This window comes from Leucobacter sp. cx-42, assembly GCF_014529985.1.
GTDB lineage: Bacteria > Actinomycetota > Actinomycetes > Actinomycetales > Microbacteriaceae > Leucobacter.
This window is the reverse complement of record NZ_JACVMU010000006.1, coordinates 168,471-283,813: the sequence shown is the minus strand read 5'-3', so window position 1 is coordinate 283,813 and position 115,343 is coordinate 168,471. Positions and strand designations below refer to the sequence as shown.

Here is a 115,343-nt window from a genome sequence, read left to right as displayed (position 1 = left end):
ATTATGCAATGGGCGGATTCCCGCTACCTTTCACTCGGTATTGGCCTCGTGGTGCTGGCAACGGTTGTCGTGCTTGCATCCGGTGGACTCGGTCAGCTTGGCAGTCGCGGCGGCGTCATTGGCGCCGGTGTTGTGAGTGGCGTGCTGCTGAGCTCGACCGGCATGAACGGCCCGCCCCTCGTGCTCGCGTTTCAGTCGATGAAGATGTCGCCGCAGAACTTCAGAGCATCACTGCAGGTGACGTTCTCGCTGGCAGACTTCTTCGTGTTGATCGGGTTCTTGATCGTCGGAACACTGACCGCGCCGTTGGCGTTGCAAACCCTTGCTGCTACGCCGGCTATGGCGCTCGGTTGGTGGCTTGGCGATCGCACGTTCGCACGGTTGAAGCCTGGGACGTTCCGTGTCGTGGTGCTCGTCATGCTTGGTGTCTCGGGGTGCACTGCTGTAATGCAGGCTGTGGACGGCCTCATCGGCTAGCGTCCCTCGACCCCGCCAACCCCTCGAAAACAGGCGTTCCTGTCGAAACAGACACTTTCAACGCGTAGAAACGCCCTATCTCAGCAGAAACACCTCGTTTCGCTGGGTAGGGCCGATGTGAAAGAGGCGGGCCGGATCGCGGCTGCCGACTATGCCCGGGGGAGCGTGACGACCGCGGTCGTCCCTGACACCCCGTCTGACTCGAGGGTGATGGTGCCGCCCAACCGGGTGAGGAGATCGCGCACAATTGGTAGCCCGAGACCGGTGCCTGGCACGTGTCCAAGTTCAGCGCGGTGCACCCGGTAAAACTTCTCGAACACGCGCTCGAGATCGCGCTCCGAGAGACCAGGCCCCTGGTCAATGACGCGAAGGACGACCGACGAGGGGAGCACGGACGCGGTGATGTCGATCCGCGCTCCCTTCGTCGAGAACTTGATGGCGTTGGTCAGCAAATTATTGATGATGCGCTGGAGCCAGAGCTCGTCGGCAATGACGACGGTGTCGTCGGGCACCTCTGCGGTGAACGTCAGCTCTTTCGCCCGCAGGTGCGGTTCAAGGTCACGATGCGCATCTCGAACGATGTCGGAGACTGAGCACTTGCCGACGCACGGATCAGCGTTGACGCTCATACGGGAGAGGGTAAGGATGTCGTCGACAAGGTCTGCGAGGCGCTTGGCATTGCGGGAAATGACCTCGACGATCTCACGCTCTTCGTCGTCCTCGATGATTTCTTCGAGCTCTTCTGAATAACTGAGAATGCTCGTGACGGGCGTGCGCAGCTCGTGGCTGACGGACGATACGAAGTCATCCTTCTGCTCGCTCAGTGCGCGCATCTCGATGTTCAGTTCGCGCTCTTGCTCGAGCGCGCTGTTGAGCGCCCGACGCTTTTCTTCTTCGAGGGTGATGTCGCTCGCCTGGATGAGGACGGTGGAACGGTCGCTGCCGACCGGAGCGACTCGGATGTCGAGCTCGCGGCCGCCCCAGCTGCGCGTACCGTGCCAACGCTCACACGATGACATGTCGACGCCTGGCAACGCTTCGAGTGCGTCAGCTACCGAGAACGTGCCGTCGGCGTGCTTCTTCCCGCGCCATCCAGGCATGAGCTGTGTTGCGGCAGGGTTCGCTTCGATAAGGGAATAGTGGCCGGGGGATTCGCGCTCGAGCACGATGAAACCGCTGGTCGAGCTCGCGAGCGACTTATGCAGTAGCGCCTGACGCAGCTGCAGGCGCTTCAGGAGCGCGGTGCGCTGATCTTGAAGTACTGCGAGCAGCAGGAGTGGGATGCCAATCGAGAGCGTAAAGATTTGGTTCAGCCACGAGAACATCATGGTCTCGCCAGCCGAAGCAATCGCGAAGGGGCCAAAACCATTCACACCGAGCACGACAACGAGCGTGCTCGTCGCCGCGATCTCGATGAGTGCGAGGCCCGCACCAAATCTGAAGGCCGCCCACGCGAGTGCAGGGAATGGGAGGAAGGAAACCGGAATCGCCTGGCCCGGACCAAACGCCGCGTAGATCGTCGCGAGCAACAGGACGACCTGACCGATGAACTCAATCGGGCGATGGAAGCGGATCGAATCCAATGGAATCACACCGAATCCAGCGATCAGCAGCGTTGCGCTCGCATGGGAGGCCGCAACCGACGACCCAACCACCCAGTAGTCGCCACCGTGCAACCCAACGGCGAGACCAGCGAGGATACCCGCGAAGATGCCACCCGCCACGATGGCAATAACAAAGCGCAGCAGATCAATCGCCCGGAACGGAAGCGCGACCTTGCCAGGCTTGCCGCGCACAATGCGGGTGATGATCCATACTTCGCCCGCGTTGGCGATGCCGTAGATCACTGCGATCCACCACGCGGTGCCCGTCACATTGTTTGCAATGGCGGTGAGCAGGCCCACCAGGAGGAGCACAACATCGAGACGACGACGCGTGCTGAGCGCCGCAAGCGTGGCAACGCCGACTGCCGGCCACCATGGCGCAGTCGAAGCGCCGGGGAACCGCAAGTAGACCATGAGCAGGCTCAGCCCAAACATGAGGCCGAGTAAGACGGCGATCCAGCTGGTCCTGACACCGCGCTCGGCATCTCGCAACAGCGTTGTCAAGCTGTCTCTACGCACGGCTACTCCTCGATAGATTTTCTGTGAGAAGCTTATCCGTATCTTGGGTTGGAGCAGGGGGAATTATGCGCATCGTGGTAGTCGAAGACGAGGTCGATCTCAACAGATTGTTGGTTCGTCGGCTCACACGATTGGGACATGAGGTACTTGGAGCCGCAGATGGCCTCGAAGGCCTCGATTTGATCCGCACCAGCACGCCAGACGTCGCCATCGTTGACTGGATGATGCCCCGGATGAGTGGCCTCGAAATGATCCAGCGCCTGCGCGAGCTCGACCCGAACACCACGACCCGCTTCCTCATGCTCACTGCGCGCTCGCAGGGCAGCGATAAGGAACGCGCGCTCGCCGCAGGTGCCGACGATTACCTCGTGAAGCCGTTCGCCGCCGCCGACCTGGTGTCGAAGGTCGCTGGGCTTGAAGCCGCTGTTGCTGAGGCGCGCGCCGCTGGCCAGAGCCGCGTTGGTAAGCACGCCGATGGTTGAGTTCGTCGATGAGGTCGGGGCGGCTGTTCAGTGGTTCTACTGGTCGCTGCTGGCGGCCGTTCTGATCTTGCTCGTCGTCCTGAGTATCTGGACACACGCATCTGCCCGCGCTCGCAAGGAGCGCAAAGAGCGTGTCCTTGACGCGCTCATTGACGGCTCAGAGGGAGTCGGACCAACGCTCGACCGCGGCAAGGCCACTTGGGAAGAGACTGCTGACGTCGCAATTGGCTTGCTCACGAATCTGACCGTGGCGGATCGACGAGTCCTGTCGATCTGGCTCGAAACCTCGCTGCTGCTCGGCATGGCGATCAAATGGACCACCTCACCGAAACCAGCGATGCGCTTGCGCGGTGCAACGTTGCTCGTGCTTACGGAGCGTCCACGGGCGCTGTCTGTGCTGGTGTCGCAGTTGGAGGATCCGCACCCCCGCGTTCGATCTGGTGCCGCGCGTTTGCTCGGATACTTCGGAAACGAAGACAACGTGGCAGACGTGTTCCGCGCGATTGAGGCAGAGCTGTTGCCGCCGAGCGTTGGCGCGATGGCAGTGTTGCGCATTCTGCCGCAGGATTCAACTTTGCTCGAAGAGAAGATGGTCTCGGAAAGCCCCGCCGTGCGTCGCGTCGCTGCGATGGTGCTCGAGCACACCGGCTCGCAGGAACCGGCGACAGCGGCGTACGCAGGCTTCACCGACTATGACGATGAAGACGACACGGATACTGACACTGAAGGGGCACGCGCATGAACGGCCTGGAACTCTTCCTGCTGGTCACCCTGTTGGTGCTGAGCCTGTACTACGTCGTCTATCACGTCGGTACGCTCGCGCTGATCGGCGTCGCGGCCCGTCGCATCTCACGGGAGGCTCGATGGCCAGCCATGTTCTCTGGCATCGAGGTATTTTCGAACCCCATGACGCCGACCGTGACTGTCGTCGTGCCCGCGCACAACGAGGAAGCCGGTATCGTGCCGGCCGTCGAATCGCTGCGCAACCTGCGATATCCCGCCCTCGACATCATCGTGGTCGATGACGGTTCCAAAGACCGCACGGTTGAGGTGCTGCGAGAGGCGTTTGCGCTTGAACCCGCACCCTTCTCTGCCGTCGACGAACGTGTGCCACAAGAGGGCGAGACGCTCGCTGAGTACCGATCCACTGACGGCACCCGCCTACATGTCATCTCGAAGGTGAGTAAGGGCCGCCGTGCCGATGCCGTCAACGCGGGGCTGCGCGCCGCACAGGGTGAGCTCGTCTGCATGATCGACGCCGACTCAATGCTCGCACCCGATGCGCTGCTGCGACTTGCGCTGCCGTTTATCGATGATCCGCGCGTGGTGGCTGCGGGCGGCACGATTCTGCCTGCGAACGGCATGACGTTCCAGGGTGGCAATCCGGTTGGCTACGCACTGCCGAAGAAGTGGATCGAACGATTCCAGGTTGTTGAGTACCTGCGCGCGTTCTTGCTCGGCCGGTCCGGTTGGTCTGGCCGCAACGGCCTCACGATCATCTCCGGTGCCTTCGGCCTGTACCGGCGCGAGGCAATCTTTGCCGTTGGCGGCCTCACCGCTGAGTCCCTCGCAGAAGACGCGGATCTGCTCCTTTCGGTGCACATGGACGCGGTCGAAGCGAAGCGGCCGTACAGCGTGGTGTTTGATGCCCGTGCAGTGTGCTGGACCGAAGTGCCGAGCCGCATGGATCAGCTCAAGAGCCAGCGCATTCGCTGGGCACAGGGACTCGACGAGATCCTCGTGAAGTTCCGCGGGCTGCTGTTCAATCGTCGGTACGGGGTGCTCGGCAACCTGGCGCTACCGTGGCTGTTCCTGTACGAGTACCTTGCGCCGCTTGTCGCTGCGATTGGCGTGATTCTGACCGTTGTTTTGCTGACGCTTGGCGGCGTCGGTGGGAGTTTCATGAGTAACTTGCTCGGCGTCATGCTGCTGTTCGTCTGTGGCATCGGCCTGTCTGCGCTCGTCGGCATCGCTGCGCTCGTCGTGGACATGCTGTGGTTTAAGAATTACTCGGCCAATAAGCAGTTCTGGCTACTCCTAGCAACCACCCTGCTCGAGCCTGTCTTCTACCGTCCGTTCACCTTCGTGTGGCAGCTCAAGGGTATTTTGCGCGGCCGCCTCGGCAAGGCAAGCGAGTGGGGCGTCATGGAGCGCACCGGGCACGCGTCTGCTGCTGCGAAGTAGCGCTCACCCCGCGAGAAGTACCCGTGCACGCGAAAGCGCCCCCTTCAAGAAGTTGAAGGGGGCGCTTTCGGCAGAAGCCCGGGTGTTCGACGGGCGTACTCGCCACGATGTCAAGGACGAGTGTTCCTGCCTGCCGAACATCCCGGTGGTTTCACCGGATAGGGCCGGTGAAGGTGGGCGGGTTCTGCGATCCCGCCCGGTCTGGTTGCTTCGAGCTGGTCGGCTTGCTCGAAGCGTTCACGCTACTCGAGCAGCGTGAAGCCGGTCTCGTTGTGCGTGCGGCCGAGGGCCGCGAGCATGATCTGCAGGAAGCCCATCGACTCGAGCTCACGCGAACGCGTGAGCGGGCCAGCATCAACTGCGCGCATGCCGGAGGCACGAATGAAGTCGGCAACGGCGATCTTCGCCTCTGCATAATCACCTGCGTAGAGCACGGTCGTAGTCGTGGTGCCGTTCGTGCCTGCGGTGAGGGTGTCGCCGAGATTCACGTTGAACGCCTTGACGACAGCAGCCGAGGCAGGCACCAACGTTGCGAGTTCGAGTGCGGTTGAAGACCCCACGGGGACTTTGAGCTCATCGTAGGTGGTGAAGTCAATCGCGTTCGCGATGTCGACGATGACCTTCCCTGCGAGCCGGGGCCCGTAGAGCTCGACCACGCTGGGGTATGCAACGAACGGCAGGGCGAAGATCACGATGTCACCCGTGATGTCGTCGCCGAGCGCTCCGTAGCTCACCTCGGGGCGGTCGCCAGACGAGCTGCGGGTGCTGCGGCGAAGGATCTGGGTCGGGTATCCGGCGCGGTAGGCCACTTCAGCGAGCGCGGCACTCATCTTGCCGCTGCCAATAATCGTGATGGAAGTCATGCGTTCCCGTTCCTCTCGAAGCGCGCGAGCGCCTGCTCTGCCACTTTCTTGGCGTCGTAATCGAAGACCGCGCTGCGGCGGAAGTCGCGGCCGACACGGATGTCTGCGTCGCGCTTGGCGAGATCCGCGAATTCGTGCTGGGCGTCGAACATCCAGCCCGAGCGACGCGATCCGTGCTGCAGGATCGCGGTGCGCTGCATACGCACCGCGGTGTAGCGGCGGAACGCCTCAGGGATCTCAGCGACGGAGTTCGCAGCCTTCAGGAAGGTCGCGAGCGCCATGCTGTCCTCGATGGCCTGGTTCACACCCTGCCCCTGGTGCGGGAGCATCGTGTGCGCGGCATCGCCGAGCAGCGCGACCGGCCCGTGCGACCAGTTGGTGAGGGGTTCGTGATCGAAGAGACCCCACCAGAAGGTCTTCTCGATTGAGCTGATGAACCGGTGCAACTTGGGATCCCAATTGTCGCCAGCAAACTCGGCCGCGAGCTCGCTCACCTCTGCCGGGCCAGACCATGGCCCGTTCAGCGGGCGATCACTCGGTACACCCGCAACAAAGTTGTACAGCGTGCGGTTCTTCAGTGGGTAACACATGAAGTGGCGCGAGTTGCCCATCCAGACCTGGCTGATTGCGGGCCAGTCTGCGGGGAGCTTCGTCGCGTCGACGACACCGCGGTACACGATGTACTCCGAGTAGACCGGCTCAGGAAACTGGCCGACCGTCTTGCGCGCGACCGAGTGGATGCCGTCAGCACCCACGACCGCGTCGAAGTCCTCAACGGCACCGTTCTCAAATGAGAGGCGCACACCGGCATCCAAGATCTCGATATCACTCAGGCGGTGGCCGAGGCGGATCACCTTCGGATCCACCTCAGCCGCCAACACCTTGATGAGGTCCGGGCGATACATTCCAATGTTTCGGTACTGCTTGCCCGAGTCCTCCCACGCGGCATCGGTCACGAGCTCGCCCATCGAGTTGAGGTAGACACCGTGCCCGTCAGGGACCGCGCCCGCGTCACGCACCTTTTCCAGGAACCCAAGCTCGTCCAGCACGCGCTGAGCGTTCGGCGCGACGGTGACGCCTGCGCCAACCTCGCCGAGCTTACTGGCTTGCTCGAAGATGGTGACTTGGACGCCTGCGATCCGCGTCAGTGCAATTGCGGCTGTGAGGCCGCCCATTCCACCGCCAATGATCGCGATTCTGGTTGTTGGGCTCAGCATTGTTTCTCCTTGACTGAGATGAAGTGGGTGCGGATCGCCTAGGCGTCTACAGAGACAGGTACGACCGGGGTCGGCTTCGTGAACATGGTCGCGCCGGTCGCCTGCTCTTCCTCGTGTGCTGGGCCGAGCGGAATGCCGCTGCGATCGCGGAGGGCGAGGGCAGCGAGTCCGCCGACGATCGAGGCGACGAGCAGGTAGGTCGAGACCGCGAGCGTGGATCCGGTTGCTTCGAGGAGCATCTGGGCAATCATCGGAGCGAATGCGCCACCAATGATCGCGCCGAGGGCGTAGGTGATCGAGACGCCAGAGAAGCGAACCGATGCGGGGAAGATCTCGGAGTACCATGCCGCGAGCGGGCCGTAGGTGAAGCCGAGCGCAAGCGAGATGAGCACGAGCGCGAGGTACAGACCTGCGAGGCCCCACTGGTTCACGAACCAGAATGCCGGGAAGACGATGAGCGCCTGCATAGTGAAGCCGAGGAGGAACGTGTTTCGACGACCAATCTTGTCAGCGAAAATGCCTGAGACCAGCGTCGAGAAGAACCAGACCGTCGCACCGGTCGAAGCCGCGACGAGCACCGAGGTGGTGTCGAGGCCCTGGGTGTTGATCGCGTAGCTGTTCATGAAGCCACCGGTCGTCATGTAGCCGAGCGCGCCGTTGCCCGCGAAGACGAGCGCGGCGAGGAGGACGAGGTACCAGTGCTTCTTGAAAACCTGCACGATGGGGATGCCCTTGGTGCGGCCCTTTGCCGCGATCTCCTTGAAGACCGGGCTCTCATCAACCGCACGGCGGATCAGGATACCCACGATGATGAGCAGGAAGCTCACGAGGAACGGCACGCGCCAGCCCCACTCGAGGTATGCCTCACCCGGCGAGATGACGCCGGTCATGAGCGCGGTCATGCCTGAAGCGAGGAGCATGCCGAGGGGCACTCCGAGCTGCGGCCAGGAACCCGCGCGACCGCGGTGAGTTGCCGGTGCGTGCTCGACCGCCATGAGGGCTGCGCCGCCCCACTCGCCGCCGGCAGAGAGACCCTGCAGAATACGCAGGAAGAGGAGGAGGATCGGTGCAGCAATGCCGATCGACGCGTAGGTCGGAAGCAGACCGATGAGCGTGGTCGCTGCGCCCATGAGGATAAGCGTGATCACGAGCACCGCACGGCGGCCGATGATGTCGCCGAAGTGGCCAGCGAGGAACGCGCCGAGCGGGCGGAAGAGGAACGAGATACCCACGGTCGCGAACGACAGCATGAGGCCAATCTCCTGGCCAGCGGGCTGGAAGAAGAGCTGCGCGAACACCAGGCCGGCGCTCGTCGCATAGATGAAGAAGTCGTACCACTCGATCGTGGTGCCAATGATGGTCGCGAAGGCGACCCTGCGCATCGAGGTGGTTCTCGCTGCGGATGCTGTTGCGGACATGGTGTTTCCCTAACGTCGTTGTTAGCCGCTCGAAGTGAGCGATTTGGATGTGGGTCGCGCGCATCTTGGTACAGACAGTGGCGCCCCGGGGTCTTCCCTAATATGGCGGTAATTCCTCTGCGTGTAAATCGCACTATTGTGGGGAATAAGTTCGGTTTCACTGAAGAAGCTGCGAGGAGGCAGAGATACCCGTGGTTGACGTGACGATGCGACAGCTTGAGCTGTTCTCAGCGCTGCCAAATTTTGACACGCTCAGTGCAGCTGCCGCGCACCTGCACATCTCGGAATCGGCGCTGTCACAGGCCATAACCGGGCTTGAACGAGTCGTAGGCGAGCCACTCTGCGTACGTCGAAAAGCGCGCGGGCTTACGCTCACGCCAACCGGAGCGGAGTTTGCGCGCCAGGCACGCCAGATTATCTCGGCGACCGAAGAACTCGTGCTCGGCGTTGGCGAAGACCACGGGCTCCGCGGCCCGGTGAAGCTCGGCTGCTATTCCACCTTCGCGGCGTATGTTGTGCCTGCGATTCTGGATGGCTTTCCGCGCGAGCACCCCGGTGTCGATGTCTCCATCATGATCGGCACGAACGAAGAACTGCTCGCCGCGTTGCAGGGTGGCCGGCTCGACGTCGCGCTCGTCTATGACGTATCGCTGCCAGCCGGCTGCCGCAAACGACGGATCTACGAGACCGAACTCGAAGTCCACCTCCACCCGGAACACCCGCTCGCAACCGTGCCCTCGCTCGACCTCGCAGATCTGGCGAGCGAGCCCTACATTCAGTTCGACGCGACCCCGGGCACCGCGAACGTCATGGACGCGTTTTCTGCACGCGGGCTTGCGCCAACGATCGAGGCGCGGATCAGCGACATCGGTCTCGTGCAGGCACTGGTTGGCCGCGGACTCGGGTACAGCCTGCTCATGTCACGGCCGAGTGCGGCGCGCACGAGTGTCGAGGGGCGGCCGTTGTTGATCCGTCCACTTGATCCGCCGGTCACCCAGTCACACGTCGTTGGCATTTGGCCAGAGGACATGGAGCTCACGCAGCGCGCGTCAGCGCTGCTCGACTTCGCTGAGGCAAGCTTCGGGGGACAAGCGCGGCCTAACCCCGCGATTTCTGTCAAAGGAATCGACAGCATTACCACTCCAGCAACCATCGGTACAACGTCACCGGCTCGAGCCTGACAACGGCCGAACCTGACGTCGCGCTCAGATTCGTCGGCGTAGAAGCCAGCCGGCTGGCGAACGCCGGGAAAACTCTTGCAATTCTGACATGTCGTTTCGGCTCACGCGATCGTAGAAGACAGAGCCTTCTTTTCCGTAAAGTGGCTCGATAAGTGTGCATTCTCGGTTAAGCGCTGAAAGAATGCTTGCGGCCGGTCGAGATAGGGCGAGCTCTTCTCTAGTCATGCCAGACGCTCCGATCGCTGGAGGCTCGGATGGAAGTTGAAATTTGCCGGGGGCATCGCTTCCGTCACCGCATGCAGCGCCTTGGTAGCAACTTCGGAACGCACACCCAAGCCCTTGGCGACTGCCTCCTCCGGGGTGAGGAATGGCGATGCAGATAGTGACTCAACGGTGCGAGCCACGTCGTAACTAATTCGGAAGCGGCGTCTGGAGATTGAATCGACAAGATAGAGTTCTTCGCCTACGGCGAGTAGCACTGGTCGATCAGCATCATCTTCAAACGGAGCGAGCGATTTGTTGAATCGGAGTCCGAATCCGGAAACCCTAAAGCCTTTGGCGCGATCTGCCAGACTCAAACCTTGTAGTACCTGGATGACCCGACGGTATCGCGGAAGCCAGGGCCGCCTTCGGCGCGCATTGACCACGGAACTTACGAGTGACTGACCAGCCGAGTCGTCGACACTCCCGATGCCTTGGGCCCAATCTGTGTCGAGCCCCTCAACGCGCGACCCCGCGCGAGCTCCGGAACGTCCTCGGAAGATGAAATTACCGCGTACGGTGAATCTATTGCCTAGAGTACGTGGGGTCCAGCTCTCGCCGACGAGGGCCGCAGGATCCGCGAGGACGACAGAGGGTGTAGTTAGGCGATCAGCGAAGATACCGTCGTTATGCGCCAGGTCGGCATCTTCGAGAAAGACTTCATAGTCTTCTTCTCCAGAAGCGAAGACAAGTGTTGGCGCAGTAATCGGATGAAATGCCATGCCTGCGTATCCAACTTGGTCAATGAGAAAGCGTCCGTCGAGCTCTAGCTCCTCACCTTCGGTGCCAATCTCACCGTGCAGGCTCGCAATGACCGTTGCGCCCGAAAGATCTCCTCGGGGACCTACCGCGAGCGTGCTGTGTTCACTGTCCCACCAGGTTGATTCGGTGGCCCGCGCGGATGTGCCGAGCAAGAAATTTAAGAATGTCTGCTCGATCGACTTATCTGAGGTGGTACCAGTCTGAAGAGACAATGGTTCTCCCTTTGTATGCTTGTGTTTCGGTGTAGTGGGCAGCATGTCAAGCGTTTTGTTCCCAGCATCCTCGTGCTACGTGATCGCAACGATCATGCCGCCCAACGTGACCGCCAGACCGAAGCCCGCTATGAACTCGTTATTCGGTGCATCGATATCCTCTACCGTTTCAATGGTGAGATTGAGTTCTGCCATTTTCTTGCTCCTTCGAGTTCAGATCAGGTGAGAGCGATCGTGACGAGGCCTGCCCCAGCGCCGATAAGAGTCGCCCAGTCCATGAGCGTCAACGGTGCTTCTACCGGCTCGACCTCATGAATGGTCAAATCCAACTTGTTCATATTTATCTCCCTGATGTTCTGCAGTTTTCGATAGGCCATGGCTTTTGTCTTGGTCGGACTTTCATCGAGGTCTCTTAAGGCAGAGCAAAACCCGTATGAACGCGACAATCGCGAAGGCACCGTTTGCGATGGCCAGCCACAGCGTGGCCGGTGGGGTTGGCGAAATCACGACTTGCGTCACGAATGTCCCACACAAGTAGGAGGACACAGCCACCATCACTAGAAAGGAAAATGCTCCTGTGAAGCTCGTTTTCTCGGATTTTTTGTTCATGGTTCTCCTTTATTGATCGCGTTGTTTAGTGGGTCACCAGATTGCGCGCCGAGAGAAACCCACGTCTGCTGCGGATCAATTCCGTGTGCCTCGAATTTCTGGCTGAGATCCCGAATTTCAGGGTGCAGCCCGGCAGTGATGCCCTGAAGCAACCACATGGCTACGGGAAGGCTCCGACTCGTTCCGAAACTCACCGGTCCACCATCGATGCTCAAAGGTGGTTCCACGCCGAGGGCGACCCCTGGCGCAACCTCTAGACCGAAGAGCGATGTTCGCATCGTCTCTTGCCTGTCTTGTCTGATGGCCTCTACGATGGCTCGAACTGATCTGGGGTCCCGCGAAAGAAAGACAATGGCATCCGAGCGAGGGAGCGCCATCGGACTGGTGACGAACTTTGCTCGGAAAAGAATTCGCTTTCGAACGAGCGCTGACAATGCTGCGTGCCAACGCGCTGTGAGTTGTGCGACCCCTTCTGCGCTCAGGTATATACGAGTGGCTCCGACGATTGGGGACGGAGAAACAACATTGATTACGTGCGCGTAGCCAGGGGTGAGCCGAGGACGTAATTTCGGCACTTGGATGAGGACTCCGTCTTCGTGAACCTGCGTGTCTGCTGCGTGTGGAATTCGGACACGAACGCCATCTAGGATGACATTTCGTCTATTTGGCTCGGCCCAAGGTGCAAAATGGCTGGTCGAGCCTGTGATCCCGGACACGAGATCATTGAGTAACGCAGCGTCGGTATCGGGCCTGGGAGAAACGCTGGTTCTCCTTGCGTGTACTGTGTCCCGAACAAAGTTGCACAACGCGTCCTTAGACGGAACTTCCTCGTCCCATGTGAACAATCGCTCGAGCAACGTGAAGGAGTTGCTCTTCAAATCGAAGGAGAGGGTGTCTCTTAACGCGCTGGCAAGTTTAGGAACGAGTATTGTCATAGCCCCAATGACCCCATCTTCATAAATTCTGTTCCGGCTAGTTCGGGATGACGTAGCAGCTTCAGGCCTAGTCCGAGCACGGCTTTGGAATCGGCCGTGAGTCTTAACCGAGTCGCGCCTTCGGCCAACGCGCTCTCTGCGAGCCGCCACCCGGCGTATCGCACGCTTCGGGATACGAATCCGTTGTCCATCGGTGCTCGAATAGCGCAATAAGATGTCAAGCCTTGCGCCCAGATGGATTTTGCTGCGGCTACAGCTGAGTCTGCAGCATTGGTGAGCGTGATATTTCCTCGCGCCGTACGAACGTGATGGAGGTTGCGCCGCAATTCGGATTCCAACGTTTCACCGAAGAGGAACCCGATGTCTCTGGCTCCGTCTCCTGCACGGAATTCTTCCCAATCAACGATCGTTACCGTGCCAGTATCATCAACCAGGAGGTTACGCTGGCTGGCATCTCCGTGCACCAAAACAATGGGCGCTGGTGTGAGCACCTCGACGAGTGCTTCACGCAGGTCCTGACTCTGGATTAACCTCCACGTTTCAAGCTCACCCATGGAGAGCGATTGCCACTCCGACATCGCTAAACCTTCCCAAAGAGCTATCTGGGGCATCGCGTGAAGCGAATGGTCGAGAGTCGGGGTAACCGGCTGCGCATGTAGTTCCGCGAACGCAGCGCACGCCTCGGACAGCGAGCTCACTCGGGGCTGGCGGTGCACGTACTCGTGCGCCGTTGTCCTGGTTTCCTCATCGACCGCATACAAAAGTGGCGTACGAAAGTGGACACAGTTGTCGAACCGTCCGTCGTGTGCCTGCAGCACACGGCGAAAACGTCGCTCGGGGTCTGGCGAAAGTTCGCCCCACCTGCTGATCACGTAGCTGGCTCCGGAACTGAGAGTGACGTGTTCTACTCGGTTCCGCGAGCCCAGAACAACAGATTCCACCATTGCATCACTGCCCGAACGATATCCAAGAAGAGTGTCGAGGCATTCTGAACCGTATGAAGTCACTCGTCGCGCTCCGAATCCAATTGCATAAGCCCGACGGTGGCCTCCACCGTCTTCTTTGCAACTTTTCTTGTTTGCTCTTTGCTCGTGTGTAGCAAGCGTTGAGCAAGTGACGAAATAGTGATCGACATCCCTAGGAAAGCGTGTAGTCGCGACAAAAATACGGCTCTCTTTTCGATTTCGGTTGTCAATGTAGCGAAATGCGCGAAGGTGCGTGTTCGCGCCTCGCGGAAGGCAGCGTCGAATGCCGCGCCGCTGACGAGTCGCGCGGTTTCACCGCTAAGTGACGCTGCAGATTCCGGCCATCCGAGTGCTGTAATCACCAACACGTCACCGCCTTTCGCGGTAAATGCACCGAGCATGCCGGCGCTTACAGAAAAGCTTGCGTATGGGAACGACTCGCGAAGCAGTAGTAGGGAGAATTCGCCCAGCACAACTGCGGCCAGCCCAGCATCGAGGTCCTCATCAATCGTGGGGATTGGTAAGAACACGACGGTTGCGGGTCGTGGAACGCGTGATCTCTGCTCGCAGATATGGACGGCTCCGCCTTGAAAAGTCTTTGGGGGTAGAGATGCAAGCGGCCTCTGCGCAACGGGCAACGCCCCAAACGCATTCGCGAGCAACGACAGGTATTCCTCTGGCGCGGAGGGTCCGCATACTGCGACCACCATTTCCTCTGGGCGGATGTACCAAGCTTCGTGGTGCTCTCGTGCGTCGTCCGCGCTCATAGATTTGAAGGCTGCAGGTGTTCCGAGTCCGTCTCTCCCGTATGGAGAGTGCCCATACGGGACGAATGCGCCGTCCGGCCACGGAAACCCACCGAAGGGCTCTGCTCGACGGGCACGCACCTCCGCAATGATGCTGTCCACGTGCTGTCCAAACGTTTGGCCTCGGACGCTGAAGGCGTTCCATCGGTTCCGTTCGAAAACGAGGACCTGCTCAAAGGCGTCCGGTGGTGTGACCACCCAAAACGTCGTATGAGTTTCGAAGGTCTTGGCGTTCAGTCGGCCGCCTCGTCCGGAGACAAAGCGCCCGTAGGCGAATGGGGATTCCTTCTCGACTTCGAAGAGGAGATGCTCGACGAGATGGCTAAGTCCGGGAAGAGTCTCGGGATCGGTACAGTAGCCGGCTCCGATGGTTACCGCGAGGGCTACCTCTGCGAGAGTTGGGTCCCGCTCTACGACCAAGGTCAGCCCGTTAGGTGCTTGGAACGTCTGGGACTGTCGCCCAGCCATTCGGTGGAGCTTCTCCGTTTCGAAAGGAATGTCCCCGAACATAGACTCTGAGCCTGTGCCGGTGCTTAGCGGCTGCTGTCGCCAGTTAGGGTGAGTCCGAGGCCTACGAGAATAAACCCCAGCGCGAACGGCGTGGCAGCGGGAGCATCTGACTGCGCGCTGAAATGATTTCGTCGGTGGTGGTGAAAGTATTGATTCCGGTTTCCATTACTTCGTATCCATTTCTTGTATTCGGTGAGTTTTACGAGCGAGAAAAATAGGTCGATTAAGTGATTGCTACCGCGACGCCCACAGCGACCAGTCCAACTCCGAAACCGGCCTGGAACTCGGTGATTGGCGCTTCGACTTCTTCCACTTCTGCAATGGAAAGATCAAGATCACCCAAAATGTGCGCCTTCCTTGTGGATTTGAATGCCCGAGACTTCACTTCGTGCTCCGGATTCCATCGGGCACAGGCAGTCTCGAAGGGGATTGAAGAATAAGAATCAGTCCACGGGCGGGCTGTCAGCAAAGAGTAACTGGCAAACCCGCAGTGCCTTTCCGCGATTTTTAATGGCTAATGAGAGAAATTGCCTGGGGCTAGCCAGCCCGATCAAAGCGTTTTGGGGTCGTTCGATCATCGGCCAGATGTAGTAATCCGAGATCAACCGGCCTCAATGTGCATGAGTCCTACGTGGCGCCTGAACAGGGCTTTCGTGTGACTAGGCTGGCTACCAGTCAAACGTGTAAGAGGTTTGGAAGAGCCCGACGACATCCGCATCATTGCGGTCGTGGCATCTTTGCTATTTCCTTGTGATGCTCGCGTAAAAGAGGGGCGACGAATCGCATCAGGGGGAGACTGATCCGGTCAGAAAAGGCTTCTATGCCTTCTTGAGTGGCACGTCATCGATTGTGACTACAGGGTTTTCCGAACCTTTGATCAGGTAGAAGTAGAAGCCTCTAGTGGAACGTTGAGACCGTGCGACGGACAACGTTTACTCGACGTCTTGACGCCGCCCGCTTTCTGATGTGCGGCGCCTGAGAAATCGCAAGAGTGCCCTAGCGCCCCATGACAATGCATCGACAATGATGAGGTTCTCGAACGATAGCGTCGAGATTCGAAGGGCGCGTTGGAATCAACTCAACATGAGATTTGGTGTGGACTTGGGTGAGGTGCACCCCGTCCCTGGCCAAGGCGGAGATGATTCAGTCCCGCGGCATCGATGCGAAGCCTGATCTCGAAGGTGGGCCTTGGAATCGCTCCGCTCGGGCACCTAAGCCGCAGGACCAGTGAGCTCCTCGAGCGGCTCAAAGATCACCGGCATCGCGGCGATAGCTGCTGCGGCCTGCGCTGCCTCAGCAACGCGCGACGGCTTTGCAGCTGCGGCAGCTTCGGCCGCGGCGATCTCGGCCTCTTCGACCTCATCGAGGTGGCCGAGCAGCGTCTCTGACACCTCGCCTGCCTGCTGAATTTGCTCAGGGCTGAACGCATTCACGAAGAGCTCTTTGATGGCGTGGAGGTGATCCGCGTTCGCAATACGGAACGACGAAAGGCCGTCAGCAGTGATCGTCACATTGACGCCGCGGGCAGCCTCCTTGCTCTGACTGCGCTTGAGCAGGCCACGCTTCTCCATGCGACCGAGGTGGTGCGAGAGGCGGCTGCGCTCCCAATCCACGAGGTCTGCGAGGGCGGCGGATCGCAGCGTGTGCTTTTCAGCCTCAGACAGCGCGAGCAACACCTGGTAATCACCGAGCGACAGCGATGCACGCTCGAGCATGCGGCGTTCCAGCATGTTGCGCAGGAAGTGTGCAGACTCGAGGTAATTGGCCCAGATCTGCAGTTCGCGCAGGTCTGGATTTCGGTCTTCAGCTGTCGGACTCACCGAACCTCCTGTGTGGTTGACGCATCAATGCTAGCGGGCGTAACGTGATAATCATCAATCGAAGTGGCACCGCCGCGCCGGTTGGTGTTTGAGAACCAATAACCAGCAGCTGACAAGCTGGTGCCGGGTTCACAAGACCCGGTGGCCTCCGCTCAGTTGCACCTTGTACTGAAGAGGGTGTTCATAATGAAGGCAGCACGTTTCTACGATCGCGGCGATATTCGCATCGAAGAGATTGAGCAGCAGAAACTCGAGCCGGGAACGGTTCGTATCGATGTCGCGTGGACTGGTATCTGCGGCACCGATTTGCATGAATACCTTGATGGGCCGATTTTCGTTCCGGCTCACGGTCACCCGCACCCGATCTCGGGCGAAGACGCACCTGTCACGCTCGGTCACGAATTCTCGGGTGTTATTTCGGAAATTGGCGAGGGCGTCACCGACCTCGCAATTGGCGACCACGTTGTGGTTGAGCCGTACATCATCCGCGATGATGTGAACACCGGCCCCGACTCGAACGACTACCACCTGTCGGACGACATGAACTTCATCGGCCTTGGCGGCCGCGGCGGTGGACTCGCAGAGAACATCGTCGTGCGTGAGCGCTGGGTACACAAGGTCGACAAGTCGGTTGCTCTCGACGAGGCTGCACTCATCGAGCCGCTCTCGGTTGCGTACCACGCAGTCAAGCGCTCGGGCGTGCAGGCAGGCCAGACCGCACTCGTTGGCGGAGCCGGCCCCATCGGCCAGCTCACCGCAGCAGTGCTCACCGCGCTCGGCGTGAAGGTCATCATCTCGGAGCTCTCGCCGCTGCGTCGCCAGAAGGCGCTCGACGCTGGCGTTGCTGAGGTTGCACTCAACCCTGCAGAGACCGACGTAGTTGCTGAGGTGAAGAAGCTCACCGGTGGCAAGGGCGCAGACGTTGCGTTCGAGTGCACCTCGGTGCAGGTCGTCTTTGACACCCTCATGGACGCCGTGCGTCCGACCGGTGTCATTGTCGTCGTCTCGATTTGGGGCAAGCTTGCGTCGTTCGACATGCACAAGCTCGTCATGAAGGAGATCGACGTTCGCGGCACCATCGGCTACGTGAACTCGCACCCCGACACCATCGCGCTCGTTGAGTCGGGCAAGATCGACCTCAAGCCGTTCATCACCGGCAAGATCCGCCTTGAGGATCTCGTTGACAAGGGCTTCGACACCCTCATCAACCACAATGAGACCGCAGTGAAGATCCTCGTCTCGCCGACGGGACAAGGGCTCTGATCACGTCCTGATCTCTCGCTAGCAGCGCCCGGTGGCTTTCGAGCCTTCGGGCGCTGTTGCATTTCTGGCTCGCTCATTCACCTTTCCTCCCCTCGGTATTGAAAAGTGCCCACGGTAAGGCTGATGTCCCTGAATCAATGCGCGGGAAGCCACTTTCCAATACCGAGGCAACCAAACTCACCCCACCAAGCCCACCAATGGCAAGGGTGAGCGAGAGCGAACCCGCGGCAGCCCCAGAACGGCCCAAGACATTCGCCGTAGATATCGAATCTGCCGTCAATATGTTGTTTGAGTCTCGAATCGCCATATCCGTGGTCGTTTACATATTGACGGCAAAATCAGGGGCGCGGATCACTCACCCGGGCCCGTCGCACCCCTCTCAGCAAACCAACATCTGATGATTGAGAAATGTGGCGTACACTGGAGGCGTGAGTTGGGGTGTTTTTCCTGGTGAGCCAGAAAATGGGGTCGGATCTGGCGATGAGTCAGGCGACTTCATTTTCGTGTGCCCGACGAACCTCGAGTGTGTGCTCGCGGTTGGCGACGTCGAAGACGTTCCTGCGCTGCGTGACTGGGCGTCAATGCTCCCACGCAAGACCTATGGCCGAGTCATCGTCGAGGTTGAGTCGCCGGTGCAGGTTGAGCCATTCGAGCCGGGACTCTTCCCCGCAGGCGTGAGTGTCACCTGGGTGGTCCGCGCAACGAATGCCGCGCGCCCCGGCGCCACCGCTGTCCGTGCAGCTGACGGCTGGCTGGATGAGTGGCTGCGTGGTGACCCGATGAGCGGTCGCTATGTGCAGCTGTGGTCTGGCCTGAGTGGTAACGAGTGGGCGACCAGTGAGCTGCGTCGCATCGCTGACGAACTTGCTGAGACGTTCGCGGCCGCGACCGCGTTCCGCGGCGAACTCAACGACTAGCTCGCGCCGTCTCACCACGCACGCACTAACCCGCCCGCAAACGCAAAGGTGGGCGACGCGGAAAGATCCGCGCCACCCACCCGGGTTCCCTGACTCGTCAGTCAGGCGAAATTAGTTCGCAATGTGCGAGTTGAGGAACCAGCGATCCTTGTCGAGCTGCTGTGCGAGCGCGATGACGATGTCCTGGCTCGGAGCGTCGATGTCGGCAAGGCCGTCGATCGCCGCGTAGACCGTCGCGATTGCTGCGTCGAGCGAAGCGACCATTTCGGTGACCGTAGTCTCGGAGTTCTGGAAGCCGGCGCTCAGCTCAGGAAGGCTGTTGCCAGCGGCGACCGAACCGATGCGAGCATCGAGCGGAAGGCCGAGTGCGACGATGCGCTCCGCGACCTCGTCGGCGCCGTCCTGTGCGTGGGTGACCACGTCATCGAGGAACTCGTGTACGCCGATGAAGTTTGCGCCGCGCACGTGCCAGTGCGCCTGCTTGCCGTTGACTGCGAGTGCAACGAGATCGTTCACGACCGGCGCGAGGTAGCGAGCTACGCCTGCGGGGCGATCGAGGTCTCCCTGCGAGACTACGACTGAAGTTTTCTGAGTAGCGACCATGATGTGTCTTTACCTTTCGTCTCACGGTTGATTTGAACTGTTAAAAAGTACGATACTCCGATTTTGGCGTAATGCAAGCAAGGTTAGGCAACCCTAAATCCCAGTCCAGCGATCGTTTTAGTCGTCAAATGGAAGCTCGGAAAGCACCTCCAAGCCACCACTCGGGTCGAGCTGAATGACCGTGTCGACGCCGATCCGATCCAGGAAGGAATAGTCGTGACTCACGACGAGGAGTGCGCCTCGATACGCGTCAAGCGCCTCGGCGAGCTGCTCGACACTGGCAATATCGAGGTTGTTCGTCGGCTCGTCGAGTATGAGGAGTTGGGCTGGCGGATCCGCGAACAACAACCGCGCAAGCGCCACCCGAAAGCGCTCGCCACCCGACAGCGTTCCCACGGGGCGATCGACGCCCGGACCGCGCAGCAGCAGACGCGCGAGATGATTGCGGATCGTGCCAAGCGGCGTCTCCGGAGCCACCGCGCGAACGTTTTCGAGCGCGCTCGCGGAATCGTCGAGGTTGTCGAGCCGCTGCGGGAGGAACCCCACGTGCTCGGTGAGGAGCCGACCGTGGGCACGACCCGGAGTCGCCTCACTGCCCGCGAGCAGCTGCGCGATGAGTGTCGACTTGCCAGACCCGTTCGGCCCAATGAGTGCGACCCGCTCCGGCCCTTGAATGACCACGTTCCGCGAGCCATCCGTCAGCTCCGCAATTCGGCGCCCGCGCGGCACGTTCGGGTCGGGCAGTTCAAGCGAGATGTGCGCGGTCTCACGCACGCGGGCATCCGCGGCATCGACCGCGGCTTGCGCGGCTTGGACCTTGGCGTCGAGCGTGGTGCGCATCGCACCAGCGGATCCCTGGGCGCGGCTCGCCAGATTCCCCGCCACGATCTTGGGAATGCCGCCGTCCTTCTGCGCCTTCTTCGCTGTGCGCTCGCGGCGGGCGAGCTTGGTTTCTGCCTCGACGCGCTGCCGCTTCTCGCTCTTCAGCGCTTGCTGCGCGGTGCGAGCGGCCTGCCGCGCTGCGGTCTGTAGCTGGTCTTGGTTCGCACGCCACTCGCTGTACGGACCGCCAAACGTCTCGAGGCGTCCGGCGTGCAGCTCGGCGGTGTGATCCATATGTTCGAGCAGTTCGAGGTCGTGGCTCACCACAATGAGCGTGCCCGGCCAGCCGTCGACGAGCTTCGTCAGGGTTGCGCGCGTATCGCGGTCGAGATTGTTGGTCGGCTCGTCGAGCAGAGTGATGGGGGTGCGGCGCAGCCGGAGCCCAGTGATGGCGATGAGCATGCTCTCGCCGCCAGAGAGTTCGGCGACGCGGCGTTCGAGATCCGCGCCCGAAAAACCAATGTTCGTGAGCGCCTCATCAGCGCGCGACTCGATGTCCCAATCGTCGCCAATGCGGTCGAAGTATCGCTGCTGAATATCGCCGGCTTCGATCGCGCGCATCGCGTTGAGCGTCGGGCGGATGCCGAGCAGATCAGCGATTGTTGCGTCGGCCTGCAGGGTGAGATTCTGCGGCAGGTATCCGATGTCGCCCTGGGCGCGGATCTTGCCAGAGGTCGCCTTGAGCGTGCCCGCGATGAGGCGAAGCAGCGTCGACTTTCCTGCACCATTACTTCCGATGAGGCCGGTCTTGCCCGGATTGAACGTGCCGTTGAGCTGTTCGAGCGCGACCTTGCCATCTGGCCAGGCAAACGTGAGATTGTGCAGTGAAACTGCGGGATGCATAGACATGTAAGCACCGTCTTTCTGCCCGCGTGGTCGCCACAGTGCAGTGACAATGCGGCGACCACGGGGTGTGCTGTGCACGGCGGAATCAACGCCCGAACGACGAGCGGATTCACGGAGTGCGGAGATGAGGGGAATCGTTTGCTGAGACGCAAAAATGGCGCGCAAACGAGAGGCCGCCTACAACCGGCGGCTAGGCCCGGATATCTACCTCAATCAGCTCCATAAATCCCAAGTTTACCAGTCAGCAGCTACGCGAGCGACTTCTCCCAGGCAGCGTGCAGGTCTGCGAAGCGGCCGCCCTGCGCGACGAGTGCTTCGGGGGAGCCGTCCTCCACCACGACACCGTGTTCCATGACGAGCACGCGGTCAGCGATCGCGACGGTGGAGAGCCGGTGCGCGATGATGATTGCGGTGCGGTCGGCGAGGAGGCGCTGCAAGGCATCCTGCACGAGGCGCTCGCTCGGGAGGTCGAGCGATGCGGTGGCTTCGTCGAGGATGAGCACTGCTGGATCCGCCAAAAACGCGCGCGCGAAGGAGACAAGCTGCCGCTGGCCAGCCGAGACCCTGCCACCGCGCTTGTTCACGTCGGTGTCGTAGCCGTCGGGCAGCGACTGGATGAACTCATCGGCGCCCACGGCCTTCGCGGCATCACGAATCTCCGCGCGCGATGCATCGGGCTTGCCGAGAGCGATGTTCTCGGCGATGGTCCCGCTGAAGAGGTACGCCTCCTGCGTGACCATCACGATGGCGCGGCGCATGTCGGCGGTGTCGAGTTCGCGCAGCGAGACGTCGTCGAGCGCGACCGTTCCCTCGGTGGGGTCATAGAACCGAGCAATGAGCTTCGCGAGCGTCGACTTGCCAGCACCGGTGGTGCCGACAAGCGCGATCGTTTGGCCAGCTGGGATATCGAGGGTGCAGCGATCGAGGACGACCTTGGGGTCATCCGCGCCGCCGTACCGGAAGGTCACGTTGTCGAATCGGAGTGAGCCGCGTGCTGCCGGGAGCGCGACGGGGCGCTCGGGGTCTTGCACCGTTGGCTCCTCTTCCAGTACGCCCGAGACCTTCTCGAGTGCGGCGACTGCCGACTGGTACGAGTTCAGGAACATCGCGACGTCTTCGAGCGGGCCGAAGAAGTTGCGCACGTGCAGCAGCGCTGCGAGCAACACGCCCACTGCGAGCGCGTTGTCGGTCACGCGGAACGCGCCCCACAGCAGCACGGCAGCGATGGTGATGTTGCCGAGCAGCACGAGGCCGGGATCAAGGACACCGAACAGGTTCACCACGCGCAGGTTTGCACGCCGGTAATCATCAGAGACCTTCGCGAACGCGCGGTCGTTGCGCTTCTCACGCCGGAACGCCTGCACCGCACGAATACCGGTCATCGTCTCCACGAACTGCACGATGAGCCGTGCGCTCACGGTGCGGGTCGCGCGGAACCCCTTCTGCGACTCAATGACGAACCACCACATGAGGATGCCAAGGGGCAGCCCCATCGCGACGAGGACAAGACCCGATCGCCAGTCGAGGAGGAAGAGCGCGATGAGCGTAAACGATCCGAGCAGCACGGCGTCGATGAGCTCCGAGAGGGAGCCATCGAGCAGCTCCTGGATCGACTCAAGGTCGCTCGTCTGCCTGGAGATGATGCGGCCAGAGGTGTAGCCCTCGTGGAATTCGAGGCTCAGGCGCTGCGTGTGCCGGAAGATGCGGGTGCGCAGCTCAAGCATGACGGCCTGGGTGAGGCGTGCGATGAGCACGACGTACCAGCCGACGAGCGCGGCACCGCCACCACCGACCACGAGGTAGGCGAGCGAGATGCCGATTGCCGGACCCCAGTCACCCTGCGCGACGGCGCGGGGCAGCGCCTCGTCGATGCCGTAGGCAATGAGTGACGGGCCCATTGCGCGCAGCACCGCAGAGAGCACGACCACGACGGCGGTGAGCACGATGAGCTTCTTACGAGGCTTGAGCAGCGACCCGAGCAGTCGGAGCGAGCGGCGCCTGATGGCGCGACTCTCCTCGCGGGTGTAGTTGGAGCGGTCTTCGCCGCGGGTTCCGCGGATTGATTCGGGGCTCATCGCGCCACCTCCTTTGCGGTATCAGTATCGGTGTCGGGTTCAAGCGACGAAATCAAATGTCGGTAGTGCTCGTTGCTCGCGAGTAGCTCGCTGTGCGTGCCGACCGCGATGACGCGGCCTGCCTGCATGACGGCGACGCGATCCGCCATCGAAACCGTGGACGGGCGGTGCGCAACGATGAGCGCGGTCGTGGTGGCAAGCACCCGGCGCAGCGCCGCTTCGACCTGCGCCTCGGTGTCGACATCGAGTGCAGACAGCGGATCGTCAAGCACGAGCACATCAGGCTTCGCGGCGACGACGCGGGCGAGTGCGAGGCGCTGGCGCTGACCGCCGGACAGGCTCATGCCTTCCTCGCCGACCTCGGTGTCGAGGCCGTCAGGGAGGTCGTACGCGAACCCGGCCTGCGCGACGCCGAGCGCCTCGCGGAGCACGGCCTCTGCCTCCTCGCTCGCGGGATCGAGATCCTCGCGGCCGAGCAGCACGTTGTCGCGCACGCTCGCCGAGAACAGGATCGGGTCTTCGAACGCGATGCCGATGCGACGCCGCAGCTCCTCGAGCGTGAGGTTGCGCACGTCAACGCCGTCGAGCTCTACCGCGCCAGCGGTCACGTCATAGAGACGGGTCGGCAGCGCCGTGAGCGTCGTCTTTCCCGAGCCGGTCGCGCCGACGAGCGCCATGGTCTCGCCGGGCTGCAGTACGAGGTCGAGCCCGTTCACGAGGTCACGCTCGTGCTCGCGGGCATCGCCGAAGCGGAAGTGCACCCCACGGAACGCGAGCTCACCGCGCGGATGCTCGATGGTCTGGGGCTGCTCGGGATCCGCGATCGTAATCGGGGCATCAAACACCTCGAAGACGCGATCGGTCGCGGTGCGGGCATCGATCATGAAGGAGAACAAGAACCCGAGGGAGTTCATCGGCCACCGCACCGCAGCAGCGAGCGCGAAGAAGCCGAAGAGTTCGCCAACGGTCAGCTCGCCGCGGCTCGCGAGCACGATGCCGGTGAACAGGCACGCGCCGAGCGCGAGGAACGGCACGAGGTCGTACCAGAACCAGATGAGGCCGACTTCGCGGGCTTTGCGCAGCTCGGTTCCGCGCAGCGTCTCAGCGCGCTCCCGGAACTTCGCGAGCGAGTGCGCACCACGGCCGAATGCCTTGAGCACGCGGATGCCGTGCACGCTCTCCTCAACCGCGGTCGCGAGATCGCCAGACTGATCCTGGCTCATGCGCGACAGCACGCCGTACTTCTGCTCGAAGCGGTAGGCCACGATCCAGATCGGAAGCGAGCAGATGAAGAAGACGGTGCCGAGCGCCCAGTGCCAGCGGAACAGCAGTCCGATACCCACGAGCATCGTGAGCACGTTCACGACGAGCATGATGAGGCCGAAGGTGAGCCAGCGCCGAATGAGCCCGATGTCTTGCATCATGCGGCTGAGGAGCTGCCCCGATTGCCACCGATCATGGAGGGCCACGGGCAGGCGTTGCAAGCGCTCATAGAACGTTTGGCGGATCGAGAACTCCACCTCGGTCATCGGGCGCAGCACGAACCGGCGACGCAAGAAGATGAAGAGAGCCTCGAGAATGCCGAGGCCGAGCACGGCAGCCACGCCCCACACGATGGCGGATTGGTCGCCGGAGACGAGCGGGCCATCGACGACGGCCTGCAGCACAAGCGGAATCGCGAGGCTCGCCACGGAACCCAGCAAAGCGACCAGGAAGCCCGCCAGAAGCCACCACTTTGCGGGCGCAACGAAGGGGAGAAGCCGAGCAAGCGCGCGCGGCAGAGACAGTGAAACTGTAGATGAAGAAGACATGATCCCTAATGAGGAGAAGGTGCGCACCTAGGCGCGGAAGCTGTGGGAAAGAGAGAGGGCCTGGAACGGCCGAGGTCTAGTTTCCGGACAGAGCTGTGCCCGGAAGAACAGCGGTAAATGCGATTGTGCGAATCATGGCTGCTCCTTTCCGGGTCGTAGAGGGTTAAGTCTGAGAAATACCCTAGCGGCTTCTTTGCGCGGGACACAAGGGTTGGTTTCACCAACTCGCCTCGCTAGGCTTCCCGCATGACAAATTCTGCCGTTCCGAGCGATCTCGCCGGCGCCCCAACCGAGCCCGTGGCGGTGCCCGTCGCCGTGACCGCGGTGCTCGGCGCACACGGACTCGGAGCAGCTGCGCTCGCCGCAGTCTGGCAGAACGGTGCGGGCGGGCTCACCTTCTCGGCAGCCACTAGTGGGCCCGGCGCGGAACCCGATTACTTCTTCAAATGGAATCCCGGCGGATCAGGGGAGTCCCTCGCCGACGAAGCTAAACGCCTCGTCTGGCTGTCAGCACGCCACCCGGCGCCCGCCGTCGTCGGGCTCGCGAACTGGGCCGACGCTGGCGAGGGCGACGAGCCACCCCGCTATGACGAGGTGCTGATTACACGCGCACTCCCCGGTGAATCGGCAGTGAGCGAGCGGTGGAAGGCCGATCCAGCTCCGGCGCTCCGCGCGCTCGGCACCGGGCTGCGTCGGCTGCACGACCTTCCCGTCGAGGATTGCCCGTTCGACTGGGGCGTCGCCGAGCGCACGCGCATCGCGGGGATCGCTGCGGGGACGCTCGCGGATCCGCCACCCACCGACAAGCTCGTCGTATGCCAGGGCGATCCGTGCGCACCCAACACGCTCATTTCCCGCGATGGTGACTTCCTCGCGCACGTCGATCTCGCGCGCCTCGGTGTCGCTGATCGGTGGGCGGATCTCGCCATCATGACCCTCTCGCTCGGGTGGAACTACACAAATTATGACGAGCAAGACTTCTGGGACGCGTACGGCGTCGAGCCGGATGCGGAGCGGATCGCGTACTACCGGGCGCTGTGGGACGCGGAGTAGTTGGGTGCTTGCTCGCAGGCGCCGAAGTGGCCGTGGTCAGAGCGGCGCAAAATCTGTACTAGGATAGAAGAGTTGTTTCAACAACGGGCTGTGGCGCAGTTTGGTAGCGCACTTGACTGGGGGTCAAGGGGTCGCAGGTTCAAATCCTGTCAGCCCGACAGATGTCCTGAGTCACGACAGAGTTTACGAACTAGTCGCGACTCAGGACTTTTTCTTTTGGTGACCTGTTGACAGTTGACAGGGTGCTGGTGAAACGCATCTGCGACACATCGAGAAATCTCTCGGTAGTGTTTTCACACGCTGAAGTGGCTCGCGTCTTCAGGGGAAGCACCTAACCTGCCAAGCGCAAAGGGATCACATTACAGCGGTTTTGGCTTCCGAGACCTTCTCCGGATGGTCACGATCGACACGTTTACCGTCAACATAAAGAGACTGAAATAGACGGACCACGCTGCCAAATCTTTGGTTGCGCCTCCAAATTCTTCGCCGTTTCCGGCATATTCGTCGGCAAGATAGCCTGCACGGATGTTCAGCACTACCGCGCTGATGAGACCGAGAACAAGAGCGGCGAACGACACCTTCAGCCAGGACTTTGTTTGAGCGAGAGACATTTTGACCTATCTGTTCGTCTTGTTGTGTGGAATCAAGATGGATCAGTACCTCGCCCCGCCATCACCGCGTGAATCCGCTGCTCTAACTGATCGAGCTCCTCCATGATTGCGATGGCGATCCACACCCTGTCACGTTTACGCCCGGTGATCTCCTTGATGATGCCGGCCGCTTCAAGCTGCGTGATCGCGTGATTCGTGTTCGAAGAAGCGGTGCCCGCATAGAAGTGCGCCTCTTCTGACGTCAGGGCAGGCTCGTCGTAGAACGCGGCGATCAGTCGCTCCGTTGCGGAGCCGTAACGCGGCTTCAGCTGCAGATGCCACCGATCTGGCAATGCGTTCAGCCGCTCAATTGTGGCTCGGGAGCAGACTGCTGCGGCCTCCGCTGAGCGGGCGAATAGACGGATGATTGGTTCGGGATCACCTTCGCGATAGGCGATGAGCGCAGCAAAGTAAGCGTCGCGCTGGGCGAGCAGGCCGCTCGCAATTGGAACGACAAGATTTCGTGTTGCACCGCGCCGATGCAGCACGGCGGAGACGAGCGCGCGACCGATCCGCCCATTGCCGTCGGTAAACCCGTGGATCGATTCAAACTGCGCATGCCCGATCGCCGCCTGCACCATGATGGGGACGTCTTCACGGTTGAGGTACTCGATGAGATCAGTCATCAGTGGTGGAACATGCTCGGGCGCAGGCGGTACGTGGATTGCGTCGCGCGGGGAGTGATCGCTTCCACCGATCCAGTTCTGCATGTCTCGGAGTCGCCCGGCGTAGAGAGACTCACTCGGGTCATTGAACATGAGTGCACGGTGCGCACCCAGAATCTCATCGAGCGTAAAGCAACCGTGCAGGCCCACCCGAGCAATGAGTTGGTGGATCGCCTCCGTCGCTGCCACCATGTTCGTCGCGCAGGGATTACTTCGATTCCCAGTGGTCGCCTTGGCGTAATCGATCGCGGAGGCCGAGATCTGTTCGATCTTTGATGATGCGACTGATTCGCTTCGAATGAGAAAGCGGTTCACTGCCCTGGAATGATCTTCAGCCTCGGCATCTACCTGGGCCACCGCCAGTAGCGCACGCTCTGAGGCGACGGTGAGTTCCAGCCCCGGGATGAAATTGAGCGCTGCGATATAAGGCGGCACCATCGTGCTGACCGACGTCAATGTGCGGTCAGCACGGTTGCCGCTGCGCGTCTGCTGGCGCCACGGACGCACTTCAACGCGATGCGCTGGCCAGCTCGTTGCTCCTGTCATGGCGGAAAGGTTATTTCGGTTTGGGGGCACCAAACGAAAATGACGATCAAATGGTGCCAACGCACGTCAAGCCAAGGGCAGTTCTCAGTTCGCTTGGCACTGGCTTTGCCAGAACCTCTGAGGCTGCCGTGCCGCTACTGCCTACGCAGCGCCGAGCGGCACGCAATGAGCGAAGCACCCGCCGCCGCGAGGAGGGCCGCGCCAGCGACGCCCCAGGCGAGGCCGTCGCTACCCGTGCGCGCGAGCGCATTTGGCGTGGCACCGGTGCCGGTGCCTGGCTTCGCACCGTTACCGGGTCCAGTGGTACCGCCCGGCTTCACCGGCGGCTCAAGCGCGTCGTCGATCACGACGGCCGGCGAGCTGAGTTCCGCAGCAATTCGGCAGTCGGCGGTGCCGACCACCGTCACGGCGATCTCAGCACCCGCGTCGACCGCAACGACGGTGTAGGTCGCTTCGGTGGCGCTGCTGATCGGCGAGCCATCGCGCGTCCACTGGTAGCTGAATGACGCTGCTGGTGCCCAAGCCGACACCTGCGCGCTGAGCGTTTCACCGATTGCCGGCGTACCGGTCACCGCCGGGGTGTGTGCGGACTCGAATGCTACGGGCTCTTCGACGCTTTCGAAGGTGAGGTGGGCGGTATCGGGGGCGGATCCTGCCACCAGCGTCACACCGTTCTCGGCGCGCACGGTCACTGCGCCATCTGCGGACGGTGTGCCGGAGATCACACCGGAGCCGGAGTCAAGCTCGAGACCTTCCGGCAGCTCGCCGTCTGCGACGCTCACCCACGTTGGCGCGGGCGCGCCTGCGAGCGTCGGGGTGAGGGTGATCGGATCCGCCGCGCACACGTTCGTGGTGACTGTGGTCTCGGGGTACGAAATCTCAGCGGACTTCAGTAGCGTGACGTCAACGGGTAGGACGCCCCAGGGGCTGAAACCGCTGATGTAGGTGCGGCCGTCGGTTCCGACGCGAGTGGCATACGGATTGAAGTAGTCGAGGTCCTGGAGTCCCAGGGTGGTGGTCAGGGCGCCGGTCGCGGTGTTGAGATCCATGATGTATCCGCCGCCGCTCACGGTGATGATGCCTTCGCTGTAGCGGGTCATGTCAATGCCGCGGATCATGTGGTCGTTCGTCGGGAACGACTGGACGGTGCCGTTTGCGGGATCCGCAATGACACCCATTTCACGCATGTCGAGACTGAAGGCGATCGCGCCGGTGACGTGATCGACCTGTACCCACGGCGACTGCTCTGGGTTTGCGGTGTCTGCAAGGTTCTGCACCACCGGGGTGACGTCGCCAGACGCGAGATCAATCGCCCAGATGCCGTTCAGGCTCGTCGGCGCGGCGCGGTCGACGCGCACGTATGCGGTGTCGCCCGCCGCCGTGACCGCCATGCCGTTCGTGTATCCCGAAACGATGCCAGGAATGGTGAAGTCTTGGGCCTTGACGAAGGTGCCGTCAGGCTGCCACGTCGAGATGGTGAAGGGAGCAGGGGCGGAGGCGCCACGATTCAACGAGTAGACCGTGCCTGCAGCATCGGTAGAGATCGAGTACACCTTGCCAGTCACGCCAGGCGCATCGTTTGTGTTCCACTCGACCGGAGCGTCGCCGTTCTCGAAGTACCGGGTGATGAGTGAGTCGCCTGGGGCGCTGCCAGACCAGAGTGCAGAGTAGAAGGAATCGTCGATACCGGGTTCCAGCTGTCCCTGCGGGGTGGGGGTTGCGGCAGCCATGATGTCGTACAACTCAACGATCGTCTGGCCATCTTGGCCGATGGCCGCAGGCGGTGCTGAGAGCGCTGACGGCGCCGGTGGTGCGGCGACGGCCGCGGTGGCACCCATGGTTGTAACGGCACCCGCCCCTGCTCCTGCCCCGAGCAAGCCGAGTGCGAGCGCTCCACTGATCGCGGTGAACTTCGTGCGCTTCGTGATGCTTCCCTGAACTGACATTGTGTCGATCCCTCCCCGCGCGTGTGCCAACTGTTGTCCTAAATAGGAACAGACACACGTCACAACTCCAGCATCACCCAGAAAGCGTTCCCTGCCCACTGGTTCCTTGCGCTTTGAGTACGCAAGGAACCAGAAGTGAGTATTCAGTGAGGGTTGGGTGTGACTACTCAGCCGCGTTGTTGAGCTCGAGCTCGGGCGGCTGGCGGCGGAAGCCACGGGTCGGCCACACCAGGTAGGCGAGGCCGAGGCCGAGCGTCTCGGGGACGTCGTCAGCCCGTTCAACCTTTTCCGAATTGGTGTGAGACGTTGAATGTGAGAAATGCTGAATGAGAAGTGCAGTAATGCTGATTCACCAGTGGGGGCAAGCTTCGAAACTCACGGATGAAGACAAAGCACATCAGGTTTGCGTCATTCCGCGGAACATCGAGTTGGTTCATGGCTTGTCTCACTACTTTTGTGAGCCCAACCCCGAGTTCAATCCAGGCGACAGCAGATTTTTTCATTGAACGGTAATTCCGGCTTGTTTGGCCTATTTCCCCACGTGGTGGCCGTTGATCTATGGATTGCTGGTGGAAATTCATCACTTGAAGAGGAAACAAATGCATCGAAGACAGCAGTACTGCACACAAGAGCCTCAGGCGAGGAGCAGCGCCCTTTTAAGACAGACGTTAGGTGTGCTGATTGCAGTAGCGCTCTCGGTATCAATGATCTCCGGACCAGCTTTGGCAGCAAAATCGGATGACGCCTTCGAGGGGGCAGAGACCATAGGTGCCCTTAGCCGGGGAACCCCAAAGGAGATGAATGGTGCCGCGAATGATCTTCAGGTGATTTCGGCCAGCGCAGAGGCTTATGAGAAGGAGAAACAGGAAACAGCTGCGAGGTTGGCCGATGCAGCTTCGCTTCAAGATTCAATTCCAATTGAGACCGACGGTGCCTTGGAAAGTGCGGTCGCTGAAAATGGCAGCACCGTAGAGATCGCTCCGGACGGGACAGCCCTGCTTTCTTCAAATTTGGGCGATGAGATTGGGATTAGAGCAACTGGCAGGTTCAATAGTGGTGCGATCTCGGTTGGATCCTCAGTCCAGACGGGTGAAGTAAACGAAGCAGATATCGTTACGCGAGCCACTGAAAATGGGGCACAACTGGTAGCGATCTTCAACGACGAGGCAGCAGAAGGAAGAATGTCCTTTGAATTTGAGCTTCCGTTGGATTCGCGAATGGTGGAGATAGCTGATGGGTCTATCGCTATCGAGCAGGACGTTGAAATTGAGCGGCCCCTTGCTGGTGAAGAGAAACGAATTAGCGACGCCGTGGATGCTGCCCTCATCGATTTGAAAGACGATCAACAGCTGTCAGAATCCCAAGCTGCGGAACTTGAGCAGATTGCACCAGCGAAAATGGAGGTGGCTAGCGAAACTCAGCAGCTGGCCAAGGTCGGGGTGCCTTGGGCAATCGACGCGAAAGGTAAGGCGCTTCCAACCCGATACGAATTAAGTGGAGAAACCCTAACGCAAGTAGTTGACTTGCGTGGCGCAGTATTTCCAGTAACCGCCGACCCGGCATTGTGGTGGGTCATCGGTACCTCTGCCGTGTGTGCTGCGCAACTGGGGACGCTTGCCTTCGGGGCGGCCAAAGTTGTTGCAGCATTCGCCAAAGCGGAGCGAATCATCAAATCAGCTAAAACCGTACTTCAGGCATACCGTGCTCTTGGTAACAGCATGAAAAGTGTGCTCAGGTATATGGAGAGATTCGTGAGGAACCGGTCGAGTCTGTCGACATACCAAATCAGAACGATCGGGAAACTCGTCGGAGGCATAAGCTCGGTAATCGTCGGCTCGCTTGGGCTTGGTGGTTGTTACAACCTCTTCAGGGCCCGCTGGTAACTCGCATGGATATCTTCATGGGAATCGGGCTTGCAGGAGCAAGCCTTATGTTTGCGTTTCTGCTGAGTTTCTCGCTTTGCACGAGAGAATCTGAGGAACAGAGTTTTCCTGGCTTGCTTTTGTTGGTCATGGGAGTCATGATCATCGGCACATCCCTCAGCCTGATCGATGAACCCTGGATCTCGCCCCTGTGGCTCCAATACCTGGTTCTCGTGGTGGCTCCCCTTATCACCGGGTTCGTTCTCAACTATGGCATCTTGAGAGCCCTTACGAGTTCTTGTCCTGGCGGAGAAGGGTCAGATAGCGACTACGAAGCATCCTGAATCCAAATAGCACTCACCGGCTGGGCTCGTACATCGAATATTCGACAACGAGCCCAGCCGGTGAGCGACCGATTGGGTGTTGGGGATCCGCCGCCTTACTCAGCCGCGTTGTTGAGTTCGAGCTCGGGCGGCTGGCGCCGGAAGCCACGAGTCAGCCAGACCAGGTAGGCGAGGCCGAGGCCGAGCCAGATGAGGCCGACGGTCATTGCCATGCCGTCGAGGCTCGTCCAGAGCCAGGCCGAGAGCGCGAAGCCAATGAGCGGAAGCACCAAGAATCGCACGAAGTCGAAGCCAGCGCGGCGCTTCTGGTCGATGAAGAAGTGCTTGATGACCGACAGATTCACGAGCGAGAACGCCGTGAGCGCGCCGAAGTTGATGAGCGAGGCCGCCGCGTTCATGTCGATGAACAGCGAGACGAGGCCGATGACCGAGATGAACATGGTCGCGCGCACCGGGGTCTTGAACTTCGGGTGCAGCACGCCGAAGAGCGCGCGGGGGAGTACGCCGTCGCGTCCCATCGAGAACAGCAGGCGCGATGCGGTGGCCTGCTGGGCCATGACGGCGCCGAAGCAGCCGGCGACGAATGCAGCGGTGAAGAAGATCTCGAACCACTTGCCGCCGACCGCGAAGGTGATGTCATTCGCCGCGGAATCCGGGCTCGAGTAACTCGTCCAGTCCGGCACCGCGAGGTTCGAGAGCGCCGAAACCACAATAAAGAGGAGTCCGCCGATGAGCGTCACGAGCATGATCGCCCGCGGAATGTTCCGCTTCGCATTCTTCGTCTCCTCGGCGAGCGAAGATACGGCGTCGAATCCCAAGAACGAGTAGCAAAGGACGGCGGATCCGGCCAGCACGAGCGCAGTCTCCGTATTGCCGCCGAACACCACGTCGAAGATCGAGGGGATCTCATTGCCAGCGGCGGTCGTTGACGCGAGCACGAGGAAGAGCGCCACGAAGATCACCTGCGCCGCCACGATTGCGTTGCTCACACCCGAGAGGAGTTTCACGCCGAGCGAATTCAAGACGGTGACCGCGATGATGGCGATGATGATCCACACCTGCTGCGGGATCGCGGGTACTGCCGCAGCCATATAGATGCCGATGACGAGGTACGCCATCATCGGTAGTAGAACGTAGTCAAGCAGGATCGTCCAGCCACCGAGGAATCCAATGTGCCCACCGAGCGACTTGCGCGTGTAGGTGTAGGCGGCGCCCGTCGTGGGGAAGGCGCCGGCCATCGACGCGTAGCTCGACGCGGTGAAGAGCATCGCGATGAGCGTCACAACGTATGAGGTGACAATCGCGCCCTCGGTCATGGTGTTCACGACGCCGTACGTCGTGAACGACGCCATAGGCATCATGTACGCGAGACCGAAGCCCACTGCGCCGGTGAGGCCGAGAGTTTTCACGAGTGAGGGAGCGGGCGCGCTCGCCGTCGCAGCCGTCGTCGGTGAGGAACTTGGGGAACTAGTGGGCATCATTGACCTTTCACGCACCGGCGCGAGGCCGAGCAATCTTCAGGCGGGCTGGCGATGCCCGACTAAGTAATTGTGCGAGTTTTGGTCTCGGAATTCCGTAGGTCGAATGACGTAAATGTGTTCGAAGTGGCGCTTTAGGGGTCGGTTGTACCCAAGCCGAGAGGGCAAGGTGAACTCGCAATCATCGGCTGTGGCTAGAGGTCATTTCAGATCGCAAAGCTCGAAGGGCTGATGGCTTCGGTTGGGCCTGCTCAGCTTAGGTCAAGCCATCTTGGAAATCGATCTGGTTTGGACTTGAGCACCTCGTCGATGAAGAGGCGGACGTTCTCGGCGATAACGAATAGAGTCCTAACTCCGATGTATATTCCACTCCACTAGAAGTGAAGTAGACTTCTTTATTCTATGTAAGCACCGGCCGGAAACCATGATGTTCGTGTCGGCTCTCTATCAGAAGGATGCCTGTAGTTACGCTTGACTTTGTGAGTATTTCAGAAAGGTTCTTCTCGTTGGGTGGCATCGTAATGGGGCTAGGGGGAACGCTAGGGGTCGCCTATTACATCTATTCACTCGAAGCAAAAGTCTCGTTCTTCTCGTGGCCAGGAATGGTCGCCCTGACAGTCACAGCCTCGGGCCTGGGATTGTTGCTCGTCGGCTTGTTCAAACGTGATCCACAAAGCAATAGTTTGCGACAGCATGGCGGTCACGGATCGAAGAATTACCAGGCAGGCCGGGACATGGTAATCGGAGGACCGCATATCGATGAGTAAGCGTAGCCAGCAGCAAGAAGCAGGGCCAGGCTCAGCGAATTATCAAGCAGGGAAGGACATGCATTTTCATGGTCTGACCGTCAATGAAGCTCGAGAAGTTGCTCTTGATGTTTTTCGGAGTAATGCAATCGAGCTCGCAGGCGTTGCGCAATCTCTGGCCTTGCAGAGAGCTGAAACTCTCACCTCTGAGTTTCTTGCCAAACTTGAAGCCGAGAATCCTGAGCGAGTACACCAGCTGGCGGATCCTGACGTTCAAACCGTTGTATTTGAAGCGCAAAAAGAGTTTGCACGGTCGGGGGAAGCAGACCTTCGGACGGCACTCGTAGATCTTCTTGCCTCGCGAGTAAACGAGGATCAGCGAAACTTGCGCACTCTGGCTCTAAACGAGGCGATTTCATCTGCCTCGAAGCTAACTGAACAACAGAGGCGCGCCATTGCATGGGTTTTTTATCTTAGATACGTACGGCTACTCGACGTTAAGACTGCGGAGAGTCTTTACTCAATACTTAGACGAAACGTCTCAGATATCGGTGTAGATATTCCGCCCGGTCATGCTGACTACCAGCATATTGAATATGTCGGAGCGGGCACGCTCAGTATCTCATCGAAGAGCTTTGGAAAGGCAATTAGTTCTGGAAATGAAGGCCTCTATACAAGAGGATTCTCTGAGTCTGAAATTGAGCCGGAGTTTCTTAGCGAGCTGAAATCTCGCGACCTTGTGACGCCAGCCATGCGCGATCATGCTCGAACTCAATTGGTGCTTCTCACTGACCAAGGCCTAGAAAAAATCGCCGCGGAGCTTGGACTGAGTATACAAATTCAAGATCTAAAACGAATCCTCGCTCTCGGACAGATGACCGAGAGCGAGATCGCTGATGAGGTAGTGGAACACGTGCCAGCTTTGGCGCCTCTTCGTAATATTTGGGAGGACGAACGAAACGGAATTAACCGGATGACATTAACGTCTGTGGGGCTAGCGCTCGGTCACGCTTATTGGACGCGATTGACCGGTGACCCAGCTCCATTGAGTATTTGGCTTCCCTGACCACGAATGCGAGGAGCACGCAAATCTGGGGAAGAATAGCTATCCAACGGATGCTCTGATGCGGTTGTGGCTTGGCTGAGCATGAAATCCTAGACGAATATTATAACGCACGACGCGTCCAAATCATGGCTCAAAGTGCTGTCCGTGTGTTCCTGAAAAGGAACTCCTTTTGCCTGAGGTCAGGCTGGCAGTAGGTTTCGGACGCAAGCCCCGGGTATTAAGAACGGATATCCGAATTCTTGCAGTACTCCCAAGTTTTCAGGCGTGGCGGGATACAAAACCCAACGGCATCCGTCGAGCAAAACGTTTCTTCTTCAGCGGCAATTGGCGAGGCGTTCAACTGCAGCATTTCAAGTCTGCTTTACGTTTCTATGTTTAGTCAGATGTGAGTAATCGAAGCCTACTTCCGAGGTTTCCCTGTGGCAGGACGCAGCGCTAGTCGCTGCAGAACCTTGTCATATTCATACTTGATGATCTCACCTGACATGATCATAGAGACCGCCTGATCAATCACCTCAAGAGGCACAACGAACCACTCCGATGGGTCATAGTTGCGACCTTGGCTGTCCACTTGAGTGAGGTTCAAACGAACATCTGCAAACACTCGGTGCAGCAAATTTTCCAGTGCAGATGCCTTGACGTTATACACCCGGTAGTCGGCGACGATCTCGACAGGGGCCATCAGATAAGTCGGCGAGGTAGACGCACCCTGCACACGTTTCTCGACGCTTGTCGTCGAGAACCCAATTTTGTGCAGGTGCTCTATATTCGCAATCAGGGTGTCCGTGCTCAGAGATTGAAGCACGTAGATATGGCCCGTTTCCGTATCGCCGTCGAGAATTTCATTTAATGAAGTCTCGCTACGTACGATGGCCTCGCCAGCTTGTTCATGGAGGCGAATCGATAACGACTGGCGATATAGAGAAGATTCAGTGCCGTTTTCAAAAATCACTCGAAGTCTCTGCCTCCGCTCTGGCTTTCCTCCGACAACCATGGTCTTCGATTCGCCAACTTCCGCGATGAACAAAAGCATTCCATTCAGAACGAAGAAACGACCCTCTTCGATTGTTTGGACACCCCTAAACGGCGCGCGAAGAAGCGTTCCTTCGCGAAGTTCAGCATGCTTTTGGGCAAAGAGGTGAGCGAAGTTTTCGAAGTCTTGCGCTCTTTTACGCCGTGCTATTGAATCCGGAGCATCGGCCGAACGGCGAATAGGGAGATCCGAAACGTCGAGGATGCCCGCGCTATCGTCAAGTAGATCGTCAAGGTCGTTGCTCGCCAGCAAATCGTCGATGGAGGCCGGCGCTGCCGGAACTTCGAGCAATCCCAAATCATCGAGGTGCTTCACGGCTTCGGTCCGTGCCTCACTCGCTAGGAAACCGTCCAAACGCGCTCCAAGCTTGCGTTCAGCAATCTCACGGGTCTGCGAACTGGGCAACCGCCCCTCGGACTGTCTGAACTCTAAGATCTCGAGGAATGCACGCTCGAGACGATCAGACGAGGTAATCTTCTTCGGCTTCTCAGGCGCGTTCAGAAGCTCGTCGTCGAGGATGTCGTCAAGAGTGATGACTAGGTCCTCGTTGGACGTGAAGTCGACTGGAGTCATGACGTTTCTCCCATCTCCGTCGCGGCCTTCTCGGCCTTGCGTTTCGTCGCGAGCTTCTGCAGGAACAGCAGCGCCGTGGCCAACCGCTTCTCTTCGGGATCCTCGGACCGAATGTCGGGATTCTTGCCGTGGACTTGCTTCCATGTCTTGATCTTCGGGAACAGCGCCAGCGCCTCTTCTTCGGAGAATTCGATCTTCGTCGAAGTGATCGTGTCCTGAATCAGGCGCAGTACCGATGGGGTGACCGACTTCGACAGCACCTCGAACGCGCGCTGGAACGGGTTCACCGAGTCGATGAGGTTGATGTTCAGCTCATCGATGTTGACGAACTTCTCGGCCATCTTGATGAACCGTTTGTCGCCAACCTCGCGTACCTCGCCGTTCTTGATCACCGAGTCCACGACGACCTGCTGGCGCACCTCTTCGACCTGCTGCTCGGTGAGGTCGGGGTACTTCTCTCGGATGATCTTCGGGATCAGCACCTTGTTGGTCGTCTCGGCATCGACCGAGCCCGCGGCGGCGCGCGCGAAAGTGTCGTCCTGCAGGATCGTCGCCTTCAAGTCGTTCAGGTCCGTCGCGACGATCTGCTTCACGCGGTCGCTGGAGGGCTCCTTGAAGCCCTTGATTTTCAGCTCGCCTTTCTTCGCTGGCTCGTCGTCATCGAACTTCTTCGTCTTGAAGTTGAAGTTCGGCGCAAGCACCTGCTCCATGAGCAGCGACGCCGTGATCGCCTTCAGCATGTTGTTCACCGACATCTTGACCTCGCCCTGCGAGGCGTCCGGCTCGGCGATCAGGTTCGTGAACTGCGCGTGTGACTTGCCCTCGCTGTCACGCGTGACGCGCCCAATGATCTGGATCACCTCGGTCAGCGACGCCCGGTAGCCAACCGTCAGGGCGTGCTCAGCGAAGGGCCAGTCGAAGCCTTCTTTCGCCATGCCGAGCGCGATGATGATGTCGACGCCGTCGCGCTCCTTCGATGCGGTGTGCGATAGGTAGTGCAACGTGTCGCCACGTTTCTTCTGATCGGTGTCATCGACAAGATCTGCGACCCGGAGGATCTCGCCAGTGTCTTCGCGGCGCACACTGATGATGCCGGTATCGGGATCGGTCGACTCAACGTTGCCGATCGCGTCAATGATCCGGCCGACTTCTTCGATCTTGTCCTTCGTGGACTCACCAGAGTTCACGCTCGGGATGTGCACGATCGTCTTCTTGTCGAGGTCGAGCACTTCGTGGATCGCATCGGTGTAGCGCCCCTGGTAAAAGTGATGCCCGATGCCCAACGATCGCAGGTGCTCGTAACCGTTGAGCTGGTCGTAGTAGTTGAACGTCACCGGCGTGAACTTCGCCTCGTCCTCGGGGGAGAGCACCGGCACCGAGTCGCCGCGGAAGTATGACCCTGTCATGGCCACGATGTGTACGTCCGAGCCGTTCATCACGTCACGCAGAAGAGCACCCAGCCGTGAGGTTTCCGTGTCTGCCGAAACGTGGTGGAACTCGTCGATCGCCAGCACCGTGCCATTGAATGCCGCCGGGGCCAGCTTCTCGAACGCGAACCGCAGTGTCGCGTGCGTGCACACCAGCACCGCGTCTGGCCCGTCAAGGAACTTGACGAACGCATCGACCTTGCCCGCCGACGATCCTGCGTCGCAGAGGTTGTGCTCGTTCTTGATCTCCCAGTCCGCCCAGAAGCCGTACTTCGTCAGGCTCGTTGACGAGAACGAGGCACCGATGGATCGCTCGGGGACGGCCACGATGACCTTCTTGCGTCCCTGGTTATAGAGCTTATCCAGCGCCACAAACATCAGCGCGCGGGACTTGCCCGACGCCGGCGGGGCCTTCACCAGCAGATGCTGCGCGTCGCGTTGCTCGAAGACGCGCTGCTGCATCTCGCGCATGCCCAGCGCGTCGGTGTTCACCGAGGCCTTCGTCTGTGCGTACGTGACATCGACAATGTTCACCGGTTTGGGGATCGCGTTCACTTTGCAGTCCTTCGGGTCTTCTTCGCCGGGGCCTTCGCAGCCTCTTCGGCAGTCATACGCTCGTACATGGCAAACAAGTCAGACAGGCGCTGCTCATCCGTCTCGTACGGCTTCTTCGAATAGATCGAGTCGACCAGCGCATCGACCGCTGCGTGAGCGTCACGCAGATCCTGCGGCATCTTATCCGGGTCGTAGAGCTCAGCCAGCGTTTGCTCGCAGTGGTACTCGCGAATGTCGAGCACGCGGAGCGCCGCGACGGTCAACTTCTCTTTGGTCGCCTCCGACAACGGCGGGACTGGGAAGTTGTTGTAGACGATGGTGTTCGAGTATTGATAGTCCTCTCTCATCCGCCCACCTACAGCGCCCGTCCAGGCTACGTGGGTCCGGGAAGTCAAGAAAGCTAGCACCCAGGGTTCTGCGTCGTACACGCCGAACGCCGATGCATTGATGATCGTGTCGGCATCCAGATATCCGACCGGAATATAGTCGCGACGTATTGACGACACCTTTGGTACGAGGATTGACTCCGTAGGTTTGTAGCGAACCTCACCAAAACGATATGGCACTTTTGCGAGGGCCTTCGTCGCTGCCTTGACGCTATCGGCCCGCTGATCTCGGTTCCGATCAAACCGGAGCTTCAATAGCGGAATGGTAGCCGCGTACTCTGCCTCTTCTTCTGAGATCCAGATGCAATACTTCTCTTGATCCTTAACAAATTCGTCCGTTCCCAGGATTCTGCGAACAAAAACCGATGCATCCGGAGCCATCGTAAGCAAACTTTCCCGCTCAGCAGGCTCGAGCATCAGATTGCCCCAGTCAGTACCCTTTGAGCCGAATGTCATCGGTGGTAACTGTGATAGCGGCTTTGAGCGCGGAAGCACAAAGACGTTTCCACCTTCTGTGAGATAGCCATTGATGTTTGACACTTCAATCCGAAGGTCTCCTTGAAAGAGGAACTTCTTCGAGGGCTCTAAGTTTCGGAGGGAAACAACGATCACCGTGACACCTGCGTTCCGCTTGGCGTTGTTCTCCCATTTGAAAGGTGTGTAGGCGTAACCGATCTCGATCCCTCTGTCGAAGATCGCCGGGAACATGAGGCCAACCTGTTCACCCTGCGCGATGGACTTAGTGCTCACAAACGCGACTTTGGAAGCCGTTCCTTCCATATAGTCCGCGGCTTTCATGAACCACAGAGCAACGTAGTCCAGCTTCTTTGAGAACGGACGATCTCCAAATACGGGGACGAAATCAGCTTTCTGCTCGGCCGTCTGTTCTTTGACACCGGCGTATGGAGGGTTACCAATCAGGTAGATCTCGGTCTCGCCATCGTTCGGGCAGACCGAGTTCCAGTCCACCCGAGTGGCGTTACCTGCGTTGATCTGCCCGGTCTCTTTCAACGGGATCAGCGGGATCTCGACGCGGAACTTCTCGCGGAATTCCCGGTTCATCTGATGCTTCGCGATCCACAATGACAACACAGCGACCTCAACCGCGAAGTCGTCGATTTCAATCCCAAAGAAGTTCTCGATGCTGATTTTCGAGTCCGCCCACAGCACCTGGTGAGAGGAGCTCAGCTCAGCGAGCCGCTCGATGATCGCGTGTTCGAGCTTGCGAAGCTCCTTGTACGCGATGACGAGGAAGTTGCCCGAACCACAGGCGGGGTCGAACACCTTGATCGCCGCGATGCGGTCCAGCAGGCGGATGAGCCGCCGCTCGCTGTCCTGCGCCTCGTTGAGCTCCGTCTTCAGGTCATCAAGGAAGAGAGGCTCGATCGTCTTTAGGATGTTCGGCACCGAGGTGTAGTGCTGTCCCAGGTCGCTGCGTTTGCCGGGCGTGACGATTGCCTGGAACATCGAACCGAAGATGTCGGGGTTGATGTCGCGCCAGATGAGCGTGCCCGAGGCGATGAGCTCTTCCCGCGCCTGCTTTGTAAAACGAGGAACGATCTGGTCGTCTTTGACCGTGAACAGCCGGCCGTTCACGTAGGGGAACTCAGCGAGATGCTTCGGCTTGTCGGCAGGATCCTCGGTGTCGAGCGCCTTGAACAAATCAGTCAAGAACTCTGCCAGATCCGAGCCGTCGGGATGGGTCTGCGAACCGACCGCGTTGGTGAACTGGTTGTCCGTGAAGATGCCGGTGTCCTCGGCGAAGAAACAGAACAGCAGTCGAGTGAAGAAGATGTTCAGCGAGTGGCGGCCGCGCTCGTCGTCGAAGATCCCCGGGTTGGCCTGCAATAGCTCGTCGAAGAGCTTGCCCATGCGCTCGGCGGCTTTGACGTCGGCGTGGGACTCCGCGACGTACTGCGCCTTCTCCATGCCAGCCCACGGCAGGAAGAAGGTGAAATGCTGGTCGATCTCCCGGATCGGGAACCCGATCGTCTCGTTCGTCTTGATGTCGTGGGCAACGATGTCGACGTAGTCGGTGACGATGACGAAGCGCGTGCTGAAGCGAACCACCGCCGGCGACTTCCGAAGCTGCTCGGCGACCTCAAGCGGGTCGCCTACGGTCTCCTTGAAGTAGACAACATTCTTCTGTGCGACCTCGAGCCGGGGGTCTGTAGCGACATTCAGCGACCCGTTTCGCAATCGTGTTACGTTGCCCTGCGGTTTACCATATGCAAGTAACAGATCGAAAATAAACTCACGATCAAACGTCTCTCGCTGAGCCAGTGGAGCGACGCGCTCCTCGATTGCTTTGAGACTAAGCCTCGCCATTGGGAAGTCCTACTTTCACACACGCTGCGTCTAAAACAGCGAAACCAGCGCGCGTTTAGCCTCGTGACAAGGTGGCGCTTCACATCGAGTCAATCCTACCGATGGCTCCCGCTATCGCTCGGAAGGTTTTCATATTCGATTCGTGAGACCCGCAAATCATGACCCTTTTTAAAGCCTGTTAAGGGTCTTGCCCTCTAAGACGCGCCTATGTGTGTTTGGAATTGGGCGCGTAAGTCGAACGAAATGCGCTTCTTAGACCGCCAGGGACTGCCGAGTCTAAGCGAGAGGTCAGCCAAAAGCGTCTGGCTTCCAACGCCTGATGCCTTCTACAAAGTTTGAAGTGCTAACTACGGTAATTCTTGGGCGGGCTTAGTGCTCAGCCGTGGTGCTGATCGCCCTCATGGCTGGTCTGCACGTGCGCAATCGTCTTGTGGCTGTCGTGCTTCACGAACACCTTCAGACGTGCGCCGTCATCGTTGCGGAGCGAGTTGACCGTACCGTTGAGGCGGTCGCCCTCGTTCTTGAACGCGGTCACGATCACATCAGAGTAGTCAGCCGAACGGGCATCGCTCGCCCAGAGGTCGGCGTCAGCGAACGCTGTCGAGAGATCGATCGCTGAAGCGGTCGCGACATCAAGCCCGGTTGCGTCCTTGATCTGCGCAGCTGAGAGCAGGAAGACCGACTTGTACGAATCCTCGTACGCGACGTCGAACCATTCGCCGGCAGGCTTCGTCGCCTCGGGAGCGGTTTCCGGAGCGGCAGGCGCAGCCTGCTCGGCGCCCTGCGAAGAAGTAGCTGATTCCTCTGCGGGAGCTGATCCGCACCCTGCGAGCAACAGCGTCGACGCGAAGCCTACTGCTGCGAGGGAGCGTTTGAACGCCGGTCGATTTGCGATCGTGGACACAGAAACTTCACTTGCTTTTCTCATCACTGACCAGTCTACGTACCGATACAGCTGTGCCCCGCGAGCCGGATGACAATCGCGGGGCACAGTCGGTGCGGGCCGAGTGATCACGGCCCTAGAAGATCGGCGGATCAGTGCCCGCGCTTCACCCAATCCTGGAGGTGCGGCTTCTCGTCACCGATCGTCGTGGTGTCACCGTGGCCGGTGTACACGACGGTCTCCTCGGGGAGCGTCAGCAGGCGCTGCGAGATCGACTCGATGATGGTCGGGAAATCGCTGTACGAGCGGCCGGTTGCGCCGGGTCCGCCGTTGAACAGAGTGTCGCCGGTGAAGACGGCCTCGAGTGCGGGCACCGAGAAGCTCACCGAACCGGGGGAGTGGCCCGGAGTGTGCAGCGCCTCGACCGAGATGCCCGCCACGGGAAAAGCGTCGCCGTCAGCGATCTCGAAGTGCGGAAGCTGCTTGTGCACCGACTGCCAGAGCATGTGATCTGCGGGGTGCAGGTACAGTGCGGCGTCGAGCGCGGCGGCGGTATCGACCGCGGCACGAATGTGGTCGTCGTGACCGTGCGTGAGCAGGATGCCGATGACCTTGCGTCCGTCGACTGCCTTAGCAACCGCGGCGGCGTCGTGCGCGGGATCGATGACGATCACTTCGTCGTCGTTACCGAGGATCCAGACGTTGTTGTCGACGTCCCAGGTTCCGCCGTCGAGCGAGAACGTGCCGCTCGTGATCAGGCGTTCAATGCGTGCGTTACTCATGATTTCCTTTACAGCTCGACGACCGAGCGCAGTACGTTTCCACTAGCCATCTTGCCAAACGCTGCCTCGACGTCGCCAAGCGCGATGCGCTCGGTGACAAATCCACCGAGATCGAGGCGACCCAGCTTGTACTGATCGATGAGCATCTGGAAGTCGCGGCTGGGCAGGCAATCGCCGTACCAGGACGACTTCAGCGATCCGCCACGTCCGAACACATCGAGCAACGGCAGTTCAAGCGTCATCTCGGGCGTAGGAACGCCCACGAGCACGACTCGGCCCGCAAGATCGCGCGCGTAGAAGGCCTGCTTGTAGGTCTCGGGGCGGCCGACCGCATCGATCACGACGTCGGCACCATGACCACCGGTGAGGGCACGGATCGCCTCAACCGGATCCTCATTCCGCGAGTTGATGGTGTGCGTTGCGCCGAAGTGCTTCGCCTGTTCGAGCTTCGCGTCGTCGATATCGACCGCGATGATTGTGGTGGCGCCAGCGAGCTGTGCGCCAGCGATGGCTGCGGTGCCGACTCCGCCGCAGCCGATGACGGCCGCGGATTCGCCGCGCTTGATCTCACCGGTGTTGATTGCGGCGCCGATGCCGGCCATGATTCCGCAACCCAGCAGGCCGACGGCAGCTGCGTCGGAGTCCTCGTCGATCTTCGTGCACTGGCCAGCAGCCACGAGGGTCTTCTCAGCGAACGAACCAATTCCGAGCGCGGGGGAGAGCTCAGTGCCGTCCTCAAGTGTCATCTTCTGCTTCGCATTGTGCGTCGCGAAGCAGTACTGGGGCTGGCCCTTCTGGCAGGCGCGGCACTGGCCGCAGACCGCACGCCAGTTGAGAATGACACGATCGCCGACGGCGACCTCGGTCACGCCCTCACCGACGACGGCAACGCGAGCGGTTGACTCGTGGCCGAGGAGGAAGGGGAACTCGTCACTGATTCCGCCCTGCTGGTAGTGGTAATCGGTGTGGCAGACGCCACAGGTGAGCACGTCAACGACGACCTCGCCCGGGCCTGGCTCGGGAACGATGATCGTCTCGATCGTGGCCGGTGCGAACTTCTCGCGAACAACAACACCCTGTACTCGATATGACATGTCAATTCCTTCCGACAGCTGCTTGCGCTGTGCCGTGCGTGGCCCTGATTGGTACCCGGCGGCGGTGCCGGGTCTGCTTGTCAGTATATGAGTCGGGGCACGGTTCTGGGTCGGGATCATTACTGGGGTTTTGCCGGATTACTTGTTGGGAAATTGCGGGTATCTAGCGAGCAGCGTCACAACGAACGTGCAGAGACCCTAACCCAACTCCGCCAACCGCAACTGCAACCACAGCGCCAGCGTCCGGTCGGGATCATCGAGATCGATCCCCAGCCGCGCAGTCGCCTTGCGCACCCGGTACCGCACGGTCTGCTCGTGAAGGTTCAACCGTTCTGCGATGCGCGGCGCATTGCCACGCTCTTCCAACCATGCCAGCAGTGTGGCTCGCGTCTCGGTTTCGGCATCGGCAAGGAGCTGATCGGTTTCGGGGAGTCGGAGATCCGCCCCCTGCAGTGCATCGTTGCATGCGCGCAGCACCAACTGCGCCTGCACCGCGTCGGCCCCCGCGACCGCGAGACCGAGGTCTCGTGCGCAGTCAGCGATGCGGATGGCTCGCTCGGTGTCTTCGGCGAAGGGTCCGGGATGGCTCGGATCGCTCACGCCGCAGTGGCAGTGCACGCCCGTGAGACGTTCGAGCTCGGGCAGCAATCGCTCGAGCGAGCGAGCGACGTTCTCCCGGGACAGCGCTGGCACCACGGCAAGCACCCGGCCATCGACGACGGCGCACGTGCTGCCAGGGAAGTAGACGGAGAGATGGCGTGAGGCAGCGGCGCGGATCTCGCTGACGTCACCCTCGGTAGCCGAGGTGCCGTCGATCGCGGCAACGAGGTACTGGCGGTCTGAGCGGATCCCGAGCACGGTGAAATCGTTGACGTGCTGGGTGCCAGCGAGCACGCGACGGAGTGCTGCCTCCTTCGAACGCTCGTCGCCGTGGTCAAAGCGCCAGGCATCCACGATGTAGCTCGCGGCGATGTTCGCGGCACTTCGAAGGGCGTCTTCCTTCTCTGGCGCGAGCGGGGTCGCCAGGTCATCGCCTGTCGGGTCAATCACCCAGATGGATCCGAGGGGGATATTTCCCGCGCGGATCGGCATCGCGGCGCGGGGCGCAAACTCGTACTCTGTTGGGAACCGCGAGACCTCCTCGGTGCTGAAGACCTGTCGGTAGCGCACCTCGTTCAGCGGCCCATCCGGGGTCTTGCGCGTGAGGATGCCGCTCGCGCGCAGCTGATCGATTGCCTGCCCAGGCAGCGCTGAGTAGGCGAGGATGTTGCGCCGGTGATCCTCAATTGCGACCGATCCGCGAAAGGCCTGCGCGACCGAGTTCGCGAGTGCGAATAGGCGGTCGCCCGAGTTTGAGCCCAGCTGCAGGCCGGCACCGTGCTCGCCAAGTAGGCGGCTGATGAGGGCGTCGAACTCGCGCCAGCCGACGCTCGCGGTGAGGGCAAGGAGGTGGAGGCTGTTCGACTGGCATGCGGCAACGAGGGCGGGGGAGACGCCACTGCCCGAATCTCTCGCCACGACTCCGCTGACCTGATGCTGCTTGAGCTCGGCACACAGCTCGTTGATGCGCTCGACCGTGAGCTCTGCATGAGCGGTGAGCAGGAGGAGCTGACCCGTGAGGTGCTGCTGCGTCACATCTGAGTCGTAGTAGGTCACACCGACGAGCGCGACGGGCGCCGCGGAGGTGTTGAGGGAGACGACGACCTCGTCACCGAGCTGCGACAGCAGGGTCGACAGCGGGAGGCCACTCGCAAATGGCGGCTGAGCTACATTGCTCGACTTCGATAAGTTCACTTCTAAAGATTATCGAATCCGATAAAAATTCTGCCACTCCAGCTTTCTAGAGTCTTTACATACGAACACAAAGGAGTTTCGAAGTGGCAGTTAGCGGGTTCTACGATCCGAGGTTTGAACGGATCTTTCCGACGCGCGCCGCAGTGGGTGCGAACGGAGTTTTGAGTGTCGGCGGTTGCGAACTGCCAGCGCTCACCGCTGAGTATGGAACCCCGCTGTACGTGGTCGACGAGCAGGGCCTGCGCGACCGGATGCGTGCGTACAAGCAGGGACTGGCAGCACGCCGCCCGAACAGCCAGGTCGCGTTCGCTTCGAAGTCGTTCCCGGTACTTGCGGCGTACGCGGTCGCAGCGTCAGAGGGCCTCGCGCTCGACGTTGCTGGCGCGGGTGAGCTGCTGCTCGCTCTGGAGTCTGGCGCGGATCCCGAGCTCATCCACCTGCATGGGAACGCGAAGAGCCAGGAAGAACTGGTACTCGCGGTTGACTCGGGTATCGGCGCGATCGTGATTGATGGCGAGGCCGACGTTGAGCGCCTCGATGCATTGCTCACCCGCCCGCAGGATGTGCTCGTGCGCATCATCCCCGGTGTGGACCCGAGCGTGCCGAAGGCGATTTCGACCGGCGGCAAGAAGTCGAAGTTTGGTCTGCCGATTCCGCAGGCGAAGGCGCTGATCGAACGTCTCGAGGATCACCCGTACATCAACGTCAAGGGCCTGCACCTGCACATCGGTTCGCAGGTGCTCGAGGTCGAGCCCTTCGAGCGTGCGGTTGCCGCGGTGCGAGAGCTTGGTGAGTTCGAGGTCTACAACATCGGTGGCGGACTCGGCGTGAACTACAACGTCAAGAACAACGCCCCGACGCTCGACGAGTACCTTGACGCGATCACCGCCGCCGCCGAGCGGGTGCTGCCGGCATCGAGCCAGCTCATCATCGAGCCCGGTCGCTCACTCGTCGCCCGCAGCGGTATGACCGCATACCGGGTGAACAACGTGAAGCAGACCGGCGCGACCTTCGTCGCGGTCGATGGCGGCCTCGCTGACCAGATGAACGTTGCGCTCATGAACATGGAATTCACTCCCATCGTGGCGGATCGCGCAAACCAGACCCCCGACACGGTCGCGCAGCTTGTCGGTCGGCAGTGTGAATCGGGTGATCTCCTGGTCGATCAGGCGGAACTCGCGTCGCCGAAGACCGGTGACACCATCGTGCTCGCGGCAACCGGCGCATACGGGTACACGCTCTCGAACAACTACAACGGTGCACTGAAGCCCGCGGTGGTGTTCTGCCGAAACGGCGAGAGTCGACTCGCGGTGCGACGCCAAACCTACGCAGAATTCTTGGGTCCGCACGTCGGCCCGAGCGAAGTCTCCTGGGCCGAATAGTCCAGATATAGAACCGGCGGCACCTGCCGCCACACAAATCCCCAAAGAAGAGGAACCCACAATGAACAAGAAGCTCGTACAGATCTCCACAGCTGCTGCGCTCGCCGCAGTGTTCGGCCTCACCGCGTGCTCGAGCACCGATGCAGCTCCCGCGAAGGAAGACGCTGCAGCGCAGCTCACTTCGGGCGTCGACGAGAAGGCAGCCGCTGCGCTTCCCGATTCGATCCGCGACTCAGGCGTTATCAAGGCAGCCGCAGGCATCCCGTACCCGCCGTTCATTCTTCTCGAGGGCGAGAAGCAGGTTGGTCTTGATCCCGATCTCGCGCAGGCACTCGGTGAAAAGCTCGGCGTTGAGATTCAGATCTCGCACCAGGCGTTCGAGACCGTCATCCCCTCGCTGCAGGCAAAGAAGTTCGACATCATCATGTCGGGCATGAACGACACCGTTGAGCGCGAGAAGACGCTGAACTTCGTCGAAGAAATCTACGCTGGCTTCTCGATCGTCGTGAAGAAGGGCAACCCCGAGGGCATTACCGGTCTCGGTGATCTCTGCGGCCACGAGGTAGCTGTGCAGAAGGCGAGCGCCCAGCTCGACCTGCTGAAGGAGCAGGCCGCGACCTGCAAGGCAGACGGCAAGGGTGAACTCGTCATCCAGCAGCTGCCCACCGCGCAGGATCCGCAGACCGCGCTGAAGGCCGGCCGTGTGGTTGCATTCCCCGTTGATTCACCGGTTGCGGCGTACACCGTACAGACCGCGGGCGACGGCAACGACTTTGAAATGATCACCGACCCCGAGAACCCCGCTGGCATCAACCCCGTGTACACGGGCATCGGCACGCTCAAGGAGAACACCGAGCTCACCGAGGCGCTCCAGCTCGCACTGCAGGCGATCATCGATGAGGGCGTCTACCAGGAGATCCTCGAGAAGCACAACCTTCAGACCTTCGCCACCGAAGAGGCAATCGTCAACGGCGCATCGCAGGCAGGCTAGTTTCCACAATGACTTCGTCAACTCTCCCGAAGCCGGGGCAGGATCGGGCCTTCGATATTGAGGCCCTCCCGCTCCGGCGGCCCGGGCGATGGATCTGGGCCATCGTCCTCCTGCTCTTCGCAGCATGGTTCATCCAGGCGCTCTGGACGAACAAGAACATCGACTACTCCGTGGTTGGGCAATACCTGTTCAACCCTGAGATCGTCTCGGGCGTCGGCACGACGCTCATCATTACCGCGATCTCGATGATTATCTCGACCGTGCTCGCGGTCATCCTGGCGGCAATGCGCCTCTCGGGTAACCCCGTCGCGATCGCGTTCTCGTCCTTCTACGTCTGGCTGTTCCGCGGTACTCCGTTGCTCGTCCAGATCGTCATCTGGGGCTACTTCGGCCTCATCTTCGAGAAGATCTCGCTCGGCATTCCGTTCACCGACATTGTGTTCTGGGAAGTCGACACCAACGTGCTGCTCACCGCGTTCGTTGCTGGCATTATTGCCCTCACGCTGAACGAGGCTGCGTACTCGGCAGAGATCGTTCGCTCGGGCATGCTCTCGGTCGATTCCGGCCAGAAGGAAGCCGCTGCCTCGCTCGGCATGAGCCCGTTCCACACCTTCGTTCGCATTCTCCTGCCCCAGGCGATGCGCGTGATCATTCCGCCGCTCGGCAACGAGCTCATCTCGATGATTAAGAACACCTCGCTGCTCTCGCTGATTGCGGTGATGGAGGTCTACACTCGTGCGACGCAGATCTCAGCGCAGAACCTCAAGCAGGTTGAGCTGCTCATCGTTGTGAGCATCTGGTACCTCATCATCGTTTCGATCCTGTCGATTCCGCAGCACTACCTTGAGCGGTACTTCGGCCGTGGCGTTGAACGTAACGCTCCGACGTCGACGCTGCAGAAGGCACGCGAAATGACCGGTGCCATTGCAGTGCAGCTGCAGGGCAAGAAGAAGGGAGCACGTCGTGGCTGAACTCGATGACTCGGCGCTCGTACAGATGCGCGGAGTGCGTAAGCACTTCGGCGATCTCGAGGTCCTCAAGGGCATTTCGATGGACGTGCACGAGGGCCAGGTATCTGTGCTGCTCGGCCCGTCAGGCTCTGGCAAGTCGACCCTGCTGCGCTGCATCAACCACCTTGAAACCATTGACGGCGGTCGCATCACCGTTGATGGCGAGATCGTGGGCTATCGCGAGCAGAGTGACAAGCGCCTGCGCGAGATGCACCCGCGCGAAGTTGCGAAGCAGCGCCGCTCGATCGGCATGGTCTTCCAGCGCTTCAACCTGTTCCCGCACAAGACCGCGCTCGAGAATATTATCGAGGCACCGATGATTGTCTCGCGTCGCAGCAAGGCCGAAGCTGTCGCTGAGGCACGTCGCCTGCTCGCACGCGTGGGGCTCGATGCGTGGGCGGATCACTACCCGTCACAACTCTCCGGCGGACAGCAGCAGCGCGTTGCGATCGCTCGCGCGCTCGCGATGAAGCCGAAGCTCATGCTTTTCGATGAGCCGACTTCTGCGCTCGATCCCGAGCTCGTCGGTGAGGTACTCGACGTCATGAAGGAGCTCGCGAAGGAAGGCATGACCATGATCGTAGTCACGCACGAGATCGGCTTTGCCCGTGAGGTTGCCGACCAGGTGGTCTTCATGGACGGCGGCGTTGTCGTCGAAGCTGGCGCCCCCAGCGAACTCATCGACAACCCGCAGCACGCGCGCACGCAGGGCTTCTTGCAGAGCGTGCTGTAGGCAGAGTTCGTGACATGCCGCCTCTGGCGGTGTGAGGCTGTCTACTTTGCAAATGGGTGTGCCCCGGATGTTTTCTATCCGGGGCACACCCATTTGCGTTATCTCCTGGTGTTGCAACGGCGCACCCCGAGCTGATGCCAGTGTGTCACCGTCGCTTTCTACTGCCGTAACCAGTGAGAAACGTATGAGTGGTTGATTAAAACCTGGCCGTTTGAGACCAGAGGAGCCCCGTTTTGCCCCGCAATAGTTCAGCCCTCGCCAGAGTAACCCTTGGCGTACTCGGTGCAACCGTGTGTGTTGCCCCAATTTCTATGTCCATTACGGGAGTGCCCGCGTTGGCGCTCCCGCACGCCGCGGCGCGTGCTGCCGAGCCGAGCCCCGCAGCACTTGCCCCCGCGCACCCGAGCGGTCTCATCGTGAACGAGATCATTTACGGCGAGGCTTCTGGCTTCGACACTGACCAGGTTGAGATTCTCAATACCGGGACGACTGCTGTCGATGTGAGTGGTTGGGGCGTGGCCGATGATAAGAATCAAGAGGCGCTCCCAGCAGGCACCGTTGTGCAGCCCGGCGAGTACTTCATGCTCATGAATGGCGTTCACTTCACGTTCGGGCTGGGCAAGGGTGACTCGTTTACCCTGTCCGACTTGGCCGGTGTTGAGGTCGACGGCTACGCCTACACGAACGAGGCCCCGCTCATGACCTGGGCACGCTGCGGTGACGGACTTGGCGAGTGGGCTCCCGCGACGCAGGCGACTCCGGGCGCCGCAAACATGTGCACGGTTGCTCCCGTGCAGGGCAGCGTCAAGCTCAACGAGGTTGACTCGCAACCGGCAGACTGGGTCGAGCTGGTGAACCCAGGTGACGTCGCGGTGTCACTCGACGGATTTGAGCTGCGTGACAACTCTGATGATCACCGTTGGCGCTTCCCCGCGGGGGCTGTGATTGAACCCGGTGCGTTGCTGGTCGTCGACGAGAACAGCAGCGGATCGGTGTTCAACGACGCCACGGGTACCTGGCAGGACGGCCGCTTCCCTGAGGCGATTGGAATCGGTGGGGCTGACGAGATCCGCCTCTTTGCAGGCAACGGAGACCTGGTAGATCGCACTGGCGCATGGACGGCCCACGCGGCGATCGATGGTGACGCGGCCGCAGCGACGCTCGCGCGATGCGTCGATGGCGAAGGTGAGTTCGCGCTTGCGTATGCGACGCCGGGAGAGAAAAACCGCTGTGTTCCCCCGACCATCGCGATCAACGAGGTTGAATCGAACGGTGACGCGACCGACTGGGTAGAAATCACCAACACAGGTGCGAGCCCTGTCGACATTTCGGGATGGATCATGCTCGATAACGACCCCGTTGGGCATGCAGCTGATGTGACCCCGGTTGCCGCCGGCACGGTGCTTGCGCCGGGTGGGTTCTATGTCTTTGACCAGCCGTCACACTTCACGTTCGGGCTTGGTAAGGCAGACACCGCATCCGTGCGTACCGCGGCTGGGCTCGTGGCTGCCGAGTACAGCTGGGATGACCACGCTGCCGGTGTATTCGGACGTTGCGTTGACGGCACCGGTGAGTTCCGCGACCTTGAGATCTCCACCAAGGGACTGCAGAACGCCTGTGGCAATCCGGTGCGTATCAATGAGGTTGTCTCGAACCCAAGTGACTGGGTTGAGCTGGTGAACCCGGCGGCGGGTGCAATCGACGTCTCGGGCATTGTTGTGAAAGACGACGATGATGCACACGAGTACACGATTCCTGCGGGCACCACGATTCCCGCAGGCGGATACCTGGTCATCGAGGGCGATGCGCTTGGCTTCGGTTTGGGTAAGGCCGACAGCGTGCGCCTCTTCGAAGGTGGCAACTTGATCAATGAGACAAGTTGGGGCCCTGAGCACGCAGTACCTAGCTGGGGCCGGTGCCCCGACACTGCTGGCCCGTTCGCTGTGACAGCTGGCGCAACGAAGGGTGCAGCGAACACCTGCGTTGGAGAGATTTCAGCGGATCCGTGGCCGGGCGCTGCAGAGACACGCGTGCTCGATACGGCCCCCATGTTCTTGGCAGACAGTTCAGGGCTTGATACACAGGTCACCGACGAAGGCGTGTTCCTCTGGGCAGTAGACAACGGTGCTGGCAAGTTCTGGAAGCTCACTGCGCAGGCCGACGGCAGTGTGCAGTTTGCTGACGGGTGGGAGTCAGGCAAGCGCGCCCGGTTCCAGCATGATGCGGCGAATCCGGGTGCGGCAGGCCCCGATACCGAGGGCATCACCGTCGCTGGCGATGGCTTCCTCTACCTCGCAGCTGAGCGCGACAACAGCGCAAAGGGTGTGAACTACAACACCGTGTTGCAGGTCGACCCGAACGCCCAGGGGCCTGACGTGGTGGCATCACAGCAGTGGGATCTCACGAGCATGCTGCCTCAGGTCAGTGCGAACCTGGGTCTTGAAGCAATCGAGTGGGTGTCGGACAGCGACCTCGAAGGCGCGCTGTGGGATCGCAACACCAATGCGCCGTACCAGAGCAGCGATTACGCCGGTCATGGTGACGGGCTGTTCTTTGTTGGCATCGAAGATCAAGGGCAGGTGTTTGCGGTCGCACTGCTCCCGGGCGGCAAGGCAGAGATTGTTGCCGAGGTGAAGCCGGGGCTACCCGGTGTTATGGCGCTCGACTATGACACGACGCTCGGCGTGCTGTGGGCAGTCTGCGATGACGGATGTGACGGAACCGGAGCACAGATCTCGCTCAACGGCACCGCAGAACCAACGGTGAAGCATGTGCTGCGTCCCGCTGGGCTCCCGAACCTGAACAACGAGGGGTTTGCGACTGCCCCCGCTGAGCTCATCGTCGATGGCAAGCGGCCCGCGTGGTGGTTCGCCGATGGGTACAGCTCTGAGGCGCTCCGTGCTGGCTGGTTGAACGCAGACTCGCCGGTTGACCCGGTTGACCCGGTTGACCCGGTTGACCCGGTTGACCCGGTCAAGCCCGTTACCCCTGGGGGCTCAGGCAATGCAGGCGGAACCGGAACCGGCGGAGCAACTGGCGCACTCGCGAACACCGGTGAGGACGCGAACTTGGTTGCACTGATGATTGCTGCGGGAGTAGCGCTTGTCGCTGCGGGTGCCGCGCTCGCAGGAGCGCGAAAGCGCACCGCGCAGCGTGCGGGAGACGCTGGATAGCCTGTCTGACCGCGGGTGTGCCCCGGTGTCACGTTGGCCCAGCGGCCAGCTGTGACACCGGGGCACACTCATGCACGGTGAGCCCGCGGTACGTCAGTGAGCCTTACGCGCTCAACCCTTCCAACCGATACCCCATGCCGGGCTCGGTGAGGATGTGTACGGGATTCGCGGGGTCTGCCTCGAGCTTGCGGCGCAGCTGCGAAACGTAGAGCCTGAGGTACCCGGTGTCTTCGACGTGTTCGGAGCCCCAGATGCTCGTGAGAATCGTCTTCCGGGTGACGAGTTTGCCAGCATTCCGAATGAGGATCTCGATGAACTGCCACTCAGTGGGAGTGAGCCGAATCTGGCGAGCAGCCGCAGCCGCACCCGCTTCGTTGCCAGCGCCCCCAACCAGCGTCACGCTGTGCGAAGCGAGATCGATCACCGTATTGCTGAGGCGCACGACAGGTGACGTGTCATCTTGCACCACGCGGCGGGAGAGCGCCCGAATGCGCGCGAGCAGCTCTTCGACCGCAAACGGCTTCGTAATGTAGTCATCGGCTCCCGCATCGAGGGCCTCGACCTTGTCGGCCGCGCCTGAGCGCCCCGAAACGACAAGAATCGGTGCCTGTGACCAGCCACGAATCGCCTGGATGACCTCGATACCATCGAGCTGCGGCATGCCGAGGTCGAGCAGGTAGATGTCGGGGTGGTGATCGATGGCGGCCGCAATCGCCTGCGCACCATCGTTTGCGATGAAGACCGTGTACCCCTTGGCCGTGAGCGTGATGCGCAGCGCACGGAGGATCTGCGGATCATCGTCGGCAATCAAAATCTTCATCGCACATCCTCCTCATTCGCGGCGGCACCACCGGCACCACCGGCACTAGCCGCGCCGCTACCAGCGGCGGCACCTTCGATCGGCAGTGACACCACCATGGTGAGTCCGCCGCCGGGCGTATCCTCTGGCGTGAGCGTACCGCGCATCGCCTCCACGAAACCGCGAGAGAGCGCAAGGCCGAGCCCGAGGCCGGTCGAATTGTCGGTGTCGCCCAGGCGTTGGAACGGCTGGAACACGTCGTCGAACTTTTCTGCGGGAATGCCGTGACCGCGATCCGCGACCCTGATCTCGAGCCGGTCGCCGAACACGCTCGTACCAACGAGCACCGGGATGCCGGCGGGGGTGTACCGCTGCGCGTTCGACAGCAGGTTCACGACCACCCGCTGCAGCAGGACGGGGTCGGCATCGACGTTGGTGTCGCCGTGATCGAGGGCGAGCGTGACTTCGCTGGGACCGAGACGCAGCTCCTCGAGCGCGGGAGCGATGGCGTCGGCCGGGTCGATCAGGAACGTCCTGACGTTCATCGCGTCGGCCTGGAGCCGGCTCACATCGAGCAGATCGGTGACGAGCGTCGCGAGCGAGGTGAGGCTTTCGTCTGCGGTATCGAGGAGTTCCTGCTTGTCGGCGAGCGTGAGCTCCGGGTTTGCCGTCTTGAGGCCGCCGATTGCCGCGGTCGCAGCGGCGAGCGGGCGTCGGAGGTCGTGGCTCAGGGCAGAGAGCAGCGCTCCGCGCACGCGGTCGGACGCGGCGATCGGTTCAATCTGCTTCGCAGTCTCGGTGAGCTGCTCGTGTTCGAGCGCGGTGGTGAGCTGCACCACGACGACGCCGAGCAAGCGCTGCTCGGTCGCGTTAATGTCGGGGCCATAGAGATCGAGCGTCGCATCGCGCGTGAGCACAATCGAGGTGGGGGTCTCGGCAGGCGGCGGATCGCCAGCACTCGTCACCACCCCGTCGCCCTGGCGCAGGACCACGCTTGGCAATTGGAAGGCCTCGCGGGCACGGTCGAGGATCGCTTGGATCGAGTTCTCACCGCGCAACACGCTGCCTGCGATGGTCTGGATGAGTTCGGACTCGGCCGCCGCTCTGCGGGCAGCGCGAGTGTAGCGTGCCGAGCGGTCAACAATGAAGCTCACGAGGCTCGCGATGATCACGTAGAGCACGAGCGCGAGGAGATGGTGGGTGCGGTTGATGTGCACCGTGTAGAGCGGTTCGATGAAGAGGAAGTCGAGGGTGAGCCCTGACAAGACCGCCGCGAGAATAGCCGGCCAGAAGCCGCCCACAATCGCGACCACCACGACGAGCAGTTGGAAGCTCAGTACGTCAGTGGTGATCGATTCAGCGTTGCGGGTGGTGGCAAGCAGCAGCGTGAGTAGCGGGCCACCGATGAGCGCAACGGCGAGACCGAGCAGGCGGCGCTTCATTGTGAGAGCGCCCGTGCGCGGCGGGAGCGAGAAACGTTTTCCTGCCGCCGCATGGTTCACCATGTGCACGTCGATGTCGCCAGACTCTCGCACGACGGTTGCACCAATGCCAGAGCCGGTGAAAACGGCGGCGAGCCTGCCACGGCGGCTGGCGCCGAGCACGAGCTGGGTCGCGTTGACCGAGCGAGCGAACTCGACGAGCGCACCAGGGACGTCGTCACCAATGACCTGGTGATACGAGCCGTTGAGCTTTTCGACGAGGCGGCGCTGCTGCGAGAGCTCTGCAGGGTTGCTCGCGCGCAGGCCGTCCTGGGTCGTGACATGCACTGCCAAGAGCTCGCCGCCGGCTGAACGTGAAGCGATCCGCGCCCCTCGTCGTAGCAGGGTCTCACCCTCGGGGCCGCCCGTGAGCGCAACGACCACGCGCTCGCGTGCTTCCCAGGTGCGGTTGATGCCGTGTGCGGCGCGGTAGCCGCGAAGGGCTTGGTCGACCTCGTCAGCGAGCCAGATGAGCGCGAGCTCACGGAGGGCGGTGAGGTTGCCGAGCCGGAAGTAGTTCGAGAGGGCAGCGTCGATGCGTTCCGCGGGGTAGACGACGCCGCTGCCCAACCGGTCGCGCAGTGCCTGCGGGGCAAGGTCGACCACCTCAATGGAGTCAGCCTCGCGCAGGAAGCTGTCTGGCACCGTCTCGCGCTGTGGAATGCCCGTGATCTGCTCGACCACATCATTGAGCGATTCAATGTGCTGTATGTTGAGCGTCGAGATGACGTCAATGCCCGCGGTAAGCAGCGCCTCAACGTCTTCCCAGCGCTTCGCATGCACAGAGCCTGGGGCGTTGGTGTGGGCCAACTCATCGATGAGCGCGATCTCTGGGTGGTGCGCAAGGACGGCTGCGAGGTCGAGTTCTTCGAGGGCGACTCCGCGGTGCTCGACGAGCGCGCGCGGAATCACGGGAAGCCCAACGGTCATGGCCGCGGTTGCCTCGCGGCCATGGGTCTCGACGATGCCGATAATGACATCTTTTCCCTCGCCAAGGAGCCTGCGCCCCTCCTCAAGCATCGCGAATGTCTTGCCGACGCCTGGGGCGGCGCCGAGCAGCACACTGAGCCGCCCCCGCTTCGACATGCTTACTCCTTCAGCTCGGTGAGCGCGATGTTCACATCGAGCACGTTTACGGTCGATTCTCCCAAATAGCCGAGGGCACGGCCACGGGTGTTTTCAGCGACGACCTGTTGTACCACCGCGGGGTCGAGATGACGAGCCTGTGCAACACGCGCAACCTGGATGGCGGCGTACTCCGGGCTGATATGCGGATCAAGGCCAGACGCCGACGCCGTCACAGCATCTGCGGGCACCGCCGACTCGGGCACCCCGTTGAACGACGCGACCTGCGACTTACGCTCGGTGATCGCGGCGACGAGATCGGGATTCTCGGGGCCGAGGTTTGACGCACCCGAGGCGCCACCGTCGTACCCGTCGCCCGCGGCCGACGGCCGGGGCTGGAAATACTCGGGGAGCGGGGCGCCCGTGGCGTCGACAAACGATTGCCCGATGAGGGCAGAGCCGACCGCGTTGCCCTGTGCATCGGTGCGGAGCGACCCATTGGCCTGCCACGGAAGGGCCAGCTGCCCGATACCGGTGATGATGAGGGTGTAGACGACACCGAGGAGCACCGTGAAGAGCGCCATTGCGCGCACCGACGCCCAGGTCGAACGACCCACGCTACGAAGTGAGGATTGCATGATGAGCTTCTTTCAAAAGACGGGAAGAGAGGGACGCGCTAGAACCCGGGAATGAGTCGCACGAGCAGATCGATGAGCCAGATACCGATGAACGGGGTGACAATGCCACCGAGGCCATAGATGCCGAGGTTTCTGCCGAGCACGGTCGAGGCGTTGCCCGGGCGGAACTTCACGCCGCGCAGCGCGAGCGGGATGAGGAACACGATCACGATCGCGTTGAAGATGATCGCCGACAGCACGGCCGACGCCGGTGAGTGCAGACCCATGATGTTCAGCGCAGAGAGCTGGGGGAAGACCCCAATGAAGATCGCCGGGATAATGGCGAAGTACTTGGCGATGTCGTTCGAGATAGAGAACGTGGTGAGGGCGCCGCGGGTGATGAGGAGCTGCTTACCGATCCGCACAATATCGATGAGCTTCGACGGGTCAGAGTCGAGATCGACCATGTTGCCGGCCTCCTTCGCCGCCGAGGTGCCCGAGTTCATCGCGACACCAACATCGGCCTGTGCGAGGGCGGGCGCATCATTCGTGCCGTCACCGGTCATTGCGACAAGGTTGCCGCCCTCCTGCTCCTTGCGGATGTAGGCGAGCTTGTCCTCCGGAGTTGCCTCGGCAAGGAAGTCGTCCACGCCGGCCTCCTGCGCAATTGCGGCGGCCGTGAGCGCATTGTCACCCGTGATCATCACGGTGCGGATCCCCATTGCCCGCAGCTCCGTGAACTTTTCAGGGAGGCCCGCCTTCACCACGTCCTTGAGATGGACGACGCCGAGCAACCGGGCGACACCGGCTGCATCACGCATCGCCACCACCAGGGGAGTACCACCGGTCGACGACACCCGCGCAATGTGCGTATCGAGCTCCGCGCTCGCCGCAGCAGTGAGAGGTGCGTCTGCCTCCACGAGCCAAGCCTTGACGGCCGAGCCGGCACCCTTTCTGATCTGTGTGCCGTCTGGTAGGTCGAGGCCAGACATGCGGGTCTGTGCGGTGAACGGGACGATCTCGCCGGTGGTCTCTCGCTCGAACGCGATGCCGAGCTGCTCTGCGAGCTCGACGATCGAGACGCCCTCGGGGGTGGGGTCGGCGAGCGACGAGAGCGCTGCTGCCTCGCCGAGTTCCTGTTCGGTCACGCCGGTGATGCACACGAACTCGCTCGCTCGTCGGTTGCCGTACGTGATGGTGCCGGTCTTATCGAGCAGCAGGGTCGTGACGTCGCCCGCGGCTTCAACCGCGCGGCCAGACATCGCGAGGACGTTGCGCTGCACGAGGCGGTCCATGCCAGCGATGCCGATTGCACTGAGGAGTGCGCCAATCGTGGTGGGGATGAGGCAGACGAGCAGGGCGACCAGCACGGGGACGCTCACAGGAGCGGCTGCGTACGAGGCGATCGGGTTGAGCGTGAGCGCGACCGTCACGAAGATGATCGACAGGGCTGACAGCAGGATATTCAGGGCGATCTCATTCGGCGTCTTCTGTCGTGCGGCACCCTCGACAAGCGAGATCATCCGGTCGACGAAGGTCTCGCCAGGACGCGAGGTGATCCGCACCACGATGCGATCGGACAGCACGCGCGTGCCGCCAGTGACGGCGGATCGGTCACCACCGGACTCACGAACCACGGGCGCAGACTCACCAGTGATCGCAGACTCGTCGACCGAGGCGATGCCCCAGATGACGTCGCCGTCGCCGGGAATGAGCTCACCAGCGGTGACCACGACGACATCGTCGAGCGTGAGCTCGGACGAGGCGAGCTGTGTGGTCTGGGCGTCGGTCGCAGCGGGATCAGCCGGAGCGTCGTAGCCGTCGACACGGTTCGCAACCGTGCTCGTGCGGGTGTTTCGCAGCGTCTCAGCCTGTGCCTTGCCGCGGCCCTCAGCGATGGACTCCGCGAGATTCGCAAACAAGACCGTGAGCCACAGCCAGACGGCGATTGCCCACGTGAACGAGACCGGCACGGGCGATCCGCCAGAGTCAGCCGGCCCGCCGATGAACGGCTCAGCGACCGCGAGCACGGTGGTGAGTGCGGCACCGATCCACACCAAGAACATGACGGGGTTGCGCCACTGTTCCTTCGGATTGAGTTTCCGCAGGGCGCCCGGCAGCGCTTCATTCACCTGCTGCAGCGTGAAGCCGGAGCGGGGTTGCGGCTGAGGCACTGCCGACTCGGTGCCAGGCTCAGGTGCCGTCGCCTGTGATGGAGAAATGATCGTAGACATGAGTTACTGCAGCCCTTCAGCGAGCGGACCCAGAGTGAGTACTGGGAAGTAAGTGAGTGCCGACATGAGGATCGTGACCGCGGTCAACAGTCCGATGAACATGGGGCGATGGGTGGGGAGGGTGCCGACCGTTGGCGGGACCTTCTCCTGTGCGGCGAGCGAACCAGCGAGCGCGAGCACGAGTGCGATCGGAATGAACCTGCCGAGCAAGATCGTGAGGCCGAGCGCGATGTTCAGCCACGGAGTATCGGCGGTAAGGCCCGCGAACGCCGAGCCATTGTTGTTGGCTGCCGAGGTGAAGGCGTAGAGCACTTCGGACATGCCGTGCACGCCGGGGTTCGCAATCGAGACGTTGGCCACCTCGTCTTTGACACCGGGGAGTGCGAAGCTCAGGGCGGTGCCCACAAGCACGAGCATGGGGCTCACGAGTACGTACATCGCCGCCAGCTTGATCTCACGCGAGCTGATTTTCTTGCCGAGGTATTCGGGGGTGCGCCCAATGAGCAGGCCCGAGATGAACACCGCAATCACCGCGAGGACAAGGATCGCGTACAGCCCAGATCCGACGCCACCGGGGGAGACCTCGCCGAGCATCATGTTGAGCATCGGCATCATTCCGCCGAGGGAGGTGTACGAATCGTGCATCGCCGAGACCGCGCCCGTCGATGTCCCCGTGCTCGTCGTGGTGAACAGCGTCGAGCCAATGATGCCGAGGCGCTGTTCTTTGCCCTCCATCGCAGCCCCTGCGAGCTCGGGTGCGGTGCCTCGGCCGGCGGTCTCGAGCAGCGTGAGGATCTTGAAGGATGCGATGTAGAGGATCCCCATGACCGACACGATTGCGTAGCCCTGGCGGTTGTCGCCGACCATCCGCCCGAAGGCGCGAGGCAGCGAGAACGGGATGATGAGCATGAGGAGCACCTGGAACAGGTTCGTCAGTGCCGAGGGGTTCTCGAACGGGTGCGCGGAGTTCGCGTTGAAGAAACCGCCACCGTTCGTGCCGAGGAGCTTGATAGCCTCCTGCGAAGCGGTCGGGCCACCCGGAATTGTTTGCGTTGCACCGGTCAGAGTCTCGACGGTCGTGAAACCAGCGAAGTTCTGGACGACGCCGGCGATCATCAGCACCACCGCCGCGAGCGTTGCGATCGGCAGCAAGATGCGCAGGGTGCCGCGGGTGAGGTCGACCCAGAAGTTGCCGATCGTGCCAGAGCGGCGATACGCGAAGCCGCGCACGAGCGCGATCGCAACCGAGATGCCGACCGCAGCAGAGACAAAGTTCTGTACGGCGAGACCCGCAAACTGCACGGTGTATCCGACGGTCAGCTCTGGCGAATACGACTGCCAGTTGGTGTTGCCCACGAAGGAGGCCGCGGTGTTGAATGCGAGATCCGGTGACGGCGCATCGAGTCCGAGCGAATAGGGGAGCACCGGCTGGAGCCGCTGCAACAGGTAGACGAAGAGAAGACCAACGGCAGAGAACGAGAGCACGCTGCGCAGGTAGGCCTGCCAGGTTTGTTCGGTCTGCGGATCCGCGCCAATGATCCGATAAATCACGCGCTCGATCTTCCAATCAGTGCGTGAGGTGTAGACCCAGGCCATGTAATCGCCGAACGGGCGATACGCGATGACCAGGACGAGCGCGACGGTCGCGAGTGAGGCGAGCGCGAGGAGTGTAGTCGGCCAGGTCATTAGAATTTCTCCGGCTTCAACAGTGCGACCACGAGATACCCGATGGCGGCGACCGCGAGCGTGGCGGCAATGAGGTCAAACACGACAGGTCCTTTCAGCGAAAACTGGCGCCCAAATACGGGCTATGACCTGATCAAACACCCGTCTGGGGTCGCTCAAGGGAGTCCTAACGGAATCCATACGGTGTTTGCGGGGATCCTCACGGACGGCATACGGGTTGGGTGTTTGAGGTGTGGTGCTGGGCTGATTTGGTGCTCAGCACCGCCCAAGCCGCGGTCAACCCTGCCCAAGCCGCGGTCAACCCCTCGAGAAGGGGCGTTGTTGCCGAGATCACCCCTTTCAGCGCGCTGAAACTATCGGTTTCGGGAGAAACTATGCTTTTCGCGGGGTTCGCGGGGTTCGCGGGGTTCGCGGGGTCGCGGGGTTGCGGGGTTGAGCGCGGCTGAACGGGCCGGACCGCGCTACGGCTGGGTGAGTGCTAGGAACGCCCCGCGCATCGCCTCGCGCACGGCACGATGGCTCTCGACGGGCGACTCGGGGTTCGGCTGCTCGGCCTGGCCTGACCAGCGAATCCAGCCGTGACGCCAGACGGTGATGCCGATCTCGGCGAAGAGCGCGAGGTCTGCGGTGCTCACATCGGGGTAGACCGTGCTGAACCGATCCGCCATGCGCTCTGCGATCTCGACGTCCTGCGAGGCGCCATACGTGCGCAGATCGGGTTCTTTGGCGAGGAGAGCGGCAATGCGGCGGTGCACCGGGAGCTCCGGGTCACCCTCAATCTCCAACACTTGGTCACCGATCGCCTCGATGGTCGCGAGGATGCTGTCTGACACCGTGAGGTTCGACCCGGCGAGCTCGATCGAGTCGATCGTGTCGAGATACCTGCGCGGGCCGGGCATGATCGCCTGTTCCTTGCAGGAGAAATAGCGGAAGAACGTGCGCCGCGAAATGCCAGCGGCCTCGGCGATCTGCGCGGTCGTGACGTTGCACAGTCCATTGCGTTCGGCGAGGTCGATAGCGGCCAGCTGGATTCGCGTCTGCGTCTCGCGGTAGTTCCGCTGACGCAGCCCCTCTGGCAGGGCATCAGATTGCGATGTAGACACGGCGCTCCTCGCGGTGGGCGGATCGGTGCCATACGAATCTATCTGATTCGCGGCCCATTTTTCAGAAGATGGCACAGTGTGCCATAATTTATGCTTCGAACAATTCCTCACCAGAGAAGAGCTGCTGCGTAGTGACGCCTGAACCCACCGAAACACCCACCCCCGACCGCCGTACCATCACGGCAGCAATCTTGATTCTTGCGATCTCTGCTTTCGTGATGATTCTCAATGAGACGGTGCTTGGCGTGGCCCTCCCGCAGCTCATGGCCGACTTTGGCGTGAGCGCGACCACGGTGCAGTGGCTGACGACTGGCTTCCTGTTGACGATGGCGATTGTCATTCCTATGACCGGATTCCTGCTCCAGAAGCACTCGATCCGCCACCTATTCTTGCTCGCTATCGTGCTCTTCCTCTTCGGTACGATCGTGTCTGCCTTCGCGCCGACGTTTGGGTTCGTGATGACGGGCCGGGTGCTCCAGGCCGCTGGCACAGCGATCATCATGCCGCTGCTCATGACCACGACGCTGACGCTGGTGCCGCCCCAGTTCCGCGGATCTGTCATGGGCCTCAACTCCGTCGTCATCTCGGTCGGTCCCGCGGTTGGCCCGACGCTCTCTGGCCTCGTCATTGACGCGTTCAACTGGCGTTGGGTCTTCGGCTTCATGGTGCCGATCGCGATCATCGCGCTCATCGTCGGCCTCCTGCTCATGCCGCGCATCGGCGGCGGCGCGCGCCCGTCGCTCGACGCCACCTCAGTGGTGCTGAGCCTGCTCGGTTTCGGCGGTATCGTGACGGCGATTTCCACGATCGCGGATCTCTCCACCGGCTCGCTCGTTCCGGTCATCGCGGGGCCGATCGGTCTCGTGGCACTGGCGTGGTTCGTGCTGCGTCAGCGTGCGCTCCTCGCGAAGGGTCCCGGCCTTGCGCTGCTTGATCTTACGCCGTTCCGCGAGCGCCGCTTCGCGCTCTCGGTCATCGTCGTGATGGTCGCCATGGGCACGATGCTCGGCACCGTTCTCGTGCTGCCGATGTTCGCCCAGACCGCACTCGGCATGACCGTGCTCGCGACCGGCCTCATGCTGCTGCCAGGCGGCGTGCTGCAGGGGCTGCTCTCGCCCTTCGTTGGCCGCCTGTACGACATGTTCGGCGTGCTGCCGCTCGTGATTCCCGGCACGATTGTGCTCGCTGGCGCTGAGTGGTGGATGACGACGCTCAACGCGGAGAGCACGGTGCCGCAGATCATCGGCATGCACGTCGTGTTCTCGACCGGTATGGCATTCGTGCTCACCCCCATGCTGACCCACGCGCTCAGCAGCCTGCCCATGCGACTGTACGGTCACGGCAGCGCGATCGTGAACACCGCGCAACAGCTCGGTGGTGCGATCGGTATCGCGGCGATGATCGGCGGTTTCGCGCTCGGGACGGCGGGCGCTGCCGCTGGCAGCGGGACGAGCGGCGTGCACCTGGCGTTCGTCGTGGGCGGCAGCATTGCGCTGCTCGGCGTGGTGTGCGCGCCGTTCCTCGGGCGCAAGCAGGTGTCCGAGGTGGCAGTCAAGGGCTAGGCCGCAGGCCCAATCCCAATCCCAACACCAACCCCGCGAAACAGGCACTTTCTGCCGAGATCACCCGTTTCTGCGCGCTGCAACTATCGGTTTCGGCAGAAACGGGTGTCTTCGCGGGGTTGGGGGTACCAGCACGGCCATCGTGGCCTGCGCGGCGGGTTAGGCGCGGGTGCCGCGAGCCCGGCAACCCTGGCGAGGCTGCACAAAACCCTAAGAAAAACGCCTCAAACCTCATAGGCTTGGCGTATGAGCGTGACGACGACCGGACTCTCCAGCACAGAGGCAGCCAAACGGCTCGCCGACGGACGAGGGAACGCGGCCCCAGACGCATCGAGTCGATCGCTCGGCGCGATCCTCGCTGCCAACGTATTCACGCTGTTCAACGCGATCGTGTTCGCGGGCTTCGGCATTCTGCTCCTCCTGGGCCGCTGGCAAGATGCGCTGTTCGGCCTGCCAGCAATCTTCAACACCGTCATCGGCGTCGTGCAGGAGTTCAACGCGAAGCGCACACTTGACCGCCTTGCCGTGCTGAATGCGCCGACGGCGCGCGTGATCCGCGATGGGAAAACGATCGAGATTCCGCAGGAACAGGTCGTGCTCGGCGATGTGTTTGTGCTGCATACGGGTGACCAAATCACCGCCGATGCGCGGGTTATTGACACCGATCACACCGGCCCGACCGGCCTCGAAATCGACGAGTCACTATTGACGGGCGAATCTGACGCGATTCGCAAGCAGCCCGACGATGAGCTCCTGTCGGGTTCAAACGTGGTGAGCGGCAGCGGAACCGCTGAGGTGATCCGCGTCGGTGGCGACTCCTACGCGGCGAAGCTCACAGCCGACGCACGCAAGTTCTCACTCGTGAAGTCCGAGCTGCGGAGCAGTATCGACCGTCTGCTGAAGTGGATCATGTGGCTGCTCCCGCTCATGATCGTCATCGTCGTGAACGGCCAGATGCAGTCGCAGGGCGGCTGGTCGGTCGCTATTTCCAACGGTGGGTGGGAAGAAGCGGTTGTCGGTGCGATCGCTGCCGTCATCGCGATGGTGCCACTCGGCCTCGTGCTCGTCACGAGTATCGCGTTTGCCGTGAGCGGAGTCTCGCTCGCGCAGCAGCAGGTCCTCATCCAAGAGCTGCCGGCCGTCGAAGGCCTCGCGCGCGTCGACGCACTCTGCCTCGACAAGACGGGCACGCTCACGACCGGCGAGATGGCCTTCGACCAGGCGGTCGAGCTGCATCCGGTCACGGGCTGGGAAGGGGTACTGAGCTACCTCGGATCCGCGCCCGACGCGAACGGCACCGCGGCCTCGCTCGCGGCCCCGTTCTCGGGTGCCGAGCAACCGGTTGACCCGACCCCGATTCCGTTTGATTCGGCGCGTAAGTGGAGTGCGTTGATGGTGGGGCGCGGATCCGCCCCCGCCGAAGGCACCTGGGTGCTTGGCGCCCCCGAGTTCGTCATGCGCGAGGCAACCGAGGCGAACCGGATCGCGCTCGCGGAGGCCGGCCGCCTGGCTGAGCAGGGTTCGCGCACGCTCGTACTCGCGTACAGCCCGCAGCGACCCGCTGCGCTGGAACAGCCGGAGCTGCCTGCTGAACTGTTCCCGGTCGTGATCTTGACCTTCAAGGAACAGGTGCGCGAGGACGCCGCACAGACACTGCAGTACTTCGCCGAGCAAGACGTCGACGTGCGAGTGATCTCGGGAGACGATCCGCGCACGGTCGCCGCCGTCGCCCGCTCCGTTGGACTCGAATGTGCGGCCGGATTCGATGCGCGCGAACTCCCGGAAGATCTCGACGAGCTCGGTGAGGTACTCGAGCGTGAGCATGTGTTTGGGCGGGTGACTCCGCGGCAGAAACTCGCGATGGTGCACGCGCTCCAGCGGCGCGGCCACGTGGTTGCGATGACCGGTGATGGCGTGAACGATGCGCTCGCGATCAAAGAGGCGGATCTTGGCATCGCCATGGACACTGCCGCGCAGGCGACGAAGGCCGTCGCGCGCCTCGTGCTGCTCGACGGCCGCTTCGACCGCATGCCGGGCGTCGTGGCCGAGGGGCGCCGCGTGATCGCGAACATTGAGCGGGTGTCGATGCTGTTCCTGACGAAGACGATGTACGCCTTCGCGATTGGCGTGATCTTCGGTCTGCTCGCGTGGGCGTTCCCGTTCCTGCCGCGTCAGCTCTCGATCACCGACGGCCTCACCATCGGTATCCCGGCGTTCTTCCTGGCGCTGATGCCGAACTCCGCGCGCTACCGGTCGGGCTTCCTTAAACGTTCCCTGGCGTTCTCAATTCCTGCTGGCCTCATCGTGACGGCCGCGCTCATTGCCGTGCGGATCGGCGCATTCAACATGGGTGACTTCTCGACGATCGAGATCCAGTCGGCGTCGACGCTTACGCTTGCTGGCGTCGCGCTCTGGGTGCTCGCGGTGATGGCGCGACCGATTCACCCGTTCCGGGTGCTCATCGTGCTGGCAATGTACGCCGGGCTCGGCCTCGTCTGGCTCATTCCGTTCACGCGCGACTTCTTCCAGGTGACGTGGCTGCCCAATGATCTGGGCGTACTCGTGCTGATCGTTGTCGCGGTGGGCGTCGTGCTCGTCGAGGTATTGCGCGCGTGGCACCTGCGGTTGATTGCGAAGCAGGATCCGGTGCGTGGTGCTGTTTCGGTGAGCGGTTAGTCGAGGTCGGCCTCGAAGTACTCCTCGTCGACGTCGTAGAGCGTGAACTCCTTGACCTTGCGGACGGCCACTGAGTAGTCCACCAAGAGGGTGGTCAGTCGGATGCCGTCGATGAGTACGATTTTTCCATGGCGGTAATTGTTGGCTGCATTAGCCGCAGATGATGAGAAGCGTGAAGTCGTGATGAAGACGCCTTGTGTAGCACCGTGCGAGTCAAGCGCGCCGATGAAATCACGAATGGCGGGACTGCCGACCGGGTTTGAATCCGAGTACCGCTTCGCTTGAATGTAGACATTCGATAGGCCAAGTGCATCCTGACGGATGATGCCATCGATGCCGTTGTCGCCTGACTTGCCGACGCGTTGTTTTTCGCCGTGAGATCCGCCATAACCCATTGCCCAGAGCAGATCCACGACCGCCTTCTCAAAGAAGTCTGGTGATGCTTCCTGGAGTCGTCTGCGCAGCCGGGTCTCTGTGTGATCGTTGAAAGCTTTGTAGCTTTCTTCGATGGCTTCGAGCGGATCTAATGAGACCGGTTCTGTGGCAGGCGCTGCGAGCGAGGCATCATTGTCTCCGCTCGCACGCTTACGATCTTCGAGTTCTCGCTGATAGGCCTGCCAGATCGGCCATTCCAGCATGTCTTGTTCGCTGTACGCACTCAGGTTGCGCGACTCAACTGCGCGACCATTGTCAGTGATTTGGTACCAGCCACGACGCGGCCGTTCGAGTAAACCGCCCACAGCGAGGCTGGAGCACGCCCAGCTCACGCGGTTCACGTATCGTGGCTGTCCTGAAGCAATCACTTGGCCAGTTGCGGCTTCGCTGAGTCCCGCGGCTTCTGCTGCGAGACGCTGAATATCTTTTGCGGAGCGTGCTTCACCATCTTTGAGTAGCCGAAGAACGATTGGACGGAATGTCTCGATTTGTGGGACGAGATCACTGCTCACTTGGCGGTCCTCCTGACAGCGTGGGCCGATACAGCAATTACCCTAGTTGAACGTTCTCGCCTGGGAGCGAGCGCCGCTCGGTCCGTCCAGATTCACGCGTCCCCAAGATAGAGATGTAACCACTCGAATGTGGACGGTTAAGAATCGTGATGGCTGCGCGAGACCAGCCATTCGCACGCCTCACCCCTCCGACCCGGCGGCTAGCGCCTCAGCGGTGCCACGCCAAGAGTAGATTTCGTTCAACAGACGCCCGGGAGTATCTGCCCGGATCGCCGCGAGGAGACCATTCGCGCACTGCAGCTGATCTGCCTCAGACAGATCTGATGACCAAGGAAACTGACGCACGATACTCAGCGCTTGCAGTTGCACAGCAGGGGGAACTTTCACCTTGTGTGCAGAAGCATTAGATCTCATGCACACGAGCATCTACGACCCGCAACTAATCATCAATAGCTGCGAGCGCATTGACGAAATCTGAGCCCGGTGAAGGGAGGAAGTCGGCGGCTACGGGTTAGCCAAGCACCTCAGGATGCGCTTCGATGAGCTCCACCTGCTCGACCCAGCCGAGCCCGACGATGCTGAGTACCACGCGCACGACGGTGCCAGCGGCAGCAGCCAGCTCGCCTGACGCAAAATCGCCAGAGGAAGACCTCCCGCGCAGCGTCGTACGTGCCGCCTCCTCCACAAGGTAAGCGAGTACGGCGGGCGACAGATCCCGACGGAACGACCCGTCAGCGACGCCAGCCTCGGTTAATACCCGCAACCGCTGGCGCAGCGGTGCCAGCGCCCGCGCGGTGTCGGCAACATGTGCATCGTCGAGCGCGATGTTCGCCGACGCGCGCACGGCCGACGCCTCGCGCCACAACCGTGCGGCGAGCAGCGCCAGCGCAACGCGCGGATCGGCATGCTCGGTCGACTCGGCAATGTCGTTGAACTTCTGTGCACCGTGCTCAACAACGGCCTTGATGAGTGCTTCCCGGTCGGGGAAGTGCCCGTACAGTGCGCGCCGTGAGAGGCCAGCGGCCTGCGCAATCGTGACGAGTGAGGCATTGGGCTGCTGCGCCAAGACTGACTGGGCGGCCTGGATGAGGGCTTCACGGTTGGCGGTGGCGTCGCTGCGGGGTCCGCGGCGAACGACGTTGCGCACGGCAGTTGATGCGGGCATCGGTGTCACCCCTTACATGAGTTTCGTTGATTCAACGGCCTCGATGAGGCCACGGTTGAATGACATGAGCGGGCGACGCAGCACGAGGCCGAGCAGCAGCGCGGGAAGCGTGAACAGCAGGAGCATGCCAAGCGCGATCCAGAAGTCTCCATTGTAAACTCCGGCGACCGCAGCCCTGAGCGCCTCCACCGCGTACGTGGCGGGCAGGAACGGGCTGATGTTCTGGAACCACTCGGGCAACAACGGCAGAGGGTAGGCGCCGCCTGCGCCAGACACTTGGAGCACGAGCAGGAGCACCGAAAGTGCCTTGCCCGCGTTGCCAAACGCGACGACCGCCGTGTAGACGATGAGCGTAAAGACGAGCGAGATGATCCAAGACGCAAGCACGAGCAGGAACGGGTGCGCCGGCTCGATCTGCACGAACAGGATGAGTCCGAGCGCCAGCAGACTGCTCTGGGCAAGGCCGATGAGCGCGAAGATACCGTAGCGACCGAGGTACTTCTCGGTGGGGCTGAGCTCGTCGCGATCGGGGAGCGTCTCATTGGTGACGTCGGTACGAATCGTCACTGTCATCAGCAGCGCACCCACCCACAGTGCAAGCACCATGTACAGCGGAGCGACGCCAACGCCGAAGCCTGCGACCGGGAATACCGCGGTGCGATCCACGCGCACCGGGTTCGCGAGTGAGGTAGCGAGCGTACCCGGGTCAGAGCCAATGACCTCTGAGAGCTTGGAGAGGTCGCCGGTCTTCGTTGCGTCCTTGATGGTCTGCTGAATCTTGTCGAACTTGTCGGCGGCATCGGTGAGCGACTTTGAGAGCTTCGAAGTCGCATCGCGCGAGCGGTCGAGCACGTCGCGTACCGAGTCACCCGCGCCAGAGAGCCCGGCAGACGCTGAAGCGAGGTCTTGGCGGATCGCCCCCACGTCACCACTCACCGCGTCGACGGCAGCGCCGAGCTTGTCGAGCTGCGGCTTCAACCCGGTTTCGTACGAGGTGCGCGCGGCCTCAATCGCCGCCTTTGCCTCAGCGATCGCAGCGATGTTCTGGTCGTGCGATTCCTGCGCCTTGGCATCGCCGTCGCGGATGGCCTGCGCAGCATCGGTGAGGCGATCGCGCACGACCGTTTGGCGCGCGATGGAGTCGTCGAGCCGGGCGAGCAGCTTGGTCACTTCGTCCTGCTGTGGCAGGTTTGCGGTGTCTGTCGCAAGCTTGTCGCGGAGGTCCTGCGTGGCATCAATCTGTGCCTGGACGCGATCGGCGAGCGAGTCGAGTGAATTTGCCTGCGCATTGCCGAGGTCGTGGCCGCTCGCGTAGAGCGCGTCGATCTTGGCCGCGACTGCGTCGTAGCCCTCGGTCGACGCGGTGAGTGCGCTTGAGAGCGCGCTTGACGCGCCCTGCAAGGTGCTCTTCAGGTCTTCGACTGCCGCTGCACCACCGCCGAGGGCGTTCTTCGTGTCGCCGAATGCGCCGCCCGCAGCGCTCACGAGCGATTCGGCGCTGTCGACGAGGGGAATGCTGGCGTCAACGAGCGACGTGAGCATCTCGGTCGTGCGGGCGCTTGAGCGTAGCTGGAGCGAGATGTTGCCAACGCGGGATTCAACGCGTGTGAGCATCGCCTGGGTGTTTTCATCGGTGAGGTAGTCGCTGAGCGACGACACCATGCCGACGGCAACATCACCGAGGGTTTCGGTGAAGGTTTCGCTGATCTGCGCAGAGATGCCCTCGGCACCCTGCTCGGTGAGCTTCGGCGCGAGCGCGTTCTTCTTCTCGTTCGTGTAGAAGTCGAGGCTCGTGCGCTCAGAGCCGTTGGTGTAGAACGTCATCATGTCGGTGCTGAACGATGCGGGCAGCACAACAGCCGCGTAGTACTCACCCGAGCGGGTGCCGTCGATTGCGTCTTCCTCATCGGTGATGACCCAGTTGAGTGCATCGTTTGCGCGCAGCTGGGAGAGCACCTGTTCGCCGACGTTGATGCGGATCGGCATGAGGTCGCTCTGATATCCGGCATCCGTGCTTGCGACGGCGACTTTGAGGCTGCTCGCGTTCTCGAACGGGTCCCAGCTGGCGATCACGTTGAACCAGGTAAAGAGCGATGGAATGACGACGAGGCCGAACAACACGATGCCTGCCATGACGTTGCGGGTGGCGTGACGCAGATCGCGGCGGATCAGATCCAAGATGTTTCTCATGCGCGCGGCGCCTCCTCGCCCTGCTCAGTGATGGCACTCGCCATGACTGCTTCGCGGAGTTCTTCCTCCGGCATGTTTGCGACCGTGGCCGCGTGAATAAAGCTCTGCTTGATGTACTCGAGCACGATGAGTGAGACGATCACGAGCAGTGACCACGCCACCCAGAGGCCGAGCATGAGGGCCTTGCCGCCGGGCAACGCCCACGCGACGATTCCGAGTACGACCATGCCGACCGCGCCGATAATGAGCGTGCTCTTCAACAGCTTGGGGTAGTGGTGGGTGAACGCGCGCTCGCGTACCGCAAGGTCCTCGCGGTACTCGTCACGGTTCTTCAGTGCGTGAATGACATCAATCAGGCGGTAGCCGGGGCCGACCACCGCAACCTTCTCGCCAATCATCAGATCGGTTTCAGCGATCTGACGGTTGAACAGTCGGTTGAAGTTACCGAAGCGCGTGCGCAGCGTGATGCCGATGATGAAGGCGATTGCTGACATGAGCGCAAGCACACCCATGAACTTCCAGTAGTGCGCCCCGTAGAAGCCGCCGATCGTTTCGCGCAGTGCGTCGATGCCGTAGGAGAACGGCAGCAGCGGGTACAGCGTGCGGAAGAATCCGGGCATGAGCTCAATCGGGTAGAGGCCAGAAGCACCGGGAATCTGCATGATGATGAACAGGACGCAGAGGCCGCGACCGACGTGACCAAACGCAGATGAAAGTGCGTAGATGATGCTCATGTAGACGACAGAGATGAGCATGCTCGTGCCGACGTAGGCGACCGCGCTCGTCGTTTGCACGCCGATGACGAGGTTGCCGACGCTCACGATGAGTGCCTGCAGCATGCCGAGCAGCGCGAACAGGAAGAAGCGTCCCATGTAGGCCTGGCGAACGGTGATGCGGCGCAGCCCCTCAGTGTCGACCTCCACCTTGAAGATGACCATGAGCACGAAGGCTCCGATCCACAGGGAGAGATTGGTGAAGAGTGCCGCCATGGCCGAACCGTAGGTTTTGATGGGGAACACCTGAATCTCGTTCACCGTTACCGGCGACGAAACGAAGCTCGCGATCTGGTCGGGATCAAGCGTGGTGATGGTGGTGAGGAGACCCCACTCTGACGCTGCAGACATCGCGAGGACGTCTGCTCGGGCGGTCTTCACGCCAGTGATCAGGCCCTTGACGTCCTCATCGAAGCTGGTGAGGGCGGATCCGGTAGCCACCAGCTGAGTATCGATGCCTGCGAGCAAGCCATCGGCCTGCGTCAGGACCTCCTGCTGTGCAGAGATCGCCGCGGTAAATGCCGAAGCGCTCGCTGACAGCTGGGAGACGGCCGAGTTCACTGCGGGGACGGTCTGCGTGAGAATCTTCCGCATATCGCCAGCGGCGTTCTTGGTGTTGTCCATCGCGGTGGAGAGTGCGGTGACCGCATCGTTGACCGAAGCCGCTGCGCCGGCGGTGCTGTCATTCAGCTCGCTGAGTGAATCGAGTACACCCTGGTTCGCTTCGTTCTGCGATTCGAGCTGATCAAGTGCTGACTGCAGCGCCACCTTTGTATCGTTGGGAAGCGAGGAGTCTGCGAGCAGCGCCTCGAGATCTGCGATCGATTCGTTGTTCGCATCGATCGACTTCTGCATCTCGGTGATCGATGCATCAAGCCGAACGCCTGCCTGATCGAGTTCCTGGGTGAGGTGCGTGATCGAGGTCTGCGCTGAGGCAGCCGAGTCTGCGAGCTTTGTCGCACCGGTGAGGTACGCGTGTGATGCCGCATCGGTGAACGCCACGAGCTCACGCTGCGTTTCCACGAGTGCGGTCTGCGCAGCGGTCATCGAGGCCTTCACATCGTCGAGCGTGCTGCGCACGTCGGTGAGGGTCGTGCGCGTGGTCGCAATCGTGCCGCGTGAGTCTTCAATCCCAGACTGCATGTTCGTGAGGCTCGTTCGCGCGTTCTCGAGCGTCTTGGTGGTCTGATCGAACGCATTGACGGTCTTATCCTGCGCGTTGAACAGCTTCAGCTCGATCGAGTCGCCGGTATCTTTGATCGCCTTCGTTGCGGCGTCTGCAACCTGTTCCTTGAACGAGCTGGTGATTTGTGCGTCAAGCGTGGATGCGCCAACGTCGGTGATCTTTGGCCCGATCATGCCGTTTTTCTCGTTGACGTAGTACTCGAGTGCTGGCTGGGTAAAGTCGCCTGACGTGAGACTCAAGAGATCTGAGCTAAATTCTGCCGGGACGACAATTGCCGCGTAGGCCTTGCCGCTTTCGACGGCTTCGTGTGCGGCGGCTTCGCTCATGAACTCCCAGCCGAGTTGGTTGTTGGCCTTGAGCTCTTTGACCAGCTCGTCGCCAATGTTCACCTTGCCGGTGAGCTCATTTTCTGCCCCGCGGTCGAGGTTTGCCACGGCAACGGTGATGTTTGAGGTGTTCTCGTACGGGTCCCAGAATGCATTGATGTTGAACCACGCATAGAGGGCAGGCGTGACGAGTACACCGACGACGATGACCCACGCTTTTCTTGTGCGCAGGATTCGCTTAACATCGCGTGTAAAGACGCTCCAGCTCTGTTTCACGTGAACAGCTTACCCCTAAAGTGCACATTAATGTGCAACTTAGTGCAAACTTGCTGCAAAACCCAGGTTTGGCCAAGCCGCGCAAACGACTGTGGGGCGATGCGCTTTCGCACATCGCCCCACAGATTCGTCATGATTGAGTCGCTCGCGCCTTACTCGACCGACTGTGGATCGTAACCGGCCTCGATCAGGCTTTCGGCACGCTCCGTGTTGGGGGAGAGGTTCAGCATGTCGGTGTGGAGTCCGAGGTCGCGGTCCGCGTGCAGCGCCATCGTGTGAGCTGCATCACGCACGTCGCGGTCCTCGATAGCGCGCAGGAGCGCACCGTGATCGAGGTCCATGGTCTCGGGAGAAATGTCAAGGAAGGCGACACCGTTATCGACCGCGCGGCCGAGTACAGCCATCACACCCGTGTACAGGTCGAGTAGCAGCTTGCTGCCACTCGCCTCGACGATCAGGCGGTGGAACGAGTCCGGGCGCGTGATGTCGTTGCAGCGCTCGTGGGTGTCACCGTGCTCGGGAGCGCCGTATTCACCGTTGAGAATGTGGGTGTGGTTCTGCCTGTAGCTCAGGCGGAGTGCCTCAAGCTGCTCGTCGGTGCGCTTGATCGCCGCGGTCTGTGCCGCCTCGATTTCCAGCGAGCGCCGGTAGACGAGTACCTCTTCGATGTCCTGCTCCTGCAGGAACTCGGTAAGGATCGAGCTCACCGGCGTACGTGCACGCACGAAGGTGCCGACGCCGGGGACAGCCTGCAGCATGCCGAGGGTCGCGAGTGACCGCACGGCCTCGCGGACGGTCGAGCGACCGACACCGATGAGCTCCATGAGCTCGGGTTCTTTCGGAATGAGTTCGCCGATGGCCCATTCGCCGCTGCTGATGCGCGCGCGAAGGAAAGCTAGTGTGTCTCGCACTTTGTGTGATCCGAGCTGTTGGGTCGCCATGCGTTGAGTGTACCGATCGCGTCCCAAAGTTGCCCGTTAGCCCAGCGTGGCTACCCAGGTCGAGAGCTTTGCAAGCCCGTCGATGGTCGAGTTCAAGCCGAGTGCCTGGACCTCGTGTCCGGTGACGCGCAGGATCTTGTCATCCGCGGCAGCTGGCAACGCCGCGACCGCTTCGTTTGCGAGCAAATCTTGGAACAGGCGGTCGCCCGAGCCGTTCATGTCGACGAGTACGATGCCTGCGGGGTTTGCCTCAACGACCTGCTCGGCGGTGATGGGACCGGTGGCCCGCATGCCAAGATCCGCGCTCACGCTGTGACCGCCGGCGAGCTCGAGGAGCTCGAGCGGGTATGCCTCGCCCGCGGTGATGAAGGCACGACCGGCCTGGTTGGTGAGCACCAGCACGCCTGGTGTCTCACTGTCCTTGGTGTCAGCTGCCTTGGCGGCGGATCCCGTAGCCACGAGACCCTTCTCGAGCTCGGCGGTGAGCTTGTCTGCGGCGTCTTCCGCACCAATAGCCTGCCCGATGAGGTCGACGTTCTGGGTGAGGGTGGCGACACTCGTCCACGAGGTCGGCAGCTGCATCGACTGAATGCCGGCCTGCGCGAGCGTCTCGCCGATGGTGTCGTCCATGCCGTGGCGTGGGCTCGAAATGACGAGATCGGGCGCCGCCGCAATGACGGTCTCCGGATCAAGGCTCATTGCGACGGGGAAGGTCGCAGGCACCGCACTGAGTTCCTTGACGTGGCTTCCAAGTGTCGGGTTGAGTACGGCTTCGGGGATCAGCACGAGGTGGTCGGCGAGACCCAGCTCGGCAATCGCCTCGGCACTCTCGTAGTCGAGCGCGGCGATCGCCTGCGGCTCAGTCTCGATCGTGATCGACGTTGCCTCGCCACCGTGCGAGCCAGCGGGAATGTCAATCGTGCGTGGCCAGCTCGCGGCAGCCTCGGCCGGTGCTGCCGACGCGGCGCCCTCGGTAGCGTCCGATCCGCCACCCGCACCGCACCCGGTCAGGGCGACGAGGCACGCGGCCGCGAGTGCCGTGGCTGAGAGAGTCCGGTTGAGGTGCATTACTGGTCCTTTCGGTGCGGCGTGACGCCGGGGTGTGTATCTTCGGGGCGCGGATCAGCCCCGTACGGATCTGCCGTCGCAAGCACGTGCCTGCCCTGGTCAGTTGTGTGAATCTCGGTGTGCACGCCGTACGCGTCGTACACGCGCTCCGGATGCAGGACCTCCTGCGGCGGGCCGTGATGCGCGACGCCGCCGGGGTGGAGGAGGAGGACGTCCGTGCACGCGTTCAGTGCGAGGCTGAGGTCGTGGATGGCGGCGATCACGATCCGCCCCTCTGCTCCGAGATCGCGCATGATGCGCTCGACCGCGCCCTGGTGGAAGAGATCGAGTGCGCTCGTTGGCTCGTCGAGCACGACGATGGGGGTCTGCTGGGCGAGCACGCGCGCGAACTGGACGAGCTGGCGCTGGCCACCGGAGAGTCCGGCGTAGGGGCGATCTGCGAGGTGAGCAATACCGGCCTGATCGAGCGCGCGCTCGACCGCCATGCTCGGATACTTGCGGGCTGACGCCCATGCTCCCACCCCGACGAGCTCGCGGACGCGCAGCTCGCCAGGTGCGCCGTGATCCTGGGCCATGAGCGCGATGAGTTTCGCGCGCTCGCGTGCAGGGAGGCGTGCGAGATCGGTGCTGCCGTAGGTGGCCGTGCCATATGAGGCGATCCCGGTGCGGGCAATTGCACCGAGGAGTGATGATTTGCCGACACCGTTCGGGCCGACCAGCCCGAGGATCGCGCCTGGCTCGATGTGTACGGTGAGCGGATCCGCCAGCGAACGCCCGCCCCGCATCGCGCCGAAGTCGGTGAGTGTGAGTGAATCGGTCATCATGAGCGGCTCTTTCGCAGGAGCATGAAGAGGAACACGGGTGCGCCAGCGAGCGCGGCAACAACGCCGGTCTGCACGACGACCGAGCCGAACGCGGTGCGGGCCAGGGTGTCTGCAATCACCAGGAACAGTGCGCCGCCGAGCGCCGTGAGGGGGAGGAGTCTCGCGTGGGCGGCGCCGACAATGAGCCGCAGGAAGTGGGGCACAATGAGGCCGACGAAACTGATGATGCCGCTCACCGCAACTGCGGCACCGGTGACGAGTGCGGCGACGAGCAGCAGGATCGTGCGCTCCCGGTTCACGTTGATGCCTGAGGTGGCCGCGATTTCTTCGCCGAGCGCGAGCGCATCGAGCGCCCGGAGTCGGGTGAGGAGGTAACCGACACCGAGCACGATGGGGACGATCGCGAGCGCGACATGATCCCAGCGGCGGAGCTCAAGGTCGCCGGAGAGCCAGAACATGGCACTCCGCACGAGTGCGTCGTCGTGTGCGTTTGCGATGAGGATGCTGATGATTGCGCCGGCCAGCGCGCTGAGCGAGACGCCCACGAGAATGATGGTGCCGGGGCGGAGATCGCGCCGCGCACGCAAGACCCCGAGCAGAATGAGTGCGACAACCGCGGCACCCGCAAATGCCGAGAGCGGGACGCCCCACTGGCTCTTCCCAGAGAAGCCAAGTGTGATGCCGGCAACCGCGCCGACCGCTGCACCCGCGGAGACGCCCGTGATGCCAGGTTCGGCGAGCGGGTTGCGCAGAATCGCCTGCATGACCGTACCCACGACCGCGAGTGCGGCACCCACGAGCATCGCGACCACGATGCGGGGCAGGCGGATCGACCACACAACCGCCTGCGCTTGCGCGGCAGCGCGGTCGGTGCCCTCGGCGCCCGGGGTGGCCGATCCGCCAAATCCGGAGAACAGTGCGCCGAGCGTCTCCGCTGGCGTGAGTCGAACCGTGCCGAGCATGAGCGAGACGAGTGCGACCGCGGCTAGGACAACCACGCCGATGATGGTCGTCCACAGCACGGGATGGCGCATGCGGGTCACGATTGAGCTCCTGACGAAGGGATGGAGCCGGCCGTTTGGCCGAACGGCAATCACTATAGTTCCACGTCAGACCTATCACGTCCGATGTTTCACATCAGATGTTCAGGTTGGGGAGAATAGCGTCAGAGTTGTGACTGACAAATCTCATCTCAAACCCGCCCATCCCTACGACGCCGTGCTCCTGTGCTCCTTTGGCGGACCGAACGCTCCCGAAGACGTGTTGCCGTTCTTGCGCAATGTGACGGTTGGGAAGGGGATTCCCGACGAGCGCCTCGCAGAGGTCGGTGAGCACTACGGCCACTTCGGTGGCAAGAGCCCGATTAACGAACAGAACCTTGAGCTCGTCGCAGCGTTGCAGGCCGAACTTGCTGGGCGCGGCATCGACCTGCCGGTTGTCTGGGGCAACCGCAACTGGCACCCGTACTCGGTCGACACCCTGCGCGATGCCGCAGCGTTCGGTGCGAAGCGCGTGCTCACGATTGTGACGAGCGCGTACGCCTCGTACTCGGGCAGCCGCCAGTACCGCGAGCACCTCGCGGCAGACGTTGCCGCGCTCGGCGACATCGCACCCGAGATTGATATCGTGCGCCCGTTCTTCAATGACCCCGGGTTTGTGACCGCGAACGCAGACGCGATCCGCGAGGCGGCGGCGAAGCTGCCTGGCGAGCTCGCAGGCGCGCACATCGTGTACGTCACCCACTCGATCCCCGACACCATGCAGGACGCTTCGGCGGTCACCGGCCCCGGCTACCGCGAACAGCACGAAGACGTGCGCGCGACGATCGACGCGCTCCTCGCAGGTGCCACCGCACCCACCTTCGATTCGTCACTCGCGTACTGCTCGCGCTCTGGCGATCCGCGCACTCCGTGGCTCGAGCCCGATGTCAACGATCACCTGGAGGCGCTCGCTGCTGCCGGCGTGACGAAGGTGATTCTCGCGCCCATCGGCTTTATCTCAGATCACATGGAGGTCGTCTACGACCTCGATACCGAGGCGCTCGAAACCGCTGAGGAGCTTGGCATCCACGCGGTTCGTGCAGATACCGCTGGCGTGCGCGCCCCCTTCGTTGCCGGCCTCGTTGATCTCGTGCTCGAACGCGCCGCCCGCGAACGTGGCGAGGACGTCACTCCTCGCACGCTCGGTGAGCTCGCGGCGCTGCCAGATGTGGCACCTCCAGGAAGCTGCCGCATGCGCCACAACGAAGTAACCGGCAAGCCGGTACTTGCAGGACCAGAGGATTAAGGAGATCCGCCATGATCGACCACTCAGCAATCGCCGAAAGCGTTAATGACGCCGTGAATTACACCATGTTTGCGGTGTTCGCAGAAGACCGACTGGTTGCGCCCGTCGACGACGCTGCAGCCGCAATCGCCGAGATTGAGGCGCGGATCGCAGCCGTCGACGGACTCGAAGTCCGTGGCTGGTATGACATCTCGGGGTTCCGCGCGGACGCAGACGTCATGGTCTGGTTCCACGCGCCCACCTCCGAAGCGCTCCAGGCCGGCTACCGCGCCGTCATCGAGGGTTCGGAGGGGCGACTCTCGCCCGTCTGGTCGAACATTGGCGTGCACCGCACCGCGGAGTTCAACCGCAGCCACATCCCCGCGTTCCTCGCGGGCGAGACGCCAGGCGACTACGTCTGCGTGTACCCGTTCGTGCGCAGCTATGACTGGTACCTGCTGCCCGAGGCAGAGCGCAGCCAGATGCTCCGCGAGCATGGTGGAGCGGCGCGTGACTACACCGATGTGCTGGCGAACACGGTCTCGTCGTTCGCGCTTGGTGACTACGAGTGGCTGCTCGCCTTCGAGGCGAACGATCTGCTGCGCATCGTCGACCTCATGCGCGACCTGCGCGCGACCGAGGCGCGACGCCACGTGCGCGAGGAGACGCCGTTCTTCACCGGTCCGCGGGTAGCAGCTGAGGTGCTGCTGACGCGCGCACTCGGCTAGCCGCTGCCAGTCCGTCACCGGGGCGGATCAGGGGAACGTCTGCGTGTCACACGCGACACACAGACGTTCCACTGATCCGCCCTGTGAACTGCCATCCGCATAGATAGCATGGGGATGTGAATGACTTGACCGCAAAGAAGCTCGACGGATTCTCCTTCCGCCTCACGAAGGCCGCGATCCTCGGCGCCGTAGCGCTCGCGATCGCCGCAATCGTGGTGCTCGGTCTGCTGAATGTGGTCATCGGTCCCAATACCGCTCGCGCTGGATATCTTGCGATGCTCTTCCTGCTCTCGCCAGTGCGCACCTTCGTGTTGAAGACTCGAGCGCTTGCCGCGTGCTGGGCGGTTGCTGTCGCGGTAGCCGGCTTCCTGATCGGTGGCCTCGGCTTCTGGCCCATGCTCATCGGTGTGGTGCTGGTGTGTGTGGTGCAGGGCATGTTCCGCATTGGTGAGATTGCGTCACTGAGCCGCTCGCCGGTGAACTTTGTGGTGTTCGCCGGCATCGGTGCGAGCGGCACCATGGAGCTCTGGCACGTCATCGTCGGTTCGATCGCAGGCGCATCGGTCATGCTGTTGGTTGGCTGGCTGAACCCGCAAAAGAGCGGCAAGCTCGAGCAGCCCACAAGCACGCACCAGCGCTTGTGGTACGGCTTCATGTTTGCCTCCGGCTCCGTGCTCATCCTGCTGCTCGGTCAGCTCGTTGGCAAGACGTTCACCGAATGGACGCTGCTCACGTTCTGCATGATTCTCTCGGTTGGCTTCGATAACCGCGTTTCGCGTGTACATCAGCGCATGTTTGGCACGATCGCGGGTGCGCTCTTTGCCGCCCTCATGATGTTTGCGCCCGAGCCGGCGCAGACCGCAGCGGCTGCCATCTGTGGCATCCTCTGCCTGGCCTACATCAATATGGGCAACTACGCGCTGTTCGTCGCATTCCTCACGCCGGCAATCCTGCTGACGTCGAGCTCAGAACTTCCGGGGTACGTACTCGCGGGTGAGCGGGTCATTGCTGGCCTCGTCGCTGCTGGCATTGCCCTAGCGGTGAGCTGGATCTTCGACCCCTTCAGCAAGTCCCACAGCGACCGCTTCGCCGCGCCGGTCGTACCAGTGGAATAGGTGCGGATCCGCCCCAAGACACAACTCACAGGCGGCTTTGACGTGTGGCTTGGGAAGATGGCCACATGACTGTACGTTTTGGGGTTGTTTCTGCTCTCGCGCTCGCGACGGTGCTTGCCGTGACCGGGTGCACCACCGGTAACGATACGGCTGGTGAACAGGGTGGCGCGGTGGAGGTCTCCGGCGCGGCGGTGCCCGCAACGGTACTGTCTGACCTGGGGATCTCAACGACGAATCCGCGCGAGATCATTGACGCGCTTGATGCGCTGCCGCTTGCTGAGCGTCCCACCAACCTCATTGCGTCGGTGACGCCAACCGAACTGCAGCTGCAGCCAGGAGAATCGACCGCCCACAACTTGGCAATTCCTGAGGGGCAGTTCTACCTCTCGATTGCGCCCTACGTTGAGCAGACGCATCCCTGCACCTTTCACAGCCTTACGACGTGTGTCGGTGAGATGCGAGGTGCAGACGTGACACTGCAGATCACGAATACGGCGACGGGGGAGACCGTAGTTGACGGCGCTCGCACGCTCGCAGACAACGGATTCACCGGTGTGTGGCTCGAGAGCGGCAACGAGTATGAGGTCACCGTGACGGCAGATGGAAAGACGGGATCGCAGGTGGTGACGACCGGACCTGAAGATCCGACCTGCCTCACCACGCTACAGATCGGGTAACATAGGGTTTTCTGGAGTCAGACTCGCTGGCTCGCTGTGAAACACGGCAGGAGGTGCATGATGGGCGATCCGCTCAGTCGATCTCACCGCACCTCCAGGACGGTATAGCACGCCGCACCCCTGGAATAGGTGACTTGAGGCGTGCTCTCAAACATCCGTCCGCACCATTGTGTGGTGCGTGAAGCCAGAAGGTGCCGACATGGTCGACTTTCAGAACCAGATCCGCGAACCACTGCAGGCAGGCGACCTCCAAGGTCTCGCCGAGATTCTGCACACCCTCGATACCGCTGAGGTCGTCGAGGTAATTGACGCGCTGCCAACCAACGAGGCAGCGATCGTCTTCCGACTCCTCCACAAGGGCGATGCCGCGCCCGTCTTCGACAGTCTCGACACTGCGACGCAGGCTGACCTCGTTGACGAACTCGGTCACGGCGCAATCACCGAGGCATTCGCCACGATCGACCCCGATGAGCAGGCGCGCCTGCTCGATGAGCTGCCGGCACGTGTCGCGAAGCGCCTCGTCGCCTCGATCGACATCACCAAGCGTGGCCCAGTCATGGAGCTCCTCGGCTACCCGATGGGGTCCGTCGGACGTCACATGTCACCCACCCGGGTGCGCGCGTATGCGGACGACACCGTTGCCACGCTGGCGACCCGCATTAACGGCGAAGATGTCAACATTTCCGACTTTGCTGCGATCCCGGTGATTACCCGAGACCGCATCTTGCTCGGAACTGTTGACCCCGCCGATGTGTGGCGATCCGCCCCCGGCACGATCGTGACCGACATCATGAACGAAGATCCGATCGTGGCGACCACGAACGAAGATGTCGAGCAGGCGTCACGTCAGCTTCTCGACTCTGGCGATCTGCTCGCACCCGTCGTTGATAAAGAGCGCCGCCTCGTCGGTCTGCTGCCCATCACGGACGCGGCAAAGATCGACAAGGAAGCCGTCGCAGAGGACCAGGCGCGCGCTGGTGCGAGCGAGCCGCTTCGTCGCCCCTATCTCCTCACCCCGGTGCGCAAGATCGCGCGCTCGCGTATCGTCTGGCTGCTCGTGCTCGCGATTTCGGCGGTGCTCACGGTCAACGTGCTTGAGCTGTACGAAGCAACGCTTGAGCAGCAGGTGGCGCTTGCGCTGTTTATCCCGCTCCTCACGGGCATCGGTGGTAACACCGGGTCGCAAGCAGCGACGACCGTCACCCGCGCGCTCGCGATGGGTGAAGTGCGGTTGCGTGATGCTGCACGCGTCGCGTTCAAGGAAGTGCGAACCGGCCTCATGCTCGGTGCGATTCTTGCGGTGCTGGCATTCGCCGTTGCGAGCCTCGTCTACGAGGTGCCGATCGGCATCGTCATCGGCCTGACGATCATCATCAACTTGCCGATTGCGGCGACCGTTGGTGGCGTGATCCCGTTGGTGGCGCGTGCGTGCAAGGTGGATCCGGCGGTCTTCTCGACGCCGTTCATCTCGACGTTCTGCGATGCAAGTGGCCTGATGATCTACTTCACGGTGGCGATTTCGGTGCTCGGCCTCGGCTAGCAGGTCTGATGAACGTTGGGCGTCATATGTCGTAAATACCGCGTGTCGGAGTGCCAAAACATCATATGATGATTCGCATGACCACTCCTATCGGTATCGGAATTGTTGGCTACGGCAACCTCGGACGCGGCGTCGAAAAGGCGATCGCACTGAGCCCTGACCTCCAGCTTGTCGGCGTGTTCTCACGCCGCGATCCATTAGAAGTGAAGACGGCGGGAGCACCCGCATACGCTCTTGCAGACCTCGATGCGCACGCAGACGAGATTGATGTCCTTATCCTTTGCGGCGGCTCGCGCAGCGACCTGCCCGTGCAGAGCCCCGAGCTCGCTGCACGATTCACCATTGTTGACAGCTTTGACACGCATCCCAAGGTTCCCGAGCACTTCGCAGCCGTAGACGCTGCTGCAACCGCAGCAGGCACGATCGCGATCATCTCGACCGGCTGGGATCCGGGCCTGTTCTCGATCAACCGTCTCTACGGTGAGGCAATCCTGCCCCAGGGCTCGACCTACACCTTCTGGGGCCGTGGCCTCAGCCAGGGTCACTCCGATGCGCTTCGCCGCATTGAGGGTGTTGTTGGTGCCGTGCAGTACACCCTTCCCGCAGAGTCGGCGATCGAGCGCGTGCGTTCGGGCGAGCAGCCCGAGCTCACCACTCGTGAGCAGCACACTCGCGAGTGCTTCGTCGTGCTCGCAGAGGGCGCAGACGCAGAAGCAGTTCGCAACGAGATCGTCACGATGCCCGATTACTTCGAGCCGTACGACACGACCGTGAACTTCATTTCGGCTGAAGAGTTGGCACGCGACCACCAGGGCATGCCCCACGGCGGCTTCGTGATTCGCAGCGGTGAGTCGTCTGAGGGTGTCAACCACACCATCGAGTACAAGCTTGCACTCGACTCGAACCCCGAGTTCACCTCGAGCGTGCTCGTGGCTTACGCACGCGCGGCAGCTCGTCTCGCTGCGCAGGGCGATACCGGTGCGAAGACGCCGTTCGACATCGCTCCCGGCCTGCTCTCGCCGAAGTCGGCTGAGCAGCTGCGTGCTGAGATTCTGTAACCTTTAGGGCTTGATGTAGCGCTCTCAACCCCTCGAAACTGAGGGTTTCTACCGAAAAGGCCCCTTTCATGCGTATGAAAGGGGCCTTTTCGTGTGAACGGACCCATCTCGCGGGGTTGGCTGTTGCGCCCCTGCCGGCTAAGCTCCGACCGCGCCTGACGCGTGCGCATCGGTGCGCTCCTGCCCAGTTAATGCCTGGATCGCGCACATGATCTGCTCGGTCGCCTCACGGCGTGCTCTGCCACCGGGCAAAGCCGCGAGAGCTGAGAAATCGAGCGGCTGCCCATACGTGATCTGCGCGCGGCCGCGCGGCCAACGGTGACCGGTTAATCTCCTGCTGGTGCCGATGAGGCCAACGGGCACCACGGCCGCACCGGTCTCAAGGGCGAGCCAGGCAGCGCCAGGCTTTCCGCGGTAGAGACGACCATCGCGTGAGCGACTCCCCTCGGGGAACACGGCAAATACATTGCCCGCTGCGAGTACCCGACGGCCTGAATCAAGCGCGGCCTGAGCTGCCGACGAAGCTTCCCGGTAGACGGGGATGGCGCCGATCCGCGTAAAAAACCAGCGACCAAGCCCGTTCGAAAAGAGCGAGGCCTTCGCCAGGAATTGCACCTTGCGTGGCGCGAACGACGGAATCAAGATCGTATCGAACCCTGAGAGATGGTTGCTCACAAGTAACACCGGGCCAGAATCTGGAACATTCTCACGCCCGGTGATGTGCGGGCGGAACCCAAGCGCAAGCACCGGCCGCAGCACCGCGCGGCCGATCGTGAAGACGATGCCAGGCTTGGGGTCGGTCACGCCGCGGCGTCCAGTGTGCGCAGCGCGGGGAATACATGGTCGTGATTGAGTGGGGCCACGTCAGCGCGCGTGTTCGTTGGAGCGATCCAGTCGATGGCCTCGATTTCGGCCTGGGGTGCTGCGGACTCAATGCCCGGCACCGCAGGCGCCACGAACACGGCCGCTTCGACGACGAAGCCTGCCTCGTTTGCGGCAGCGGATCGATACACACCCAGCGGAATCAGACTTGCGGATTCGAGCTCGAACCCGAGCTCTTCTGCGATCTCGCGTACAGCGGTCACATCGGCGGTTTCGCCTGCCTCTGGCTTGCCGCCGGGGAGCATGAACATGTCGGTTCCGCGCTTGCGAACGTGCAATACACGGCCGTCCGAATTGCGCATCACCACCGCACTCACGCGTATGATCTGTTCGGTTTCCTGAATCTCGTTCGCAGCCACCCGTAAATGATAGCTGTGCTTCGCAGAGGTCCCTGGCAGAATGGGGCCATGGCGATTGACACCGCAGACCGTCCTGAGGAACCGACTGAGCCCGAGCGTGCTCCGCGCAGTATGGAGAACCCGGGCTGGCTGAACGAGGCAGAGCTCGCGTTCGTACGTGGCCGAATGCCGATGCTCTACGTCGAGGCGCTGCCGGTGCGGCTTGACGGGTATGGCAACGTCACCGAAGTTGGACTGCTCTTGCGAAGCACCCCGGAAGGCCGGCTCGGTCACGCGTTCGTCTCTGGCCGAGTTCGCTACGGTGAGACGATTCGTGAGGCGCTCTTCCGCCACCTTGAGAATGATCTCGGGCCTATGGCGTTCCCGCAGATTCCCACTGCGCTGGTTCCCGCGCAGATCGCTGAGTACTTCCCAATGCCCGGCATTTCCCGATACGTTGACGAACGTCAGCACGCCGTGTCACTTGTTTATGTGGTGCCGGTGACGGGCTCATGCGAGCCACGACAGGACGCACTCGAGATCGCGTGGCTTTCACCTGCTGAAGCGCTGTCTGATTCCACGTTCGCTGATCTCCCCGGCGGTCGCGGCAACCTCGTGCGGCAGGCCCTCGCTACCGTCGGCTGGTAGGCGGCGGGCTGGCCCAAACCCGAAGCATTTCTGTGCCCGGGCCGGTGCGTAGGATGCGCCAACCACAATGGCTAGGCAGGGGAGAAGACTACGTGGCGCATGCTGCGCCGCGCTCTTATGGAAAGGGCGCGGCCTGCGGCCGCACGGATGCCTCACAACCTGAGCCGCGTTGGCGATGCGCTGAGCAGTTCTGGAGCCCCGCGGCACGCGCTTGAGCGTGTCGTCGCCAGCAAACCGCTCGAGATCGACCGTTTCTCGCGAGAACACCCCTTTCATACGCGTGAAACGGCAAGTTTCGGCAGAAACGGTCAGTTTCGCGAGGTTTGCCGACGAAGCGGGCTTCGCGGGGTTAGGCGGGACACTGGCGCGCTGGCACCGACAGCGCGGCCTAGCGTCGCCGCCAGTGAATCCCGTGCTCGGGCGAGTACCCTCGCGCGCACTTGGTGCACGATGACGGGCGCGTTGGCTTTCGGAACCGGAAAAACTCGTGCCCCGCAGGGCACAGTCCAATCCAGGGGGCCTGCTCGTGCGCGATCTCACCATCGTGCGTCCGGCCACCCGTGTACCCAATCGAAGCTGCAGTTGAACGCCATGTGGGGCCGTGCCCGACTTCGGGACCAACCAACGCATGAGCCACTTCGTGGAGCAGAATCTGCCGCACCTCTACGAGTTCGTACTTCTCTGCGAGGTATCGGGAGACGGTGATCCGCCGATCGGTGAAGTTACACAAACCGGCACGGCGTTTCGCGCGGTCGAAATCGAAGGTCCACGGTGCAGCGGGGGGAACTGCGCCTGGCGTCCGGGATCCCAGACGCCCAATCAACCCGCGCACGCCGACAGTGCCGGCACCGCCGCCAGCGCCACCGCGCACCCCGAGGTGCTCCTCGATCAGTGACTCGGCCAGCGCGCGCACCTCAGTCAGTGACGCCATCAGCCGAAGATGCCCTCGGGTGGTGCGGGGGAGTCGAAGGCGGTTGCGTCGGTGACGACTTTCGCCTTGGCAGCGAGCGCGGCAAACTCGGGGCCGGCGAGCATGCTCGCGGGGAAGGGGCCGCCAGCGAGCAAGCGCGGCAACCATTCCAAATCAGGGTCGGCATCCGAAGCGACGAATACGACGTTGCCGAATCGGCGTCCCTTGAGCACCTGCGGCTCAGCGATCGCGGCAACGACTGAGAACCGATCGGCAAGCGTCGCAGCCTGGCCGCGCACAAACGGCAGCCCGGCGCCATCGGCAGCATTGACGACAACCACACCGCCTGGTGAGAGGAACGGCTTGAGCGCGTCATAGAACTCGACGCTTGAAATATGCGCGGGCGTCTGCGCGCCAGCAAACACATCCACGACGATGAGATCCATCGCGCCGTGCATGCCTGCGGGCAGCTTCGCGAGCATGGCGCGGGCATCGCCGCGACGCACGCGGATGCTTGCCCGCTGTGGCAGGGGAGCCGCCTCACGCACGAGATCGACGAGCGCGCCCTCGAGCTCGATGATCTGCTGCCGGCTGCCCGGCCGAGTCGCCTCGACGTAACGTGGAAGCGTGAATGCGCCACCGCCGAGATGCAACGCCGAGATGGGCTGGCTGCTCGGCTTGAAGAGATCGATGACGTGGCCGATCCGCCGAATGTACTCATAGAACAGGTCAGCCGGGTTGCGCAGGTTCACGTGAGACTGCGGGGTGCCGTCAACGACAAGTTGCACCGCGCCCGGGACCCACTCGTCCTCTTCAATTGCGGCGGTGAGCCCTGAACTCAGCGTGACAGGATCCGGAAGCTTCATCCCTCAACCATATTGCGGCGGCCGAGAACCCCAGAATCGGACCACAGCCAGCCCGCGAGAAGAGCTGCAGCACACCCGAGGAGCATGCCACCGAGGGTATCGGTGAGCCAGTGTGCGTGCAGTGCGGCACGACTCCACATCATGAGTACTACCCATGCGCCAGCAACGAACCAAGTGACTGCGAGTACCGTACGGCTCGCGCCAATGAAGCACGTAACGATGATCGCGAGGGAGATCGCGAGCGTTGCCGCGCCCATCGAGTGCCCTGAGGGGTACGAGAAGCCCGATGTCGGGAACAGCTGATCGCCGGGCCGCGCGCGCTCGAAGACCCGCTTCAACACCTCTGACATCGCGACCCCGAGCAGGAGCGCTGTCGCCAACATGAGCGCGGATCGCCGATGCCGAAGCGCCCACAGGAGCACGATCAGTACGGCGCCGAGTATGATGACGCCCTTCGATCCGCCAACGACCGCGAGGAACTTTGCGAGTGCGGCAGCAGGACTGGACGCGTCAATGGTGGTGACACCCAGCCACCAGGTGTCGATCGGGGTGGGGCCTGATCCGCCAATCAGTAAGTACGTGCCGAAACCGCACACGAGCGCGATTGCGGCGATCGCGATGGGCAACGCTGCGCGCGGAATGGGCCACGGATCGTGGGCTGTGGCGCGGGGGCGCGAGACTGCGGGGCGCGGATCTTGATCGCTTGACATCCTGGAACGATACTCGGCAAACCTTTGGAATGCCCGGATTGAGCCGAAAACTGATCGGGGCAATATACACACATTCGGTAGACAAGTGAAATTTCTGGTGATAAACTCGTTGTTTGCACTACGGACACCAGTGTGCCTTCATATAGTGGGAGGTTCCGGGAGTTGGCGCTTCATGCGCAAATAGCCCCGAACGAGTGATTCCGTTGCATTTCTCGCAAGACCAGGTCAACCGGCCCGACGGGGCTCACGGAGGTACTTCCTTGGCTGCTGCGCGCAACGCATCGTCATCCACCAACCCGAAGAATGGGCGCAATCACAAGCGTCTGTCCTTCGCCAAGATTTCCGACACGCTGTCGGTGCCTAATCTGCTGGCACTGCAGCTCGAGAGCTTTGATTGGCTCGTCGGCAACGAAGCGTGGAAGACACGCCTCGTTGAAGCACAGGCCGAAGGGCGCGACGACGTCGCGCTCCGCAGTGGCCTCGAAGAGATCTTTGAGGAGATCTCGCCTATCGAGGACAACGCAGGCACTATGCAGCTCTCGTTCGAGAACCCGATTCTCGATGAGAAGAAGTTCACGATTGAAGAGTGCAAGGAGCGAGGCAAGACCTACTCCGCACCCCTCTACGTCGAGGCTGCTTTCTACAACACCGAGACTCAGGTACTGAAGAGCCAGACGGTCTACATGGGCGATTTCCCCATCATGACCGACAAGGGCACCTTCATCATCAACGGCACTGAGCGCGTTATCGTTTCGCAGCTCGTCCGTAGCCCCGGTGTCTACTTCGAGCGCACGCCCGAAAAGACCAGTGACAAGGACGTCTTCACTGCACGTGTGATCCCGAGCCGTGGTGCATGGCTCGAGTTCGAGATCGATAAGCGCGACCAGGTTGGCGTGCGTATCGACCGTAAGCGTAAGCAGTCGGTCACCGTCTTCCTCAAGGCTCTCGGCATGTCCGCCGAAGAGATTCTGGAAGAGTTCGCAGGCTACGACTCGATCACCGAGACGCTTGCGAAGGACAACAAGGACATTGTCACGCAGGAAGACGCCCTCAAGGACATCTACCGCAAGCAGCGTCCGGGCGAGCAGGTTGCTATCGAGGCAGCACGCGCGCTGCTCGACAACAGCTACTTCAACGCAAAGCGTTACGACCTCGCGAAGGTTGGTCGTTACAAGATCAACCGTAAGCTCGGCATCGACGCACCCATCACCGACTCGGTACTCTCGCTCGACGACATCGTCAGCACCATCAAGTACCTCGTTGGTCTGCACGCAGGCACCGAGACCCTTCCCGGCGTCCGCGAGGGCGAGATCTTCGACAACCGCCTCGACACCGACGACATCGATCACTTCGGTAACCGTCGCGTCCGCGCTGTCGGCGAGCTCATCCAGAACCAGGTCCGTACCGGCCTGAGCCGTATGGAGCGCGTTGTCCGCGAGCGTATGACCACGCAGGACATCGAAGCGATCACGCCGAACACACTGATCAACACGCGTCCCGTGCTCGCAGCTATCAAGGAGTTCTTCGGAACTTCGCAGCTGTCGCAGTTCATGGACCAGAACAACCCCCTCGCGGGCCTCACCAACAAGCGCCGTCTGTCGGCACTTGGCCCCGGTGGTCTGTCGCGTGACCGCGCAGGTGTTGAGGTTCGAGACGTTCACCCGTCGCACTACGGCCGTATGTGCCCGATTGAGACTCCTGAGGGCCCGAACATTGGTCTGATTGGTGCACTCGCAACCTTCGCGCGCATCAACGCTTTCGGCTTCATCGAGACCCCGTACCGTCGCATCGTCGACGGCAAGGTCACCGACCAGGTCGATTACCTCACCGCACACGAAGAGGACGAGTTCCTCATCGCTCAGGCAGGCGCACCCCTCACTGAGGACGGCCGCTTCGCTGAGGAGCAGGTCCTCGCTCGCCCCCGTGGCTCCGAGGTTGTGCTCGTTGACGCAGCTCGCGTTCACTACATGGACGTTTCGCCGCGCCAGATGGTCTCGGTCGCTACGTCGCTGATTCCGTTCCTCGAGCACGATGATGCGAACCGCGCACTCATGGGCGCGAACATGCAGCGTCAGGCTGTCCCGCTGCTCCGCAGCGAGTCGCCGATCGTTGGTACCGGTATGGAGGGCTACGCAGCCATCGATGCTGGTGACGTGATCACCGCGCTCCAGGCTGGCGTTGTTGAGGACGTTTCGGCTGACGCCGTCACCGTCATCAACGATGAGGGCGGATCGAAGACTTACCGTATGCGTAAGTTCGACCGTTCGAACCAGGGCACGAACTACAACCACCGCGTCATCGTCAAGGCTGGCGAGCGCGTTGAGGTTGGCTCGGTCATCGCTGATGGCCCGGCAACCGAGAACGGTGAGCTCGCACTCGGCAAGAACCTCCTCGTAGCGTTCATGCCGTGGGAAGGCCACAACTTCGAGGATGCGATCATCCTGAGCCAGAACCTGGTGAAGGACGATACCCTTTCGTCGATCCACATCGAAGAGTACGACATCGATGCACGTGACACGAAGCTTGGTAAGGAAGAGATCACTCGTGACCTCCCCAACGCAAGCATGGAGTCGCTGAAGGATCTCGACGAGCGCGGCATCATCCGCATTGGTGCTGAGGTCAGCCCCGGCGACATTCTCGTTGGTAAGGTCACCCCGAAGGGCGAGACCGAGCTCAGCGCTGAGGAGCGCCTGCTTCGCGCGATCTTCAATGAGAAGAGCCGCGAGGTTCGCGATACCTCGCTGAAGGTTCCGCACGGTGTTGCAGGTACCGTCACCGCTGTGAAGGTATTCGACGCTGACAACGACGACGAGCTCGGCTCGGGCGTCAACCAGCGCGTGGTGGTCTACATCGCTCAGAAGCGTAAGATCACCGAGGGTGACAAGCTTGCAGGCCGTCACGGCAACAAGGGTGTCATCTCGAAGATCCTCCCGATCGAGGACATGCCCTTCCTGGAAGACGGCACCCCGGTTGACGTTATCCTCAACCCGCTCGGTATCCCGGGTCGAATGAACTTCGGCCAGGTCCTCGAGGTTCACCTCGGCTGGATCGCCAAGCAGGGTTGGAAGATCGACGGCATGCCTGAGTGGGCTGCAAAGCTCTCGGAAGAGGCACGCGAGGCTGCTCCGAACACCAAGGTTGCGACCCCCGTGTTCGATGGTGCTTCGGAGGCAGAGATCGCTGGTCTCCTTGACTCGACCCTTCCCACGCGTGATGGCGTTCGCCTCATCGACTCGACCGGTAAGACCCGTCTGTTCGATGGCCGTTCGGGCGAACCGTACCCGTACCCGATCTCGGTCGGCTACATGTACATCCTGAAGCTGCACCACCTCGTCGACGACAAGATTCACGCTCGTTCGACCGGTCCGTACTCGATGATCACCCAGCAGCCGCTCGGTGGTAAGGCGCAGTTCGGTGGCCAGCGATTCGGTGAGATGGAGGTGTGGGCACTTGAGGCATACGGTGCCGCATACGCCCTCCAGGAGCTCCTGACCGTCAAGTCGGATGACATCCTCGGTCGCGTCAAGGTCTACGAGGCGATTGTCCGTGGTGAGAACATTCCGGAGCCGGGCGTGCCCGAGTCGTTCCGCGTTCTCATGAAGGAGATGCAGTCGCTCTGCCTGAACGTTGAGGTACTCGGTGCTGACGGCCAGGTCGTCAGCCTCCGTGACAACGACGATGAGGCTCACCGCACCGCGGAAGAGCTCGGCATTAACCTTTCATCCCGCTTCGAGACCTCGTCTGTCGACGAGATCTAAGCCGGGCCAGACAAAAGCTACCAAGGAGAACAACTTTGCTCGAAGGTACGAGTTTCAATGAACTGCAGATCCGTCTGGCGACCGCCGACGACATCCGCAGCTGGTCCCACGGCGAGGTCAAGAAGCCTGAGACCATCAACTACCGCACCCTGAAGCCCGAGAAGGACGGTCTGTTCGGTGAGCAGATCTTCGGTCCTTCGCGTGACTGGGAGTGCGCGTGTGGTAAGTACAAGCGTGTCCGTTACAAGGGCATCGTTTGTGAGCGTTGTGGCGTAGAGGTCACCAAGTCGAGCGTTCGTCGTGAGCGCATGGGCCACATCGAGCTTGCAGCTCCCGTTACCCATATTTGGTACTTCAAGGGTGTTCCGAGCCGTCTCGGTTACCTCCTCGACATGGCACCGAAGGACCTCGAGAAGGTCATCTACTTCGCTGCGTACATGGTCATCGACATCGATGAAGAGGGCCGCCACGAAGACCTTGCAGAGCTCGAGGCAGAGCTTCGCGACGAGCTGCGTACCCTCGCAGATCAGCGCGATATTGCTATCTCGAAGCGTATGCAGCAGTCGGAGACCGACCTTGCAGCACTCGAGGCTGAGGGTGCGAAGGCTGATCAGCGCCGTCGCGCCGAGCAGTCGGCTGAGAAGGACATGACCCTTATCCGTAAGGGCTTCGACGAAGACATCGCTCGTCTCGAGCGCGTCTGGGAAGAGTTCCGCAACCTGAAGGTTGGCGATCTCCGGGCTGAGGACGCAGTCTTCATCGAGCTCATGGACCGCTACGGCGATTACTTCGACGCATTCATGGGTGCAGAAGCAATCAAGAAGCGTCTTGAGGCATTCGACCTCGAGGCTGAGAGCGAGCTGCTCCACCTCCAGATCGCTGAGGGCAAGGGTCAGAAGAAGATCCGCGCCATCAAGCGTCTGAAGGTTGTCAACTCGTTCCTGCAGACCGGCGCAAGCCCCGCTGCAATGGTGCTCGACGTTGTCCCGGTTATCCCGCCCGAGCTTCGCCCGATGGTGCAGCTTGACGGTGGCCGCTTCGCGACCTCGGATCTCAACGATCTGTACCGCCGCGTGATCAACCGCAACAACCGTCTGCGCCGCCTCCTTGACCTCGGTGCTCCCGAGATCATCGTGAACAACGAGAAGCGCATGCTTCAGGAAGCTGTTGACGCACTGTTCGATAACGGCCGTCGTGGTCGCCCCGTTACCGGTACCGGTAACCGTGCGCTCAAGTCACTTTCGGACATGCTCAAGGGTAAGCAGGGGCGTTTCCGTCAGAACCTGCTCGGTAAGCGAGTCGACTACTCGGGCCGTTCGGTTATTGTCGTTGGCCCGCAGCTGAAGCTGCACCAGTGTGGTCTGCCCAAGCAGATGGCACTCGAGCTCTTCAAGCCGTTCGTGATCAAGCGCCTCATGGATCTGTCGCACGCACAGAACGTCAAGGCTGCAAAGCGTATGGTCGAGCGCGCACGCTCGGAGGTCTGGGACGTACTCGAGGAGATCATCCGCGAGCGCCCTGTGCTGCTGAACCGCGCACCGACCCTGCACCGCCTCGGCATTCAGGCGTTCGAGCCGCAGCTCGTTGAGGGCAAGGCGATCCAGCTTCACCCGCTCGTGTGTGCAGCGTTCAACGCTGACTTCGACGGTGACCAGATGGCTGTTCACCTGCCCCTCTCGGTAGAGGCACAGGCTGAGGCACGCGTCCTCATGCTTGCATCGAACAACATCCTGAAGCCTTCGGACGGCCGTCCGGTTGCTCTGCCTTCGCAGGATATGATCATCGGTCTGCACCACCTCACCACCCTCAAGCCGAAGGCTGTGGGCGCTGGTCGTGCGTTCGGTACCATCTCCGAGGCAATCCTGGCCATGGACGAGGGCACCCTCGACCTCGGCGCTCCCGTCAAGCTCCGTCTCATCGGGTACACCGATGCGTCGGGTGTGACCATGGAGAAGCCGACCCTGGTTGAGACCACGCTTGGCCGTGCGATCTTCAACGAGGCACTTCCCACGAACTACCCGTACTTCGAGCGCGTTGCTGACAAGGGCGCACTCTCGGGTCTCGTGAATGACCTCGCTGAGCGCTACCCCAAGACCGAGGTTGCTGCGACCCTGGACCGCATCAAGGATGCCGGCTTCCACTGGGCATCGCGCTCGGGTGTCACCGTTGCACTGTCTGACGTCATCACGCCGTCGAACAAGGCAGAGATCATCGCAGGTCACGAGAAGCGCGCCGCTAAGGTTCAGCGTGACTACGACCTCGGTATGATCAGCGACGCTGACCGTCACAAGGCACTCACCGACATCTGGACCGAGGCTACCGATGAGGTTGCTCAGGCGATGCGCGACGCATTCCCCGAGGACAACACGGTCTTCCGTATGGTCTCGTCGGGTGCACGTGGTAACTGGCTGCAGATCCGTAACATCGCGGGTATGCGAGGCCTGGTGTCGAACCCGAAGGGTGAGATTATTCCTCGCCCGATTATCAACTCGTACCGTGAGGGCCTGTCGGTTGCGGAGTACTTCATCGCGACCCACGGTGCACGTAAGGGTCTTGCTGATACCGCACTCCGTACCGCTGACTCGGGCTACCTGACCCGTCGTCTCGTCGACGTTTCGCAGGATGTCATCATCCGCGAAGAAGACTGTGGCACGAAGAAGGGTCTCGACCTCGCAATCGCAGAGGCAGACGCGAACGGCGTCCTCGTCCGTGACGAGAACGTCGAGAACTCGGTCTACGCACGTACCCTCGCAACCGATGCACTTGCAGCAGACGGCGCTGTCGTCCTCGCAGGTGGCTCGGACGTGGGCGACGTTGCAATCGAGCAGCTCGTTGCAGCTGGCGTCACCGAGATCAAGGTTCGTTCGGTTCTGACCTGTGAATCTGCAGTCGGCGTATGTGCAACCTGCTACGGCCGTTCGCTTGCGACCGGTCAGCGCGTTGACATCGGCGAGGCAGTCGGCATCATCGCTGCTCAGTCGATTGGTGAGCCCGGTACTCAGCTGACCATGCGTACGTTCCACACCGGTGGTTCGGCGTCGGCAGCAGATATTACCCAGGGTCTGCCCCGTGTCCAGGAGCTCTTCGAGGCACGTACCCCCAAGGGTGCATCGCCGATCGCAGAGGCTGCAGGCCGCATTGCTATCGAGGACACCGAGAAGTCGCGTCGCGTACTCCTCACTCCCGACGATGGCACTGAGGTCAAGGCATACCCCGTCCTGAAGCGTGCAACCCTGCTCGTTACTGACGGCGATCACGTCGAGCTCGGCCAGCCGTTCCTCGCAGGTACCCTTGATCCCAAGGACATCCTGCAGGTCGGTTCGACTCAGAACGGCAAGCACATCCCCGGTGAGCGTGCGGTCCAGAAGTACCTCGTTGAGGGTGTTCAGGGCGTATACCGTTCGCAGGGTGTGCCGATCCACGATAAGCACATCGAGGTCATCGTTCGCCAGATGCTCCGCAAGGTCACCGTTGTCGATCACGGCGACACCGAGCTGCTCCCCGGCGCACTCGTTGACCGTGCAAGCTACCAGCGCATCAACCGCGAGGCACTCATCGAGGGCAAGCGTGCGGCTACCGCACGTCCCGAGGTCATGGGTATCACCAAGGCTTCGCTCGCAACTGAGTCGTGGCTGTCGGCTGCTTCGTTCCAGGAGACCACTCGCGTCCTCACCCAGGCAGCGATGGAGGGATCGAAGGATCCGCTCGTCGGTCTGAAGGAGAACGTCATCATCGGTAAGCTCATCCCGGCTGGTACCGGCCTGAGCACCTACCGCGATGTCGACGTCGAGCCGACTGAAGAGGCAAAGGCAGAGCGTTACCCGAACCGCGTATTCGCTGGTGAAGGCACGTTCGATGAGAACGATTTCTCGTTCGTTGATTTCGACAGCTTCACCTCTGACGAGTTCAACCCCGGTAACTTCAGCTAAGAAGTTCTCGATGACGGCCCCGGCCGCTGCGCAAGCAGTGGACCGGGGCCGTTTTCGTTTTTTGGTAACGCTACGGCGCGCTGATCGCGGAATGTCGGTAGGGCAGAGTACGGTATTTGCCATATCACCGTGCCCGCATGTGTGCGTGGTGCGATCCCCACCAGTGAGGAGCACCGATGACTGAGAACGAGAAGCCGAACCCCGGCGCACCCGTTACTGAGGACGTCGTTGAAGAGAACCAGGTTCTTGAGGCAGTCGAGCGCGCGCGTGCGGTTGGCACTGAGGAATCGGCGGATCAGTCAATTGCGGCATCCGCTACGCCGGTTGATGCGTCAACCGAGGTTGTTTCGGCGGATCCGCAAGCGCCCCTCACGGTAGACGACGTTGAACTTCGTCGTCGTGAGGCGCTTTCCGAGGTTGCAACTGAGATGGACTTGCCGCTCGCAGATGACGCGTCAACCACTGGCGTGGCACCCGCGCCTGCGGCGGCTACCTCGGTACTTCCCGAGGTAGCGGAGTTCGAGGAACTCCCGAGTGCCGCTGCGGAAGTGGTCGTGGCAGAGCCTGACACTGTTGCGGTGACTGAGCGTGACGGCGAGATTCGCATCAGCGCAGAGCATCCGATGGCGGCCCTGTACATGCAGACTCCGATGCCGCCAGATCTGCGTGGCAATCGTGGCGTGGGCGTGCTCATCTCACTCGTCGCCATGGTCGGTTTCGGCGTCGTGCTCGCAGGTGTCTATGCGGCATGGCAGGCACCACAGTTCCCGCCATCGACGTACCTCAGCGAGGGCCTGCTCCCGCTCCTGCAGAACTGGGGCTTTGAAGCCGCAGTCTTCGGTTTCTTCGCTGCGCTCGCGCTGCTGGTGCTGATTGTCGGACGAGCTGGCTGGTGGGCGTACATCGTCTTTGGTTTCTTCGTTGGCGTCGCAACCTGGCTTGCGGCTACCGCTGGCGCTGCGCTCTACGCGCGCTTCGGGCTCGGCATCGGGATCGGTACCGATCCCTTCGCGATCATTGAGCAGTATGGCTTTACGATGCCGGCCATCGCAGCTGGCATCGTCGCCCGTGAGGTGACTGTCTGGTTCGGTGCGTGGATTGGCTTCCGCGGTCGCCGCGTGCGCAACCGTAACGCAGAGCTGCTTGACGAGTACGAGGTCGCACTCGCAGAGGTGAACTCAAAGTAGTGATGGCTCCTCAACCAAGACGCGGCGTGACCCGTGGATACGTCCGCGGGCTCATTGCCGCGTGTTTGGTTGTCGCCGTGGCATTGCTCGTCGCGGTGTGGGGATTCACGAGCTTGCTCGGATCCGCATCCCCGGTGCAGACGGAAAGCGTGCCGCGGTGGCTCGCACCCGTACTTGTTGTAATTGCGCTCGTGGCGCTTGCTACAACCATGTGGCAACAGGCGCTCGCGCTATTGCGTGGACGAGTGCATCCCGCATGGACGACGATGTTCGTTGGATCGCTGCTCGCGTACCTGGTGTGGTGCCTCGGGGGAACACTCGGTGGATTGCACATCGAAGAGACCTGGCTGAGCGTCTACGCATGGGTGCTGGTGCCGATCTGGTTCGTATCATGTCTTGCGTTCTGGGCGGTGCTCGTGCGTCGGGTGTACACGGAGCTGCCACCACCGCGTTGGCCGTGGGAGCGAGACGAGCCATCTGAATGAACTCCCGCACCGTCGAGGACGATGTCGCTGATGCCATCGCCGCCTGGCTCCGTTGGGTCCCGAAGTGGGCGCCGCCGGTGCACAAGGGACGCGCTCGCATCTGTCGACGGTGCATTGGCTCGCCGCTCATTGGAGCAGCCGGTATTCCTGATGCAACGCCGCATCAGGTGACCCACGCGCTCATCGCGCGCATGCAAAAGATCATCGACCGCCGAGTTGATGAGTTTACGGAGGCCGCATTGCCGGCGCTGTATGCAGAACTCCAGGGTGCCGAAGCGTGGTCGGCGCCTGGCTATGATCCACTCGCGGGACTCGAGCCGGAGTTTGACGGAATCGATCCCGACCCGGAGCCCGGTGACGATGGGCAGCCATTCCTCTTCACCATGGGCGAACTCGCCGAACAGGACCGGGGGAGTGTCGCACTCCCGCGCCCGCCAATGACGCCTGCAGAGCGCGATGTGCTGCGGCAGGAATTGATTGTGGCGGATCGCGTCGCCGTCGACACGGGCAATGCCGTGTGCGCTGCCCTCGTGACGCACCGACCCGACGTTCGCGCGGCAATTGCGCGATTTGTGGAGCCTCAGGTTGAGGCGCTCCTCGAGGAGCTGGCAAAGCACCTAGAACCGCCCGCGTAACCCCGCGGAATCTTGCGAATCTGGCCAATCGCCCGTAAAGTGGAACGAGGTGTGTACCGCCGTTATTCGCATGCTCGCATGCGGGCAAGGGTGGCGCGCACTGTGGGTCCCTCATCTCGTCCGAGATGAAACCCCCACGGCATAGCTGCACTCAGCCTCTCATGATCCGCTTTTGTGGATCGTGAGCGGCAGCAGCTCAGTGCTTGTGCAAGCAAGCACGCATGCTCAACCATGTGAAGCATTCCTGTCACCGTGCAGGACTAACTAGGAGAATCAGTGCCTACTATTCAGCAGCTGGTTCGCAAGGGCCGGACGCCGAAGGTCTCGAAGACCAAGGCGCCCGCTCTGAAGGCGAACCCTCAGCAGCGCGGCGTGTGCACCCGTGTGTACACCACCACCCCTAAGAAGCCGAACTCGGCGATGCGTAAGGTCGCTCGTGTGAAGCTTTCGAACGGTACCGAGGTAACTGCGTACATCCCCGGTGAGGGCCACAACCTCCAGGAGCACTCGATGGTGCTCGTTCGCGGTGGTCGTGTGAAGGACCTCCCCGGTGTTCGTTACAAGATCGTGCGCGGCGCGCTCGACACGCAGGCGGTCAAGGATCGCCAGCAGGCTCGTAGCCGCTACGGTGCAAAGAAGGTGAAGTAATGCCTCGTAAAGGTCCCGCTCCTAAGCGTCCCGTCGTCGCCGATCCGGTATACGGCGCACCGATCGTAAGCCAGCTCGTCAACAAGATTCTTGTTGACGGCAAGAAGGGTCTCGCAGAGCGCATCGTTTACGGTGCACTCGAGACCGTCGCAGAGAAGAGCGGCCAGGATGCCGTGACCGTACTCAAGAAGGCGCTCGACAACGTGCGTCCCACCCTTGAGGTACGTTCGCGTCGTGTTGGCGGCTCGACCTACCAGGTGCCCGTTGAGGTAAAGCCGCACCGTGCGAACACCCTCGCACTGCGTTGGCTCACCAGCTACGCAAAGGCTCGTCGTGAGAACACGATGACCGAGCGTCTCACCAACGAGATCCTCGACGCATCGAATGGCCTCGGCGCCGCTGTAAAGCGTCGTGAGGACACTCACAAGATGGCTGAGTCGAACCGCGCGTTCGCTCACTACCGCTGGTAATCAGCAGGTAGCACCCAGTTGGCGGATCGGTGCCTCACCGGCCCGATCCGCCACCTGCGGGGCGATCCGCTCCCGCACTTTCGAACGTTCATCCCCACCCGGAGGAGACCCCTGTGGCACAAGACGTGCTCACGGACCTGAACAAGGTCCGCAACATCGGCATCATGGCTCACATCGATGCTGGCAAGACCACCACGACCGAGCGCATCCTGTTCTACACGGGTGTGAACCACAAGCTGGGCGAGACCCACGACGGCGGCGCGACCACTGACTGGATGGAGCAGGAGAAGGAGCGCGGCATCACGATTACGTCGGCCGCTGTTACCTGCTTCTGGAACAAGAACCAGATCAACATCATTGACACCCCGGGTCACGTTGACTTCACCGTCGAGGTGGAGCGTTCGCTCCGCGTCCTCGATGGCGCAGTCGCAGTGTTCGACGGCAAGGAGGGCGTTGAGCCCCAGTCAGAGACCGTTTGGCGTCAGGCTGACAAGTACGGCGTTCCCCGCATTTGCTTCGTCAACAAGATGGACAAGATGGGTGCTGACTTCTACTTCACCGTAGACACCATCGTCAGCCGCCTCGGCGCTAAGCCGCTCGTTATGCAGCTCCCGATCGGTTCGGAGAGCGACTTCGTTGGCGTTGTCGACCTCCTCTCGATGAAGGCATTCGTTTGGGAAGGCGACGCTAAGGGCGACGTTACCCTCGGTGCAAACTACGAGACTCGCGAGATCCCCGCAGAGCTCCAGGCGAAGGCTGAAGAGTACCGCCTGAAGATCGTTGAGACCGCAGCTGAGACTGATGACGCACTCCTCGAGAAGTTCTTCGGTGGCGAAGAGCTCACCATCGACGAGATCAAGGGCGGCATCCGCAAGCTTGTTGTGAACAACGAGCTGTACCCCGTGTACTGTGGCTCGGCGTTCAAGAACCGTGGCATCCAGCCCGTGCTCGACGCAGTTGTGGACTTCCTCCCCAACCCGCTCGACATCGGCGCTATCGAGGCTCACGATCCCCGCGATGAGTCGGTCGTCATCCCCCGTAAGCCTCAGGCAGACGAGCCCTTCTCGGCTCTCGCCTTCAAGGTTGCAGTTCACCCGTTCTTCGGTCGTCTGACCTACGTTCGCGTGTACTCGGGCCAGCTTGACTCCGGTGCTCAGGTCGTGAACTCGACCAAGGGCAAGAAGGAGCGCATCGGCAAGATCTTCCAGATGCACGCCAACAAGGAGAACCCTGTAGATAACCTCACCGCAGGCAACATCTACGCGGTTATCGGCCTCAAGGACACCACGACCGGTGACACCCTTTGCGATCCCGCAAACCAGGTAGTTCTCGAGTCGATGACCTTCCCTGAGCCCGTCATCGAGGTCGCTATTGAGCCTAAGACCAAGGGTGACCAGGAGAAGCTCGGCACTGCTATCCAGAAGCTTGCTGAAGAGGACCCCACGTTCCGCGTGAGCCTCAACGCTGAGACCGGCCAGACCGTTATTGCGGGTATGGGCGAGCTCCACCTCGACATTCTTGTTGACCGCATGAAGCGCGAATTCAAGGTTGAGGCAAACGTGGGCAAGCCCCAGGTTGCGTACCGCGAGACCATCCGCAAGACGGTTGAGAAGTACGACTACACCCACAAGAAGCAGACCGGTGGTTCGGGTCAGTTCGCAAAGGTCCAGATCGCTATCGCTCCTCTCGATGCAGAGGAAGGCAGCGACAAGATCTACGAGTTCGAAGACAAGGTCACCGGCGGCCGTATTCCCCGCGAGTACATCCCTTCGGTCAACGCTGGTATCCAGGATGCAATGCAGTACGGCATCCTCGCTGGCTTCCCCGTTGTTAACGTCAAGGCAACCCTGCTTGACGGCGCTTACCACGACGTTGACTCGTCGGAGATGGCGTTCAAGATTGCTGGCTCGATCGCGTTCAAGGAAGCAGCTCGCATGGCTCAGCCCGTGCTGCTTGAGCCGATGATGGCTGTTGAGGTTCGTACTCCTGAGGAGTACATGGGCGATGTTATCGGCGACCTCAACTCGCGTCGTGGCCAGATCCAGTCGATGGAAGACGCAAGTGGCGTGAAGGTTATCCGCGCGCTGGTTCCGCTTTCAGAGATGTTCGGGTACATCGGTGACCTCCGGTCGAAGACCAGTGGTCGTGCCGTGTTCTCGATGACCTTCGACTCCTACGCTGAGGTGCCGAAGGCAGTAGCCGAAGAGATCGTTCAGAAGGCTAAGGGCGAGTAACTCCCGCCTGTGATCAGGGGCGAGGAAGAAACTCGCCCCTGATCTACGGCTCAGGTCGCGCTGAGCGTCCAGAGCTTGTAACATAAACACATAAACCTGTACCCGGAGCCTCCGAAACCGTCGGAGGAGCTCTGTGTACTACGTCCTGAGGAGGACCATAGTGGCGAAGGCCAAGTTCGAGCGGACCAAGCCGCACGTTAACATCGGAACCATCGGTCACGTTGACCACGGTAAGACCACTCTTACCGCTGCGATCTCGAAGACCCTTGCTGACAAGTTCCCTTCGGAGACCAACGTTCAGCGCGACTTCGCAACGATCGACTCGGCTCCCGAGGAGCGCCAGCGCGGCATCACCATCAACATCTCGCACGTTGAGTACGAGACCCCGAAGCGTCACTACGCTCACGTTGATGCACCCGGCCACGCCGACTACATCAAGAACATGATCACCGGTGCTGCTCAGATGGACGGCGCGATCCTCGTGGTTGCTGCTACTGACGGCATGATGGCTCAGACCAAGGAGCACATCCTCCTTGCAAAGCAGGTCGGCGTTCCTTACCTCCTCGTTGCACTGAACAAGTGCGACCAGGTTGAGGACGAAGAGATGCTTGAGCTCGTCGAGATGGAGGTCCGTGAGGAGCTCTCGAAGCAGGGTTACCCCGGAGACGACGTCCCCGTCGTCCGCGTTTCGGGCTACCAGGCACTCCAGGGTGACGAGAAGTGGGCTAACTCGATCGTTGAGCTCATGGAAGCAGTCGACGAGAACATCCCCGATCCCGTACGTGACAAGGACAAGCCGTTCCTTATGCCCGTCGAGGACGTCTTCACGATCACCGGTCGTGGCACCGTCGTTACCGGCCGTGCAGAGCGTGGCACCCTGAAGATCAACTCTGAGGTCGAGATCGTTGGCCTGCGTCCCACGCAGAAGACCACCGTTACCGGTATCGAGATGTTCCACAAGCAGCTCGACGAGGCTTGGGCAGGCGAGAACTGTGGCCTCCTCCTCCGCGGCACCAAGCGTGAAGACGTTGAGCGCGGCCAGGTTGTTGTTGCACCCGGTTCGATCACCCCTCACACCAAGTTCGAGGGCACCGCTTACATCCTCAAGAAGGATGAGGGCGGCCGTCACAACCCGTTCGAGACGAACTACCGTCCCCAGTTCTACTTCCGTACGACTGACGTGACCGGTGTTATCACCCTCCCCGAGGACAAGCCGATGGTTATGCCCGGCGATACCACTGACATGGTTGTTGAGCTGATCCAGCCCATCGCTATGGAAGAGGGCCTCGGCTTCGCTATCCGTGAGGGTGGCCGCACCGTTGGTGCAGGCACCGTCACCAAGATCGTCGAGTAATTTCACTCTGACTGATTGACAAAACCCCCGAGAGGCTCGCCTCTCGGGGGTTTTGCTTTGTCTGCGCGGTAGAGTTGACGAATAGGCAAGAGCCTCACTGTCGAATCGAAAAGGGGTGCGCGTGCGCGAAACGCCAACCGGTCGGATGACACACTTTCTTCGGACCTATGGAGTGTTGTACCTGTGTGACGCACTCGCTTGGGGAATTGCGATTATCGCTGCCCTCGTGCTCCGATTTGATTTCCAGCTTGAGCGTATCCACTGGGGCTGGACCTCCGCGCTCATTGCGGTAGCGATCGTGCTGCAACTCATTGGTGGTTGGGCTTTCTGGCTGTACCGCAACCGGTATGAGGTTGGCAGCTTTGATGAGGTTCGCGCACTGGTCTTCTGTGTCACCGCTGTCATGGTGGTTTCCTGGGCCTTCGGATACTGGGTCGGCTACGGCAATGGCATCCCGCGCAGTACCGTGATCATCGCCGCACCGATCACGTTCAGCATCATGGGTGTGAGCCGCTACTTTGTTCGCCTGCACGCCGAGCGCAGTCTGAAGCCTGGCGCGCGCGCTGAGAAGGTGCTCCTGTACGGCGCGGGCTACCTTGGCGTTCAGACGGCAAAGCGCTTGCTTACCGATGCGAAGGCCTCGTACCTTCCCGTCGGCTTCATCGATGATGACCCGACCAAGCGCCACCAGGTGGTACGCGGTGTCGGCGTTATGGGCACGCTCGAAGAACTTGGCAAAGCCGTGAAGCAGACGGGCGCAACGACGCTCATGGTCTGCATCGGTGATGCAGATGCGGCGATGCTGCGTCGCGTAGATGATGCGGCTGATCGTTACGGTCTGAACGTACTTGTGCTTCCGCCGCTTGATCAGATCCTGAACAATTCAGCCTCAATTTCAAACGTGCGTGAACTCTCGATTGAAGATCTCATTGGACGTCATCCGGTACGTCTGAATGCCTCGCCAATTGCGAAGTACATCCAGGGCAAGCGCGTACTTGTGACGGGTGCCGGCGGATCAATTGGCTCGGAGATCTGCCGACAGCTGGTCGCCTTTGCTCCCGGCGAACTCATCATGCTTGATCGCGATGAGACAGCCCTGCAGGAAGCGCAGCTCTCGATCAGTGGCCACGGACTCCTCGACACGAATGATGTTGTACTCGCAGACATTCGCGATCAGGAAGCCCTTACCGCGATCATGCTCGAGCGCAAGCCAGACGTGGTATTCCACGCTGCGGCGCTCAAGCACCTGCCAATGCTCGAGCAGTATCCAGATGAGGCGTGGAAGACCAATGTGCTTGGTACGCTCAATGTGCTGCGTGCGGCGCAGGCTGCTGACGTCGGCACGTTCGTGAATATCTCGACCGACAAGGCTGCGAACCCGACCAGTGTGCTTGGGCATTCGAAGCGCGTGGCCGAGAAGCTCACGGGGTGGATGGCACAGGAAACCGGCAAGCGGTACCTTTCTGTCCGTTTCGGCAATGTGTTGGGCAGCCGTGGTTCGATGTTGCCAACGTTCCGCAAGCTCATTGAAGCTGGCGGTCCGCTCACGGTCACGCACCCAGAAGTCACACGGTTCTTCATGACGATCCCCGAGGCGTCGCAGCTCGTGCTGCAGGCTGGCGGTATTGGTCGTCCAGGTGAGGTACTCATTCTTGACATGGGTGAACCCGTCAGTATTCTCGATGTCGCCAAACGCATGATCGCGCAATCAGGCAAGCAGGTCGAGATCGTCTTCACTGGACTTCGTCATGGTGAGAAGATGCACGAGATACTTGTTGCCGATGGTGAGGGTGATTCGCGCCCATTCCATCCCAAGATTTCGCACGCCCACGTCGGCGTGCTAGACCCCATCAACCTTGATCATGAAGGCTGGGTAGCACGCATGTCGTTGACCTCGGCCGCAGAAGAACGAGTGCAATGACCTTCGCCGGATCCGCCACCATCGCAACCGCTACCACCCTCGTCCTGTCGCTCCTGTTGCCTTTCGCGGTGAAACCGATGCTCATGAAGCTCGGCATCATGGACGTACCGAATGAGCGTTCCTCGCACGTCCGACCGGTCTTGCGTGGCCTCGGGCTCGCGGTGCTGATTGCGATGGCAGCTGGGTATGTCGTTGGACTGCTTTCGCAGGGCGCGGATCACCCGGGCTGGTCATCGCTCCTCGTTATTGGTGTTGGTGCGGTGTTGAGCGGTCTGCTCGGTCTGCGAGAGGACCTGAAGGGACTGAGCGTCCCTGTGCGCAGTGCGGTGCTGCTGGTGATCGCAGCTGGTTCGGCAATTGCACTGATTGCTTCGGCGGAACGCTCCGGGGGCGTCGTCTTCACCTGGGTCGCCGGAATACCGGTAACTGACGTGTCACTCATCACGCTCGTCATCCTGGTGATTTACGCGGTGCTCTTCATCTCGAGTTACATCAATGTTGCGAACTTTGTTGATGGTCTCAATGGCATTAGCGGATTCCACGGTGTGATCGCTGGACTCACGTTTGCGATTGCCGGCATTGTTGTGGGCGAGTGGTGGCTTACCGTGAGTGGCGGGGTGCTTGCCGCCGGCTACGCCGGATTCTTGCCATGGAACTTCAGTAAGACCGGTGCGTTTCTCGGTGACGTCGGTAGCTACCTCCTTGGGGGAGCTACCGCAGTGACAAGCTTTGCAGCGTTGCTCGCTGGCGTCCCGCTGCTCGCAACCATTGGACCGATGATCATTTGCTTCGGTGACGTTGGCGTCACTCTGGTGAAGCGCGTACGGGCAGGCAAGAAGTGGGATGAGCCCCACAAGGAGCATGTCTACCAGCGCATTCAGCAGCTCGGCTACACCCATGCACAGGCCTCCGGGATCGCAGCACTGTGCTCGCTGGTCGCGGCGGGACTGGGCCTGCTTTCCTGCTTTACCGGGCTCCTCGGCACCGCGCTTTTGCTCATCGCGGGCCTCGCTGTTTTGGGTGTCTATCTCGCCCTTCCCAAACTTCTCCCTGCGCGCTAACAAGCGCATGGTGGCGCGGATCCTGAGGGTTTCCTGAAGGCACACGACACGCAACACGCCCGGGTTGCATTCATTGCATCCGGCGTGCGAGAATATACAGGTTCAGTACTTCTCGGTTTGACTGAGAATCACTGCCTGGCTGTGTGTTGACACCTCAAGTGAATGAGGTGGGGCGCCGTAGGGAGCGAACAAGACTTGTAAGGCTCGGCCTCACTTTGGTGGGAGTCGTGCGTTGCGAGGCCACACGTTGAGTGTGGTTTTGACAGGTGAACAGAGACCCAGCACGCACAGCGTTGAAAGACGCCGTATTGCCAGGGCGCTGGTACGCAAGACGTCCAATGCTTAGGGCTTGCCCTGAGTACGACGCAAGTAGAAAGTAGAGAGTCACATGGCGGGACAAAAGATCCGCATTCGACTGAAGTCGTATGACCATGAGGTCATCGACAGCTCCGCTCGGAAGATCGTAGATACGGTCACCCGTGCAGGCGCAACTGTTATCGGCCCCGTGCCCCTCCCCACTGAGAAGAACGTGATCGCTGTTATCCGTTCGCCTCACAAGTACAAGGACAGCCGCGAGCACTTCGAGAAGCGCACGCACAAGCGCCTGATCGACATCGTCGATCCCACGCCCAAGGCCGTCGATTCGCTCATGCGTCTCGATCTTCCGGCCGATGTCAACATCGAGATCAAGCTCTAAGGGGGGATCGATTCATGACTGCAGTACGTAACGTGAAGGGTCTCCTGGGCACCAAGCTCGGTATGACTCAGGTCTGGGACGAGAACGGCAACGTTGTTCCTGTGACCGTAATTGAGGTAGCACCTAACGTTGTTACCCAGATCCGCACCCCGGAGCTCGACGGCTACAGCGCGATCCAGATCGCAGCTGGCCAGATTGACCCCCGCAAGGTAAACAAGCCTTCGGCTGGTCACTTCGAGAAGGCAGGCGTCACGCCTCGCCGTCACCTCACTGAGATCCGCACCGCGGATGCAGCTGAGTACGCTCTCGGCCAGGAGCTCACCATCGATGCAACCTTCACCACCGGTCAGAAGATCGACGTTGTAGGTACTTCGAAGGGTAAGGGCTTCGCGGGCACCATGAAGCGCCACAACTTCTCTGGCGTTGGCGCATCGCACGGTCAGCACCGTAACCACCGTAAGCCCGGTTCTGTCGGCGGCGCTGCGACCCCTGGTCGCGTGTTCAAGGGTCAGAAGATGGCCGGCCGTATGGGTGGCGACCGTGTCACCGTCCAGAACCTCACGGTTCAGGCGATCGACGCTGAAAAGGGTCTCATCCTCGTTAAGGGTGCTGTTCCCGGTGCAAGCGGTCGTCTCGTATTCGTCCGCAACGCAGTGAAGGGGGCGTAGTTCATGGCTACCGCTACCAAGCTCGAGATCCTCGACGCGAAGGGCAAGAAGGCAGGCTCGGTTGAGCTTCCCGAGGCTATCTTCGGCGCCGAGACCAACGTCCCGCTGATCCACCAGGTTGTCACCGCTCAGCTCGCAGCTGCGCGTCAGGGCACCCACAAGGTCAAGAACCGTGGCGAACGCTCCGGTTCGGGCGTCAAGCCGTTCAAGCAGAAGGGTACCGGCCGCGCTCGTCAGGGTTCGGTCCGTATGCCTCAGCACCGCGGCGGCGGCATTGTGCACGGTCCGGTTCCCCGTGACTACGCACAGCGCACCCCCAAGAAGATGATCGCAGCTGCACTCATCGGCCTGCTCTCGGACCGCGTTCGCGGCAACCGTCTGCACGTTGTTGACAGCTTCGGCATCGAGGGCAAGCCGAGCACCAAGAGCGCACGCGAGTTCCTCGCAGCTGTTGCTCCTGGCACCCGCGTTCTCGTTGTTGTCACTCGTGAAGACGAGCTGACCGCGCTGAGCGTTCGCAACCTGCAGAACGTCCACGTCCTGTTCCAGGATCAGCTCAACGCCTACGACGTGGTCGTCAGCGATGACCTCGTCTTCACCAAGGCAGCCTTCGACGCATTCGTCGCTGGTCGCACCGCCAAGGAGGAAACGAAGTGAGCCTGAACAAGTCTTCACACGACGTCATCATCCGTCCCATCGTCTCGGAGAAGAGCTACAGCCTCATCGACGCGAACGGCCAGTACACCTTCGAGGTACAGCCCACTGCGACGAAGACTGAGATCAAGCTCGCTATCGAGCAGGTCTTTGGCGTGAAGGTCAACAAGATCAACACCCTGAACCGCAAGGGCAAGACCCGCCGCACCAAGTTCGGCATTGGCAAGCGCAAGGACACCAAGCGCGCCATCGTCACCCTTCAGTCGGGCTCGATCGACATCTTCACGGCCGGTCTGTAGAAGGGCGAAGAGGAAACATAATGGCTATTCGCAAGTACAAGCCGACGACCCCTGGTCGTCGTGGCTCGAGCGTTGCTGATTTCGCTGAGATCACCCGCTCCACCCCTGAGAAGTCGCTGCTTCGCCCGCTCCCCAAGACCGGCGGCCGCAACAACCAGGGTCGTATCACCACCCGCCACATCGGCGGTGGCCACAAGCGCCAGTACCGTGTCATCGACTTCCGTCGCCATGACAAGGACGGCGTGAACGCCAAGGTTGCGCACATCGAGTACGATCCCAACCGCACCGCGCGCATCGCGCTGCTGCACTACGTGGACGGCACGAAGCGTTACATCATTGCTCCGAACAAGCTCAAGCAGGGCGACATCGTCGAGGCTGGCGCGGGTGCAGATATCAAGCCGGGTAACAACCTGCCCTTGAAGAACATCCCCACCGGTACCGTGATTCACGCTATTGAGCTCCGTCCCGGCGGCGGCGCTAAGCTCGCTCGCTCGGCTGGTATGTCGGTGCGTCTCGTCGCTAAGGACGGCCCCTACGCTCAGCTGCGTCTCCCCTCGGGTGAGATCCGCAACGTCGATCTGCGCTGCCGCGCAACGATTGGCGAGGTGGGCAACGCCGAGCAGTCGAACATCAACTGGGGCAAGGCTGGCCGTATGCGCTGGAAGGGCGTTCGCCCGACCGTCCGCGGTGTTGTCATGAACCCGGTCGATCACCCGCACGGTGGTGGCGAAGGCCGCACCTCGGGTGGCCGTCACCCGGTTACCCCGTGGGGCCAGAAGGAAGGCCGTACGCGCCATCCGAACAAGGAAAGCGACAAGCTCATCGTGCGTCGCCGTACTGTTGGCAAGAAGCGCTAGTCGGCAGGTAGGAGAGAGTAGAAGATGCCTCGTAGTCTCAAGAAGGGCCCCTTCGTCGATAACCACCTGCTGAACAAGGTGGTTGTCCAGAACGAAGCTGGCACCAAGAACGTGATCAAGACCTGGTCGCGCCGCTCGATGATCATCCCCGCAATGCTGGGTCACACCATCGCAGTGCACGACGGTCGTAAGCACATTCCCGTGTTCGTAACGGAAACCATGGTTGGTCACAAGCTGGGCGAGTTCGCCCCGACCCGTACCTTCCGTGGCCACGTGAAGGACGACAAGAAGGGCCGTCGCCGCTAAGCGGCGACGTGAAGGAGGAAGAGAAATGGTGGAATCGATCGCACGCGTGCGTCATATCCGCATCACCCCCCAGAAGGCCCGTCGCGTTGTTGACCTGATCCGTGGCAAGAACGTTGAGGAAGCACTCGCGATCCTCAAGTTCGCACCCCAGGCAGCGTCGGAGCCCATTTTCAAGCTCGTCGCCTCGGCAGTCGCTAACGCGCGTGTCAAGGCCGAGAAGGAAAACCTGCGCTTCAACGAAGACGAGCTCGTTGTGGCACGTGCATTCGTGGACGAGGGAGCAACGCTCAAGCGTTTCCGCCCCCGTGCACAGGGTCGCGCGTTCCGTATCAACAAGCGGACCAGCCACATCACCGTCATTCTTCAGACGGCTGACGAGGTTGCCGCATCGAAGGGAGCCAAGTAAATGGGCCAGAAGATTCATCCCTATGGCTTCCGCCTCGGGGTAACCACTGATCACGTATCGCGTTGGTTCTCGGACTCGACCAAGAAGGGTCAGCGTTACGCTGACTACCTTGCCGAGGACATCAAGATCCGCAGCTACCTGACTGACACGCTTGACCGTGCAGGTGTTTCGCGCATCGAGATCGAGCGCACCCGTGACCGTGTACGCGTGGACATCCACACTGCACGTCCCGGTATCGTCATCGGCCGTCGTGGCGCAGAGGCAGAGCGCATCCGCGCCGGCCTCGAGAAGCTCACCGGCAAGCAGATCCAGCTGAACATCCTCGAGGTCAAGAACCCCGAGGCTGACGCTCAGCTCGTTGCACAGGGTATTGCAGAGCAGCTCGCTGCTCGCGTTGCATTCCGTCGTGCAATGCGCAAGGGCCTCCAGGGCGCACAGCGCGCTGGTGCCAAGGGCGTTCGTATTCAGGTCTCGGGCCGTCTCGGCGGCGCAGAGATGAGCCGTTCGGAGTTCTACCGCGAGGGTCGCGTGCCGCTGCACACCCTTCGTGCGAACATCGATTACGGTTTCTACGAAGCTAAGACCACCTTCGGCCGTATCGGCGTGAAGGTCTGGATCTACAAGGGTGACCTCACCAACAAGGAACTTGCTCGCGAGCAGGCAGCACAGAAGCCGTCGCGTGACCGCGGCGATCGCCGCCGTGCGCCTCGTAACGCTCAGCAGGCTGAGGCTGCACCCGCTGCAGCAGGAGCGGAGAAGTAACAATGCTGATTCCCCGTCGAGTAAAGCACCGTAAGCAGCATCACCCCGGCCGTAGCGGCCAGGCAAAGGGCGGAACCAAGGTCACCTTCGGTGAGTTTGGTATCCAGGCTCTCACCCCCGCTTACGTGACGAACCGTCAGATCGAGTCCGCTCGTATCGCGATGACCCGTCACATCAAGCGTGGTGGCAAGGTGTGGATCAACATCTACCCTGACCGTCCCCTCACCAAGAAGCCTGCCGAGACCCGCATGGGTTCCGGTAAGGGTTCGCCGGAGTGGTGGATTGCCAATGTCAAGCCGGGCCGCGTCCTCTTCGAGGTCGCAGGTGTCGATGAGCAGCTTGCACGCGAGGCACTGACCCGCGCGATCCACAAGCTTCCGCTCAAGGCCCGCATTATCAAGCGTGAGGAGGGCGACGCGTAATGGCGATCGGTACCAAGGAACTGGCTGTCACCGAACTGGATACGTTCGAGAACGAGCGCCTGGCAGAAGAGCTCAAGAAGGCTAAGGCTGAGCTTTTCAACCTTCGCTTCCAGTCGGCCACCGGCCAGCTTGAAAGCCACGGCCGTGTTCGTCAGGTGAAGCGCGACATTGCTCGCATCTACACCGTTCTGCGTGAGCGCGAGCTCGGCATTCGGGTTACCCCCGTTGCTGCTCCTGCAAAGGCTAAGGCGAAGAAGAGCACTAAGAAGACCGAGCAGGCGGACGCCGCCGCTGAGACGAAGGAGGCCTAACAATGGCTGAGATCGAACAGGAACAGCGCGGCTACCGCAAGGCCCGCCGTGGTTACGTCGTCAGCGACAAGATGGACAAGACCATCGTCGTTGAGGTCGAAGACCGTGTGAAGCACCCCCTCTACGGCAAGGTCCTGCGCCGCTCGTCGAAGGTTAAGGCTCACGACGAGATGAACACTGCAGGCATCGGCGATCTCGTGGTCATCCACGAGACTCGTCCGCTCAGCGCTTCGAAGCGCTGGCGCCTCGTAGAGATTCTCGAGAAGGCGAAGTAAGCCTCGCGGCTTACTGATTGAAGGAGTAACAAGTGATTCAGCAGGAATCGCGACTCAAGGTTGCCGACAACAGCGGTGCCAAGGAGTTGCTCACGATTCGCGTACTCGGTGGATCGGGTCGTCGTTACGCCGGCCTCGGCGACACGATCGTCGCGACCGTCAAGGACGCAATCCCCGGTGGCAACGTCAAGAAGGGCGACGTCGTAAAGGCGGTTGTCGTTCGTACGCGTAAGTCGACCCGTCGTGTAGACGGTTCGTACATTAGCTTTGACGAGAACGCTGCCGTCATTCTGAAGGCTGACGGGGAGCCCCGCGGCACCCGTATCTTCGGGCCGGTCGGCCGTGAGCTTCGCGACAAGAAGTTCATGAAGATCGTCTCGCTCGCACCGGAGGTGATCTAGTCCATATGGCTAACAAGATCAAGAAGGGTGACCTCGTAGAGGTCATCTCGGGCCCGACCCAGGAGCGCGGTGGCTACCGCGGCAAGCAGGGTCGCGTCATTGAGGTTCTGACCGAAACCGACCGCGTAGTGGTTGAGGGCGTTAACTTCGTCACCAAGCACACCCGCGTTGGCCAGTCGGAGCGTGGAACGAAGGAAGGCGGCATTGAGACCGTCGAGGCTCCGATCCACGTGTCGAACGTCGCAGTTGTCGACCCCGAGACCAAGAAGCCGACTCGCGTTGGTTTCCGCGTCGAAGAGGTCGAGAAGAACGGCGTGAAGAAGACCGTCCGTGTTCGCTACGCGAAGAAGTCAGGGAAGGCCCTCTAATGACTGAGACTAAGGTTCAGCCCCGTCTGAAGCAGAAGTACCGCGGCGAGATCGTTCCTGCACTCCTCGAGGAGTTCAAGTTCGAGAACGTTATGCAGGTGCCTGGCGTTGTGAAGGTTGTCGTTAACACCGGCGTCGGCGAGGCAGCTCGCGACAGCAAGGTGATTGAAGGCGCTATCGCAGACCTCCAGAAGATCACCGGTCAGAAGCCCAAGGTCACCTTGGCCCGTAAGTCGATCGCACAGTTCAAGCTGCGCGAAGGCCAGGCTATTGGTGCGCACGTTACCCTCCGTGGTGACCGTGCATGGGAATTCCTCGATCGTCTCATCAACCTCGCACTGCCCCGTATCCGCGATTTCCGCGGTCTTTCGGCAAAGCAGTTCGACGGTGCTGGTAACTACACCTTCGGTTTGACCGAGCAGAGTGTGTTCCACGAGATCGATCAGGATAAGATTGATCGTGTACGCGGTTTCGACATCACTGTCGTAACCTCGGCAAAGACCGACGACGAGGGTCGCGCGCTGCTTAAGGCGCTCGGTTTCCCGTTCAAGGCCTAATAACTGAATAGTCCAAGTGGGCTTGGTGCCCGGGAATTTTCCCGGGCACCTTTCCCGCGTCACCCAGGTCGGTGGTCGTGTAACGGCCCCCGATACCAGGCGAGAAAGCAGAGTCAATTATGACGATGACTGATCCGGTCGCAGATATGCTGACCCGGTTGCGCAATGCAAATAGCGCACATCACGATGACGTTTCGCTCCCCGGCTCAAAGCTCAAGGAGCGGATCGCAGAGATCCTCAAGCGCGAAGGCTACATCGCTGACTGGAAGGTTGAGGCCGCACGCGTCGGTACCACCCTCACCATGCAGCTGAAGTACGGCCCCAACCGCGAGCGTTCGATCGAGGGCATCAAGCGTGTCTCGAAGCCCGGTCTGCGTGTATACGCAGGTGCAGCCGAGGTTCCGAGCGTTCTTGGCGGTCTCGGTATTGCGATCCTGTCCACCTCTTCGGGGCTCCTCACGGACCGCGAGGCCGAGCAGAAGGGCGTGGGCGGCGAAGTGCTGGCCTACGTGTGGTAAGCCAGAATGTCACGTATCGGTAAGCTTCCCATCACCGTTCCCGGTGGTGTAGATGTCAAGATCGATGGCCAGCAGGTCACGGTCAAGGGCGCAAAGGGCGAGCTCACGCTCACCGTTGCAGAGCCCATTCGCGTAGCTGTTGAGGATGGCCAGATTCTGGTTACCCGTCCCAACGACGAGCGCGAGTCGCGTGCACTGCACGGCCTCACCCGTACCCTTATCAACAACAACATCGTTGGTGTAACCGCTGGTTACACCAAGCAGCTTGAGGTTGTTGGTACCGGTTACCGCGTCGCGCTGAAGGGTAGCGATCTCGAGCTCGCTCTCGGCTTCTCGCACCCCGTAGTCTTCGCTGCTCCTGCAGGCATCACGCTTGCAGTTGAGGGCACCACGAAGATCTCGGTCAGCGGTATCTCCAAGCAGGCAGTCGGTGAGGCTGCTGCTAACATCCGCAAGCTGAAGAAGCCGGAGCCCTACAAGGGCAAGGGCATCCGCTACGCGGGCGAGAACGTTCGTCGCAAGGCTGGAAAGGCTGGTAAGTAACCATGGCCGCTAACATCACTCGCGCTAAGGGCCGTACCGCTGCCCGCCTCCGCCGCCACAGCCGCCTTCGTAAGAAGGTTGTTGGCACCGAGGTGCGCCCCCGCATGAACGTTACGCGCTCGTCGCGTCACGTCTTCGTCCAGGTCATCGACGATTCGAAGGGTTTCACCATCGCATCGGCTTCGACCATGGAAGCGGACATTCGCGCTTTCGAGGGCGACAAGACCGCTAAGGCACGCAAGGTAGGCGAAATCCTCGCTGAGCGTGTAAAGGCAGCAGGCGTTGACGCAGTGGTCTTCGACCGCGGTGGCAGCAAGTACGCCGGCCGTGTCGCTGCGATCGCCGAAGGCGCTCGCGAAGGGGGGCTGACCCTGTGAGCAACGAAACGAAGGAGCAGGAAGTGGCTGCTGAGACCCCGGTCGTGGAAACCAAGACTGAGGATCACCGCAACGAGCCTCGTGAGCAGCGTCGCGGTAGCCGCGATCGCGGCACCCGTGGTGAGCGCGGCGGTCGCGAGCGCACCGAGAGCCAGTTCCTCGAGCGCGTCGTAACCATCAACCGTGTGTCGAAGGTCGTCAAGGGTGGTCGTCGCTTCAGCTTCACCGCTCTCGTCGTCGTCGGCGACGGTAACGGCACCGTTGGTGTCGGTTACGGTAAGGCCAAGGAGGTGCCCCTCGCAATCTCGAAGGGTGTCGAAGAGGCAAAGAAGAACTTCTTCCGCGTCCCCCGCGTCGGCAGCACCATCCCGCACCCCGTGCAGGGTGAGGCAGCAGCAGGCGTCGTTCTGCTCCGCCCCGCAGCTGCTGGTACCGGTGTTATCGCCGGTGGCCCCGTCCGCGCCGTACTCGAGTGCGCTGGCATCCACGACGTACTGAGCAAGTCGCTCGGTTCGTCGAACACCCTGAACATCGTGCATGCGACCGTTGAGGCACTGAAGATGCTCGAGGAGCCCCGCTCCGTCGCAGCTCGTCGTGGCCTCGACTTTGACCGTGTCGCACCGGCTCGCCTCGTGCGCGCCGAAGCGAAGGCTCTGGCCGACGCTGCAGCTAAGGCAAAGGCAGGTGCGTAATGGCTAAGAGCCTGAAGATTACGCAGACGAAGTCCGTTATCAGTGAGAAGCAGAACCAGCGCGACACCCTGCGTAGCCTCGGCCTCAAGAAGATCGGCCAGTCGGTCGTTCGTGAGGATACCGTAGCTAACCGCGGTTACGTTCGTGCAGTTGCTCACCTGGTACAGGTT

The 115,343-nt window shown here is 61.5% G+C and carries 100 protein-coding genes, 1 tRNA gene and 1 pseudogene (2 of these 102 cut by a window edge); 56 read left to right on the top strand and 46 right to left on the bottom strand.

The window, feature by feature from the left end:
- Positions 1–477, top strand: the 3' portion of a protein-coding gene (locus ICM05_RS07325) for a sulfite exporter TauE/SafE family protein (RefSeq protein ID WP_188023918.1). Its footprint begins 288 nt before the window's first position; only the last 477 of its 765 coding nucleotides appear in the window; its start codon lies beyond the left edge, outside the window; it ends in the stop codon at positions 475–477.
- Positions 478–626: 149 nt separating this feature from the next.
- On the opposite strand, the gene ICM05_RS12965 is transcribed toward ICM05_RS07325, so the two are convergent.
- Positions 627–2,600, bottom strand: a complete 1,974-nt coding sequence (locus ICM05_RS12965) for an ATP-binding protein (RefSeq protein WP_188023917.1) — start codon at positions 2,598–2,600, stop codon at positions 627–629.
- A 65-nt stretch (positions 2,601–2,665) separates the two neighbouring features.
- Here ICM05_RS12965 and ICM05_RS07315 point away from each other — a divergent pair, with 65 nt between their 5' ends.
- Genes ICM05_RS07315 through ICM05_RS07305 form a run of 3 tightly spaced genes read left to right on the top strand, consistent with a single transcriptional unit; the run spans position 2,666 to position 5,266 of the window.
- Positions 2,666–3,082, top strand: a complete 417-nt coding sequence (locus ICM05_RS07315; RefSeq protein ID WP_188023916.1) for a response regulator transcription factor — start codon at positions 2,666–2,668, stop codon at positions 3,080–3,082.
- Entirely contained in the window at positions 3,075–3,824 is a 750-nt protein-coding gene (locus ICM05_RS07310) for a HEAT repeat domain-containing protein (RefSeq protein WP_188023915.1), read from the top strand. Before ICM05_RS07315 ends, ICM05_RS07310 begins: the two co-directional genes overlap by 8 nt.
- Positions 3,821–5,266: a glycosyltransferase family 2 protein gene (locus ICM05_RS07305; RefSeq protein ID WP_188023914.1), complete on the top strand. Its 1,446-nt coding sequence runs from the start codon at positions 3,821–3,823 to the stop codon at positions 5,264–5,266. Before ICM05_RS07310 ends, ICM05_RS07305 begins: the two co-directional genes overlap by 4 nt.
- Positions 5,267–5,508: 242 nt before the next feature.
- Here ICM05_RS07305 and ICM05_RS07300 read toward each other — a convergent pair whose 3' ends face one another.
- The 3 genes from ICM05_RS07300 to ICM05_RS07290 are packed head-to-tail and all read right to left on the bottom strand — an operon-like array spanning position 5,509 to position 8,764.
- Positions 5,509–6,129 carry an NADPH-dependent F420 reductase gene (locus ICM05_RS07300; RefSeq protein ID WP_188023913.1) on the bottom strand — a complete coding sequence of 207 codons (621 nt, stop codon included), beginning with the start codon at positions 6,127–6,129 and terminating at the stop codon, positions 5,509–5,511.
- Complete coding sequence (locus ICM05_RS07295; RefSeq protein WP_188023912.1) at positions 6,126–7,346, bottom strand: FAD-dependent monooxygenase; 1,221 nt, start codon at positions 7,344–7,346, stop codon at positions 6,126–6,128. The genes ICM05_RS07300 and ICM05_RS07295 overlap by 4 nt, the downstream gene beginning before the upstream one ends.
- 38 nt (positions 7,347–7,384) lie before the next feature.
- The gene (locus tag ICM05_RS07290) at positions 7,385–8,764 is read right to left on the bottom strand and encodes an MFS transporter (protein WP_188023911.1); all 1,380 of its coding nucleotides are present in this window, start codon (positions 8,762–8,764) and stop codon (positions 7,385–7,387) included.
- A gap of 191 nt (positions 8,765–8,955) precedes the next feature.
- Here ICM05_RS07290 and ICM05_RS07285 point away from each other — a divergent pair, with 191 nt between their 5' ends.
- Positions 8,956–9,945: a LysR substrate-binding domain-containing protein gene (locus ICM05_RS07285; protein WP_353055844.1), complete on the top strand. Its 990-nt coding sequence runs from the start codon at positions 8,956–8,958 to the stop codon at positions 9,943–9,945.
- A 221-nt stretch (positions 9,946–10,166) separates the two neighbouring features.
- Here ICM05_RS07285 and ICM05_RS07280 read toward each other — a convergent pair whose 3' ends face one another.
- The 7 genes and pseudogenes from ICM05_RS07280 to ICM05_RS07260 all read right to left on the bottom strand — a co-directional run bounded on the left by ICM05_RS07280 (position 10,167) and on the right by ICM05_RS07260 (position 16,825).
- Positions 10,167–11,180, bottom strand: coding sequence for a hypothetical protein (locus tag ICM05_RS07280; RefSeq protein WP_188023910.1), 1,014 nt, complete (start codon positions 11,178–11,180; stop codon positions 10,167–10,169).
- A gap of 605 nt (positions 11,181–11,785) precedes the next feature.
- A complete protein-coding gene (locus tag ICM05_RS12960; RefSeq protein ID WP_188023909.1) occupies positions 11,786–12,724 on the bottom strand; it encodes a T3SS effector HopA1 family protein in 939 nt (312 codons plus the stop codon).
- Entirely contained in the window at positions 12,721–13,731 is a 1,011-nt protein-coding gene (locus ICM05_RS07270; protein WP_188023908.1) for a phosphotransferase, read from the bottom strand. The genes ICM05_RS12960 and ICM05_RS07270 overlap by 4 nt, the downstream gene beginning before the upstream one ends.
- A complete protein-coding gene (locus ICM05_RS12750; RefSeq protein ID WP_251364549.1) occupies positions 13,728–14,456 on the bottom strand; it encodes an insulinase family protein in 729 nt (242 codons plus the stop codon). The genes ICM05_RS07270 and ICM05_RS12750 overlap by 4 nt, the downstream gene beginning before the upstream one ends.
- Before the next feature lie 207 nt (positions 14,457–14,663).
- A pseudogene (locus tag ICM05_RS12955) lies at positions 14,664–14,963 on the bottom strand (insulinase family protein); the annotation flags it as partial.
- Between the two features lie 265 nt (positions 14,964–15,228).
- A complete protein-coding gene (locus ICM05_RS12845; RefSeq protein WP_305068548.1) occupies positions 15,229–15,348 on the bottom strand; it encodes a daptide-type RiPP in 120 nt (39 codons plus the stop codon).
- Positions 15,349–16,216: 868 nt separating this feature from the next.
- Positions 16,217–16,825 carry a MarR family winged helix-turn-helix transcriptional regulator gene (locus ICM05_RS07260; RefSeq protein ID WP_215401756.1) on the bottom strand — a complete coding sequence of 203 codons (609 nt, stop codon included), beginning with the start codon at positions 16,823–16,825 and terminating at the stop codon, positions 16,217–16,219.
- A gap of 186 nt (positions 16,826–17,011) precedes the next feature.
- Here ICM05_RS07260 and ICM05_RS07255 point away from each other — a divergent pair, with 186 nt between their 5' ends.
- Positions 17,012–18,088: a 2,3-butanediol dehydrogenase gene (locus ICM05_RS07255; RefSeq protein WP_188023906.1), complete on the top strand. Its 1,077-nt coding sequence runs from the start codon at positions 17,012–17,014 to the stop codon at positions 18,086–18,088.
- A gap of 428 nt (positions 18,089–18,516) precedes the next feature.
- Positions 18,517–19,005, top strand: coding sequence for an SIP domain-containing protein (locus ICM05_RS07250; RefSeq protein ID WP_188023905.1), 489 nt, complete (start codon positions 18,517–18,519; stop codon positions 19,003–19,005).
- A gap of 111 nt (positions 19,006–19,116) precedes the next feature.
- Here ICM05_RS07250 and ICM05_RS07245 read toward each other — a convergent pair whose 3' ends face one another.
- From ICM05_RS07245 to ICM05_RS07230, 4 genes are all read right to left on the bottom strand, one after another.
- Positions 19,117–19,608 (bottom strand): Dps family protein, encoded by a 492-nt coding sequence (locus ICM05_RS07245; RefSeq protein WP_188023904.1) that lies wholly within the window; start codon positions 19,606–19,608, stop codon positions 19,117–19,119.
- A 117-nt stretch (positions 19,609–19,725) separates the two neighbouring features.
- On the bottom strand, positions 19,726–21,339 hold the full coding sequence (locus ICM05_RS07240; RefSeq protein ID WP_188023903.1) for an ABC-F family ATP-binding cassette domain-containing protein: 1,614 nt from the start codon (positions 21,337–21,339) through the stop codon (positions 19,726–19,728).
- A 245-nt stretch (positions 21,340–21,584) separates the two neighbouring features.
- Complete coding sequence (locus tag ICM05_RS07235; protein WP_188023902.1) at positions 21,585–23,411, bottom strand: ABC transporter ATP-binding protein; 1,827 nt, start codon at positions 23,409–23,411, stop codon at positions 21,585–21,587.
- Positions 23,408–25,222: an ABC transporter ATP-binding protein gene (locus ICM05_RS07230; protein WP_188023901.1), complete on the bottom strand. Its 1,815-nt coding sequence runs from the start codon at positions 25,220–25,222 to the stop codon at positions 23,408–23,410. The genes ICM05_RS07235 and ICM05_RS07230 overlap by 4 nt, the downstream gene beginning before the upstream one ends.
- Before the next feature lie 246 nt (positions 25,223–25,468).
- On the opposite strand from ICM05_RS07230, the gene ICM05_RS07225 reads away from it, so the two are divergent.
- Together ICM05_RS07225 and ICM05_RS07220 are read left to right on the top strand one after the other, a co-directional pair.
- Complete coding sequence (locus tag ICM05_RS07225) at positions 25,469–26,275, top strand: aminoglycoside 3'-phosphotransferase (protein WP_188023900.1); 807 nt, start codon at positions 25,469–25,471, stop codon at positions 26,273–26,275.
- A gap of 84 nt (positions 26,276–26,359) precedes the next feature.
- A tRNA-Pro gene (locus ICM05_RS07220) sits at positions 26,360–26,433 on the top strand.
- 201 nt (positions 26,434–26,634) lie between these two features.
- Here ICM05_RS07220 and ICM05_RS07215 read toward each other — a convergent pair.
- From ICM05_RS07215 to ICM05_RS07205, 3 genes are all read right to left on the bottom strand, one after another.
- Positions 26,635–26,886, bottom strand: a complete 252-nt coding sequence (locus tag ICM05_RS07215; RefSeq protein ID WP_188023899.1) for a hypothetical protein — start codon at positions 26,884–26,886, stop codon at positions 26,635–26,637.
- A 32-nt stretch (positions 26,887–26,918) separates the two neighbouring features.
- The gene (locus ICM05_RS07210) at positions 26,919–28,136 is read right to left on the bottom strand and encodes a Fic family protein (protein ID WP_188023898.1); all 1,218 of its coding nucleotides are present in this window, start codon (positions 28,134–28,136) and stop codon (positions 26,919–26,921) included.
- 134 nt (positions 28,137–28,270) lie between these two features.
- The gene (locus ICM05_RS07205; RefSeq protein ID WP_188023897.1) at positions 28,271–30,082 is read right to left on the bottom strand and encodes a putative Ig domain-containing protein; all 1,812 of its coding nucleotides are present in this window, start codon (positions 30,080–30,082) and stop codon (positions 28,271–28,273) included.
- Positions 30,083–30,651: 569 nt separating this feature from the next.
- Between ICM05_RS07205 and ICM05_RS07200 the strand changes: the two genes are divergently transcribed.
- On the top strand, positions 30,652–31,965 hold the full coding sequence (locus tag ICM05_RS07200; RefSeq protein WP_188023896.1) for a hypothetical protein: 1,314 nt from the start codon (positions 30,652–30,654) through the stop codon (positions 31,963–31,965).
- A 418-nt stretch (positions 31,966–32,383) separates the two neighbouring features.
- Here ICM05_RS07200 and ICM05_RS07195 read toward each other — a convergent pair whose 3' ends face one another.
- Positions 32,384–33,769 (bottom strand): APC family permease, encoded by a 1,386-nt coding sequence (locus ICM05_RS07195; protein WP_188023895.1) that lies wholly within the window; start codon positions 33,767–33,769, stop codon positions 32,384–32,386.
- Positions 33,770–34,245: 476 nt separating this feature from the next.
- Between ICM05_RS07195 and ICM05_RS07190 the strand changes: the two genes are divergently transcribed.
- Together ICM05_RS07190 and ICM05_RS07185 are read left to right on the top strand one after the other, a co-directional pair.
- Entirely contained in the window at positions 34,246–34,533 is a 288-nt protein-coding gene (locus tag ICM05_RS07190; protein WP_188023894.1) for a hypothetical protein, read from the top strand.
- Positions 34,526–35,578 carry an LPO_1073/Vpar_1526 family protein gene (locus tag ICM05_RS07185; protein WP_188023893.1) on the top strand — a complete coding sequence of 351 codons (1,053 nt, stop codon included), beginning with the start codon at positions 34,526–34,528 and terminating at the stop codon, positions 35,576–35,578. The genes ICM05_RS07190 and ICM05_RS07185 overlap by 8 nt, the downstream gene beginning before the upstream one ends.
- A 400-nt stretch (positions 35,579–35,978) precedes the next feature.
- Here the strand turns inward: ICM05_RS07185 and ICM05_RS07180 are convergent, their stop codons facing one another.
- The 7 genes from ICM05_RS07180 to ICM05_RS12950 all read right to left on the bottom strand — a co-directional run bounded on the left by ICM05_RS07180 (position 35,979) and on the right by ICM05_RS12950 (position 46,433).
- Complete coding sequence (locus tag ICM05_RS07180; protein ID WP_188023892.1) at positions 35,979–37,184, bottom strand: GIY-YIG nuclease family protein; 1,206 nt, start codon at positions 37,182–37,184, stop codon at positions 35,979–35,981.
- Positions 37,181–39,166: a DEAD/DEAH box helicase gene (locus ICM05_RS07175; protein ID WP_188023891.1), complete on the bottom strand. Its 1,986-nt coding sequence runs from the start codon at positions 39,164–39,166 to the stop codon at positions 37,181–37,183. Before ICM05_RS07175 ends, ICM05_RS07180 begins: the two co-directional genes overlap by 4 nt.
- Positions 39,163–41,880, bottom strand: a complete 2,718-nt coding sequence (locus ICM05_RS07170; protein ID WP_188023890.1) for a DNA methyltransferase — start codon at positions 41,878–41,880, stop codon at positions 39,163–39,165. Before ICM05_RS07170 ends, ICM05_RS07175 begins: the two co-directional genes overlap by 4 nt.
- 376 nt (positions 41,881–42,256) lie before the next feature.
- The gene (locus tag ICM05_RS07165) at positions 42,257–42,808 is read right to left on the bottom strand and encodes a hypothetical protein (RefSeq protein WP_188023889.1); all 552 of its coding nucleotides are present in this window, start codon (positions 42,806–42,808) and stop codon (positions 42,257–42,259) included.
- 107 nt (positions 42,809–42,915) lie between these two features.
- The gene (locus tag ICM05_RS07160) at positions 42,916–43,545 is read right to left on the bottom strand and encodes an MBL fold metallo-hydrolase (RefSeq protein WP_188023888.1); all 630 of its coding nucleotides are present in this window, start codon (positions 43,543–43,545) and stop codon (positions 42,916–42,918) included.
- An 8-nt stretch (positions 43,546–43,553) separates the two neighbouring features.
- Positions 43,554–44,639, bottom strand: a complete 1,086-nt coding sequence (locus tag ICM05_RS07155) for an S-(hydroxymethyl)mycothiol dehydrogenase (RefSeq protein WP_188023887.1) — start codon at positions 44,637–44,639, stop codon at positions 43,554–43,556.
- A gap of 198 nt (positions 44,640–44,837) precedes the next feature.
- Positions 44,838–46,433: a helix-turn-helix domain-containing protein gene (locus ICM05_RS12950; RefSeq protein ID WP_188023886.1), complete on the bottom strand. Its 1,596-nt coding sequence runs from the start codon at positions 46,431–46,433 to the stop codon at positions 44,838–44,840.
- Between the two features lie 83 nt (positions 46,434–46,516).
- Between ICM05_RS12950 and lysA the strand changes: the two genes are divergently transcribed.
- The 5 genes from lysA (at position 46,517) to ICM05_RS12840 (ending at position 53,722) form a co-directional block, all read left to right on the top strand.
- Positions 46,517–47,815 (top strand): diaminopimelate decarboxylase, encoded by a 1,299-nt coding sequence (gene lysA / locus ICM05_RS07145; RefSeq protein WP_188023885.1) that lies wholly within the window; start codon positions 46,517–46,519, stop codon positions 47,813–47,815.
- A gap of 61 nt (positions 47,816–47,876) precedes the next feature.
- Complete coding sequence (locus tag ICM05_RS07140; protein ID WP_188023884.1) at positions 47,877–48,806, top strand: ABC transporter substrate-binding protein; 930 nt, start codon at positions 47,877–47,879, stop codon at positions 48,804–48,806.
- Between the two features lie 8 nt (positions 48,807–48,814).
- Positions 48,815–49,777 carry an amino acid ABC transporter permease gene (locus ICM05_RS07135; protein WP_188023883.1) on the top strand — a complete coding sequence of 321 codons (963 nt, stop codon included), beginning with the start codon at positions 48,815–48,817 and terminating at the stop codon, positions 49,775–49,777.
- A 25-nt stretch (positions 49,778–49,802) separates the two neighbouring features.
- On the top strand, positions 49,803–50,549 hold the full coding sequence (locus ICM05_RS07130) for an amino acid ABC transporter ATP-binding protein (RefSeq protein ID WP_188023980.1): 747 nt from the start codon (positions 49,803–49,805) through the stop codon (positions 50,547–50,549).
- A gap of 233 nt (positions 50,550–50,782) precedes the next feature.
- On the top strand, positions 50,783–53,722 hold the full coding sequence (locus ICM05_RS12840; RefSeq protein WP_285895421.1) for a lamin tail domain-containing protein: 2,940 nt from the start codon (positions 50,783–50,785) through the stop codon (positions 53,720–53,722).
- Positions 53,723–53,825: 103 nt separating this feature from the next.
- Here ICM05_RS12840 and ICM05_RS07120 read toward each other — a convergent pair whose 3' ends face one another.
- The 7 genes from ICM05_RS07120 to ICM05_RS07090 all read right to left on the bottom strand — a co-directional run bounded on the left by ICM05_RS07120 (position 53,826) and on the right by ICM05_RS07090 (position 62,707).
- The gene (locus tag ICM05_RS07120) at positions 53,826–54,542 is read right to left on the bottom strand and encodes a response regulator (RefSeq protein ID WP_188023882.1); all 717 of its coding nucleotides are present in this window, start codon (positions 54,540–54,542) and stop codon (positions 53,826–53,828) included.
- Positions 54,539–57,088 carry an ATP-binding protein gene (locus tag ICM05_RS07115; RefSeq protein WP_188023881.1) on the bottom strand — a complete coding sequence of 850 codons (2,550 nt, stop codon included), beginning with the start codon at positions 57,086–57,088 and terminating at the stop codon, positions 54,539–54,541. Before ICM05_RS07115 ends, ICM05_RS07120 begins: the two co-directional genes overlap by 4 nt.
- Positions 57,089–57,090: 2 nt before the next feature.
- Positions 57,091–57,705: a potassium-transporting ATPase subunit KdpC gene (gene kdpC / locus ICM05_RS07110; RefSeq protein WP_188023880.1), complete on the bottom strand. Its 615-nt coding sequence runs from the start codon at positions 57,703–57,705 to the stop codon at positions 57,091–57,093.
- A 38-nt stretch (positions 57,706–57,743) separates the two neighbouring features.
- Positions 57,744–59,918: a potassium-transporting ATPase subunit KdpB gene (kdpB, locus tag ICM05_RS07105; protein ID WP_188023879.1), complete on the bottom strand. Its 2,175-nt coding sequence runs from the start codon at positions 59,916–59,918 to the stop codon at positions 57,744–57,746.
- A 3-nt stretch (positions 59,919–59,921) separates the two neighbouring features.
- Positions 59,922–61,604 carry a potassium-transporting ATPase subunit KdpA gene (kdpA, locus tag ICM05_RS07100; RefSeq protein ID WP_188023878.1) on the bottom strand — a complete coding sequence of 561 codons (1,683 nt, stop codon included), beginning with the start codon at positions 61,602–61,604 and terminating at the stop codon, positions 59,922–59,924.
- On the bottom strand, positions 61,604–61,687 hold the full coding sequence (kdpF, locus tag ICM05_RS12945) for a K(+)-transporting ATPase subunit F (RefSeq protein WP_353055846.1): 84 nt from the start codon (positions 61,685–61,687) through the stop codon (positions 61,604–61,606). The genes kdpA and kdpF overlap by 1 nt, the downstream gene beginning before the upstream one ends.
- 378 nt (positions 61,688–62,065) lie before the next feature.
- Positions 62,066–62,707 (bottom strand): TetR family transcriptional regulator, encoded by a 642-nt coding sequence (locus ICM05_RS07090; protein ID WP_188023877.1) that lies wholly within the window; start codon positions 62,705–62,707, stop codon positions 62,066–62,068.
- Positions 62,708–62,838: 131 nt separating this feature from the next.
- Between ICM05_RS07090 and ICM05_RS07085 the strand changes: the two genes are divergently transcribed.
- Together ICM05_RS07085 and ICM05_RS07080 are read left to right on the top strand one after the other, a co-directional pair.
- Positions 62,839–64,269: a DHA2 family efflux MFS transporter permease subunit gene (locus tag ICM05_RS07085; RefSeq protein WP_188023876.1), complete on the top strand. Its 1,431-nt coding sequence runs from the start codon at positions 62,839–62,841 to the stop codon at positions 64,267–64,269.
- A gap of 246 nt (positions 64,270–64,515) precedes the next feature.
- On the top strand, positions 64,516–66,945 hold the full coding sequence (locus tag ICM05_RS07080; protein ID WP_188023875.1) for an HAD-IC family P-type ATPase: 2,430 nt from the start codon (positions 64,516–64,518) through the stop codon (positions 66,943–66,945).
- Here ICM05_RS07080 and ICM05_RS07075 read toward each other — a convergent pair.
- The 8 genes from ICM05_RS07075 to ICM05_RS07040 all read right to left on the bottom strand — a co-directional run bounded on the left by ICM05_RS07075 (position 66,942) and on the right by ICM05_RS07040 (position 77,675).
- The gene (locus ICM05_RS07075) at positions 66,942–67,892 is read right to left on the bottom strand and encodes a restriction endonuclease (protein ID WP_188023874.1); all 951 of its coding nucleotides are present in this window, start codon (positions 67,890–67,892) and stop codon (positions 66,942–66,944) included. The two genes, ICM05_RS07080 and ICM05_RS07075, sit on opposite strands and share 4 nt — an antisense overlap.
- Before the next feature lie 511 nt (positions 67,893–68,403).
- Positions 68,404–69,057, bottom strand: coding sequence for a TetR/AcrR family transcriptional regulator (locus ICM05_RS07070; RefSeq protein ID WP_188023873.1), 654 nt, complete (start codon positions 69,055–69,057; stop codon positions 68,404–68,406).
- A 12-nt stretch (positions 69,058–69,069) separates the two neighbouring features.
- Positions 69,070–71,247: a YhgE/Pip domain-containing protein gene (locus ICM05_RS07065; protein ID WP_188023872.1), complete on the bottom strand. Its 2,178-nt coding sequence runs from the start codon at positions 71,245–71,247 to the stop codon at positions 69,070–69,072.
- On the bottom strand, positions 71,244–73,808 hold the full coding sequence (locus ICM05_RS12940) for a YhgE/Pip domain-containing protein (protein ID WP_188023871.1): 2,565 nt from the start codon (positions 73,806–73,808) through the stop codon (positions 71,244–71,246). The genes ICM05_RS07065 and ICM05_RS12940 overlap by 4 nt, the downstream gene beginning before the upstream one ends.
- A gap of 152 nt (positions 73,809–73,960) precedes the next feature.
- Positions 73,961–74,749, bottom strand: coding sequence for a FadR/GntR family transcriptional regulator (locus ICM05_RS07055; protein ID WP_188023870.1), 789 nt, complete (start codon positions 74,747–74,749; stop codon positions 73,961–73,963).
- Positions 74,750–74,785: 36 nt separating this feature from the next.
- Positions 74,786–75,817 carry an ABC transporter substrate-binding protein gene (locus ICM05_RS07050; protein ID WP_188023869.1) on the bottom strand — a complete coding sequence of 344 codons (1,032 nt, stop codon included), beginning with the start codon at positions 75,815–75,817 and terminating at the stop codon, positions 74,786–74,788.
- A complete protein-coding gene (locus ICM05_RS07045) occupies positions 75,817–76,641 on the bottom strand; it encodes an ABC transporter ATP-binding protein (RefSeq protein WP_188023868.1) in 825 nt (274 codons plus the stop codon). The genes ICM05_RS07050 and ICM05_RS07045 overlap by 1 nt, the downstream gene beginning before the upstream one ends.
- A complete protein-coding gene (locus tag ICM05_RS07040) occupies positions 76,638–77,675 on the bottom strand; it encodes an iron ABC transporter permease (protein WP_188023978.1) in 1,038 nt (345 codons plus the stop codon). The genes ICM05_RS07045 and ICM05_RS07040 overlap by 4 nt, the downstream gene beginning before the upstream one ends.
- A 139-nt stretch (positions 77,676–77,814) precedes the next feature.
- Between ICM05_RS07040 and ICM05_RS07035 the strand changes: the two genes are divergently transcribed.
- From ICM05_RS07035 to ICM05_RS07010, 6 genes are all read left to right on the top strand, one after another.
- Positions 77,815–78,927 carry a ferrochelatase gene (locus tag ICM05_RS07035; RefSeq protein ID WP_353055843.1) on the top strand — a complete coding sequence of 371 codons (1,113 nt, stop codon included), beginning with the start codon at positions 77,815–77,817 and terminating at the stop codon, positions 78,925–78,927.
- A gap of 11 nt (positions 78,928–78,938) precedes the next feature.
- On the top strand, positions 78,939–79,634 hold the full coding sequence (gene hemQ / locus ICM05_RS07030; protein ID WP_188023866.1) for a hydrogen peroxide-dependent heme synthase: 696 nt from the start codon (positions 78,939–78,941) through the stop codon (positions 79,632–79,634).
- 116 nt (positions 79,635–79,750) lie between these two features.
- Positions 79,751–80,749: an FUSC family protein gene (locus tag ICM05_RS07025; protein WP_188023865.1), complete on the top strand. Its 999-nt coding sequence runs from the start codon at positions 79,751–79,753 to the stop codon at positions 80,747–80,749.
- A gap of 65 nt (positions 80,750–80,814) precedes the next feature.
- Positions 80,815–81,426, top strand: coding sequence for a CueP family metal-binding protein (locus ICM05_RS07020; protein ID WP_188023864.1), 612 nt, complete (start codon positions 80,815–80,817; stop codon positions 81,424–81,426).
- Positions 81,427–81,625: 199 nt separating this feature from the next.
- Positions 81,626–82,966 carry a magnesium transporter gene (gene mgtE / locus ICM05_RS07015; protein WP_188023863.1) on the top strand — a complete coding sequence of 447 codons (1,341 nt, stop codon included), beginning with the start codon at positions 81,626–81,628 and terminating at the stop codon, positions 82,964–82,966.
- A gap of 77 nt (positions 82,967–83,043) precedes the next feature.
- Positions 83,044–84,024: a diaminopimelate dehydrogenase gene (locus tag ICM05_RS07010; RefSeq protein ID WP_188023862.1), complete on the top strand. Its 981-nt coding sequence runs from the start codon at positions 83,044–83,046 to the stop codon at positions 84,022–84,024.
- Between the two features lie 138 nt (positions 84,025–84,162).
- Here the strand turns inward: ICM05_RS07010 and ICM05_RS07005 are convergent, their stop codons facing one another.
- Together ICM05_RS07005 and ICM05_RS07000 are read right to left on the bottom strand one after the other, a co-directional pair.
- Positions 84,163–84,828, bottom strand: coding sequence for a lysophospholipid acyltransferase family protein (locus ICM05_RS07005; protein ID WP_215401754.1), 666 nt, complete (start codon positions 84,826–84,828; stop codon positions 84,163–84,165).
- The gene (locus tag ICM05_RS07000) at positions 84,825–85,265 is read right to left on the bottom strand and encodes an NUDIX domain-containing protein (RefSeq protein WP_353055842.1); all 441 of its coding nucleotides are present in this window, start codon (positions 85,263–85,265) and stop codon (positions 84,825–84,827) included. The genes ICM05_RS07005 and ICM05_RS07000 overlap by 4 nt, the downstream gene beginning before the upstream one ends.
- 48 nt (positions 85,266–85,313) lie before the next feature.
- Here ICM05_RS07000 and ICM05_RS06995 point away from each other — a divergent pair, with 48 nt between their 5' ends.
- Positions 85,314–85,892: a DUF4916 domain-containing protein gene (locus ICM05_RS06995; RefSeq protein ID WP_188023861.1), complete on the top strand. Its 579-nt coding sequence runs from the start codon at positions 85,314–85,316 to the stop codon at positions 85,890–85,892.
- 388 nt (positions 85,893–86,280) lie between these two features.
- Here the strand turns inward: ICM05_RS06995 and ICM05_RS06990 are convergent, their stop codons facing one another.
- From ICM05_RS06990 to ICM05_RS06980, 3 genes are read right to left on the bottom strand one after another with little or no spacing between them, the layout of a single operon-like run.
- On the bottom strand, positions 86,281–86,823 hold the full coding sequence (locus ICM05_RS06990) for a SprT-like domain-containing protein (RefSeq protein WP_188023860.1): 543 nt from the start codon (positions 86,821–86,823) through the stop codon (positions 86,281–86,283).
- On the bottom strand, positions 86,823–87,668 hold the full coding sequence (locus ICM05_RS06985) for a spermidine synthase (RefSeq protein WP_188023859.1): 846 nt from the start codon (positions 87,666–87,668) through the stop codon (positions 86,823–86,825). Before ICM05_RS06985 ends, ICM05_RS06990 begins: the two co-directional genes overlap by 1 nt.
- Positions 87,665–88,378 (bottom strand): phosphatase PAP2 family protein, encoded by a 714-nt coding sequence (locus ICM05_RS06980; RefSeq protein WP_188023858.1) that lies wholly within the window; start codon positions 88,376–88,378, stop codon positions 87,665–87,667. Before ICM05_RS06980 ends, ICM05_RS06985 begins: the two co-directional genes overlap by 4 nt.
- A 260-nt stretch (positions 88,379–88,638) precedes the next feature.
- Between ICM05_RS06980 and ICM05_RS06975 the strand changes: the two genes are divergently transcribed.
- From ICM05_RS06975 to rpmD, 30 genes are all read left to right on the top strand, one after another.
- A complete protein-coding gene (locus ICM05_RS06975) occupies positions 88,639–92,136 on the top strand; it encodes a DNA-directed RNA polymerase subunit beta (protein ID WP_188023857.1) in 3,498 nt (1,165 codons plus the stop codon).
- Between the two features lie 35 nt (positions 92,137–92,171).
- The gene (locus ICM05_RS06970) at positions 92,172–96,065 is read left to right on the top strand and encodes a DNA-directed RNA polymerase subunit beta' (RefSeq protein WP_188023856.1); all 3,894 of its coding nucleotides are present in this window, start codon (positions 92,172–92,174) and stop codon (positions 96,063–96,065) included.
- 176 nt (positions 96,066–96,241) lie between these two features.
- Positions 96,242–97,252 carry a hypothetical protein gene (locus ICM05_RS06965; protein WP_188023855.1) on the top strand — a complete coding sequence of 337 codons (1,011 nt, stop codon included), beginning with the start codon at positions 96,242–96,244 and terminating at the stop codon, positions 97,250–97,252.
- A 2-nt stretch (positions 97,253–97,254) separates the two neighbouring features.
- On the top strand, positions 97,255–97,737 hold the full coding sequence (locus ICM05_RS06960) for a hypothetical protein (protein ID WP_188023854.1): 483 nt from the start codon (positions 97,255–97,257) through the stop codon (positions 97,735–97,737).
- The gene (locus ICM05_RS06955; RefSeq protein WP_188023853.1) at positions 97,734–98,372 is read left to right on the top strand and encodes a spermidine/putrescine ABC transporter substrate-binding protein; all 639 of its coding nucleotides are present in this window, start codon (positions 97,734–97,736) and stop codon (positions 98,370–98,372) included. The genes ICM05_RS06960 and ICM05_RS06955 overlap by 4 nt, the downstream gene beginning before the upstream one ends.
- Before the next feature lie 276 nt (positions 98,373–98,648).
- Positions 98,649–99,020 (top strand): 30S ribosomal protein S12, encoded by a 372-nt coding sequence (gene rpsL / locus ICM05_RS06950; RefSeq protein ID WP_046456180.1) that lies wholly within the window; start codon positions 98,649–98,651, stop codon positions 99,018–99,020.
- Positions 99,020–99,490, top strand: coding sequence for a 30S ribosomal protein S7 (rpsG, locus tag ICM05_RS06945; RefSeq protein ID WP_188023852.1), 471 nt, complete (start codon positions 99,020–99,022; stop codon positions 99,488–99,490). The genes rpsL and rpsG overlap by 1 nt, the downstream gene beginning before the upstream one ends.
- Positions 99,491–99,603: 113 nt before the next feature.
- Positions 99,604–101,724 carry an elongation factor G gene (fusA, locus tag ICM05_RS06940; protein ID WP_188023851.1) on the top strand — a complete coding sequence of 707 codons (2,121 nt, stop codon included), beginning with the start codon at positions 99,604–99,606 and terminating at the stop codon, positions 101,722–101,724.
- 160 nt (positions 101,725–101,884) lie between these two features.
- Complete coding sequence (tuf, locus tag ICM05_RS06935; RefSeq protein WP_188023850.1) at positions 101,885–103,078, top strand: elongation factor Tu; 1,194 nt, start codon at positions 101,885–101,887, stop codon at positions 103,076–103,078.
- Positions 103,079–103,199: 121 nt separating this feature from the next.
- On the top strand, positions 103,200–104,999 hold the full coding sequence (locus tag ICM05_RS06930; RefSeq protein WP_353055841.1) for a nucleoside-diphosphate sugar epimerase/dehydratase: 1,800 nt from the start codon (positions 103,200–103,202) through the stop codon (positions 104,997–104,999).
- The gene (locus ICM05_RS06925; protein ID WP_188023849.1) at positions 104,996–106,060 is read left to right on the top strand and encodes a UDP-phosphate alpha-N-acetyl-D-fucosaminephosphotransferase; all 1,065 of its coding nucleotides are present in this window, start codon (positions 104,996–104,998) and stop codon (positions 106,058–106,060) included. The genes ICM05_RS06930 and ICM05_RS06925 overlap by 4 nt, the downstream gene beginning before the upstream one ends.
- A gap of 388 nt (positions 106,061–106,448) precedes the next feature.
- Positions 106,449–106,757 (top strand): 30S ribosomal protein S10, encoded by a 309-nt coding sequence (gene rpsJ, locus ICM05_RS06920; protein WP_010156393.1) that lies wholly within the window; start codon positions 106,449–106,451, stop codon positions 106,755–106,757.
- Positions 106,758–106,771: 14 nt separating this feature from the next.
- Positions 106,772–107,425 (top strand): 50S ribosomal protein L3, encoded by a 654-nt coding sequence (gene rplC, locus ICM05_RS06915; protein WP_188023848.1) that lies wholly within the window; start codon positions 106,772–106,774, stop codon positions 107,423–107,425.
- Between the two features lie 3 nt (positions 107,426–107,428).
- Positions 107,429–108,082, top strand: a complete 654-nt coding sequence (gene rplD / locus ICM05_RS06910) for a 50S ribosomal protein L4 (protein ID WP_188023847.1) — start codon at positions 107,429–107,431, stop codon at positions 108,080–108,082.
- A complete protein-coding gene (rplW, locus tag ICM05_RS06905) occupies positions 108,079–108,378 on the top strand; it encodes a 50S ribosomal protein L23 (RefSeq protein ID WP_188023846.1) in 300 nt (99 codons plus the stop codon). The genes rplD and rplW overlap by 4 nt, the downstream gene beginning before the upstream one ends.
- 20 nt (positions 108,379–108,398) lie before the next feature.
- Positions 108,399–109,235, top strand: a complete 837-nt coding sequence (gene rplB, locus ICM05_RS06900) for a 50S ribosomal protein L2 (RefSeq protein WP_188023845.1) — start codon at positions 108,399–108,401, stop codon at positions 109,233–109,235.
- Between the two features lie 24 nt (positions 109,236–109,259).
- Entirely contained in the window at positions 109,260–109,541 is a 282-nt protein-coding gene (rpsS, locus tag ICM05_RS06895) for a 30S ribosomal protein S19 (RefSeq protein ID WP_025133706.1), read from the top strand.
- Positions 109,542–109,566: 25 nt separating this feature from the next.
- Entirely contained in the window at positions 109,567–109,947 is a 381-nt protein-coding gene (gene rplV, locus ICM05_RS06890) for a 50S ribosomal protein L22 (RefSeq protein ID WP_188023844.1), read from the top strand.
- Positions 109,948–110,709: a 30S ribosomal protein S3 gene (gene rpsC / locus ICM05_RS06885; protein WP_188023843.1), complete on the top strand. Its 762-nt coding sequence runs from the start codon at positions 109,948–109,950 to the stop codon at positions 110,707–110,709.
- Positions 110,710–110,711: 2 nt separating this feature from the next.
- Positions 110,712–111,131, top strand: a complete 420-nt coding sequence (rplP, locus tag ICM05_RS06880; RefSeq protein WP_188023842.1) for a 50S ribosomal protein L16 — start codon at positions 110,712–110,714, stop codon at positions 111,129–111,131.
- A complete protein-coding gene (gene rpmC / locus ICM05_RS06875; RefSeq protein ID WP_188023841.1) occupies positions 111,131–111,442 on the top strand; it encodes a 50S ribosomal protein L29 in 312 nt (103 codons plus the stop codon). The genes rplP and rpmC overlap by 1 nt, the downstream gene beginning before the upstream one ends.
- A gap of 2 nt (positions 111,443–111,444) precedes the next feature.
- Positions 111,445–111,717 (top strand): 30S ribosomal protein S17, encoded by a 273-nt coding sequence (gene rpsQ, locus ICM05_RS06870; RefSeq protein ID WP_188023840.1) that lies wholly within the window; start codon positions 111,445–111,447, stop codon positions 111,715–111,717.
- Positions 111,718–111,749: 32 nt separating this feature from the next.
- Positions 111,750–112,118, top strand: a complete 369-nt coding sequence (gene rplN / locus ICM05_RS06865) for a 50S ribosomal protein L14 (protein WP_188023839.1) — start codon at positions 111,750–111,752, stop codon at positions 112,116–112,118.
- A gap of 5 nt (positions 112,119–112,123) precedes the next feature.
- Positions 112,124–112,486 carry a 50S ribosomal protein L24 gene (rplX, locus tag ICM05_RS06860; RefSeq protein WP_188023838.1) on the top strand — a complete coding sequence of 121 codons (363 nt, stop codon included), beginning with the start codon at positions 112,124–112,126 and terminating at the stop codon, positions 112,484–112,486.
- Entirely contained in the window at positions 112,486–113,043 is a 558-nt protein-coding gene (rplE, locus tag ICM05_RS06855) for a 50S ribosomal protein L5 (protein ID WP_188023837.1), read from the top strand. Before rplX ends, rplE begins: the two co-directional genes overlap by 1 nt.
- A 119-nt stretch (positions 113,044–113,162) precedes the next feature.
- Positions 113,163–113,561, top strand: coding sequence for a 30S ribosomal protein S8 (rpsH, locus tag ICM05_RS06850; RefSeq protein WP_188023836.1), 399 nt, complete (start codon positions 113,163–113,165; stop codon positions 113,559–113,561).
- 6 nt (positions 113,562–113,567) lie between these two features.
- A complete protein-coding gene (gene rplF, locus ICM05_RS06845) occupies positions 113,568–114,104 on the top strand; it encodes a 50S ribosomal protein L6 (RefSeq protein WP_188023835.1) in 537 nt (178 codons plus the stop codon).
- A gap of 2 nt (positions 114,105–114,106) precedes the next feature.
- Positions 114,107–114,481 (top strand): 50S ribosomal protein L18, encoded by a 375-nt coding sequence (gene rplR / locus ICM05_RS06840; protein WP_188023834.1) that lies wholly within the window; start codon positions 114,107–114,109, stop codon positions 114,479–114,481.
- The gene (rpsE, locus tag ICM05_RS06835) at positions 114,478–115,173 is read left to right on the top strand and encodes a 30S ribosomal protein S5 (protein WP_188023833.1); all 696 of its coding nucleotides are present in this window, start codon (positions 114,478–114,480) and stop codon (positions 115,171–115,173) included. Before rplR ends, rpsE begins: the two co-directional genes overlap by 4 nt.
- A protein-coding gene (rpmD, locus tag ICM05_RS06830; protein ID WP_188023832.1) for a 50S ribosomal protein L30 crosses the window boundary here: on the top strand, positions 115,173–115,343 show its 5' portion. The gene runs 18 nt beyond the window's last position; the window shows 171 of its 189 coding nt (coding positions 1–171); it begins with the start codon at positions 115,173–115,175; the stop codon falls past the right edge of the window. Before rpsE ends, rpmD begins: the two co-directional genes overlap by 1 nt.

Excerpts from the sequence above, each read along its gene's own strand:
- rplF (WP_188023835.1), top strand. The coding sequence starts at position 113,568 with ATGTCACGTATCGGTAAGCTTCCCATCACCGTTCCCGGTGGTGTAGAT.
- ICM05_RS07120 (WP_188023882.1), bottom strand. The coding sequence starts at position 54,542 with ATGAAGATTTTGATTGCCGACGATGATCCGCAGATCCTCCGTGCGCTG.
- hemQ (WP_188023866.1), top strand. The coding sequence starts at position 78,939 with ATGATCGACCACTCAGCAATCGCCGAAAGCGTTAATGACGCCGTGAAT.
- ICM05_RS07205 (WP_188023897.1), bottom strand. The coding sequence starts at position 30,082 with ATGTCAGTTCAGGGAAGCATCACGAAGCGCACGAAGTTCACCGCGATC.
- rplB (WP_188023845.1), top strand. The coding sequence starts at position 108,399 with ATGGCTATTCGCAAGTACAAGCCGACGACCCCTGGTCGTCGTGGCTCG.
- rpsS (WP_025133706.1), top strand. The coding sequence starts at position 109,260 with ATGCCTCGTAGTCTCAAGAAGGGCCCCTTCGTCGATAACCACCTGCTG.
- ICM05_RS06990 (WP_188023860.1), bottom strand. The coding sequence starts at position 86,823 with ATGGCGTCACTGACTGAGGTGCGCGCGCTGGCCGAGTCACTGATCGAG.
- ICM05_RS07135 (WP_188023883.1), top strand. The coding sequence starts at position 48,815 with ATGACTTCGTCAACTCTCCCGAAGCCGGGGCAGGATCGGGCCTTCGAT.
- ICM05_RS07310 (WP_188023915.1), top strand. The coding sequence starts at position 3,075 with ATGGTTGAGTTCGTCGATGAGGTCGGGGCGGCTGTTCAGTGGTTCTAC.
- ICM05_RS07010 (WP_188023862.1), top strand. The coding sequence starts at position 83,044 with ATGACCACTCCTATCGGTATCGGAATTGTTGGCTACGGCAACCTCGGA.
- rplE (WP_188023837.1), top strand. The coding sequence starts at position 112,486 with ATGACTGAGACTAAGGTTCAGCCCCGTCTGAAGCAGAAGTACCGCGGC.
- ICM05_RS07020 (WP_188023864.1), top strand. The coding sequence starts at position 80,815 with ATGACTGTACGTTTTGGGGTTGTTTCTGCTCTCGCGCTCGCGACGGTG.
- mgtE (WP_188023863.1), top strand. The coding sequence starts at position 81,626 with ATGGTCGACTTTCAGAACCAGATCCGCGAACCACTGCAGGCAGGCGAC.
- ICM05_RS12750 (WP_251364549.1), bottom strand. The coding sequence starts at position 14,456 with ATGAGCGCGGACGACGCACGAGAGCACCACGAAGCTTGGTACATCCGC.
- ICM05_RS07045 (WP_188023868.1), bottom strand. The coding sequence starts at position 76,641 with ATGATGACCGATTCACTCACACTCACCGACTTCGGCGCGATGCGGGGC.
- ICM05_RS07245 (WP_188023904.1), bottom strand. The coding sequence starts at position 19,608 with ATGGTCGCTACTCAGAAAACTTCAGTCGTAGTCTCGCAGGGAGACCTC.
- rpsQ (WP_188023840.1), top strand. The coding sequence starts at position 111,445 with ATGGCTGAGATCGAACAGGAACAGCGCGGCTACCGCAAGGCCCGCCGT.
- rplV (WP_188023844.1), top strand. The coding sequence starts at position 109,567 with ATGGTGGAATCGATCGCACGCGTGCGTCATATCCGCATCACCCCCCAG.
- ICM05_RS06925 (WP_188023849.1), top strand. The coding sequence starts at position 104,996 with ATGACCTTCGCCGGATCCGCCACCATCGCAACCGCTACCACCCTCGTC.
- ICM05_RS07080 (WP_188023875.1), top strand. The coding sequence starts at position 64,516 with ATGAGCGTGACGACGACCGGACTCTCCAGCACAGAGGCAGCCAAACGG.
- ICM05_RS07165 (WP_188023889.1), bottom strand. The coding sequence starts at position 42,808 with ATGAGAAAAGCAAGTGAAGTTTCTGTGTCCACGATCGCAAATCGACCG.
- ICM05_RS07115 (WP_188023881.1), bottom strand. The coding sequence starts at position 57,088 with ATGTCGAAGCGGGGGCGGCTCAGTGTGCTGCTCGGCGCCGCCCCAGGC.
- ICM05_RS06985 (WP_188023859.1), bottom strand. The coding sequence starts at position 87,668 with ATGAAGCTTCCGGATCCTGTCACGCTGAGTTCAGGGCTCACCGCCGCA.
- kdpA (WP_188023878.1), bottom strand. The coding sequence starts at position 61,604 with ATGACCTGGCCGACTACACTCCTCGCGCTCGCCTCACTCGCGACCGTC.
- ICM05_RS07185 (WP_188023893.1), top strand. The coding sequence starts at position 34,526 with ATGAGTAAGCGTAGCCAGCAGCAAGAAGCAGGGCCAGGCTCAGCGAAT.
- ICM05_RS06980 (WP_188023858.1), bottom strand. The coding sequence starts at position 88,378 with ATGTCAAGCGATCAAGATCCGCGCCCCGCAGTCTCGCGCCCCCGCGCC.
- ICM05_RS07155 (WP_188023887.1), bottom strand. The coding sequence starts at position 44,639 with ATGTCATATCGAGTACAGGGTGTTGTTGTTCGCGAGAAGTTCGCACCG.
- kdpB (WP_188023879.1), bottom strand. The coding sequence starts at position 59,918 with ATGTCTACGATCATTTCTCCATCACAGGCGACGGCACCTGAGCCTGGC.
- ICM05_RS07300 (WP_188023913.1), bottom strand. The coding sequence starts at position 6,129 with ATGACTTCCATCACGATTATTGGCAGCGGCAAGATGAGTGCCGCGCTC.
- ICM05_RS07160 (WP_188023888.1), bottom strand. The coding sequence starts at position 43,545 with ATGAGTAACGCACGCATTGAACGCCTGATCACGAGCGGCACGTTCTCG.
- kdpC (WP_188023880.1), bottom strand. The coding sequence starts at position 57,705 with ATGCAATCCTCACTTCGTAGCGTGGGTCGTTCGACCTGGGCGTCGGTG.
- ICM05_RS07140 (WP_188023884.1), top strand. The coding sequence starts at position 47,877 with ATGAACAAGAAGCTCGTACAGATCTCCACAGCTGCTGCGCTCGCCGCA.
- ICM05_RS07295 (WP_188023912.1), bottom strand. The coding sequence starts at position 7,346 with ATGCTGAGCCCAACAACCAGAATCGCGATCATTGGCGGTGGAATGGGC.
- rplR (WP_188023834.1), top strand. The coding sequence starts at position 114,107 with ATGGCCGCTAACATCACTCGCGCTAAGGGCCGTACCGCTGCCCGCCTC.
- ICM05_RS06955 (WP_188023853.1), top strand. The coding sequence starts at position 97,734 with ATGAACTCCCGCACCGTCGAGGACGATGTCGCTGATGCCATCGCCGCC.
- rpsC (WP_188023843.1), top strand. The coding sequence starts at position 109,948 with ATGGGCCAGAAGATTCATCCCTATGGCTTCCGCCTCGGGGTAACCACT.
- rplX (WP_188023838.1), top strand. The coding sequence starts at position 112,124 with ATGGCTAACAAGATCAAGAAGGGTGACCTCGTAGAGGTCATCTCGGGC.
- ICM05_RS07130 (WP_188023980.1), top strand. The coding sequence starts at position 49,803 with ATGCGCGGAGTGCGTAAGCACTTCGGCGATCTCGAGGTCCTCAAGGGC.
- ICM05_RS12960 (WP_188023909.1), bottom strand. The coding sequence starts at position 12,724 with ATGACAATACTCGTTCCTAAACTTGCCAGCGCGTTAAGAGACACCCTC.
- ICM05_RS07070 (WP_188023873.1), bottom strand. The coding sequence starts at position 69,057 with ATGCCCGCATCAACTGCCGTGCGCAACGTCGTTCGCCGCGGACCCCGC.
- ICM05_RS07055 (WP_188023870.1), bottom strand. The coding sequence starts at position 74,749 with ATGGCGACCCAACAGCTCGGATCACACAAAGTGCGAGACACACTAGCT.
- rplD (WP_188023847.1), top strand. The coding sequence starts at position 107,429 with ATGGCTACCGCTACCAAGCTCGAGATCCTCGACGCGAAGGGCAAGAAG.
- ICM05_RS07315 (WP_188023916.1), top strand. The coding sequence starts at position 2,666 with ATGCGCATCGTGGTAGTCGAAGACGAGGTCGATCTCAACAGATTGTTG.
- rplC (WP_188023848.1), top strand. The coding sequence starts at position 106,772 with ATGACTGCAGTACGTAACGTGAAGGGTCTCCTGGGCACCAAGCTCGGT.
- ICM05_RS07240 (WP_188023903.1), bottom strand. The coding sequence starts at position 21,339 with ATGTCTATGCATCCCGCAGTTTCACTGCACAATCTCACGTTTGCCTGG.
- ICM05_RS07065 (WP_188023872.1), bottom strand. The coding sequence starts at position 71,247 with ATGAGAAACATCTTGGATCTGATCCGCCGCGATCTGCGTCACGCCACC.
- ICM05_RS07255 (WP_188023906.1), top strand. The coding sequence starts at position 17,012 with ATGAAGGCAGCACGTTTCTACGATCGCGGCGATATTCGCATCGAAGAG.
- ICM05_RS06995 (WP_188023861.1), top strand. The coding sequence starts at position 85,314 with ATGGCGATTGACACCGCAGACCGTCCTGAGGAACCGACTGAGCCCGAG.
- ICM05_RS07225 (WP_188023900.1), top strand. The coding sequence starts at position 25,469 with ATGACAAATTCTGCCGTTCCGAGCGATCTCGCCGGCGCCCCAACCGAG.
- ICM05_RS06965 (WP_188023855.1), top strand. The coding sequence starts at position 96,242 with ATGACTGAGAACGAGAAGCCGAACCCCGGCGCACCCGTTACTGAGGAC.
- ICM05_RS07230 (WP_188023901.1), bottom strand. The coding sequence starts at position 25,222 with ATGTCTTCTTCATCTACAGTTTCACTGTCTCTGCCGCGCGCGCTTGCT.
- ICM05_RS07180 (WP_188023892.1), bottom strand. The coding sequence starts at position 37,184 with ATGACTCCAGTCGACTTCACGTCCAACGAGGACCTAGTCATCACTCTT.
- rpsJ (WP_010156393.1), top strand. The coding sequence starts at position 106,449 with ATGGCGGGACAAAAGATCCGCATTCGACTGAAGTCGTATGACCATGAG.
- rplP (WP_188023842.1), top strand. The coding sequence starts at position 110,712 with ATGCTGATTCCCCGTCGAGTAAAGCACCGTAAGCAGCATCACCCCGGC.
- ICM05_RS07195 (WP_188023895.1), bottom strand. The coding sequence starts at position 33,769 with ATGATGCCCACTAGTTCCCCAAGTTCCTCACCGACGACGGCTGCGACG.
- ICM05_RS07305 (WP_188023914.1), top strand. The coding sequence starts at position 3,821 with ATGAACGGCCTGGAACTCTTCCTGCTGGTCACCCTGTTGGTGCTGAGC.
- ICM05_RS07210 (WP_188023898.1), bottom strand. The coding sequence starts at position 28,136 with ATGACAGGAGCAACGAGCTGGCCAGCGCATCGCGTTGAAGTGCGTCCG.
- rpsH (WP_188023836.1), top strand. The coding sequence starts at position 113,163 with ATGACGATGACTGATCCGGTCGCAGATATGCTGACCCGGTTGCGCAAT.
- ICM05_RS07050 (WP_188023869.1), bottom strand. The coding sequence starts at position 75,817 with ATGCACCTCAACCGGACTCTCTCAGCCACGGCACTCGCGGCCGCGTGC.
- ICM05_RS06960 (WP_188023854.1), top strand. The coding sequence starts at position 97,255 with ATGGCTCCTCAACCAAGACGCGGCGTGACCCGTGGATACGTCCGCGGG.
- ICM05_RS07235 (WP_188023902.1), bottom strand. The coding sequence starts at position 23,411 with ATGAGCCCCGAATCAATCCGCGGAACCCGCGGCGAAGACCGCTCCAAC.
- rpmC (WP_188023841.1), top strand. The coding sequence starts at position 111,131 with ATGGCGATCGGTACCAAGGAACTGGCTGTCACCGAACTGGATACGTTC.
- ICM05_RS07215 (WP_188023899.1), bottom strand. The coding sequence starts at position 26,886 with ATGTCTCTCGCTCAAACAAAGTCCTGGCTGAAGGTGTCGTTCGCCGCT.
- ICM05_RS07290 (WP_188023911.1), bottom strand. The coding sequence starts at position 8,764 with ATGTCCGCAACAGCATCCGCAGCGAGAACCACCTCGATGCGCAGGGTC.
- ICM05_RS07040 (WP_188023978.1), bottom strand. The coding sequence starts at position 77,675 with ATGCGCCATCCCGTGCTGTGGACGACCATCATCGGCGTGGTTGTCCTA.
- rpsG (WP_188023852.1), top strand. The coding sequence starts at position 99,020 with ATGCCTCGTAAAGGTCCCGCTCCTAAGCGTCCCGTCGTCGCCGATCCG.
- ICM05_RS07170 (WP_188023890.1), bottom strand. The coding sequence starts at position 41,880 with ATGGCGAGGCTTAGTCTCAAAGCAATCGAGGAGCGCGTCGCTCCACTG.